Source organism: Agrococcus sp. GW821-FHT14H11 (genome assembly GCF_058803545.1).
The window spans coordinates 54,180-165,930 of record NZ_JBXAPA010000008.1 but is presented as its reverse complement, the minus strand read 5'-3'; the positions used below and the strand labels follow the sequence as shown (position 1 = coordinate 165,930).

Genomic DNA, 111,751 nt, shown 5'->3' with positions numbered 1-111,751 from the left:
GGGGCTTCCGCGACCTGCCCGACGTCGAGGCGCTGCTCGCCGACGAGGGCTGAGCGCCGTCAGGAGGCGGAGGCCCGCCGCTGCGCCGTCAGCACGATCGCCACGCCCACCGCGGCGACCACGAGCCCGGCGATGCCGAGCGGCGCGATCGGCACGCCGAAGAAGAGCCACACCCACAGCATCGTCGTCGGCGGCGTGAGGTAGAGCATGGTGCTGACGAACGTGGCGCCGTGCGAGCGCGTGACGGTGACGTACAGCACATAGCCGCCGAGGCTCGCGAGCACCACGAGCCAGAGGACCGCGGCCCAGACGTCGAGGCTCGTCGGCGGGGCGGCGTGGCCGCGCACGAGCGCGACGAGCATGAACGCGGCGCCCGCGACCACCGACTGCATCGTGATGGTCTGCAGCAGGTCGTCGTGCATGTGCCAGCGGCGCTGCAGCACGGTGCCCGTGGCGAGGCACAGCACGCCGACGAGCGGCAGCGCGTGCGCCCACAGCGGCGCGCCGGAGCCGCCGATCTGCCCCGAGACGACGAGCGCGACGCCCGCGAGCCCCACGACCATGCCGAACCACATCCACCCGTTCGCGCGCTCGCCGAGGAAGCGGCCCGCGACGGTGGCGACGAGCATCGGCTGCAGCGCGGCGATGAGCGCGGCGGTGCCGCCGTCGACGCCGAAGCGCACGCCCTCGAAGATCATCAGCAGGTAGCCGGCCTGGCTCAGCAGCGCGATCGCGCCCTGCCGCAGCCAGCTGCGGGCGCCCGGCCAGCTGCGGCGCAGCACGAGCATCGTCGCCACGAGGATCCCCGCGAGCACGACGAAGCGCCACGCGAGCACCGTGATGGGCTCGCCGTCGGCGCGAGCGGCGAGCTCGGCGCCCACGAAGCCCGAGCTCCAGGTGATGACGAGGGCGATCGACGCGACGACGATGGCCGTCCGGCCCAGGCGGCCGCGCGAGGACGCGCTCGAGAGGTCTGACACCGCTCGATCATCCCAGCCCGGCCGCGCGCATCCGCCGCCGACACGGGCGGCGGATGCGTCAGGTCTCGACGACGAGGATCGGATCGGTGGTGGGCGCCTCGGAGCCGCCGGCCGGCTCGACCGTGACGCCGACGACGGCGCCGGCCGAGAGCTCGCCCTCGAGCACGATCGCGGTGGAGTCGCCCTCGGCGTCGAAGACGCCCGCGTCGTGCGGGCCCGCGGCGTCGATGTACCACGCCTGATAGGTGCGGCCCTCGGGCGCGGAGCCCAGGCCCTCGAAGAGGATCGCCGACTGGCCCTGCTCGGCCGACCAGATCACCGTCGCGACGGTGCCGTCGGCCAGCTCGACCTCGCTGCGCTGCGCGTCGGACGCGCTCACGACGGCACCGAGCGCCTCCTGCCGCGGGTCGTCGCCGAGCTGCGTGCCGATGGCGATGCCGCCGACGAGCAGCGCGGCGCTCGCGGCGACCGCGCCGAGCACGCGCATCGGCTGCCAGCGCGCGCGGGCGCGCCGCTCGGCAGGTCCGAGCCGGCGGCCGGCGTCGCCTGCCGGGGCTGCTGCCGGGGCGGAGGCGCCGAGGCCGGATCCGGATGCGTCGGTGCCGGTCGCGTCGGAGCGCGCGTCGAGCGGGGCTGCGGGAGCTGCGGCGCGAGGCGCGCCGTCCGTCGCGGGCAGCTGCGGCTCGCGCGCGATGGCGTCGAGCACGCTCGCGCGGAGGCTCGGCGGGGGAGCGGCCTGGTCGCCGCCGAGCAGCGTGGCGGTGTCGGCGAGCGCCGCGGCCTCGGCACGCGCCTCGGGCGAGGCCTCCGCCTCGAAGCGCGCGCGCTCCTCGGGCGTCAGCGCGTCGAGCGCGTACGCCGCGGCCAGGTCGTCGACGGACCGGCGGTCGTCGCTCATGTCGTCACCCCCAGGATGCCGCGCAGGCGTGTGAGCCCGTCGCGCATCCGCGTCTTCACCGTGCCGAGCGGCGCCCCCAGGCGCTCGGCGATCTCGGTCTGCGTGAGCCCGTCGAAGTAGGCGAGCTCGATCGCCTCGCGCTGGGCGTCGCTCAGCTGCCCGAGCGCGCTGCGCGCCCTGGCGGCGTCGAGCGAGACCTCCGCCTGCTCGGCGACGACGTCGACCGGCACCGCGGTGTCGCGGATGCCGATGCGCGCGTCGCGGTCGCGCTGCGCCTGCGAGGAGCGCACGCGGTCGACTGCGCGCGCGTGCGCGATCTGCAGCAGCCAGCTGATGGCGGCGCCGCGGCTCGGGTCGAAGCGCTTCGCCTGCCGCCACGCCTCGAGGAAGACCTCCTGCGCGACCTCCTCGGCCTGCGCGCGGTCGACCAGGATGCGCAGCACGAGGCCGAACACGCGCGGAGCGGTCGCGTCGTAGAGCGCGGCGAACGCGCGCTGGTCGCCGTCGGCGGCGCGCACGAGGCACTCCTCGACGTCGATCTCCACAGGTCCCCTCTCCACGTGCACGCGGCGCACGTGCGCGCGCGCCACCGGCCTGAGTATTGCAGGCCGAGGCGCGAGGGCGAGGGAGGTCATGCCGGTGGTTCGCAGCCGCGGCCCGGACGGATTGGGGATGCGGGCGCACGGGCCGGTAGACTCGGGCGGTGGTCCGCCCTCTCGCGGCGGATCTGGCGCGCCAGCGCGGCCCAGGGCCCGCGCCGCACAGGCCCGACCACCATCAACCTCAGGAGACCCCCTCGTGAAGACCACGGTCGAGAAGATCGAGAACACGCGCACGAAGCTCACCATCGCCGTCGAGCCCCAGGAGCTGCGTCCCGCGATCGACCAGGCGTACAAGACCGTCGCCGAGCAGATCAGCGTGCCCGGCTTCCGCAAGGGCAAGGTGCCTGCGGCGATCATCGACCAGCGCGTCGGCCGCGAGGAGATCCTCAACCAGGCCGTGTCGCAGTCGATCGACGAGTTCTACCGCCAGGGCGTCGCCGAGGCCGGCATCCGCCCGCTCGGCCGCCCGCAGGCCGACGTGACCGCGTGGCCCGAGGTGAAGGACTTCTCGGGCGACCTCGTGCTCGAGATCGAGGTCGACGTCCGTCCCGACTTCGACCTCCCCGAGGTCGAGGGCCGCACGATCACCGTCGACGCCATCGAGGTCGGCGACGACGCCGTCCAGCAGGAGCTCGACGAGCTGCGCGCCCGCTTCGGCACGCTCGTGACCGTCGACCGCCCGGCCGCGAAGGGCGACTTCGTCACGCTCGACCTCACCGCCTCGATCGACGGCGAGCCCGTCGACACGGCGAGCGGCATCTCCTACGAGGTCGGCTCGGGCGAGCTCATCGACGGCATCGACGAGGCCGTCGAGTCGCTCACCGCGGGCGAGGAGACGACCTTCACGTCGACCCTGGTCGGCGGCGACCACGCCGGCAAGGACGCCGAGGTGAGCGTCACCGTGCAGGCCGTCAAGGAGCGCGAGCTGCCCGAGGCCGACGACGACTTCGCCCAGATGGCGAGCCAGTTCGACACGATCGACGAGCTGAAGGCCGACCTGCGCGAGCAGGCGGGCCGCTCGAGCCGCCTCGGCCAGGCCGAGCAGGCGCGCCAGCGCCTGCAGGACGAGCTCATCGAGGCCGTCGAGATCGAGGTCCCGTCGCAGGTCGTCGAGGACGAGGTGGCCCGCCACCTCGAGGCCGAGAACCGCTCCGAGGACGCCGAGCACGGCGAGGAGGTGCGCCAGGAGACGCAGAAGCTGCTCAAGCAGCAGATGCTCTTCGACCGCTTCGCCGAGGAGGAGGACCTGCAGGTCACGCAGCAGGAGCTCACGCAGATCATCGTGCAGCAGGCGGCGCAGTACGGCATGGCTCCGCAGGAGCTCGTGCAGGCGCTCGAGGCCAACGGCCAGCTGCCGGTGCTGCTCGGCGACATCCTCCGCGGCAAGACCCTCTCGACCCTGCTCGGCCGCGTCACCGTCGTCGACGACAAGGGCGAGACGGTCGACCTGTCGGACTTCCTGCCGAAGGCGGAGGCCGACGAGGACGACATCGAGGGCGCCATCCGCGAGGCGGAGGCGAACCTCGCGAAGCAGCACGCCGAGGACTGATCCACAGCGAAGGGGCCGGGCGCGAGCCCGGCCCCTTCCGCATGCCTCCGCCTGCGGCGAACACGGCCGAGCGCGCCGCGCCGCTCGCCTAGGGTTGGAGCGAACCGAGAGAAGGAGTCACCTGTGGCTGAACCCGTCTTCGCGCCTTCGGTCTTCGACCGACTGCTGCGCGATCGCATCATCTGGCTCGGCGAGGAGGTGCGCGACGAGAACGCGAACGAGATCTGCGCCAAGATCCTGCTGCTCGCCGCGGAGGACCAGAACAAGGACATCTACCTCTACATCAACTCGCCCGGCGGCTCGATCACGGCCGGCATGGCGATCTACGACACGATGCAGTTCGTGCCGAACGACATCGTCACCGTCGGCATCGGCATGGCGGCGTCGATGGGCCAGCTGCTGCTGACCGCCGGCACCGCCGGCAAGCGCTACATCACGCCCAACGCGCGCGTGCTGCTGCACCAGCCCCACGGCGGCTTCGGCGGCACCTCGAGCGACATCCAGACGCAGGCGCAGCTCATCCTCGACATGAAGAAGCGGCTCGCCGAGATCACGGCCGATCGCACCGGCAAGAGCGTCGAGCAGATCAACGCCGACGGCGACCGCGACCGCTGGTTCACGGCGCAGCAGGCGCTCGAGTACGGCTTCGTCGACCACGTGCGCGAGTCGGCGGCCGACGTCACCGGCGGCGGCGGCACCGACCAGGAGGACGGCCACTCCGCCCTCGACGACAGCACCGGCCAGGAGGGTGGCAACTGATGGAGACTCCCACGTTCCAGGCGGGCGGCAGCGCCCTGCAGATGCCCGGCTCGCGGTACATCCTGCCGAGCTTCGAGGAGCGCACGGCCTACGGCTTCAAGCGCCAGGACCCGTACGCGAAGCTCTTCGAGGACCGCATCATCTTCCTCGGCGTGCAGGTCGACGACGCGTCGGCCGACGACATCATGGCGCAGCTGCTCGTGCTCGAGTCCCAGGACCCGGATCGCGACATCGTCATGTACATCAACTCGCCCGGCGGCTCCTTCACGGCCATGACGGCGATCTACGACACGATGCAGTACATCCGGCCCGCGGTGCAGACCGTGTGCCTCGGCCAGGCGGCATCGGCCGCGGCCGTGCTGCTCGCCGCGGGCGAGCCCGGCAAGCGCCTCGCGCTGCCGAACGCCCGCATCCTCATCCACCAGCCGGCGACGTCCGACGCCGGCCGCGGCCAGGCATCCGACATCGAGATCCAGGCGCGCGAGGTGCTGCGCATGCGCGGCTGGCTCGAGGAGACGCTGTCGAAGCACTCCAAGAAGGAGGTCGAGCAGGTGTCGAAGGACATCGAGCGCGACACCTTCCTCTCGGCCGAGGAGGCGCTCGAGTACGGCCTCATCGACCAGGTGCTCACGAGCCGCAAGACGGCGCCGCAGCTGCTCGGCTGAGCAGCAGCGAGCGAGACGAAGGCCCGGCACCCCTCGAGGTGCCGGGCCTTCGCCGTGCGTCAGGCGCGGTCGCGGCGGGTGCGCGAGCCGCGGTTGATCGTGTAGGCGATCACCGCGAGCACGCCGAGCACCGCGAGGATGCCGATCGCGATGAACGGGAACTGGCCCTCCGCCTCGGCCGGCTCCTCGGCGCCCGTGCCCTGGTCGGCGGATGCCGTCGCGGCCGGGGCGTCGGAGGTCGCCTCGGGCTCGGCGGGCTCCGTCGCCGCGGGGGTCTCCTCGGCGGCCTCCCCGCACACCGGCGCGGTCTCGGCCCCGGGGGTGCCCTCGGCGCCGGCCTCGGGCTCGAACGCGAACGCGACGGTGCCGTCGACCGGGTGCCCGTCGGCCGAGACGATCTGGTAGGTGAGCGTGTAGTCGCCCGCCGCGCCGAGCTCGGCGTCGAGCGAGACCGTGTCGCCGTCGACGGCGAGGCAGCCGTCGCCGTAGAAGCGGCCCTCGGCGTCGGTCAGCTGCATCGCGTTGCCGCCGTCGGCGCCCTCGAGCGCGAGGATCTCCTCGTTCATGACGACGCTGAACGTGCCCGGCTGGGCGGTCAGGGTGTCGCCGTCGGCGGGCGTCGAGCCGATGACGGATGCGTGGGCGGGCAGGAGGAGGACGGCCGCGAGCGCGGCGATGGCGGCATGCATGCCTCCAGCCTACGGTCCGGATCTGCGCGCGGGCGGCGTGGTCGGTCGCGCTGTCACCGCCCTCGTCTAGGCTTCATGCACGGGCGCGGCCTGCGCCCCAGAGGATGGTGAGAGCGAGATGGCCCGACTCGGAGAGAGCGGCGACCTGCTGAAGTGCTCCTTCTGCGGCAAGAGCCAGAAGCAGGTGCAGCAGCTGATCGCCGGCCCTGCGGTGTACATCTGCGACGAGTGCGTCGAGCTGTGCAACGAGATCATCGAGGAGCGCGCCGCCGAGGCGGGCGAGGCGAGCGAGCACGAGGGGTTCACGCTGCCGAAGCCGCGCGAGATCTTCGCGTTCCTCGAGGAGTACGTCGTCGGCCAGGAGAGCGCGAAGCAGTCGCTCTCGGTCGCCGTCTACAACCACTACAAGCGCATCGCCGCCGCGCAGCAGCTGGCCTCGGCCGACGCCGCGGGCGACGCCGTCGAGATCCAGAAGTCGAACATCCTGATGGTCGGCCCGACGGGCTGCGGCAAGTCCTACCTCGCGGCGACGCTCGCGAAGCAGCTCAACGTGCCGTTCGCCGTCGCCGACGCGACAGCCCTCACCGAGGCGGGCTACGTCGGCGAGGACGTCGAGAACATCCTGCTGAAGCTCATCCAGGCCGCCGACTACGACGTCAAGCGGGCCGAGACGGGCATCGTCTTCATCGACGAGATCGACAAGGTGGCCCGCAAGGCCGAGAACCCGTCGATCACGCGCGACGTCTCGGGCGAGGGCGTGCAGCAGGCGCTGCTGAAGATCATCGAGGGCACGGTCGCCTCGGTGCCGCCCCAGGGCGGCCGCAAGCACCCGAACTCGGAGTTCATCCAGATCGACACGTCGAACGTGCTGTTCATCGTCGCCGGCGCGTTCGCGGGCCTCGAGGACATCATCGCCAACCGCTCCGGCAAGCGCGGGATCGGCTTCGGCGCCCCGGTGTCGTCGCTGAAGCCCGACCTCAACGTCTTCCAGGACGTGCTGCCCGAGGACCTCCACAAGTTCGGGCTCATCCCCGAGTTCATCGGGCGCCTGCCGGTGATCGCGACGGTGTCGCCGCTCGACCAGGCTGCGCTCGTCGAGATCCTGAGCGAGCCGCGCAACGCGCTCGTCAAGCAGTACCAGCGCATCTTCGAGATCGACGGCGTCAAGCTCGACTTCGAGCCCGAGGCGCTGCAGGCGATCGCCGACCTCGCGGTCGACCGCAAGACGGGTGCGCGCGGCCTGCGCTCCATCCTCGAGACGGTGCTCGCGCCGGTCATGTTCGAGGTGCCCTCGAAGGAGGGCGTCGAGCGCGTGATCGTGACGAAGGAGTCGGTGGCCGGCACCGAGCAGCCGATCATCCTCACTGCCGACGACATCCAGGAGCTCTCCGCCTAGCGTCGGCGGAATTGCCTCCAGGGGTGAGGTAAGGCTATCCTTACCTCGTGACCTTCTCGGAGCCGGACGCCCTGCGCGCCACCGACGTGAGCCTCGCCTACGGGCGCGACGAGATCGTCCACCGCGCCTCCATCGCGCTCGCGCCCGGATGCGTCACGGCCCTCGTCGGCCCGAACGGCAGCGGCAAGTCGACGCTGCTGCGCGGCCTCACGGCGCTGCACCGCCCGAGCGAGGGGGCCGTCGTCTTCGTCGACGGGGCCGACGCCGCGTCGCTGGGGGAGCGGGAGCTCGCCCGCCGCATCGCGCTGCTCGCCCAGTCGCACCCCGACCCGTCGGGCGTGCGCGTGCGCGAGGTCGTCGCCTACGGCCGGTTCGCGCACCGCGCCCGCTTCCGCGGCGGCGACCCGCGCGGCGACGACGTGATCGCCCGCGCGATGGCCGCGACCGGCATCGCCGAACTCGCCGAGCAGCCGGTCTCGCAGCTCTCCGGCGGCCAGCGCCAGCGCGTCTGGCTCGCGACGTGCCTCGCGCAGGAGACCGGCATCGTGCTGCTCGACGAGCCCACGACCTTCCTCGACGTGCGCTACCAGCGCGAGATCCTCGAGATCGTCCGCGACCTCGCCGACGACGGCGTCGCCGTCGGCATCGTGCTGCACGACCTCGAGCAGGCGGCCGAGGTCGCCGACGAGGTCGTCCTCCTCGTGCACGGCCGCATCGTCGCGGCCGGCACGCCCGAGGAGGTGCTCACCGCCGAGCGGCTGAGCGCAGCCTACGAGGTGCCCATCGATGTCGAGCCGTCGTCCGACGGCCTCCGCATCCGGCCGCAGCGGCTCCGCCGTCGGCCGGTCGTGTCGCGCGCCGCGTGACCCCCCACCCCGTCGGGCCGTGCGCCCGAGGAAGGATCCCCATGTCCCAGCGAACCCCGCTGTCCCGGTCGCTGCTCGCCGGCGCGGCAGCGCTCACGGCGCTCACGCTCGCCGCGTGCGGCACCACCGAGCCCGCCGCCGAGACGACCCCGGCCGAGCCCGAGGCCTCCGCGGTGACGGTGACGGATGCGCGCGGCGAGGCCGTCGAGATCCCCGCCGGCGTCGAGGACGTCGTCGCGCTCGAGTGGGTCGCCGTCGAGCACCTGCAGACGGTCGGCATCGAGCCGGTCGGCGTCGCCGACGTCGCCGGCTACGAGGACTGGGCCGGGGTCGGCGCGCCGCTCGAGGGCGAGCCCACCGACGTCGGCACGCGCACGGAGCCGTCGATCGACGCGATCGCGGGCCTCGCGCCCGACCTGATCGTCGCCGTCGCGGGCCGTGACGACGCGGCCTACGCCGACCTCGAGGCCATCGCGCCCGTGCTCGTCCTCCAGGGCGCCGACGCATCCGCGCCGCTCGAGACGATGCTCGACGACCTGCGCCTCGTCGGCGAGGCCACCGGCGGGCTCGATGCTGCCGAGTCGGCGATCGCCGACTTCGAGGCGCACGTCGCCGATGTGGCCGCCGAGGTCGAGGAGGCGGGCCTCGCGGGCACGTCGCTCGCGCACATGGACGGCTACGAGACGGGCGGCCAGGTCGAGATCCGCCCCTACGCCGACGGTGCGCTGCTGCCGGCCGTGTTCGAGGAGGCGGGCTTCGTCAACGGCTGGCCCGGCGAGGGCGACCCGCAGTACGGGCTCGGCGCCACCGACGTCGAGGGCCTGACGGCGCTCGGCGACGACACGCACATCATCTACATGACCGTGGGCGAGCGCGACGTGTTCCGCGACCAGCTCGCCTCGAACGAGATCTGGACGGGCCTGCCCACCGTGCAGGCGGGCAACGTGCACCGCCTGCCCGACGGCATCTGGCTCTTCGGCGGCGTCGACTCGATGGCCGCCTACCTCGACGCGATCGTCGCGTCGCTCGCGCCCACGCCGTGACCCGCGTCCGACCGGGAGGGCTCGCGCTCGGCGCGGCCCTCCTCGTCGCACTCGTCGCGCTCTCGGCCTGGCACGCCACGCAGGGCACCACGCAGCTCGGCGCCGCAGAGCTGCTCGCGTGGCTCGGCGGCGACCAGGGCAACGCCTCGGTGATCGTCGAGAGCCGGCTGCCCCGCATCGCCGCCGCGATCGTCGTCGGGCTCGCGCTCGGCGCCGCGGGCTACGCGATGCAGACGCTCACCGGCAACCCGCTCGCCTCGCCCGACACGCTCGCCGTGAACGGCGGCGCGGGCGCGGCGATCGGCATCGCCGCGATGCTGGGGGTGAGCCTCCCCGGGCTGGGCGGCGCGGGCCTCGCCTTCGCCGGCGGCCTCGCCGCGGCGCTCGCCGTCGTCGCGATCGGCCGGGGCCGCGGCTCGACCACCCAGATGGTGCTCGTCGGCACCGCCCTCGCGCTCGCGCTGCAGTCGGTGACGACGGTGGCGATCATCCTCGCCGAGGAGGAGAACGCGGGGCTCTTCGCCTGGGGCGTCGGCCGGCTGTCGCAGAACGGCATCGGCACGGTCGCGCAGCTGCTGCCGGTCGTGCTCGTCGGCATCGCGGTGCTGCTGCTGCTCGCCCGCAGGCTCGACGTGCTCGCGCTCGGCGAGGAGGCGGCCACGACGCTCGGCGTCGGCGTCGGCCGCCTGCGGCTCGGCACGCTCGTCGCCTCGGTCGCGCTCGCCGCCGCGGCGGTCGCGATCGCCGGCCCCATCGGCTTCGTCGGGCTCGCGGCGCCGATCGTGGTGCGGCTGCTCGTCGCCCGGATCCCCGGCGCCGCGCGCCACAGCACCGCGATCCCGCTCGCCGCGCTCGCGGGCGCGGTGCTCGTCGTCGGCGCCGACGTGCTGCTGCGCGCGGTGCTCGGCGGCACCGGCTCGCTCGACGTGCCGACGGGCGTCGTCACGAGCCTCGTCGGCGCCGTCTGCATCGTCGTGCTCGCGCGCACCGTCGCGGGCGCGGCCGAGACCGAGTCGATGTCGGTGCTCGGGGCGCGCACGCTGTCGCGCCGCGGGTGGCCGCCGATCGCGGTCGCCGCGCTCGTGCTCGTCGCGCTCACGGTGGGCGCGGTGCTGCTCGGCGACCGCATGCTCCTGCTCGGCGACGTCGCCAACTGGCTCGCCGGCCGCGCGGGCGACGCGGTGCGGGTCACGCTCGACACGCGCACGCCGCGCGTGGCGGCAGCCGTGCTCGCCGGCGTCGCGCTCGCGCTCTCGGGCGCGCTCGTGCAGGCCGTCGCACGCAACGCGCTCGCCGATCCGTACCTGCTCGGCGTCGCCGGCGGGGCGGGGCTCGGCGCCGTCGGCGTCATCACGCTCGTGCCCGTGGCGGTCGGATGGCTCGTGGCCGCGGGCGCGCTGGCCGGCGGCGCGCTCGCGGGAGCCCTCGTGCTCGCGCTCGTCGGCTGGCGACGCCTGGGGAGCCTCCGGCTCGTGCTGACCGGCATCGCGCTCTCGGCGGCGACGGCGGCGCTCACGAGCCTGCTCATCGTCGTCACCGACCCCTGGAACCGGGGCAAGGCGATCGTGTGGCTCGCCGGGAGCACCTACGGCCGGGGCTTCGAGGACGTGCTGCCGGTCGCGACGGCGATCGTCGTGGCCGTGGTGGCGCTCGTGTGGATGCACCGCGACCTCGACCTCGCCCAGCTCGACGAGGCGACGCCGCGCCTGCTCGGCGTGCGGCTGTCGGCGGTGCAGGTCGTGGCGCTCGCGCTCTCGGTGGCGCTCGCCTCGACGGCGGTCGCGGCGATCGGCGTCGTGGCGTTCGTCGGGCTCGTCGCGCCCCACGCGGCCCGGGCGATCGTCGGCGCCCGCCACCGGGTGCTGCTGCCGCTCGCCGCGCTCCTCGGCGGCACGCTGACGCTGCTCGCCGACACCCTCGGGCGCACGCTCATCGCCCCCGCGCAGCTGCCCGCCGGCGTGATGACCGCGCTCGTGGGCATCCCGTACTTCATCTGGCTCGTGCTGCAGGCGGGCCGGGCCCGATAGGGGCCCGGCCCGGCGCAGGTCAGGCCGCGGTCAGCCCGCGGCGCTCGAGCAGCGGCTGCAGCTCCGCGTCGCGGCCGCGGAAGTCGCGGAACGCCTCGAGCGGGTCCTTCGAGCCGCCGACGCCGAGCAGCCGGTCGCGGAAGCGCTGGCCCGCCTCGCGGATCGACGGCTGCTGCTTGAACCACTCGACGGTGTCGGCGTCCATCACCTCCGACCAGATGTAGGAGTAGTAGCCGGCCGAGTAGCCGCCCGAGAACACGTGCTGGAAGTAGCCCGTCGAGTAGCGGGTCGGCACGGTGTCGCTCAGCAGCCCGACGCTGTCGAGCGCGTCGCGCTCGAAGTCGGCCACGTCGACGACGGTGTCGCCGGCGACGCGCGCGTGCCACGCCTGGTCGAGCAGCGCCGCGGCGAGGTACTCGCTCGTGTCGTGCCCCTGGTTGAAGGTCTCCGACGCCTGCAGCCGCGCGATGACGTCGGCGGGCAGCGGCTCGCCGGTCTCGATGTGCCGCGCGTAGTGCTCGACGATGCCGGGCCACAGCATCCACATCTCGTTCACCTGGCTGGGGAACTCGACGAAGTCGCGGAAGACGTTCGTGCCGCCGAGCGACGGGTAGGTGACCTGCGCGAACAGGCCGTGCAGGGCGTGGCCGAACTCGTGGAAGAGCGTCGTCGTCTCGTCGAAGGTGAGGAGCGTCGGCGTGCCCGCGGGCGGCTTCGGCACGTTGAGGTTGTTCATCACGACGGTCGGGTGCCCGAGCAGCGCGTTCTGCTGGATGAGCGAGTTCATCCACGCGCCGCCGCGCTTCGCGTCGCGCGTGTACAGGTCGAGCAGGTACAGCCCGACCTCGCTGCCGTCGTCGTTGCGCACCTCGAACACGCGCACGTCGGGGTGGTAGCCGACGAGGTCGTGGCGCTCCTCGATCGTGACGCCGTAGACCTGCGTCGCGGCGTGGAAGACGCCGTCCTGCAGCACGCGCTCGGCCTCGAAGTAGGGGCGCAGGGCCGCGGTGTCGACGTCGAAGCGCGCGGTGCGCTCCTTCTCGGTCCAGTAGTCCCAGTCCCAGGCGGCGAGCTCGTAGGACTCGCCGGCCGCGTCGATCTGCGCCTGCAGGGCGGCGGCCTCGGCGCGCGCGTTCGCCGCGGCCGGGGCGGCGAGCCGAGTGAGCATCGCGAGCACCGCCTCGGGGGTGCGCGCCGTCTCGTCGGCGGTGACGGCGTGCGCATGCGTGGCGAAGCCGAGCAGCTGCGCGCGCTCGGCCCGCAGCGCCGTGAGCTCGAGCACCGTCTCGCGGTTGTCGTGCTCGTTGCCGCGCGTGCCGCGGGCGAGGGATGCCTCCATGACGCGCCGACGGACGTCGCGGTTCGTGAGCGACGCGAGCCACGGGTGGCCCGAGAACAGCGGCAGGGTGATGAGGGCCTTGCCCTCGAGACCGCGGTCGGCCGCGGCGGCCGCGGCGGCCGAGCGCTCGCCGTCGCTCAGCCCGTCGAGCTCGGCCGGGTCGTCGATGACCACGGCGAGGTCGTTGGTGTCGGCCTGCAGGTGCTTGTCGAAGCGGGTCGTGAGCGTCGCGATCTGCTGGTTGAGCTCCTTGAGGCGCTCGCGCGCCGCGTCGTCGAGGCCTGCGCCCGCGACCGTCATCTCGGTGTGGCGGCGCTCGACGAGGTAGCGCTGCTCGGGCGTCCACGACGCATCCGGAGCGCTCTGCAGCGCTGCCACGCGCGCGTACAGGCGCGGGTCGAGGGTGATCGAGTCGGCGTGCGCAGCGAAGCGCGGCGCGTAGCGCTCCTCGAGCTCCTCGAGGAAGGGCGTCGAGTCGGTCGACGTCATGCTCCAGAAGACGTGCGCGACGCGCGAGAGCGTCTGGCCGCTGCGCTCGAGCGGCTCCATCGTGTTCTCGAACGTGGGCGCGTCGGCCTGCTCGACGATCGCGCGCACCTCGGCGGCCTGCTCGGCGAATCCGGCCTCGAAGGCCTCCTCGTAGTGCTCGTCGCGGATGTCGGCGAACGGCGGCAGCTGGTACGGGAGCGCGCTCGGCGCGAGGAAGGGGTTGGTCATGGCACCACCCTAGGCGGCGCATCCGACCGGCCCCCGAGGACGGGCCCGACGTACACTCGGGCATGGCCCCCGCCGTCTACTCGCACGGCCACCACTCGAGCGTCGTGGCCGCGCACGCCGCGCGCACGGTCGCGAACTCCGCCGCCTACCTGTCGCCGCTCGTCGAGCCCGGCATGCGCATCCTCGACGTCGGCTGCGGCCCCGGCTCGATCAGCATCGACCTCGCGCGGCGCGTGGGCGACCGCGGGCGCGTCGTCGGCATCGACATGAGCGCCGAGGTGGTCGAGACGGCGCGCGCCGCGGCGGCGCAGGCGGGGGTGTCGAACGTCGAGTTCCTCGTCGGCGACGCCTACGACCCGCCGGGGGAGCGCTACGACGTGGTGCACGCCCACCAGGTGCTGCAGCACCTCGGCGACCCGGTCGCGGCGCTCGCCGCGTGGCGCGCGGCGGGCGACCTCGTCGCCGCGCGCGACGTCGTCTACTCGGCCACGGTCATCCACCCCCTCATGCCGCCGCTCGCGCGCTGGCGCGAGCTCGTCGTCGCGCTGCAGGCCGCGAACGGCGGCGACGGCGACGCGGGCGCGCGGCTCAAGGCGTGGGCGCGCGCGGCCGGCTTCGCGAGCGTCGAGACGGATGTCGAGACCTGGTGCTTCGAGTCGCCCGCCGGGCGCGCGTTCTGGGGCGGGCAGTGGGCCGAGCGGGCGCTGCACTCGGCGTTCGCCGACGGCACCGAGCGGCACGGGCTCGCGGATGCGTCGGAGCGCGAGGCGATCGCGGCCGCGTGGTCGGCGTGGGCCGCCGACGACGACGGCTGGATGGCCATGCTGCACGGGTGGATCCTGGCCCGCGGATGAGCCGGATCCCTGTCTGACACCGCTTGCAAAGAGACCTTTGCAAAGAGTATGCTGGATGCATGCTCGACGCCGCCGTCGACGGTTCCGGCGGCGAGAGCGAGGCCCCGGCGGCCGTCGACCTCGATTCCCTCAAGGCCCTCGCCCACCCGCTCCGCGTGCGCATCCTGCACGTGCTCACGACCCGCGGCCCGCAGACCGCCTCGTCGCTCGCGACCGCGCTCGGCGAGTCGACCGGCTCGACGAGCTACCACCTGCGCCAGCTCGAGGCGAAGGGCTACATCGCCGAGGACGCCGACCGCGGCACCGCGCGCGAGCGCTGGTGGCGGCGCGCCATCGACCAGGTCGAGGTCTGGACGAAGGAGCTCGCCGACGCGCCCGAGGGACGGGCAGCGACCGCGACCGTGCTCGGCGCGTGGACGCAGCACGACGCCGCGCTGCTGGCCGCCTACATCGCCGGCGGCGAGGAGCGCTACGACGAGCCCACGCTCGACGCGGCCCGCGTCTCGTCGCGCTCGGCGACCCTGCCGGCGAGCGAGCTGCGTCGCCTCACGCGCGACGTCGAGCGGCTCATCCGCGAGCGGCTCGCTGCCGCTGCCGCTGCCTCGCCGGCCGACGCCGACGAGCCCGTCCACCGCATCCAGATCCAGTTCAACGCCTTCCCGATCGACTGATCGGGAGCCCACCTCGAAGGAGCCACCATGCCGAAGCCCGACGCCCATCCCGTCACCATGCCCATCGCCGTCATCAACGACAGCGACGCGATGGCGCAGATCCTCACGCGCCCCATGCGGTAGCGCCCCCAGACCTCCGTGCAAGGAGAAGGGCCCCAGGCAGTCGCCTGGGGCCCTGTTGTCGTCCCGCGACGCGTCGGGGCTCAGTCCTCGCGCGTCACGAGCGCGTCGTCGCCCTCGAGCCGGATGGTCGTGCCGTCGTCGAGCTCGACCACCGGCGCGCCCTCGAGCCACGTGAGGGTCCAGCGCCAGCCCGAGGTGTCGGCGCCGAGCTCGGCGAGCGTGCGCTCCTCGTCGTCGATCGCCGCGCGCATCGCGATCGGCACCGACTGGGGCGGCTCGCCGCCCACGGCCCAGCGGGTGCCGATCTGCATCAGGCCTCCTCGAGCACGATGTCGCCGACCCCGAGCTCGTCGGCCTCCACGAGCGACAGCTCGCGGATGCGCCCGACCGCCTTGAGGTCGGCGGTGGCAGCCTCGAGGTGCTCGCGCAGCGCCGCCGGCACGGCCACGACGGCCGACGCGACGGGCGTCTTCTGGCTCGCCTTCGCATCCGTCTTCGCCCGGCGGATGCCGATGAGCGCCTGGCCCACCGTCGCGAGCATGCCGGTCGAGCCGGAGCCGTCGCCGACCTCGGCGGCCTCGGGCCACGGCGCGAGGTGGATCGACGTGTCGTGCGACCACGACCACACCTCCTCGGTCGCGAAGGGCAGGAACGGCGCGAGCAGCCGCAGCTGCACGTCGATCGCCTGGCGCAGCGCCGCGATGGCCGAGCCGCGCCCGGCCGCGTCGCCCGAGTAGGCGCGCTCCTTCACGAGCTCGAGGTAGTCGTCGCAGAAGGTCCAGAAGAACGCCTCGGTCGCCTCGAGCGCCTTCGCGTGGTCGTAGCCCTCGAACGCGCGGGTCGCGGTGCGCACGACCGTCGCGAGCTCGGCGAGCATCTCGCGGTCGAGCCGCTCGGTGACCTCGCCCGGCTCGCCCTCCATCGACAGCACGAAGCGCGCCGCGTTCAGCACCTTCATCGCGAGCCGACGCCCGATCTTGATCATCTTCGGGTTCTGCGGGTCGAGCGTCGCGTCGACGCCGAGGCGCGACGAGGCGGCCCAGTAACGCACGCCGTCGGAGCCGTGCTCCTCGAGCATGCCGAGCGGCGTGACGACGTTGCCCTTCGACTTCGACATCTTCTTGCGGTCGGGGTCGAGGATCCAGCCCGAGAGCGCGGCGTGCTTCCACGGCGCCCGGCCGTCCTCGAACATCGAGCGCAGCAGCGTCGAGAAGAGCCACGTGCGGATGATGTCCTGGCCCTGCGGGCGCAGGTCGAACGGCGTCAGCTGCTGCCAGCGGTCGGCGCCGTCGGCCCAGCCGCCCGCGAGCTGCGGGGTGAGCGACGACGTCGCCCACGTGTCCATGATGTCGACCTCGCCGACGAAGCCGCCGGGCACGCCGCGCTGCGACGCCTCGTAGCCGTCGGGCACGTCGCTCGTCGGGTCGAGCGGCAGCTGGTCGGGGCGGGGGAGCAGCACGCGGTCGAAGTCGGTCTGGCCCTCCTCGTCGAGCGCGTACCAGACGGGGATCGGCACGCCGAAGAAGCGCTGGCGCGAGATGAGCCAGTCGCCGTTGAGGCCGTGCACCCAGTTCTCGTAGCGCGTGCGCATGTGCTCGGGGTGCCAGGCGATCTCGCGGCCGTGCTCCACGAGGCGCTCGCGCAGCTGCTCGTCGCGGCCGCCGTTGCGGATGTACCACTGGCGGGTCGAGACGATCTCGAGCGGCTTGTCGCCCTTCTCGTAGAACTTCACCGGGTGCTGGATGGGCTTCGGGTCGCCGATCATGCGGCCGGAGGCCTGCAGCTGCTCGACGATCGCCTTCCGCGCGCTGAAGACCGTCTTGCCGGCCATCTCGGCGTACGCCGCCTGCGCCTCGGGCGACGACAGCGCCTCGGGCGCCTCGGCGGCGAACCGGCCGTCGAAGCCGATCACCGAGCGGTTCGGCAGGTCGAGCTCGCGCCACCACGTGACGTCGGTGACGTCGCCGAAGGTGCAGATCATCGCGACGCCCGTGCCCTTGGCCTGCTGCGCGAGCTCGTGCGCGACGAACGGCACCTCGACGCCGAAGACGGGGGTCGTCACCGTCGTGCCGAAGAGGTGCTGGTAGCGCTCGTCGTCCGGATGCGCGACCACGGCCACGCAGGACGGGAGCAGCTCCGGGCGGCTCGTCTCGATCCGCAGGTCGCCGTCGCGGCTCGTGAAGAGCAGCGTGTGGTACGCGCCGGGCTGGTCGCGGTCCTCGAGCTCGGCCTGGGCCACGGCGGTGCGGAACGTCACGTCCCACAGGGTCGGCGCATCCGCCTGGTACGCCTCGCCGCGCTCGAGGTTGCGCAGGAACGCGAGCTGCGAGGTGCGTCGCGCGTCGTCCGAGATCGTGCGGTAGGTCTGCGACCAGTCGATCGAGAGGCCGAGCGTGCGCCACAGGTGCTCGAACTTCTCCTCGTCCTCCTCGGTGAGGCGCTCGCACAGCTCGATGAAGTTGCGGCGGGAGACGGGCACCTGGTCGGCGGCCTTCGAGCTCTTGCCCTCGCCGCCCTCCTGCGGAGGCGTGAAGCCGGGGTCGTAGGCGAGCGTCGGGTCGACGCGCACGCCGTAGTAGTTCTGCACGCGGCGCTCGGTGGGGAGGCCGTTGTCGTCCCAGCCCATCGGGTAGAAGACGTGCTTGCCGCGCATGCGCTGGAACCGGGCGATGAGGTCGGTGTGCGTGTACGAGAACACGTGCCCGACGTGCAGGGAGCCGGATGCGGTCGGCGGCGGCGTGTCGATCGAGTAGATCGCGTCGCGGTCGAGCCCGGCGCCGTCGAAGCGGTAGGTGCCGGCCTCCTCCCACTGCTGGCCCCACTTGGCCTCGAGGCCTTCGAGGGCGGGGCGCTCCGGGATCCCGGGCGTGGTGGGCATGGCGCTCATGGCGTCTCGCTTTCGATGTGCGCGGCATCGCGTCGGTGCCGAGCGCTGTCTCGGCGTGATGCCTGGTTGTTGCTCGGGCCAGTCTAGGCCCGCCCGTCCCGGACTCCGCCGCTCAGCGGCCGCGGCGCATCCGCCACTGCAGGAGCGCCGTGACGGCGAGCGCGCCGGCCGCGACGAGGAAGAGCGTGCGGGTCAGGGCGTCCTCCTGCAGCAGCGCCGCGCCCGCGAAGCACGCCGCGGCGACGATCCAGAGCCAGAGGGGAGCGGGCGTGCGCGAGACGGGCATGCGACCACGCTACGCGCGCCGCCTCGGCCGGCCTGCCAGGAGGGCGTGCCAGGGTGGCGGGATGGACGTCGTGAAGCGCGCTCCCGCCGACGCGGCGCACGCGCTCGCCATGGAGGCGGCGGGCCTCGCGTGGCTCGCCGAGGCCGAGGCCGCCGGCGGCACGCGGATCGCGCGGGCGCGCCTCGCCGGCGGCGCGCTGCACGTGGCGCGCGTGGCGGAGGCGCCGCCGACGCCGGCGCGCGCCGAGGCGCTCGGCCGCAGCCTCGCCGCGCTGCACGCGGCCGGGGCGCCGTGGCACTGCTGCCCGCCGGACGGGGCGCAGCCGCCGCTCGAGTGGGGCTCGTCGCGCGTGCCCATGGCCGCCGAGCCCGTCTCCGGCTCCTGGGGCGCGGCGTGGGCCGCGATCGCGGTGCGGCCCGTGCTCGAGCGGTGCGTCGAGCGCGGCCGGCTGGATGCGTCCGAGGCGCGGGTCGTGGAGCGGGCGGTCGACCGCATGGCGGCCGGGGCCTTCGACGCGCCCCAGCCCGCCGGCGTGGGCGCCGTCGCGCGCATCCACGGCGACCTGTGGAGCGGGAACGTGCTGTGGTCCGACGTCGACACCGGCGCGGTGCTCATCGACCCGCACGCGCAGGGCGGGCACGCCGAGACCGACCTCGCGATGCTCGCGCTCTTCGGCCTGCCGAGGCTCGAGACGGTGCTCGCCGCCTACGACGAGGCCTCGCCGCTCGCCGACGGCTGGCGCGAGCGGGTGCCGATGCAGCAGCTGCAGCCGCTGCTCGTGCACACGCTGCTGTTCGGCGGCGGCTACGCGGCGCGCGCCGTGGAGGTGGCGCGCTCGCTCGCGTGAGCCGCTTGCGCCGCCGAGCGGGGCGGCTGCGCCCGACCGGGGCCGGCGCGCCGTGCCCGCTCGTGCGCAGCCGCCCCAGTCGCGCGCGGCGCGCCCGGATCACACCGGCGCGGGCGCCTCCTCGCGCACGACCGCCTGCGCGGCGTCGGCGTCCTCGTCGCCGAGGTGGCGCATCCGCTGGGCCGCGAGCGCACCGACGAGCGTGAGCGCCGACAGCAGCGCGAGCACGAGGCCCGGGTGCCACCACGCGCTGTCGGTCGCGGTGCCGAGCCAGGCGGTGATCGACGGGATGAAGCCCGACAGCACCGCCGCGATCGCGTACGCGACCGAGAGCGCCGAGTAGGCGTGGCGGCCCCGGAACAGCTCCTGCATCGTGCCGCCGAGCGCCGCCCACGACGCGGTCGGCAGGATGCCGCCGACCACCATGAGCGCGACGAGCACCGCGAAGGTCGCGCTGCCGAGCAGCCAGTAGATGGGGAAGGCGATGAGCAGCGTGCCGATGGCGCCGAGCGCCACGACGCGCGCCGAGCCGATGCGCGTCGCGAGCCAGCCGAACGCGGGCACGGTGACGAACTGCAGCAGGCCGCCGATGGTGGCCGCCGTGAGCAGCTGCATCTCGTCGAAGCCGAGCGCGGTCACGCCGTAGCCCATCGTGTACGTGTTCATGAGCGAGTACGAGCCGATGCCGAGCAGCGCCACGAGGATCGCGACGCCGAACGCCGCGGGCTGGGTGCGCACAGCGGCCCAGACCGGGTTCTTCTCGCGCTGGCCCGTCGCGGCGAGCTCCTTGAAGACCGGCGTCTCGTCGATCGACCAGCGCAGGTAGAGCGAGACGGCGATGAGCGGGATGGCGATGAGGAACGGGATGCGCCAGCCCCACGCGGCCATGGCCTCGGGCCCCAGGCCGAAGAACATCGCGAGCATGAGGCCACCCGCGGCGACGGAGCCGATGGGGGAGCCGAGCTGCGGCAGCGACGCGAAGAACGGCCGGCGGCGGGCGTCGGCGTGCTCGGTGGCGAGCAGCACGGCGCCGCCCCACTCGCCGCCGAGCGAGAGGCCCTGCACGACGCGCAGCACGACGAGCGCGACGGCGCCGAAGAGCACCCAGTCCTCGCCCGTCGGCAGCAGGCCGACGAGGCCGGTGGCGACGCCCATGAGCGCGATCGTGATGAGCAGCGTCGAGCGGCGGCCGATGCGGTCGCCGAGGTGGCCGAAGACGATCGCGCCGATCGGGCGCACGACGAAGGCGATGCCGATGGTGGCGAAGGAGGCCAGCAGCGCGCCCGCCTCGCCGAGCGCCGAGAAGAAGAACGGGCCGGCGAAGAATGCGGCGAAGTACGAATAGGTGTAGAAGTCGTAGGACTCGAGCGCGGTGCCGACGGTCGCGGCCGCGGCGACGCGACGGGTGCTGGTGCGCGGGCGCGCGGGGGTGGTGATCACGGGGGCTCCTCGGGAGCGCCCGGGTGGCGCTCGTTGTCGTACCGGGTGCAACATTAGCGGCGAGAGAGGATTCCCATGGCATCGAGGCGAGGCCCAGGACGACCGCGCGCGTCCGACGCCGCGACGATCCACGAGGCCGCCCTCGAGCTGTTCCTCGAGGCGGGCTACGACGCGGTGAGCGTCGACGACATCGCGCGCCGCGCCGGCGTCTCCCGCGGCACCGTCTTCAGCTACTGCGCCTCGAAGGCCGACGCGCTCTGGGTCGCGCTCGACGCGGCGATCGCGCGGGCCGCCGGCGCGCTCGAGCAGGGCGGGGCGGATGCGGTGCCGCAGCGGGACGCGCTGGCCCGGCTCGTCGACGCCATCGCGCACGCGGTGCAGCCGTGGGGCACGACGCCGCCGCCCGCCCTGCGCGACGCGGCGGCGATGGGCGCGGAGCCGGCGCTGCGCGACGGCGCCCCCGCGCACCTGCAGCCGCTCGTCGACCGCGCCGCGCTCGCGCTCGCGCTCGAGCGCGACGCGCTGCCGGAGTCGTCGTCGGCGGCTGTCGCGCCCGTCGCGATCGTCGCCGCCGCGTGCGCGGCGCTCGTCGCGTGGACGCACGAGCCGCGCCGCCCGCCTGCGGCGCAGGCCGTCCGCGACGCGCTCGAGCCGATCGCCGCGGCATCACGGATCCACAACGATCCGGCGGTCTGACGCCGCGCCTCTCGCGCTCGCCGCCGTCGGGGCGGATCATGTCCCCCATGAGGCGCGGGTCTCGCATCCTGACCGCCGCCGCGGCCCTCATCACGGGCGCGGCGGTCGCCGGGTGCGGGCCGACGGCGCCGCCGCCCGTCACCGTCTCGCCGCCGCCCCCGCTGCCGACGCAGGACGCCTCCGTCGTCTCCCCGCCGCTCGCAGGCCCGGTCAGCCAGCCGGAGGGGGTGCCGCGGCCGACCGCGCCGACCGTGCACTACGACGGACCGCCGACCGCATCGCCGCCCGCAGCGCCCGAGCCCGAGCCCTCCGTCGCACCCGTCGCGACGCCCGCGCCCACGCCGCCTCCCGAGCCGCGGCCCACCCCTAGCCCCGAGCCTGCCGAGCCCGCCGCGCTGCTCGACCTGCTGCTCGATCCGGGGGCGCTGCCCCCGCTGCGCTGGAGCGGCGCCGACGGGGATGCTGAGGCCGCCTGGACGCGGCTCGCCCCGTCCACCGTCGTCGAGCCCGCCGACGCCATCGCGCACCTCGGCGTCGCGCGCGGCATCGGCGGCGACTGCGGTGCCGCCGCCGAGGCCGTCGACGGCGCGGCGACCGAGGCCGCGCTCGTGGCGCTCGCGGCCGAGCCCGCGCCCGGCGGCCCGATGAACGTGGTGCTGCTGCGCTACGGCTCCGAAGCGGCGGCCGCCGCCGCCGCGACCGCGCTCCACGCCCTCGGCATCGCGTGCGACGGCGAGGTCGCCGAGGCCGGCGCGCTCGGCACGGGCGACGGCGCGCACACCGCCACGGTGCTGCTCACCGGGCCCGTCGCATCCCTCGTCGTCGAGGCCGACGCCCACGGCGCACTCCTCGTCGCGGTGGTGCACCAGGTGGCGCCGCCCGAGGCGGTCGAGCAGCTGCTGCGCGCCCAGGTCGAGCGCCTCGGCTGACCCCGCGGGCGCTCAGCCGCCCCGGACGCCGCAGTCGTCTCAGACGTCGAGCACGCGGCGCAGCTCGGCGTCGAGCGGCGAGCGGGGGAGCGGCTCGCCGTCGACGCTCGTGACCGCCGCGAGCAGCCGGCCCGACGACAGCAGCCAGGCGCCGTCGGCGGCCCGCAGGTCGTCGCGCGTGAGCGACGCGAACGCCACCTGCAGCTCGCGCGGCGCGTCGCGCATGAGCTGCTCGAGCGTGATGGAGGCGAGGATGCCGTCCTGCTTCGGCGTCAGCAGCCGGCCGCCGCGGTCGATGACGAGCGTCGACGTGGGCCCCTCGAGGAGCGCGCCCGACGGCGCGACGAAGACGACGTCGTCGAAGCCGTGCTGCACCGCGTGCCGCTTCGCCGCCATGTTGATGGAGTACGACAGGCTCTTCGCGCCCGGCAGCAGCCACGGCATCGCGGCGACCTCGTCGCCGTCGTGCCCGCGGCCGAGGAGCGTGATCGCGACGCCCTGCTCGCGCTCGCGGATCGCGGATGCGGCGAGCGGCGCCATGAGCGCGAAGGCCGTCGGGTCGCCGCCCGACTCGGGCCCGCGGGTGAGCACGAGCCGGATCAGCGCCTCGGGGTGCGCGGCGAAGTCCCACGCCGCGACGAGCGCGTCGATCGCGCGCTCGAAGCCGGCGCGGTCGGGGGCCGGCAGCTGCAGGATGGCCGCGCTGCGCTCGAGCCGGTCGAGGTGCGACTGCCGGTCGCGCACGTGCGGCGCGGCGTCGGCGCCCAGGCGCACGAGGGTGGCGTCGAAGACGCCGTCGCCGCGCACGACGCCGAGGTCGTCGGCGCGGACGATCGGATGCGCGACGTCGACGAGACTGCCGTCGAGCGTCGCGAGGAGGGGAGCCTGCATGCGCCCAGCGTACGAGCGGCGGCCGATGGGGGAGAGGATCGTGACGCTCAGGTCGTCGCGCGATGCGACGGCCTCGGTGAGGTCGGCGATCGGCTGGTCGAGCTCCCGGAAGCTCTCGGCGAGCGCCGGGCTCGTGGTCTCGGCGATGAACGCGTCGCGCATCACGGGCAGGTCGGCGACGACGGCGTCGGCCGCCGCCCAGTCGGGGCTGCTGTCCGCCGGCACGGCGTCGAGCACCTCGGTCGCGCGCTCGACGATCGCCGCGAGCGCCTGGTCGGCGGCGGCGCACTCCTCGGCCGTGGGCTGCGGCTCGCTCGGGGCGGGCTCGCTCGGCGCGGCCTCGGTCGCGGTGGGCGTCGGGGTGGGCTCAGGGGTGCTCGAGGCCGAGGGCGTCGCGGTCGGCGTCGCGACGACGGGCGGGGCGGCCGTCGGCAGCGGCGGCGGGAGGATGACGCAGCCGGTCGTGAGGAGCGCGAGCGCGACCAGCAGGGCGCCCTGCGCCGCGGGCGGTGCGGGCGCTCATGCCGTGCCCGCGCAGAACTCCTGCAGCGACGAGACCTGCTCGAGCAGCTCCGTCACTCCCGCCGTGACCCGCTCGACGCCGGCCGGGTCGCCCGCGGCGAGCGACGACTCGGCCTCGGCCAGCAGCGCCTCCCAGCCGGACTGGATCTCGCCGATGCGCTCGAGCAGCGCCGGGTCGCTCACGCTCGTCTGCAGGTCGCCCACGCGGCCCGAGACGTCGGCGAGCAGCGCGAGCGCCTGGAGCGGGTTCGCGGCGAGCAGCTCGCCGACCCGGCCGACGTCGGTCGCGATCGCCTGCACGTCGGCCATCACCTGCGCGCACTGCTGCGCCTGCGACTGCTCGCCCGCGCCGCTCGACTCCGTCGGCGCCTGCGAGGCGGTCGGCGCGGGCGCCGGCGCGCTGCCGCAGCCGGCGAGCAGCAGGGCGGCGGCCGCGAGCAGCGCGGCCGCGGCGGTGCGCGGCGCTCGGGATCTCGTGCGGGTGTCGATCATGCGCCGAGGGTACCGCCGGGCGCTGTGGCGACGGCGGGAGGCGACGGCGGGAGCCCGCGGCGGGAGGCCACCGGGGGATAGCCCCCGCAGGTGCGGCGCGCATCCCCCGTGCCGCGCGCTCGACCCGGTCCTAGCGTGGAGCCATGCACCGCATCCGCCCCCTGCTCGCGACCATCGCGCACCTCGCGCTCCTCGGCGCCGTCGGCCTGCCCGCGCTCTCGGGCATCGTCATCCTCGCCGGCACCGGCGTCGCGACGCTCGTCGTGCTCGTCGGCGTGCTGCTGCTCGCGCTCGCGATCCTGGCTGTCTTCGCGGTCGCGTGGTTCGAGCGCGAGCGCGTCGCCGGCCTCTACGGCGCGCCCGTGCCGCCGGCGGTGCTGCGGCGCTCCGGCCGCACCGACTGGCTGCGGGTGCCGCACACGCTCCTGCGCATCGTCTCCGACGGCGCGCACTGGCGGGCGCTGCTCAGCTTCTTCCTCGCGAGCCTGTTCGGCGCGTTCACGCTGCCGCTGCTGTCGCTCGTCGGGCTCGGCGTCCCGCTCGCGCTCGCCGGCCTCGGCGAGGCCGAGACCGTGACCATCCCGCTCACCTCGCTCGCAGCCCCCGTCGAGTGGGCGCCGCTGCTGGGCCTCGTGGCCCTCGCCGCCGGCGCCGCGGGCACGATCGGCCTCGCCATCGCCCACCGCAACGTGACCCTCGGGCTGCTCGTGCCCGACGACCGGGCGCGGCTCGAGCAGGAGGCGCGCGCCGAGCGCGAGCGCCGCCACGGCGCCGTGCGCGCCGCCGACCTCGACCGCACCCGGATCGAGCGAGACCTCCATGACGGGGTGCAGCCGAGGCTCGTGTCGATCGCGATGCAGCTCGGCATGGCCCGCGACCGCATCGACACCGACCCCGAGGGCGCGCGCCGGCTCATCGACGAGGCCCACGCGTCGTCGAAGGCGGCCGTCACCGAGCTGCGGCAGCTGGCCCGCGGCATCCACGTCGCCGTGCTCGACGACCGGGGGCTCGACGCGGCGGTGTCGGCGCTCGCCGCCCGCAGCGCCATCCCCGTCGAGGTCGACGCGCGCATCGAGCGCCGCTGCTCGCGCGACGCCGAGACCGCGGTCTACTTCGCGATCGCCGAGGCGCTGACGAACGCCCACAAGCACGCGCGCGCCAGCCGCATCCGCGTCGCCCTCCGCACCCGCCAGCCCGCCGACGCCCCGCCGTCGCTCTGGGCGCGCGTCGAGGACGACGGCATCGGCGGCGCCGAGCGCCAGCCCGGCGGCGGCATCGACGGCCTCGCGCACCGCGTCGCGGGCGTCGGCGGCACCCTCACCCTGACCAGCCCCGTCGGGGGCCCGACCGCGATCGAGGTGGACGTCCCGTGCGCATCCTGATCTGCGAGGACAGCGTGCTGCTCCGCGAGGGCATCGCCCGCCTCCTCACCGACGCCGGTCACGACGTGGTCGCGCAGCTGCCCGACGCCACCGCGCTCGAGGCCGCGATCGCCGCCGCCGACCCGGATCTCGCGATCCTCGACGTGCGGATGCCGCCGACCCGCACGAACGAGGGCATCCTCGCCGCGATCGGCATCCGCAGCCGCGGCGACCGCCCGCGCGTGCTCGTGCTGTCGCAGTACGTCGAGGAGCGCTACGCGGCCGACCTCATCGCGAGCGGCCCCGCCGGCTTCGGCTACCTGCTCAAGGACCGCGTCGCCGACGTGCGCGACTTCCTCGCCGCCGTCGAGCAGGTCGCCGCCGGCGGCACGGTGCTCGACCCGGAGGTCGTGAGCCAGCTGCTCGCGCGGCGGCGCCGCGACGCGCGCACCGAGCGCCTCACCCCTCGCGAGCGCCAGGTGCTCGCCCTCATGGCGGAGGGCGCGTCCAACCAGGCGATCGCCGACCGCCTCTACGTCTCCGCGGGCAGTGTCGAGAAGCACATCACCGCGGTCTTCCAGAAGCTCGAGCTCGAGCCCGAGGACGGCAACCGCCGCGTGCTCGCCGTGCTCGCCCACCTCGACGCGCCCCGCACCGGCGGCGGCGCTCCCGACGCCCCCGGAGGCATCCGATGACCATCACGACCCCCTCCCGTCCCGGCCGCTGGCTCAGCGTGCTGCTCATCGTGCTCGGCTCGCTCGGCGCCGTCTACGCGATCGGCGGCGGCGTCGTGCGCGGCGTCGCCGCCCACGCCGCCACCAGCCAGAGCTGGACGGCCGACGCCGACGGCGTCGCGGCGCTGCGGATCGACACCTCGGCGGCCGCCTTCCAGGTGCGCTACGCCGACGTCGACGAGGCGACCCTCGACGTCACGACCGACGGCGGTCCCGTGCAGCAGTGGCGGCTCGAGCGCAGCGGCGACGCGCTCGTCGTCGACGCCGACCGGCGCTGGCGGTGGTTCGGCTTCGGCATCATGTTCGCCGACCGCGCCGGCGAGGAGCGGGCGGTGCTGACGCTGCCGGCCGCCCTCGAGCGCGACGAGCTCGACCTCGAGGCGTCGGTCGCCGCCGGCAGCCTCGAGGCCGACGGCTCGTGGGGCGCCGTGGTGGTCGACCTCAGCGCCGGATCGGCGGAGCTCGCGGGCACCGCCGCCTCGCTCGACCTCGACGTGTCGGCCGGCGAGGCGCGCCTCGACCTCGCGGATGCGCGCACCGTCGACCTGCAGGTGAGCGCCGGCCGCATCGTGGGCGCCCTCACCGGCGACCAGCCCGACGCGATCGTCGCCTCGGCGAGCGCCGGGAGCGTCGAGCTCGCGATCCCCGACGGCACCTACGACGTCACCGAGGACGCCTCGGCGGGCGACGCGACGATCGACGTCACCGACGAGGCGGGCGCGGCGTCCACGATCGACGTCGACGTGAGCGCCGGCAGCGTGACGCTGCGGGGCGAGTCGCGGTAGGATCGCAGGCACACGCACTGATCCGGCCATCACCGGGGAGCGGTCGGGAGAACCGCGGCGCGAGCCGCGCAGTAGATCCGAACGGGGCAGGCCCGTCACAGCCGCAGGCCCGGCGACGGGCACGAAGCGGCGGATCCGGCCGAAGGCACGGTTCCGCAAGCGGGGTGGTACCGCGCGAGAGCGTCCCCGCATCCGAGTTCCGAAGGATGCAGGAGACCAGCGTGACCGACCAGCCAGCCCGCCGCTACCCGCTCTCCGGCGACCAGCCCGTCGTCGCGAGCCCCGACCTCCCGGCGCTCGAGCGCGGCATCCTCGCCTTCTGGAAGGGCGACGACACGTTCCGCGCCTCGCTCGAGCAGCGCGAGGGCTGCCAGGAGTGGGTGTTCTACGACGGCCCGCCCTTCGCGAACGGCCTGCCGCACTACGGCCACCTGCTCACCGGCTACGCGAAGGACGTCTTCCCGCGCTTCCAGACGATGCGCGGCAAGCACGTGCCGCGCGTGTTCGGCTGGGACACGCACGGCCTGCCGGCCGAGCTCGAGGCGATGCAGCAGCTCGGCATCACCGAGAAGGCCGAGATCGAGGCGATGGGCGTCGACGTCTTCAACGCGAAGGCGAAGGAGTCGGTGCTGCAGTACGTCGACGAGTGGGAGGACTACGTCACCCGCCAGGCGCGCTGGGTCGACTTCGAGGGCGGCTACAAGACGCTCGACATCACCTACATGGAGAGCGTCATCTGGGCGTTCAAGGCGCTGCACGACAAGGGCCTCGCGTACGAGGGCTACCGCGTGCTGCCGTACTGCTGGCGCGACGAGACGCCGCTGTCGAACCACGAGCTGCGCATGGACGACGACGTCTACCAGGACCGCCAGGACACCACGCTCACCGTGACGTTCCCGTTCTCGGGCGAGCGGGCGGATGCGCTGGAGCTGTCGGGCGTCGCGGCGCTCGCGTGGACGACGACGCCGTGGACCCTGCCGACGAACCTCGCGCTCGCGGTCGGCCCCGAGGTCGAGTACGGCGTCGTGCCGGCCGGCCCGAACGGCACGAGCGCCGGCGACGGCCCCTTCCTCCTCGCGACCGCCACGGTGCCTGGCTACTTCAAGGACCTCGGCTACGACTCCGCCGAGGACGCCGTCGCCGCGATCGTCCGCACGATGCCCGGCGCCGAGCTCGCCGGGGTGCGGTACGAGCCGCTGTTCGACTTCTTCGCCGACGCCGAGGCGTGGGGCACCGAGCACGCGTTCCAGATCCTCGTCGACGACTACGTCGCGACCGGCGAGGGCACCGGCATCGTGCACCAGGCGCCCGCCTACGGCGAGGACGACCAGCGCGTCTCGAACGCCGCGGGCATCCCCACCATCCTCTCCGTCGACGACGGCGGCCGGTTCCTCGACGTCGTCGCGCCGGTCGCCGGCCAGCAGGTGTTCGACGCGAACAAGCCGCTGTCGAAGCTGCTGAAGGACGCCGGCCGCGTGCTGCGCCAGGCCTCCTACGTGCACTCCTACCCGCACTGCTGGCGCTGCCGGAACCCGCTCATCTACAAGGCCGTCTCGAGCTGGTTCGTGCGGGTCACCGAGATCAAGGACGACCTGCTCGCCGCCAACGAGCAGATCACCTGGGTGCCCGAGAACGTCAAGCACGGGCAGTTCGGCAAGTGGCTCGAGGGCGCGCGCGACTGGTCGATCAGCCGCAACCGCTACTGGGGGAGCCCCATCCCGGTGTGGAAGAGCGACGACCCGAACCACCCGCGCGTCGACGTGTACGGCTCGCTCGACGAGCTCGAGCGCGACTTCGGCGTGCGCCCCACCGACCTGCACCGGCCCGCGATCGACGAGCTGACACGCCCGAACCCCGACGACCCGACGGGGCGCAGCACCATGCGGCGCATCCCGGACGTGCTCGACGTGTGGTTCGACTCGGGCTCGATGCCCTTCGCGCAGGTGCACTACCCGTTCGAGAACGAGGCGTGGTTCGACACCCACAGCCCCGCCGACTACATCGTCGAGTACATCGGGCAGACGCGCGGCTGGTTCTACGTGCTGCACGTGCTCTCGGTGGCGCTCTTCGGGCGGCCGGCGTTCGAGAACGTCATCAGCCACGGCATCATCCTCGGCGACGACGGCTTCAAGGCCTCCAAGTCGCGCCGCAACTACCCCGACGTCAACGAGTCGTTCGACGCCTACGGGTCGGATGCGGTGCGCTGGAACCTGCTCCAGGGCTCGATCCTGCGGGGCGGCAACTTCGTCGTCTCGGAGGAGGGCATCCGCGAGGCGCTCCGCCAGTTCCACCTGCCGCTGTGGTCGACCTGGTACTTCTTCGCCACCTACGCCAACCGCGCGCAGGACGGCGCGCCGTACGTCGCGAAGCGCTCGACTGCATCCGCCGACGTGCTCGACCGCTACATCCTCGCGAAGCTGCGCGAGACGGTCGTCACCGCGACCGACAGCCTCGAGCGGCTCGACGCGACGGGCGCGACGCTCGCGGTGCGCGAGCTGCTCGACGTGCTCACGAACTGGTACGTGCGCCGCTCGCGCGACCGCTTCTGGCAGGGCGTCGCCGCCGACGGCTCGGGCAGCGAGGCGTTCGACACGCTGCACACGGTGCTCGAGACGCTCACCCGGCTCGCCGCGCCGCTCTCGCCGCTCGTGACGGAGGAGGTCTGGAAGGGCCTGACCGGCGGTCGCTCGGTGCACCTGGCCGACTGGCCCGACGCCGAGCAGCTGCCCGCCGACGACGCGCTCGTCGCGCAGATGGACGAAGTGCGCCATGTCGTGAATATCGCGCACGGTCTTCGCAAGCAGAGAGGAATTCGAGTTCGGCAGCCGCTGGCATCGATGAAGGTGATGAGCCAGACAAACCTTCGAGGATTCGAGCCACTGATCGCCGACGAAGTCAACGTTAAGGAGGTTGAGTTCGAACTGGCCACTGGCGAGGTCGTCTCGGCGCCGGGCGTTCAGACGGTACTTAGCGTGATCCCTAGAGTTGCGGCGCCCAGACTCGGCAAGGAGTTCCCGCAGATCCTTGCCGCTGCTAAGCGTGGTGAGTGGTCTTCAAATAATGGCGTAGTCGAAGTCGCCGGTGTTGAACTGAGAGACGGAGAGTTCTCACTCAAGACCGTCATGACTGCTGACACCGAGGCGGAGACGCTGGCCGCGTTGACCGGAGCCACGTTGGTAGTTTTGGATACGGAACTGACGCCCGAGCTCGAGGCCGAGGGGCTCGCGCGCGACGTCGTGCGGGCGGTGCAGCAGGCGCGCAAGGAGGCCGGCCTCGACGTGAGCGACCGCATCCGCCTGCGGCTCGGCTCCGACGCGCACGGCGTCGCGGCGCTCGAGGCGAACCGCGCGCTCGTGATGGGGGAGACTCTCGCGCTCGAGCTCGATTTGGAGCGCGTCGACGACACGATGGGCGAGCTCGCCGACGGGCGCACGGCGCACCGCGTGGGCGACGGCTCGCCGCTCGCGATCGCGCTCGAGAGGGCGCAGCCATGACGGAGGACGCAGGCATGACGGAGGACGGCGCGGGCATGGCCGACGACAGCATCGACGACCGGATCCTCGAGGCGCTCGAGCACCGCGAGGCGGCGCAGGCCGCCTACGAGGCGCTGCTGGCGCGCGCGGGCGAGCAGGCGGTCGAGCCGCGCATCGAGGCGACGCGGCGCGCGGTCGAGCTGCTGGGAGACCCGCAGCGCGCGTTCCGCGTCATCCACATCACCGGCACGAACGGCAAGGGCTCGACCGCCCGCATCGCCGACGCGCTGCTGCGCGCGCACGGGCTCCGCACGGGCGTGCTGACGAGCCCGCACCTCGAGCGGGTCAACGAGCGCATCATGCTCGACGGCGAGCCCGTCTCCGACGAGGCGTTCGCGCGCGGCTACGACGACGTCGCGCCGTTCCTCGAGATGGTCGACGCCGAGCTCGAGGCGGCGGGCGAGCGCCGGCTCACGTTCTTCGAGGCGTTCACCGTGCTCGCGCTCGCGATCATGGCGGATGCGCCGGTCGACGTCGCGGTGCTCGAGGTCGGCATGGGCGGCACGTGGGACTCCACGAACGTCGCCGACGGCGACGTCGCGGTGATCACGCCGATCGCCCTCGACCACACGAACCGGCTCGGCACGACGGTCGAGGCGATCGCGCGCGAGAAGGCCGGGATCATCAAGCCCGACGCGATCGTCGTGAGCGCCGCCCAGGCGCCCGAGGCGCTCGCGGTGCTCGAGGCGCGCGCCGCCGAGGTGGGTGCCCGGCTGCTCGTCGAGGGGCGCGACTTCGCGCTCTCCGCGCAGGCGGTCGCGGTCGGCGGCCAGCTCATCACCGTTCGCGGCCTCGCGGCCGAGTACATCGACCAGCTCGTGCCGCTGCTCGGCGCGCACCAGGGCGCCAACGCGACGCTCGCGCTCGTCGCGGTCGAGGCGTTCCTCGGTGGTGGCGGCCAGCCGATGACCGCGCAGGTGCTCGCCGACGGCTTCGCCGCGGCGACCTCGCCGGGCAGGCTCGACGTGATCGGCTCGCAGCCGCTCGTGATCCTCGACGCGGCGCACAACCCGCACGGCGCGACCGCGCTGCGGGCGGCGCTCGGGGCGTTCTTCGGCCTCGAGCGGGTCACGCTCGTGCTCGGGGTGCTCGTCGGCAAGGACGTGACGGGCGTGCTCGAGGCGCTCGAGCCGGTCATCGACGAGGTGGTCGTCACGCAGTCGCGCTCGGAGCGCGCCCTGCCCGCCGACGACCTCGCGGCGCAGGCCGTGGCGGTGCTCGGCGCCGACCGCGTGCTCGTGGAGCCCGAGCTCGGCACCGCCGTCGAGACCGCGCGCGAGAGCGCGGCCGACCGCGGCGGCGCCGTCGTCGTGACCGGCTCGATCACCCTGCTCGGCGACGTGCTCGGCCACGCCCGCGAGGCGGGCTGGCTCGTGCGGCCGGATGCGCGGCGGCAGGCGGCCACCGTCGAGGTCACCGACGAGGAGCAGCGGTGAGCCCCCGCGAGCGGCGGGCCCGCCCGGCGCGCGGCGCGATGGAGTCGCTGCTGCGCATCGTGCACGGGCTGCAGGCGACCGGCATCGTCTTCGGCGCGCTCGCGTCCTGGGGCGTCACGCGCGACTGGCCGGCGCCGACGGCGTTCGCGGTCGTCGGCGTGCTGCTCATCGCCACGATGCCGCTGCTGCGGCACCCGTGGGGATGGGTCGTGAGCCTCGCGGTGCAGGCGGCCGTCGCGGCGCTGACGGTCTTCGAGCCGGTGTGGGGCGTCGTCGCGCTCATCCTCGTCGGGCTGTGGATCTTCTGCTTCGTGAAGGCGCGCGGGATCGAGCGCCAGCGGCGCGCGGCGGGGCTCGACCCGAGGGGCGCCCCCGGCAGCTGAGGCGGTGCGGCGTCGGTAGGCTGGCAGGCATGCAGAGCACCCTCGTCCTCATCAAGCCCGACGGCGTCCAGCGCCAGCTGACCGGGGCCATCCTGGCCCGCATCGAGGCCAAGGGCTACCGCGTCGCCGACCTGCGCATGGTGCAGCCCGAGCGCGCGCTGCTCGAGGAGCACTACGCCGAGCACCAGGGCAAGCCGTTCTTCGAGCCGCTCGTCGAGTTCATGCTCTCGGGCCCGTCGGTCGCGATCCGCCTCGAGGGCGACCGCGTCATCGAGGGCTTCCGCTCGCTCGCCGGCACGACCGACCCGACGACGGCCGCGCCCGGCACGATCCGCGGCGACCTCGGCCGCGACTGGGGCCTCAAGGTGCAGCAGAACCTCGTGCACGGCTCCGACTCGGAGGAGTCGGCCGAGCGCGAGCTCGCGCTCTGGTTCGGCTGAGCGCCCCGGCGCCCGCCGCTAGAAGGCGAACAGGAACCGGGGGATGCCCGGCAGCACGACCATGATCGTCAGCACGACGATCACGGCGAGCGCGAGCGACAGCACCCAGCCCCACGACGAGAAGCGCGCCGCGGTGCGCCGCAGCCCCGCAGGCGCGGGGAGCGCGCCGGCGCCGAACGCCCACGTCCAGAGCGGGAACGCCATCGCGTACATCGCCATCCAGACCAGGAAGCACCACGGGCAGACGAAGCCGAGCACGAAGATCGACTGCTGCGCCAGCCACAGCACGAACACCAGGCCGCCGAGCACGCCGACCGAGAAGGCCGTCCACACCCAGCGCGGCATCGCGACGCGGCCGAGCGTCAGCACGCCCATGAGGATCGGCGCGGGGAACGCCATGAGGCCGAGGAACGGGTTCGGGAAGCCGAACAGCCGCCCCTGCGCCGACTCCATCGCGCCCGAGCACGACAGGAACGGGTTGAGGTCGCAGCTGAGCGCCGCCTCGGGGTTCAGCAGCAGCTCGATGCGCTCCACCGAGAGCGAGAACGCGCCGAGCAGGCCCGCGAGCCCCGTCACGACGAGCACCGCGCCCAGCCAGACAGGCGCAGCGATGTGGGCAGGACGTGACGGGTTCATGGAGCCTCCTGCGCACCATTCTGGCAGTCGGGCGCGATCGTGAGCCTCGACGCGGCGACGCTCGCCGCCTTCACCGCCGGCGTGGTCGTGATCGTGCTGCTGCCGGGCGCCAACAGCCTCTACGTCGCGACGAGCGCGCTGCGGGCCGGCACGCGCGCCGGGTTCCGCGCGATGCTGGGCGTCTTCCTCGGCGACGCGGTGCTCATGGTGCTCGCGGTGCTCTCGGCCCAGGCGCTCTCGGCCAACCCGGTCGTCTTCACCGCGCTCACGTGGGCCGGTGCCCTCTACCTCTGCTGGCTCGCCGTCGGGCTCGTCCGCAGCGCCGTCGCGCGCATCCGCGCCCGCATGGCCCGCCGGGCCGAGCCCGCGGCGACCGAGAACCCGACGCATCCGCCCACCGCGCCCAACCCGATCATCGCCCACCCGCGGCTCGCGCCCTTCCGCACGGCGCTCGTCACGAGCCTGCTGAACCCGAAGGCGATCCTCTTCTTCGCGTCGTTCTTCGTGCAGTTCATCGACCCGGCGTCGCCGACGCCGCTCGGCGACCTGCTCGTGATGATGCTGATCCTCGAGGCGATCTCGGGCCTCTACCTCACGGCGGTCGTGCTGCTCGGCGCGCGCATCGGGCGCCGCGTGCAGCCGCACGGCTGGCCGGCGATCGTCGGCACGCTCGTCGCGGCGGCCGCGTTCGTCGCGCTCGCGGTGCGCGTCGTGCTGCCCTGAGCCCGCAGCGCTCGTGGGGTAGACTTCCCCGCAGCGCGCCCGACGGGCGCTCACACAGGTTTTCCGGGCAGCACGCCTAGCCCGGGCCATCCCCGCGAGGGGGTGTCAGGAAGGATTCGCGCCGGGGCGCGCCCCGGTCGCGAGCGAGATGGCGACCGGCGGCGCCGGTTGCGGCAGGAGCGCGCCAGCGATGGTGAACGACGACACGACCCTCCCCGCAGAGGCAGAGGGCACAGCACAGCAGACCGGCACGGCCGAGGCGCCCGAGGCGCAGCAGGCCGGCGAGGCGCCCGCCGAGGTGCAGCAGGCCGAGGCGCCCGAGGCGCCGAAGCCCAAGCGCAAGCGGGCGACCACGCGCAGGACGGCGCCGGCGGCCGAGGCCGACCCGGCGGCGGATGCGTCGGGCGACGCCCCGGCGCAGGCGCCGGTGGCCGACGACCAGGGTGCCGAGTCGGCCGCGGAGCCCTCCGCCGAGGCCGCCGCTCCGGTGGCGGCGGGGGAGCAGGAGCCCGGCCACGAGCCCGGTCTCACCGACCCCGCGGCCCCGGCGCCGGACGCCGGTGCGCAGGGCTCGGCCGCCGACGACCCGCTGGCCGCGGCGCTCGCGCTGCCCGAGGTGCCGACGGGGCCGTTCGGTCTGCTCTTCCACGCGCCCGACCTCGCGGCGCTGCCCGCCCTGCCGTCGCTGCGCGACGACGACGACGACGAGGACGAGGACGACGACGAGTCGCAGGGCGGCCGTCGCAGCCGCTCGCGCACCCGCTCCCGCTCGCGCCGTCGCGGCGGCGATGTCGAGGAGGAGAAGCCGCTCATCACCGAGCCGCAGAAGGTGCGCGGCTCCACCCGGCTCGAGGCGAAGCGCCAGCGCCGCCGCGAGGGCCGCGACGCGGGCCGCCGCCGCACGGTGGTGACCGAGACCGAGTTCCTCGCCCGGCGCGAGGCCGTCGAGCGCCAGATGATCGTGCGCTCGAAGCACGACCGCGTGCAGCTCGCGGTGCTCGAGGACGGCGTGCTCGTCGAGCACTACGTCGCCAAGGCCTCCGAGTCGAGCCTGATCGGCAACGTCTACCTCGGCCGCGTGCAGAACGTGCTGCCGAGCATGGAGGCGGCCTTCGTCGACATCGGGCGCGGCCGCAACGCCGTGCTCTACTCGGGCGAGGTCGACTGGGACGCGGCCGAGCTCGAGGGCCAGCCGCGCAAGATCGAGCTGGCGCTGAAGCCCGGCGACACCGTGCTCGTGCAGGTGACGAAGGATCCGGTCGGCCACAAGGGCGCCCGCCTCACGAGCCAGATCTCGCTGCCCGGCCGCTACCTCGTGTCGGTGCCCGGCGGCTCGATGAACGGCATCTCCCGCAAGCTCCCCGACACCGAGCGCGCCCGCCTGAAGAAGATCCTCAAGCAGGTGCTGCCGGAGGGCGTCGGCGTCATCGTGCGCACCGCCGCCGAGGGCGCGACCGAGGATCAGCTCACGCGCGACGTCGAGCGCCTCACCCGCCAGTGGGAGCGCATCCAGCAGCAGAAGACCTCCGGCACCGCGCCGCAGCGGCTGCACGCCGAGCCCGACCTGCTCGTCAAGATCGTGCGCGACGTCTTCAACGAGGACTTCCACAAGCTCGTCATCCAGGGCTCCGAGGCGCTCACCACGATCCGCGAGTACCTCGAGGCCATCGCGCCCGACCTGCTCGACCGCGTCGAGGCCTACGAGGGCACCGACGACCCGTTCGACCACTTCCGCATCGCCGAGCAGATCGACAAGGCGCTCGACCGCAAGGTGTGGCTGCCCTCGGGCGGCTCGCTCGTCATCGACCGCACCGAGGCGATGACCGTCGTCGACGTGAACACCGGCCGCTTCGTCGGCGCCGGCGGCAACCTCGAGGAGACGGTCACCAAGAACAACCTCGAGGCGGCCGAGGAGATCGTGCGCCAGCTGCGGCTGCGCGACATCGGCGGCATCATCGTGATCGACTTCATCGACATGGTGCTCGAGTCGAACCGCGACCTCGTGCAGCGGCGCCTCATCGAGTGCTTGAGCCGCGACCGCACGAAGCACCAGGTGGCGGAGGTCACGAGCCTCGGCCTCGTGCAGATGACGCGCAAGAAGCTGGGCCTCGGGCTCCTCGAGTCCTACTCCGAGCAGTGCGAGGTCTGCGCCGGCCGCGGCATCATCGTGCACCACGAGCCCGTCTCGAAGCCGCAGCGCCAGCAGCAGTCCGACGCGGGCGGCAACGGCAGCAGCGGCGGCCGCCGCGGGCGGCGCGGCAAGCAGGCCGACCAGCAGCAGGCCGAGCAGCACCAGCAGCACCAGCAGGGCGCCGGCGGCACGCACGCGATCACCGACGACCTCCGCAAGGGGCTGTCGCAGATCGCGTCCGCGGGCAAGGGGCGCCCGCACGAGGGCGACCACGCTGCGGGCGAGCACCCTGCGGGCGAGCAGCCCGCGGCGCACCAGCCCGTGCAGCAGCCGTCGGGCGAGCAGCCGTCGGGCATCGTCGCGCCCTCGAAGGAGGCGGTCGAGGCCGTCGCCGCCGAGCCGATCGTCACGATCCTCGACATCCCCGTCGAGCCCGCGCACGAGGCGCCCGCCGCGAAGGCCTCCGAGGGCGACCTCGACGGGCTGCTCGGCAGCGCGCTCGACGCGCTCGCCGCGCCGGCGCCCGGCACCGGCAAGGCCGCACGGCGCTCGCGCCGCGCCTCCTCGGGCGTCATCACGGCGAAGCCCGACGACTCGAACCGCTGACGCGGCGGGGCGCGACCGGGCTAGTGCGGCCGGTCGCGCTCCTTCACGCGCAGCCCGCTCGCGATGAGCCGGCGCACGAGCTCCTTCGGGGGCACGCGCTCCGCGCCCATCGCGACGAGCGCGTCGATGCGCTCGGCGGGCACGTCGTAGTGGTCGTGGTCGAAGCCGCGCGAGGGGATGCCGGCGGCCCGCGCGAAGGCGTGCAGCTCGTCGAGCGACGCGTCGCTGATGAGGTGCGCCCACAGCGTGCCGTGGTTCGGCCACAGCGGGTCGTCGACGAGGATCGCCATCCGCCCACGCTAGCGGGCGCCACGCGGGCGGTCATGTTGACCGCAGGCGCCGCGTGCCTGTATCGTTGTCCGCTGGTGCAGGTCGCGATCTCGCGCGCGCCACAAGCTTCGTCCCGGCCCTGCCGGGAGTCGTTCCAACAGTGAGGATCCAACGTGGTGTACGCAATCGTGCGCGCCGGCGGCCGGCAGGAGAAGGTCGAGGTCGGCACCGTGCTCGTCGTCGACCGCATCGCCGGCGACGACAACGGCAACGTCGAGCTGGCCCCCGTGCTGCTCGTCGACGGCGACAAGGTGACGACCGATGTCGACGCGCTCGCCAAGGTGAAGATCACGGCCGAGGTCGTGACCGACCTGCGCGGCCCGAAGATCCGCATCCAGCACTACCGCAACAAGACCGGCTACAAGCGCCGCATGGGCCACCGCTCGGAGCTCACGCGCCTCAAGGTCACCGAGATCAAGTAAGGGGCTCCAGACATGGCACACAAGAAGGGCGCATCGTCCACCCGCAACGGCCGTGACTCGAACGCGCAGCGCCTCGGCGTGAAGCGCTTCGGCGGCCAGGTCGTCAAGGCCGGCGAGATCATCGTCCGCCAGCGCGGCACGCACTTCCACCCCGGCGCCAACGTCGGCCGCGGTGGCGACGACACGCTGTTCGCCCTCGAGGCGGGCGCCGTGGAGTTCGGCCAGAAGGGCGGCCGCAAGGTCGTCAACATCGTCGCCGCAGGCTGACGACACACAGACACCCGATGAACGGGGCGGGCTTCGGCTCGCCCCGTTCTCGCATCGAAGGAGGCATGCCATGGCGACGTTCGTCGATCAGGTGACGCTGCATCTGCGCGCCGGTCACGGCGGTCACGGCTGCGTCTCCGTGAAGCGCGAGAAGTTCAAGCCCCTCGCGGGCCCCGACGGCGGCAACGGCGGCGACGGCGGCGACATCGTGCTGGTCGCCGACCCGCAGGTGACGACGCTGCTCGGCTACCACCGCGCGCCGCACCGCGCGAGCGAGAACGGCCAGCCCGGCATGGGCGACCACCGCTCGGGCACCTCCGGCGCCGACCTCGAGCTGCCCGTGCCGGTCGGCACGGTGGTGACGGATGCGTCGGGCGAGCAGCTCGCCGACCTCGCGCAGGCGGGCATGCGGCTCGTCGTCGCGGCCGGAGGCCAGGGCGGGCTCGGCAACGCCGCGCTGTCGAACACCAAGCGCAAGGCGCCCGGCTTCGCGCTGCTCGGCACGCCCGGCTTCGAGGGCGACATCACGCTCGAGCTGAAGACCGTCGCCGACGTCGCGCTCGTGGGCTTCCCGAGCGCCGGCAAGTCGAGCCTCGTCGCCGCGATGTCGGCCGCGCGGCCGAAGATCGCCGACTACCCGTTCACGACGCTGCACCCCAACCTCGGCGTCGTCGAGTCGGGCCAGACGCGCTACACGATCGCCGACGTGCCCGGCCTCATCGAGGGCGCGAGCGAGGGCAAGGGGCTCGGCCTCGAGTTCCTGCGCCACGTCGAGCGCTGCTCGGCGCTGCTGCACGTCATCGACTGCGCCACGCTCGAGCCCGGCCGCGACCCGGTGAGCGACCTGCAGGTCATCCGCCGCGAGCTCGAGGCGTACCCGGTGCCGGAGGGGCAGACGCCGCTGCTCGAGCGCCAGCAGCTCGTCGCGCTCAACAAGATCGACGTGCCCGAGGCCGCCGAGCTCGCCGCGTTCGTGCGCGCCGACATCGAGGCCATGGGCTACCGCGTCTTCGAGATCTCGACCGTCGCGCACCGTGGCCTGCGCGAGCTGTCGTTCGCGCTCGCCGAGATCGTCGAGGCCGACCGGGCCGCGAAGGCCGCCGAGCCGGCGCCCGAGCGCATCGTGCTGCGCCCCAAGGCGATCGACGACGCCGGCTTCGTCGTCAAGGTCGAGGGCTCCCACGAGGGCCCCGTCTACCGCATCCTGGGCGCGAAGCCCGAGCGGTGGGTCGCGCAGACCGACTTCCGCAACGACGAGGCCGTCGGCTACCTCGCCGACCGGCTCGCGAAGCTCGGCACCGAGGATGCGCTGCTCAAGGCGGGCGCGGTCGCGGGCGCGACCGTCGTCATCGGCCCCGGCGCCGGCATCGTCTTCGACTGGGAGCCGACCATCGCATCCGCCGCCGAGCTCGTCGGCAACCGCGGCACCGATCCGCGGCTCGACCGCAACGACCGTCGCACGACGGCCGAGCGCCGCGCCGAGTACCACCGCCAGATGGACGCGAAGCAGGCGGCGCGCGACGACCTCAAGGGCGAGCGCGACGCCGGCATCTGGACCGACGACGAGGGGTTCGAGGTGCAGCGCTGGGACGACGAGGCATGACCTCGCTCGACCTCTCGGTCGCGCAGCGCATCGTCGTCAAGGTCGGCTCGTCGTCGATCTCCGGCGACCGCCGGGGCCAGATCGAGCCGCTCGTCGACGGGCTCGCGCGCCTGCACCGGGCGGGCGAGGTCATCCTCGTCTCCTCGGGCGCGATCTCGACGGGCATGCCGTTCCTCGGCCTCGACGCGCGCCCCGCCGACCTGCCCATGCAGCAGGCCGCCGCGGCCGTCGGGCAGAACGTGCTCATGAACCGCTACCAGCGGAGCCTGTCGCGGCACGAGCTCGTCGCGGCGCAGATCCTGCTCACCGCGTCCGACATGGACATGGACTCGCACCGCGTCAACGCGCGCAACGCCCTCGAGCGGCTGCTCGAGCTGCGCATGCTGCCGATCGTCAACGAGAACGACACGGTCGCGACGCACGAGATCCGCTTCGGCGACAACGACCGGCTCGCGGCCCTCGTCGCCCGGCTCGTGCGCGCCGACCGGCTCATCCTGCTCTCCGACATCGAGGCGCTCCGCACGGCGCCGCCCGACGAGCCGGGCTCCGAGCCCATCCACCGCGTCGCGTACGGCGACCCGATGGAGGGCGTCAGGCTCGGCGCGAGCGGCTCCCACATCGGCTCGGGCGGGGCGATGACGAAGGTGGATGCGGCGCGGCTCGCCGCCGACGCGGGCGTCCGGGTGACGGTCACGGCGACGCCGCTGCTCGAGCGCCTCATCGCGGGCGAGCGGCTCGGCACCGAGTTCGAGCCGAACCCCGCCCCCGAGCACTAGTCCCGCTGGGCGAGCCGTCGACCCTGCCCCCGCTGGTCGAGCCGTCGGCGCCGCCTCCGCTGGTCGAGCCGTCGGCCCTCCCTCCGCTGGTCGAGCCGTCGGCCCTCCGGGCCGACGAGTCGAGACCACCCCGCACGAGGCTCCCCGCGCATCCGCCCGCTCCTAGGATCGAGGCATGCCCGATGACCTCGACCGGCTCCTGACCGACGCCAAGCGCGCCTCCCGCGAGCTCGGCGTCGCGCCCGCCGAGCGGCGCCACGCCGCGATCACCGCGATCGCCGACGCCATCGAGCGCGCGGGCGACGCGATCCTCGCCGCGAACGCCGAGGACCTCGAGCGCGGCCGCGCCGCCGGGCTCGCCTCGGGCCTGCTCGACCGGCTGCTGCTCGACGAGGGCCGCATCGCCGCCCTCGCGGCAGCCGCCCGCCAGCTCGCGGCGCTGCCCGACCCGATCGGCGAGGTGCTGCGCGAGCGCACGCTGCCGAACGGGCTCGAGCTCACCGAGGTGCGCGTGCCCTTCGGCGTCATCGGCGTCATCTACGAGGCCCGCCCCAACGTCACGGTCGACCTCGCCTGCATCGCCCTCGGCTCCGGCAACGCGGTCGTGCTGCGCGGCGGCTCGGCGGCCGAGCGCACGAACGCGGTGCTCGTCGCCACGATGCAGGACGCGATCGAGGCGTCGGGCCTCCCGCGGGCGGCCGTGCAGACGATCGACCGCTTCGGCCGCGACGGCGCCGGGCGCCTCATGCGGGCCCGCGGCCTCGTCGACCTGCTCGTGCCGCGGGGGAGCGCCGCGCTCATCGAGCGGGTCGTCACCGAGTCGACCGTGCCCGTCATCGAGACGGGCGCCGGCGTCGTGCACGCCTTCGTCGACCGGGCGGCGAGCCTGCCGATGGCGCTCGAGATCCTGCTGAACGCCAAGACGCAGCGCACGAGCGTCTGCAACTCCCTCGAGACGGTGCTCGTGCACCGCGACATCGCCGAGACCGCGGTGCCGGCGATCGCCGACGCGATGCGCGAGGCGGGCGTCACCATCCACGCCGACGCCCCGCTGCCCGGCGTCGACGCGGCCGAGCCGCTGGGGGAGCAGGGCTGGTCGACCGAGCACCTCTCGATGGACGTCGCGATCGGCGTCGTCGACGACGTGCGCGCGGCGATCGAGCACGTCAACGCCTTCGGCACCCACCACACCGACACGATCATCACCGACGACGCGGATGCGGCGGAGCGGTTCCTCGCGGAGGTCGACTCGGCGGTCGTCATGCACAACGCATCCACCCGGTTCACCGACGGCGGCGAGTTCGGCTTCGGCGCGGAGGTCGGCATCTCGACGCAGAAGGCGCACGCGCGCGGCCCGATGGGGCTCCCGGAGCTCACGAGCACCAAGTGGATCGTGCGCGGCACGGGCCAGGTGCGCGCGTGAGCCGCGCTAGAGTGGGAGTCGATCGGAGGCTTCCATGACGCTGACATTCCTGAGCGCGACGACGCTCGCCGCTGCTGCTGCGGCGGAGTCCGAGAGCGAGCTCGGCGCCTACATCGCCGGCGGCATCACCGCTGCGGTGTTCCTCATCTCGGCGATCGTGCTGCGCTCCTTCCGCGACGTCGCGCACCGCGCGCCCGGCGACGTGCACGGCTCCGACCACGCCTGACGCAGCCGACGTGCCGCAGCGCCGTCGCCGCCTGGGCATCATGGGCGGCACGTTCGACCCCATCCACCACGGGCACCTCGTGGCGGCGAGCGAGGTGGCCCACCACTTCGCGCTCGACGAGGTCGTGTTCGTGCCCACCGGCGAGCCGTACCAGAAGCGCAAGGTCTCGCCGAGCGAGGACCGCTACCTCATGACGGTCGTGGCGACCGCCTCGAACCCCCGGTTCAAGGTCAGCCGCGTCGACATCGACCGCGACGGCCCCACCTACACGATCGACACGCTGCGCGACATGCGCGCGCAGCACCCCGACGCCGAGCTGTTCTTCATCACGGGCGCGGATGCGTTCGCGTCGATCGTGGGGTGGAAGGATGCGGATGAGCTCTGGCAGCTCGCGCACTTCGTCGCCGTCACCCGCCCGGGGCACCACCTGTCGATCTCGGGATATCCGCCGGACCGCGTCTCCGAGCTGGAGATCCCCGCACTTGCGATATCCTCGACCGATTGCCGTGCGCGCGTCCGCGCCGGCTACCCGGTCTGGTATCTCGTGCCAGACGGAGTGGTTCAATACATCAGCAAGCACGACTTGTACCGGAGACTGACAGCATGACCGATGCGAACGAAGGGCAGCCGCTCACCCGGCGCCAGCTTCGAGAGCTCGAGCGCGCTGCCGAGGCCGCACGCAACGGCGGCACCCCGCCCGTCCCCGCCGAGGGAGCCCAGCCGCAGGTGAGCGCAGCGCCGGTCCGCGAGGGCCGGCACTCGACGCCGAGCGTGCCCGCGGCGCCCGAGGAGGCCCGCGAGGCCGAGCAGCCCGCGCTGCAGGAGCCGCCGCAGAAGCCGCAGGGCCGGTTCTTCGGTCGCCGCAAGCCGCAGGGCGCCGAGGCGCCCACGCAGGCGGTGCCCGTCCAGCAGGCGCCGATCGAGCTGCCCGAGACCGTGGCCATGGATCGCGTCGAGCCCGCCGAGGCGGCCGAGGCCGACGTGATCGAGGCCGAGCTGCACGCACCCGAGGCGAGCGGCGCATCCGTGCCCGCACCCTCGGCCGCGCGCCGCTCGAGCGTGCAGGTCGACGACGTGCAGGGCCTCGACACCGTCGACGACGACGAGGTCGACAGCCTCGAGATCGACGAGGTCATCGTCGAGCAGCCGCGCGTCTCGTCGCGCCGCGTCGCCGAGTCGACGCCCGCCGAGCTCGAGGACCGCCGCCGCGCCGCCGAGGCCGCCGGCGCCGAGGAGGCGCTGCCGACCGGTCCGACGCGCGGCCAGGCCATGCGCCTGCCGGTGATCGTCAACGTCGTGTCCGACACCTCCGAGCACCACATCGCCGACCTGCGCGAGCAGGGCGTCGCGGGCGAGGGCGGCGGATCGTCGACCTCGTCGATCACCGCCAACGCGCTCGTGCTGCCGGCCGGCTCCGACAGCCCCGAGTTCCAGCTCGAGGGCGACGACGGCCTGCTGGTCACCGGCTCCATCGACGTGCCGGAGGGCTTCGCCTCGTCCGGCCGCGGGAGCGCCTCGATCGACGGGAGCGATGTGGACGGCGATGTCGCCGACGGCGAGGTGCAGAGCCCCGAGACGGCGCCCGTGCGCGCCTCGAAGGCCGTGTCCTCCTACGCGAACGCGCGCGTGCAGATCGCGCCGCAGAAGCAGCGCTCCAACGTGTGGCCGGTCGCGATCGGCGTCGGCGCGGGAGCCTTCGTGGTGGGCGTCGGGGCATTCCTGACGGTCGCCCTGACGCAGGGCTGGCTCTGAACGCCGGGAGCGCTCGATGAGCGCCGACCGGAAGGCGATCGAGCTCGCTCGCGCCGCCGCCCGTGCCGCCGACAAGGCGCTCGCCGTCGACATCGTGGGCCTCGACGTCTCGGGGCAGCTGCCGCTGACCGACGTGTTCGTGATCGCCACGGGCCGCAACGAGCGCCAGGTGAGCGCGATCGCGCGCGAGATCGAGGATGCGCTGATCCTCGACGGCGCGAAGCCGGTGCGCCGCGAGGGCCGTGCTGACGGCCGCTGGGTGCTGCTCGACTTCTCCGACATCGTCGTGCACATCTTCCACGAGGAGGAGCGCACGTACTACCAGCTCGAGCGGCTCTGGCGCGACGCCGGCGTCGTCGACCTGCAGCTGCCCGACCCGGCCGCGCCCGCCGCCGAGTAGCGCGCCGCGCGCGCTCGCCGCGCGCGCCCGCCTGCCCGCCCACGCGCATCCGCCGCCGTGAGTGGCGCCTTGCGCACTCGAGTGGCGCCCTGAGCGATCGAGTGGCGCCTTGTTCGATCGAGCGGCGCCTTGCGCGTTCGGGTGGCGCCTCCCGCGATCGGGTGGCGCCTTGCGCGGATCAGTGGTGCCTCCCGCCGTCGACTGGCGCACGCTGGCGGGTCGGTGCGCTCGTCCCGCATCGGAGACGAGCGCTCGTCGTCTCGGAGTTGCGTACCTCGCACATGGCGCGTACTGTCGCTGTCAGCGCGATTGGAAACGTTTCCAATCCGAGGTACGACGAGCGACGGAGCTCGGAGCGGAGCGGGGCATGGCGGGCACACCCACGATCGCGTCGGTCGCCGACCGCGCCGGTGTCTCGATCGCCACGGCCAGTCGTGCCCTGCACGGGCACGGGGCCTCGCCGCGCACCGCTGAGCGCGTGCGCAGCGCCGCGGCCGAGCTCGGCTACCGCCCGAACGCGGTGGCGCGTGCGCTGCAGTCGGGACGCACGGGCCAGATCGCCATGATCGTGCCGGATGCCGCCAACCCCGTCTACGCGAGGATGACCAGCGCCGCGCAGCACGAGCTCGCGGCGGATGACCGGCAGCTGCTCGTCACCCAGGCGGCGGAGCCGACCGCTGTCGCGGCCGCCATCGCCCGGTTCGGCCCGAGCACCATCGACGGGCTCATCGTCGTGCCGCTCCGCCCCGAGCAGCAGGTGCTCGAGGCGCTCGAGCGCTCGGCGGTGCCGACCGTCGTGATCGGGTCCCTGCCCGACGGCGCAGCGCAGGGCGCCGTGCGCGCCGACTCGCGAGCCGGTGTGCGGCTGGCGATCGACCACCTGGTGAGCCAGGGCGCCCGTCGCATCGCGTTCGTGAACGGCCCTGTCGACACCACGCCGGGGCGCCAGCGACTGGAGGGCTACCGCCGCGCCATCGAGGACGCCGGCCTGGAGCAGGATCCGTCGCTGGTCGTGGCGGCCGCCGACTTCACGCACGCGGCTGCGCTCCCGGCGGTCGAGGAGCTGCTCGATCGCGGAGTCGAGTTCGACGCACTCGTCGGCGCGAACGATCTGATCGCGTTCGCCGCCCTGCGCGCGCTCTCGGTGCGCGGGCGTGCTGTACCGGGCGATTGCCTGGTCGTGGGCATGGACGACACGGAGCTGGCGCAGATCGCGATCCCGAGCCTCACGAGCGTCGACCTCGGCGCCGAGGCCCGAGGGACGCTGGCTGCGGAGCAGCTGCTGGCCTCGTTGCGCGGCGACGCGGATGCGATCGCGGGCGCGGTCGTCGCGCCGAGGCTCGTCGTGCGGGAGTCGAGCACAGCGATGGAGCCGCGATGAGCGCCGTCGACGTCGTCGTCGCGGAGCGCGGCCTGCGACGCCGGTCGCGGTTCGGCGCCGAGCGCGGCGCGTGGCTGCTCTTCCTCCCGGCGATGCTGCCGATCCTCGCGTTCAGCGTCTGGCCGCTGCTGCAGGGCATCGCGCTCGGCTTCACGAACGCGACAGCGGGCCGCGACGTGGTCGTCGAGTTCAACGGCGTCCAGAACTACGTCGACCTCGCCGGCTACGAGCTCTTCTGGAACTCCTTCGGCATCGGGCTCATCTGGGCGTTATCGGTGACCCTGATCCAGTTCGTCGCGTCGCTCTGCCTCGCCCTGCTGCTGAACGCCAACCTGTGGGGCCAGGGCGTCGCTCGCACGCTCGCGCTGATCCCGTGGGCGATGCCTCCGGTGATCATCGCGATCATGTGGCGGCTGATGCTGCACCCCACATACGGCGCGGTGAACGGCGGGATGGGCGCGCTGGGGCTGCCGGACAACATCAACTGGTTGGGCCAGGCCTCGACCGCGCTGCCCGCGGCGATCGTCGTGGGCGTGTGGGCGGGCATGCCGCAGACGACGATCACCCTGCTCGCAGGTCTCCAGGGGGTCAACGCCGAGCTGCACGAGGCGGCGCAGATCGATGGAGCGAGCACCTGGCAGAGGTTCGTCTCCGTGACGCTGCCGGCGCTCCGACCCGTGATCGTCGCGATCACGACGCTCGACTTCATCAACAACTTCAACTCCTTCGCGCTGGTCTACGTGCTCACTGCGGGCGCCTGGGGCACGATGCTCCCGATGCTGTTCGCCTACAACGAGGCGTTCCGGTACGGCAACTTCGGGCTCGCGAGCGCGATGGGCAACGTCATCGTCATCGTGATCACGTTCTTCCTCTTCTTCTACCTGCGTGCGCAGGCGAAGGGGCGTGAGTCATGAGGCGTCGCGTCACGCTCGGGCGAGCGCTCCAGTACGTCGCCATCGCCCTGTTCATGGTCTTCCTCGCGTTCCCGCTGGTGTTCCTCTTCACCACGGCCTTCAAGACGCAGGCCGAGCTGCAGTCGCCGGATCCGCAGCTGCTGCCCGCACAGTGGAACCTCGACAACTTCACAGCTGCGATCGAGCGCGCGAACCTGGTGCAGGCGGCGGGCAACAGCCTGCTGGTGGCGGTCGTGACGACGCTGATCGTGGTCGTGATCTCGCTGCCGGCCGCCTACGCGCTCGCGCGCTTCCGCACCCGGCTCCGGAAGCTGGCGACGGGATGGATCCTGCTCTCGCAGGTCTTCCCGTTCATCCTGATCATCATCCCGCTGTACCTGATGCTGCAGCCGCTCGGGCTCGGGAACTCCCTCGCGGGACTGGTCGTCGTGTACGTGGTCTGGTCGCTGCCGTTCGCGCTGTGGATGCTGCAGGGCTACGTCGCGTCGATCCCCGTCGACCTCGAGGAGGCCGGGGCGATGGACGGCGCGCCGAAGTGGCGCGTGCTCATCTCGATCGTGCTGCCGCTCCTCGCACCGGGCCTCGTCGCGACCAGCCTGTTCGCGTTCATCGGCGCGTGGAACGAGTTCTTCTTCGCCCTGGTGCTCATCAAGGACGAAGCCCTCCAGACGCTCCCGCAGCGGCTGGCGCTGTTCGTCGGCGCCGAGGGCCAGGTGCAGCTCGGCCAGCTCGCAGCCGCTTCGCTGCTCGCGGCCATCCCGAGCCTGCTGTTCTTCGCCCTCATCCAGCGCCGCCTCACCTCCGGCCTGCTCTCCGGCGCGGTCAAGGGCTGACCCACCCTCCATCCACGACAACCCCATCCCACAACGAGGAGACACCATGCACCGCACACCCCGCGCCGCGATGACGCTCGCGGCCGGCGCTCTGCTGCTGACCGGCTGCGCCTTCGGCGGCGGCCAGGCACCGACCGCCACCGAGACCACGGACCCCACCGAGGAGGTGACGCTCACGTTCCAGTCCCTGGCCTTCCAGGACGCGACCATCGCCGCGACCGAGGAGATCGTGGACTCCTGGAACGAGGAGCACCCCGAGACCCAGATCGACCTCGTGCAGGGATCGTGGGACAACGTGCACGACCAGCTGGTCACCCAGTTCCAGGGCGGTGACGCCCCGGACATCATCCACAACGAGGCCTCGGACATGGCCGGCTTCGCGCACGACGGCTACCTCGCCGACCTCACGCCTTACCTCAGCGAGGAGCTGAGGGGCGACGTCGCAGAGGGCGTCTGGACCACGGTCACTGCCGGCGACGAGGTCTTCGCGGCCCCGACGCTGATGCAGTCGTACGTCGCGTTCGCCAACACCGCCGCGTTCGAGGCAGCGGGCGTCGAAGTGCCGACCGGCGACTCGCTCGCGTGGAGCGAGGTGCGCGAGATCGCGCAGCAGCTCACCGGCGACGGCACCTACGGCCTTGGCTGGGGCCTGAAGTCCCCGACGGCGCCGTTCATGAACCTCGCGCTCGGCGAGGACGGCACGTTCTTCGAGGTGGATGCCGAGGGCCAGGCCACGATCGACGTCGGTGAGGGCGAGCTGGCACTGCCGCAGACCGTCCACGCGATGGCCTACGAGGACCAGTCGCTCGACCCGGTCACGCTCACGCAGTCGGGCGGCGACGTGCTGCCCGGCTTCCTCGGCGGCACCTACGGCATGTACATCGGCGGCTCCTACCTCGCGCAGCAGATCGCCGACACGGCGCCGGAGGGCTTCGAGTGGACCGTGCTCCCGCCGCTCGCCGGCAGCGCCGGCCCCGCGCAGGGCACCTCGCCGCAGACCCTGTCGGTCTCGGCGGACTCGGAGCACGTCGACCGCGCCGCGGCGTTCATCGACTACTACATGCAGGCCGAGCACCTCGCCGCTGTGGGGCAGGGCGACGCCCTGATCCCGGCCACCGGCGCGGCGCGCGACGCGCTCGCGACGGCGACGGAGGGGCAGACCGGCTGGGCCGAGATGCTGGCCTCGGGCGAGGTCCTGGAGGCCGCGCCGTTCCAGCTCGCGGTCAACTACCCGCAGTGGAAGGACCAGTACGCGACCCCGGCGTTCCAGCAGTACCTGGCGGACTCCATCAGCCTCGAGGAGCTCACCGCGCAGCTCACCGAAGGCTGGGAGTCGATCCAGTAGCGAACGACAGCCTGGCAGGGGGCGGGAGCACCGCCCCCTGCCAGGCCCACGCCCGTGCACGACCTGATCGGAGATCCCATGACCGACGCAGCCTTCGCCGATGTCGCGACTGCCGCACTCGCAGGCGCTGCCGTCGCCGACGCGCTCGGCGGCGCAGCCGAGGGCAACACCCCCGAGGCCATCCAGCAGCGCTACGGCGGGACGATCGAGGGCATCGTGCCCCCCTTCCTCGACGACTGGCGCACGGCGCGGCCCATCGCGCCCTACCACAAGGGCGACGGCCACGTCACCGACGACACCCTGATGACCAACCTGCTCGTCGACGTGTATGCGCACGTGCGACGCCACCTCACGGCGCACGACATCGCCGACCACCTCGTGCCGCGCATGATCGGCGACGTGCAGTGGATCCCCGAGCTCGAGGCGGAGGCGCTGCCCCTGCAGCGGGTGTTCCTCGCCGAGAAGTGGCTGGTCGCACGCTTGCACTACGGCCACGTGGACCCGCGGGAGGCCGGGGTCGGCAACGTCGTGAACTGCGGGGCCACCATGTACGTGGCGCCCGTCGGCCTGGTCAACGCGGGCGATGCCCGGGGGGCCTACGCGGAGGCGATCGACATCGCGGGCGCGCACCAGTCCAGCTACGGGCGCGAGGCGGCCGGGGTGTTCGCCGCCGCCGTGGCCGCAGCGGCGGCTCCGGGGGCGAGCGTCGACGGCGTGCTGGACGAGGCGGTCGGCCTCGCCCGTGACGGCACGCGCGCGGCGCTCGAGGCGGTGGTCGACGCCGGCCGCGGCCTCGACGGCTGGCGCGACGGAGGCCTCGCCCAGCTGCGCGAGGCGGTGCGACCGTTCGACACCGTCGGCGACACCTACCGGCAGCCCGCGATGGACGCACGGCTCCCCAGTCGGACCAAGGCGATCGAGGAGCTGCCGATCGCGTTCGGGCTGCTGGCGGCATGCCGCGGGGACTACCGCGAGGCGGTCCTCGGCGCCGTGAACTACGGTCGGGACTCCGATTCGATCGCCGTGATGGCTGGCTCCATCGCCGGCGCGCTCGGTGGCCTCGCGGCCGTGCCCGCGGAGTGGATCGACGCGGTGGGGGAGGCCTCGAGGCTCGACCTGCGGGCTCCCGGCGCGACCATGGCGGCCGTCGCCGCCGAGGTGTGGCAGGCGGACGAGGCGCGACACCGCGCGCGGGCGGGGGCCGCCGCTGCCCTCGGGCTCTCCGCGTGAGTGCCGCACCAGCGCTGCTGCGACTGAGCTGGACGCAGCCAGAGGACCTCGCGGCGCACGCGCTCGCGGCCGCCCGACTGGACGGGCTCGACGTCTCAGCGCTGGAGGCCGAGCTGACCGCCGCAGGCGGGAGCCTCGACGCGCCCGTCAACGGCGCGACGCCCGTGCCGGCGAGCCGAGAGCTCCGCGAGGTCGCGGCGCGCATCACCGATGCGGCCACGGCGATGCCTCGGCCGAGCGCGCTGCGCGAGCGCGAGCCCGACCGCTGGGAGGCGATGGGGCTCCATCCCGCACCGATCGCGGTCCGCGCGGGGCTGAGCGAGCGACTGCGCGGCGCGTGGCTCGGCCGCGCGGTCGGCTGCCTCATCGGCAAGCCGGTGGAGAAGATCCCGCGCGAGGGCATCCGAGCGATCGCGCAGTCCACCGGCCGCTGGCCGCTCCGCGGCTATTTCACCGAGCAGGGGCTCGACAGCGATGTCGCCGAGCGCTGGCCCTGGAACCGGCGATCCCGTCCCACGAGCCTCGACGGCGTCATCGATGGCATGCCGGAGGACGACGACCTGAACTTCGCGGTGCTCGCCCTCGTCGCGCAGCAGCGCGCTCGTGCGGCAGGAGCCGCCGTGACGACCGAGGGAGTCGCGCAGCTCTGGCTGGAGCAGCTGCCCGCGGGCCGCGTCTTCACCGCCGAGCGGATCGCGTACCGGAACCTCCTGGCCGGGGACGAGCCCGCCGTCGCCGCGGAGCGGGGCAACCCCTTCGTCGACTGGATCGGGGCGATGATCCGCGCCGATGCCTACGGCTGGGCGCACCCGGGAGACCTCGGCACGGCAGCACGGCTCGCCGTCGCCGACGCGCGTCTCACGCACCGCAGGGCCGGGGTGCACGGCGCGGCACTCATGGCTGGGGCCGCCGCCGCTGCCGTCGCCGGTGCGACGATCGGCGATGCCGTCGCAGCCGGCCTCCAGTGCGTCCCCGAGCAGTCGCGCCTCGCCGATGCCGTTCGGTTCGGCCGTGACATCGCGGCGTCGGACCTCGACGACGAGGCAGCGCTCGACGAGCTGCACCGCGCCTACGGCCACCTGCACTGGGTGCACGTGCTGAACAACGCGGCGCTGCTCGCATTCGCCGCTCTGCGCGGCCACGACGACTTCGCGCGCGGCGTCGGCCTTGCGGTCGCGGGCGGCTGGGACACCGACTCGGTCGGTGCCAGCGTCGGCAGCCTGCTCGGCGCTGCCGGCGGCGTCCCCCAAGAGCTCGCCGCCCCGATCCGCGGCGTCTACCGCACCACGCTCGCCGGCTTCGACGGCATCGCGTTCGACGAGCTCGCCGCGCGCACGCTCGCGCTGACGGAGGAGGCAGCATGACGAGCGACCCGGACGAAGCCGCCACCAACGCGCTCGACCCGCTGGTGCCCCGGCCCATCGACCTGCCGACGCACGTGCCGCTGCCGCGCGACGGCGCGCGACTGACCGACGCCGACTTCGATGTCGCCAAGATCCTCGCCGCGCCCGACGACCCGGCGCGCTGGGACGAGTGGCGCGCTGAGATCGACGCGCTCGCAGCGGAAGCGCGAGCGAGGCTCCAGCACGATGACGGGGCCTACGCCGCCGTGCCCTGGGCCTCGCGCTGCCGAGTCGCGGCGCAGATCTGGCTCTGGGACGAGCGGCTCTGGGACTGGCAGGAGCGTCGCTTCACGCCCTCGCGCCTGCTCTCGGCCTACGCCGACATCGGTGGACTCGACGGGCTGGTGCTCTGGCACGCGTACCCGTGCATCGGCATCGACGAGCGCAATCAGTTCGACTGGTACCGCGACGTGCCGGGGCTTGCTGACCTGGTGTCCGACCTCCGAGCCGCCGGGGTGCGCGTCTTCCTCGACTACAACCCGTGGGACACGGGCACGCGCCGCGAGACGGATGCGCGCGGTCGCGTGGTCGCGGACGGCGAGGCGCTGCGTGCTGTCGCCGACGCGCTCGCCGCCGACGGCGTGTTCCTGGACACGCTGAAGCAGGCCGACCCGGCCTTCCTCGACGCAGTCGGGGGCGAGCGGCCCCTGGCGCTGGAGGGCGAGTCCCGGGTTCCAAACGAGCGGCTGCGCGACCACGTCCTGTCCTGGTCCCAGTGGTTCGCCGACTCCGACGCGCCCGGTGTGCAGCGGGCGCGACTCGTGGAGCGGCGCCACATGCTGCATGGCGTCCGACGGTGGAACCGCTCCCACGTGGACGAGCTGCAGACGGCGTGGATGAACGGCACGGGCATCCTGGTGTGGGATGCGGTCTTCGGCGTCTGGGTGGGCTGGAACGCGCGCGACCGCTCGATGCTGCGCTCGATCTCGCGCATGCAGCGCGCCTGCCACGAGCTGCTCGAGCGCGGGACGTGGGCGCCGCTCGCAGGCGCCACATCGGACGCGGCGGCGCTCGGCGTGTACGGCTCCACCTGGACGCTCGACGACGTCACGCTCGTCACCCTCGTGCATCGTGGGGACGAGCCCGTCACCGGTCGCTTCCTGGCCCCGCTCGAGGGGCGGCTGTGGGATCTGACCGGCGGCGCGTCGACCGACGGCGAAGTGACCATCCCCGCGCGAGGCGTGGCAGGCGTCCTGGCCGTTCGCGGGGCCGAGCCGGACTGGCTGCCGGAGATGCTCGCCGCAGCAGCAGCGGACGCGCCGGAGACCGACGCGACGTTCCCCGCTCGCGAGAGCGTCCGCATCCGCGTGCCCGCGACGACGGCGGCGGCGCCGACCGACGCCGTGGCGCTGCCTGCGGGGGAGCGGCGGCTCGAGGTGCTGTGGCGACGCCGCGAGACGGGGCTGTACGGCGACGCGCCCTACGTGGAGGAATGGAAGCCGCTGCCGCCCCGCCTCCACGACGATCGCCGCGTCGAGGTGCGCGTCGCGCTGGGAGCGGTGGCTGTCGCGCGCCGCGAGGTGAGCGTCGCGGAGTGGAACGCGAGCTGCTCTGCCGCGGGGGTCGAGCCGCGCGACGGAGAGCCGGAGGCGCCGGTGACCGGCGTGGATCTCGACGAGGCCCGCGCGTTCGCGGCCGCGCTGGGCGCTCGGCTGCCGACCGATCACGAGTGGCAGGTGGCCGGCGACCGGCTCGAGCGGCGCGTGCCGCGCGTGTGGAACTGGACGGAGAGCGAGATGACCGACGGCATCACCCGGCGGGTGATCCTCAAGGGCGGCAGCGAGCGGGCGATGACCGGCTCCGACTGGTACGCCGACGGAGGAGCCCAGCCGCCTGAGCGCTCGCTCGCGTGGCTCCGCACCGGCATCGATCGGAGCACGGCGATCGGCTTCCGCCTCGCATGGGACGACGAGGTCGCACGGTGACGGGGCCGCTCGATGGCGTCCGCGTGCTCGACGTGTCGACGCTGTTCGCAGGTCCGCTCGCGGCGACGTTCCTCGGTGACTTCGGGGCCGACGTGATCAAGGTCGAGCATCCCAGGCGGCCCGACGCGTCTCGCGGGCACGGGCCGGCCAAGGAGGGCGTCAACCTCTGGTGGAAGACGCTCGGCAGGGGCAAGCGCACGGCGACGCTCGACCTGTCGCAGCCGGAGGGAGCGGCGCTGCTGCTCGAGCTGGCGCGCGGTGCCGACGTGCTGATCGAGAACTTCCGCCCCGGCACGCTCGAGCGGTGGGGCCTGGCTCCGGAGCGGCTGCTCGCCGCGAACCCCGCACTCGTCATCGCGCGGGTGACGGCGTTCGGCCAGACCGGCCCGATGGCGCGCCAGCCCGGCTTCGGCTCGATCGCGGAGGCGATGAGCGGGTTCGCCGCGATCACCGGCGAACCGGACGGGCCGCCCATCCTGCCGCCGTTCGGGCTCGCGGACGGCATCACCGCGCTCGCGACCGCCTACGCGTGCGCGATCGCCCTGCGCCACGCGGAGCGCACGGGGGAGGGGCAGGTGGTCGACATGGCGATCATCGAGCCGATCCTGATGCTGCTCGGCGGGCAGATCACCGCCTACGACCAGCTCGGCCTCGTGCAGCCCCGCGTCGGCAACCGCTCCGTGAATAACGCGCCGCGCAACGTCTACCGCACTGCGGACGGCCGCTGGGTGGCCGTGTCGACGTCGTCGCAGTCGGTTGCCGAGCGCGTGATGACGCTGGTCGGACGCCCGGATGTCGTCGACGAGCCTTGGTTCGCCTCGGGTCGCACCCGCGTCGAGCACGTCGACGAGCTCGATGCGGCGGTCGGCGGCTGGATCGCCGCCCGCGACCTCGCCGTGGTCGTCGAGGAGTTCGCCCGCGTGGAGGCCGCACTGGGGGTGGTTGACGACATCTCCGGTGTGATGGCCAACCCGCAGTACGAGGCGCTCGGCACGATCCTGCCGATCGACGACCCGGAGCTGGGCGAGATCCGGATGCAGAACGTGCTCTTCCGCCTCTCGGCGACGCCCGGCGGGGTGCGCCACACGGGGCGGCGCCACGGGGAGGACACGGACGCGGTGCTCGCCGAGCTGGGCATCACGCCCGAGCAGGCGCAGGCGCTCCGGGAGCGGGGGATCGTGTGACCGTCGCGCTGTACGTGCCGGGCGATCGCCCCGACCGCTTCGCGAAGGCCGTCGCCTCCGGAGCCGACATCGTGATCCTCGACCTCGAGGATGCCGTGGCGCACGACAGGAAGGCGATCGCGCGGCACGCGGTGGTGGCGTTCCTCGAGGAGCGGGGCGCTGCCGGGCTCCAGGTGCGCATCGGCGGGCTGGAGGATCTCGAGTCGCTCGCCGCGCACGATGTGGAGCTGCGGGTTCCGAAGGTGCGCGGACCCGAGGACCTCGACGCCGTCGCGGAGCGCCTCGGCGCCGCGCGGAGGCTGCACGCGATCGTGGAGGACGCGATGGGCATCGGACGGCTGGAGGAGATCGCTGCGCACCCCGCCGTCGTGTCGGTCGCGCTCGGCGAGTCCGACCTGCGCAGCGACCTGGGTGCGAGCAGCCCCGCGATGCTCGAGCATCTCCGGATCCGCCTCGTGCTCGCGGTCAGGGCCGCGGGGCTGCCGGCGCCGCTGATGTCTGTCTACCCGGCGATCGCCGACCTCGAGGGGCTGGAAGCGGACTCGAGGGTAGGGGCGGCGCTGGGGTTCGGCGGCCGCACCGCCGTGCACCCCGCGCAGATCGCGCCGATCAGACGAGCGTTCGCGCCGTCGGCCGGGGAGGTCGCGTGGGCGGAGGAGGTGCTCGCCGCGCTCGACAGCGCTGCGGGGGTGACCACGCTCGCCGATGGGCAGATGGTCGACGAGGCGATGCGTCGTCGAGCGGAGCGCATCCTCGCCCGTCGCTGACCGGCGCGCGAGCGCCGGCCCGTCAGGCGGCGGCCGGCACCAGCGTGATGACGTTCGCCCACGGGTCGTCGAAGCGCAGCGCGCGGCCGTCGTCGGCGACGGCCACGCCGCGCGCCGTGAGCCGCTCGCGGGCCGCGCCGAGCGCATCCGCGTCCGGCACCTGGATCTCGACGCGGCCGAGGCCGAGCGTGTCGGCACGGCGGCCCGCGCCGCGCGAGTTCCAGACGTTCATGGCCATGTGGTGGTGGTAGCCGCCGGCGCTCACGAAGAGCGCGGTGCTGCCGAGCGACGCCGTCTCGGCGAAGCCGAGCGCGTCGACGTAGAAGGCGCGGGCGGTGGCGACGTCGCCGACCTGCAGGTGCACGTGGCCGATCTTCGCCTCCACTGGCGCGACCGACGCCTGGCCGAAGGTGCCGCGGTCGAGGTGCTGCTGCACGAAGCGGTTCGGGTCGATGAACTCGGTGGTCATGAAGACGCGGCCGTCGGCCCACTGCCACGACTCGCGCGGCCGGTCGACGTAGAGCTCGACGCCGTTGCCGTCGGGGTCGGCGAAGTAGAACGCCTCGGAGACGTGGTGGTCGCCGGTGCCGGCGAACTGGATGCCCGGGATCTGCGTCATGCGCACGACGGCGGCGGCGAGCGCCGCGTGCGTCGGGTAGAGGATCGCGGTGTGGAACAGCCCCGCGTCGGCGGGGTTCGGTCCGCGGAGGTCCGGCGCCTCCTCGAGCACGAGCAGGGTGCGGCCGTCGACGCCCAGCTCGACGGCGCCCGGGCGCTCGGCGACGACCTCGAGGCCGACGCCGGCGGTGTACCAGTGCACGAGCCGCGACAGCGTCGCGGTCTTGAGCATGACGGGCCCCATGTCGGTGGCGTCGGGCAGCAGGTCGATCGTGGTCATGTGCACCTCCACCCGATCCAACGCCTGCGCCCCGCGGGCATTCCGGCCGACGGCCCTTACCCGCGGTCGAGGTCCCGCTCGAGCACCGGCGCGAGGCGGAAGGGGATGAGCTCGCCCATCGACAGCCACGTCTCGGTGCGCTCGACGCCGTCGCACGCGAGCACGAGCTTGTTCACGCGGTAGAGGTCCTCGGCGTCGCGGCAGACGGCACGCACGAGCACGTCGGCCTGGCCCGAGAGCCCGAAGGCCTGCACGACCTCGGGGATCTGCCGCAGCTGCTCGACCACCTGGTCGATGCGCGGCTGGTCGACGTGCGTCGCCATGAAGACCGTGAGCGGGTAGCCGAGCGCGGCCGCGTGGAACCGGCGGTCGAAGCCCTGCAGCGCATCCGACGCCTCGAGCGCGGCGACGCGGTTCTGCACCGTGTTGCGGGCGAGGCCGAGCTGCTCGGCGATCGCGGCGTTGGTGATCCGCGGATGCCTCGTGAGCTCGAGCAGGATCCTCCGGTCGGTGTCATCGACGATGCGCATGCTGCGCAATCTAGCGCAGGGATGCGCGCATGGGAATGCGCGGACTGCGCAGCGCGCGTGTCGCAGATTGCGCGAAGTGCGAACCGGCGATAGCGTCGAGCAACGATCCGCGGGCGCACCCGCCTGCCGGGTCCGACCGGCGCCCACGAGGCGCTTCGAACAAGGAGGTTCGATCGTGTCGATCACCGTGCCAGCCCCCGACCCCGCGCTCGCGGTCGGCCTCGACTGCCCGCTCCGCGTGCTCGACCTCGACGGCACCCGGCTGCCGAACGAGGTGCTCGACGGGCACCTCACCGACATCGACGAGTCGGCGCTCACCAACCTCTACGTCGACATGGTGCGCGTGCGCCGGCTCGACACCGAGGCCTTCGCCCTCACGCGCCAGGGCCACCTCGTGCTGTGGCCGCCGCTGCTCGGCCAGGAGGCCGCGCAGGTCGGCCCCGCCCGCGCGCTCGGCGCCGACGACTGGGTCTTCGGCTCCTACCGCGAGCACGGCTTCGCGCTGCTGCGCGGCGTCGACATGGGCGAGTTCGCCCGCATCTGGAAGGCCTACGCGCACGGCGGCTGGGACCCGCACGAGGTGCGCATGGCGCCCTCGCAGATCATCATCGGCGCGCAGTCGCTGCACGCCACCGGCTTCGCGATGGCCTCCAAGATCGACCGCTCCGACGACGTGGCGCTCACGTGCTTCGGCGACGGCGCGACGAGCGAGGGCGACGTGAACGAGGCGATGGTGTGGGCCGCCGCCTACCAGGCGCCCGTCGTCTTCCTCTGCCAGAACAACCAGTACGCGATCTCGGAGCCCGTGCGCGTGCAGTCGGGCACGCCGCTCGCGCTGCGCCCCACCGGCTTCGGCATCCCGTCGATGCGGGTCGACGGCAACGACGTGCTCGCCATGCACGCCGCCGCCCGCATCGCCTTCGATCGCGCCCGCACCGGCGGCGGCCCCACCTTCATCGAGGCCGTCACGTACCGTCGCGGCCCGCACACCACGACCGACGACCCGAAGCGCTACCGCGACGAGGCGGAGGTGGAGGAGTGGGTCGCGAAGGATCCGATCGACCGCGTCGAGCGCGCGCTCGAGCGCATGGGCGCCAACATGGAGGCCGTGCGCGCCGAGGCGAAGATCCGCGCCGACGAGCTCGCGAAGGAGTTCCGCGCGGCCGCCGAGCACGCCGAGCCGCCGCTCGCCGAGGAGATCTTCGACCACGTCTACGCAGAGCCGACGAAGCGGCTCGAGCGCCAGCGCGCCGAGCACCTCGCGTTCGCCGCCAGCATCGAGGGGAAGCGATGACCGAGACGCTCACGCTCGCGAAGGCCGTCAACGCGGCGCTCGCCGACTCGCTCGAGGGCGACGACCGGGTGCTGCTGATGGGCGAGGACATCGGCAAGCTCGGCGGCGTCTTCCGCGTCACCGACGGGCTGCAGGCGCGCTTCGGCGAGGAGCGCGTGATCGACACGCCGCTCGCCGAGTCGGCCATCATCGGCACCGCCATCGGCATGGGCTACCGCGGCTTCCGCGTGGTCGCCGAGATCCAGTTCGACGGCTTCATCTACCCGGCGTTCGACCAGATCGTCGCCCAGGTGGCGAAGCTCCGCTACCGCTCGAAGGGGCGCGTGAACGTGCCGCTGACGATCCGCGTGCCGTTCGGCGGCGCGATCGGCTCGGTCGAGCACCACTCCGAGTCGCCCGAGGCGTACTTCGCGCACACCGCGGGCCTGCGCGTCGTCACCGCGTCGACGCCGCAGGAGGCCTACTCGACGCTGCGCGCCGCGATCGCGAGCGACGACCCGGTGCTGTTCTTCGAGCCCAAGGGCAAGTACTACATGAAGGGCGAGGTCGACCGCACGATCACGCGCGACCTCGAGACGGCCAACGTGGTCGCGAGCGGCCGCGACGTGACGATCGCGACCTACGGCCCGACGGTCGAGACGGCGCTCCGCGCCGCGATCGCCGCCGCCGACGAGGGCATCGAGATCGAGGTCATCGACCTGCGCGCCATCTCGCCGCTCGACGTCGACACGGTCGTCGACTCCGTGCGCCGCACCGGCCGCCTGGTCGTCGCCCACGAGTCGCCCGGCGAGGTCTCCGTCTCGAGCGAGCTCATCACCTCGGTCGTCGAGCGCGCCTTCTCGAGCCTCGAGGCGGCGCCCGAGCGCGTCACCGGCTACGACACCCCCTACCCGCCGTCGGCCGTCGAGCACGACTACCTGCCGAGCCTCGACCGCCTGCTCGACGCGGTCGACCGCACGCTCGGCCGCCGCAGCTCGCGCTCCGAGCTCGACCTGGAGGCCGCCCGATGAAGACCTTCCTGCTGCCCGACCTCGGCGAGGGCCTCACCGAGAGCGAGGTCGTCGCCTGGCGCGTCGCCGAGGGCGACTCGGTCGAGCTCAACCAGGTGCTCGCCGACATCGAGACGGCCAAGGCGGTCGTCGAGCTGCCGAGCCCCTACGAGGGCACCATCGCCAAGCTGCACGCCGCCGAGGGCGAGACCGTCGACGTGGGCGCGCCGCTCATCGACTTCGAGCTCGCGGGCGACGCGCCGGCCCAGGCCCCGGATGCGCCGGCCGGCGAGACGCCCGCGCCGTCGCCCGAGGGCGGTCCGGTCGCGACCCCCGACGACTCGGTCGCCGAGGTGCAGGCCGAGGCCGAGCCCGCGCCCGAGGCGCAGCCCGAGAAGGTGTCGGTGCTCGTCGGGCACATCACCGTGCACGGCGGCAAGCCGACCCGCGCGAAGCGCACGTGGGACGTCGAGCCCTTCGTGCGCGACGAGCGGGCGACGGCCGCCGCGCCCGGCACGGCCAAGCGCCGCGCCATGCCGCCGGTGCGGAAGCTCGCGAAGGAGCGGGGCATCGACCTGCAGTCGGTGCGTCCGACGGGGCCCGACGGCCTCGTGACGCGCGCCGACCTCGACGCGGTCGGCACCGCATCCGCCGCCCCCGCGCAGGCGCCCGCCTCGACGCGCGAGAAGGTCACGGGGCTGCGCAAGCACACGGCGGCCGCGATGACGCAGTCAGCGCTCACGGTGCCGCACGCGGCCACGTTCCACCAGGTCGACGTGACCGAGACGCTCGCGCTCGCCAAGGCCGGCGACGCGTCGTTCCTGGCGCTCGCGAGCCGCGCGATCCTGCTCGCCGCGAAGCGCTGGCCCGACGTGACCGCGTCGTTCCACGCCGACACGAACGAGCTCGAGCGCTTCGCGCACGTCAACCTCGGCATCGCCGTCTCGACCGACCGCGGCCTCGTGGTCGCCTCGATCGACGAGGCGGAGACCATGGATGCGCTCGAGCTCACCGCGCAGATCAAGGACCGCGCGACGCGCGCCCGCGAGGGCACGCTGTCGATGGCCGAGCTCACCTCGTCGAACATCACCATCTCGAACGTGGGCGTCTTCGGCGTCGACGGCGGCATCCCGATCCTGAACCCCGGGGAGTCGGCGATCATCGCGCTCGGCGCGATCCGGCGGATGCCGTGGGAGCACGGCGGCGAGATCGTGCTGCGCGACGTGTGCACGGTGACGGTCTCGTTCGACCACCGGGTGCTCGACGGGCGCGAGGCGGCCGGCTTCCTGGCCGACATCGCGGCGGTGCTGGAGCGTCCTGCGCTCGCACTGGCCCGCTGAGTGGCACGGTAGGAGCATGCACGCCCTGACCACCCGCGTCGACCCGTCCTCCGACGAGGCGCGCGCCAACCGCGCCGCGATGGAGCAGCTGGTCGGCGAGCTGCGCGAGCGCCTCGCCCGCGCGGCGCTCGGCGGCCCCGAGGCGTCGCGGCAGCGCCACGTCGAGCGCGGCAAGCTGCTCGCCCGCGACCGCATCGATGCGCTGCTCGACCCGGGGAGCCCGTTCCTCGAGGTCGCGCCGCTCGCGGCGTGGGGCGTGTACGGCGACGCTGCGGAGGGCGAGCCGGGGGATGCGCCGAGCGCGGGCGTCGTCGCGGGCATCGGCCTCGTGCACGGCCGGGCCGTGATGGTGATCGCGAACGACGCGACCGTCAAGGGCGGCACCTACTACCCGCTGACGGTGAAGAAGCACCTGCGGGCGCAGCAGGTCGCGCGCGAGAACCGCCTGCCGTGCATCGCGCTCGTCGACTCGGGCGGCGCGTTCCTGCCGATGCAGGACGACGTGTTCCCCGACCGCGAGCACTTCGGCCGCATCTTCTTCAACCAGGCGCAGCTCTCGGCGCTCGGCATCCCGCAGCTCGCGGCCGTGATGGGCTCGTCGACCGCCGGCGGCGCGTACGTGCCGGCGATGAGCGACGAGACGGTGATCGTGCGCGACCAGGGCACGATCTTCCTCGGCGGCCCGCCGCTCGTGAAGGCCGCGACGGGCGAGGTCGTCGACGCGGAGTCGCTCGGCGGCGGCGTGCTGCACGCCGAGGTCTCGGGCGTCGTCGACCACCTCGCCGACGACGATGCGCACGCGCTCGAGATCGTGCGCGACATGGTGGCGGCGCTGCCGCCCGGCGACCGCGCGGCCGAGGCGGGCGCCGTGCCCGCGAAGGAGGCGAGGTTCGGCTGGTTCGCCTACGCGCCGCTCGGCGCGCTCGACGACGAGCAGGCGCCGGCGGTCGACCCGTCGACCCTCTACGACGCGATCCCGCCCGACCTGCAGACGCCCTACGACGCGCGCGAGATCATCGCCCGCATCGTCGACCGCAGCGAGTTCCACGAGTTCAAGGCCGGCTACGGCGACACGCTCGTGACGGGCTTCGCGCAGCTGCACGGCCACACCGTCGGCATCATCGCCAACAACGGCGTGCTCTTCTCCGAGTCGGCGATGAAGGGCGCGCACTTCATCGAGCTGTGCGACCAGCGGGGCGTGCCGCTCGTGTTCCTGCAGAACATCACCGGCTTCATGGTGGGCTCCGAGGCCGAGCGCGGCGGCATCGCCAAGCACGGCGCCAAGATGGTCACCGCCGTCGCCACCACCCGCGTGCCCAAGCTCACGGTCGTCGTCGGCGGATCCTTCGGCGCCGGCACGTACTCGATGTGCGGCCGCGCCTACGACCCCCGGTTCCTGTGGCTGTGGCCCAACGCCCGCGTGAGCGTGATGGGCGGGCCGCAGGCCGCATCTGTGCTCTCCACCGTCAAGCGCGAGCAGATCGAGGCGCGCGGCGAGGAGTGGTCGGCGGATGCGCAGGGCGAGTTCGAGCGCCCGGTGCGCGAGCAGTACGAGCGGCAGGGCAACCCGTACTACGCCTCGGCGAGGCTGTGGGACGACGGCGTCATCGACCCCGCCGACACGCGCCGGATCCTCGGCATGGCGCTCGACGTCGTGACCGCGGTGCCGCTGCCAGAGCCGCGCTTCGGCGTCTTCAGGATGTGATCGGCGAGATGCCCGAGATGTTCGACACCGTGCTCGTCGCCAACCGCGGCGAGATCGCCATCCGCGTCGCGCGCACCCTGCGCGACCTCGGCATCCGCTCGGTCGCGGTGCGCGCCGATGACGACCCGTCGCCGCACCCGGCCCACTTCGACGAGGTCGTCTCGCTCGGCGCTGGGGCGCTGCGCGACACCTACCTGTCGATCGAGAGGATCATCGAGGCGGCGCGCGCGTCCGGCGCGCAGGCGATCCACCCCGGCTACGGCTTCCTGTCGGAGAACGCGGCGTTCGCGCAGGCGTGCGCGGATGCGGGGGTCGTCTTCATCGGCCCGCCGGCGTCGGCGATCGAGACGATGGGCGACAAGATCTCGGCCCGGCACGCGGTCGAGTCGCGCGGCGTCGCGACCGTGCCCGGCATCGCGGAGCCCGGCCTCGACGACGCGGCGCTCATCGCCGGCGCCGACCGGGTCGGGTTCCCCGTGCTCATCAAGCCCGCCGCCGGTGGCGGCGGCAAGGGCATGTACCGCGTCGACGAGGCGGCCGGCCTGCCCGCGTCGCTCGCCGCGGCGCGGCGCGAGGCGACGTCGTCGTTCGGCGACGACACCCTCTTCATCGAGCGGTTCGTGACCAGCCCGCGCCACATCGAGGTGCAGGTGCTCGCCGACGCGCACGGCACCGTCATCCACCTCGGCGAGCGCGAGTGCTCGCTGCAGCGCCGGCACCAGAAGGTGATCGAGGAGGCCCCGAGCCCGCTGCTCACCGAGGCGCAGCGCGCGGCGATCGGGCAGGCGGCCGTCGAGACGGCCCGCTCGGTCGGCTACGTGGGCGCCGGCACGGTCGAGTTCATCGTCGCGGGCGACCGGCCCGACGAGCCGTTCTTCATGGAGATGAACACGCGCCTGCAGGTCGAGCACCCCGTCACCGAGATGGTGACCGGCGTCGACCTCGTCGAGCAGCAGCTGCGCATCGCCGCGGGGGAGCCGCTCGCGATCGCGCAGGACGACGTGACGCTCACGGGCCACGCGATCGAGGCGCGCATCTACGCCGAGGATCCGTCGGCCGGCTTCCTCCCGACCGGCGGTACGGTGCTCGCGATCGACTGGCCGTACGGCGACGACGTGCGGGTGGATGCGGGGGTCGAGCAGGGCGGCGAGGTCGGCTCAAGCTACGACCCGATGATCGCGAAGGTCATCGCGCACGGCGCGACGCGCGGGCAGGCGCTCGAGCGCCTGCGCGAGGCGCTCGCCGAGACGAGCATCTTCGGCGTCGTCACGAACCGCGGCTTCCTGCGCGCGCTGCTCGACGAGCCGAGCGTGCGGGCGGGCGAGCTCGACACCGGCTTCATCGACCGCGAGGGCGAGCGCATCGCCGCCGAGCGCATCCCGAGCGACGCGCTCGCCGCGGCGGCCGCCGACCTCGGGCAGGCGCTGCCGATGCGGCTCGGCGCCTGGCAGCCCGACGGCTGGCGCATCGGCGGCGCGGTCGGCCGGCGGGCGACGTTCCGCGACGGCGACGGCACCGCGCGCGTGCAGGTGCTGGGGGAGCGCACGACCGTGCGCCGCGCCGACGGCACCGTCGACGAGCTCACGACGCCCGTCGAGCCGTGGCTGATGCGCACCGCCGAGGGCACGTGGGTGCGCACGGCGGAGGGCGACTGGCTCGTCGAGACCCCGCCGCGCACCCGACGCGGGCGTGCCGACGCCGAGCCGAGCCTCGCATCCCCGATGCCCGGCACGGTCGTCGCCGCCCACGCCGCCGACGGCGACCGCGTCGCCGAGGGGCAGGCGGTCGTGAGCGTCGAGGCGATGAAGATGGAGCACGTGCTGCGCGCGCCGGTCGCCGGCACCGTGCACCTGCATGCCAGGGTCGGGGAGCAGGTCGCGCGCGGGCAGGAGCTCGCGACCGTGACGCCCGAGGAGGCATCCGCATGACCGAGACCACAGGCCCCGAGACGCCAGGTGCCGAGACGCCAGGTGCCGAGCGCCGCATCACCCAGCGCGGCCTCTGGTTCGACGAGCTCGAGCAGGGCGTCGTCTACGAGCACCGGCCCGGCCGCACCATGACCGAGACCGACAACGTGCTGTTCACGACGCTCACGATGAACCCGCAGCCGCTGCACCTCGACCGCGCGTGGAGCGAGACGACCGAGTTCGGCGAGCCGCTCATGAACTCGATGCACACGCTCGCGACCATGGTGGGGCTCTCGGTCGGGCAGCTGACGCTCGGCACGATCGTCGCGAACCTCGGCTTCAGCGAGGTCACGTTCCCCGCGCCGGTGCGCCACGGCGACACCATCTACTGCGAGACGCGCGTGCTCGACAAGCGCGCGTCGCAGTCGCGGCCCGGCCAGGGCATCGCCACCTTCGAGCACCAGGCGCGCAACCAGCACGGCGAGGTCGTCGCCCGCGCGGTGCGCAAGGTGCTCATGCAGGGCCGGCCGGATGCGTCGGCCGAGGCGCCGGGGGAGGCCTCGGCGTGAGCGGGGCGCTCAACATGGGCCCCGCGCTGCTGTTCTGCCCCGGCGACCGCCCCGACCGCTTCGGCAAGGCCGCGGCGCGGGCGGATGCGGTGATCCTCGACCTCGAGGACGCCGTGGGGCCCGAGTCCAAGGCCGAGGCCCGCCGGGCGGTGCAGGCCGCCGACCTCGACCCCGCACGCACGATCGTGCGCGTGCAGGACGCATCCGCCGCAGGCTTCGACGACGACCTCGCGGCCGTCGCCGCGTCGCCGTTCCGCACCGTGATGCTCGCGAAGGCCGAGGGGCCCCAGCAGGTCGACCGCGTCGTCGAGGCAGTGCCGGGCGCGCGCGTCGTGGCGCTCGTCGAGACCGCGATGGGGGTGCTCGCGGTCGAGCAGCTCGCCGCGCACGCGGCGGTCGTCGGCCTCATGTGGGGCGCCGAGGATCTCGTCGCCTCGCTCGGCGGCACGTCGAGCCGCGACGATGCGGGCGCCTACCGCGACGTCGCGCTGCATGCGCGCAGCCGCGTGCTCGTCGCGGCCGGCGCCTTCGGCGTCACCGCGATCGACGCGATCCGCACCGACATCGCCGACGTCGACGGCGCGCACGCGGAGGCCCTCGACGCCGCCGCGTCGGGCTTCGGCGCGAAGGCCGCGATCCACCCGAGCCACGTGGATCCGTACCGGCGCGCGTTCGCGCCCACCGAGGCGCAGCTCGACGAGGCGCGGCGCATCCTCGCGGCCGCAGAGGCGACGCCGGGCGTCTTCTCGTTCAAGGGGCGGATGGTCGACGAGCCGATCCTGCGGCACGCCCGCAGCGTCGTCGCTCGGGCGGAGGCGGCCGGCGGCGACGCCGGCGCGCGATAGGAGCGAGTCAGGCGGCGAGCGTCGCGGCCCCCCTCCCGGAGCGGGGCCCGGCCCGCTGGTAGCCTGCCCGCGCATCGAAGGGGGAGCGCTGTGGGGCGTCATCGGAACCGCGCGCTGGAGGCGCGGCACTCGGAGCGCGACCCGTGGCGGCCGCGCGAGGTGAGCTTCGGCGACGACGAGCTGGGCTCGGGCGTCATCGCCCGCCCGACCGCGCACAGCCACGAGCACGGCGACGACCTGCGGGTGAGCGTGCGCTCGCGCGTGGCGCTGTGGGCGGCGCTCGTGCCGATGCTGCTCGCCACGATCGTGGGCCTGTTCGTGCTGTGGCCGAGCGCCGACGCGCTGCCCGACCGGATGCCCTACTTCGGCGAGGGCGCCGGCTCGCTGCACGCGACCTCCGAGGGCGTGCCCGACGAGGCGACCGCGCTCGTGCCCGCGCGCCTCGACGACGGCACCGCCGTGCAGGTGGCGGTGCCGCCCGAGGCGATGGCCGAGATCGGCGACGGCGACCGGATGCGCGTGTTCGACATCCCCGAGGCCGCGGGCTTCGGCTCGACGTACGTCTTCGTCGACTTCGCGCGCGAGATCCCGCTCGCGCTGCTCGCGCTCGCCTTCGTCGGCGTCGTGGTGGCGGTCGCGCGCTGGCGCGGCGTCGCGGCGATCGTCGGGCTCGTCGGTGCGTTCGCGGCGATCGGCGCGTTCACGCTGCCCGCCCTGCTCGCGGGGGAGCCCGCCCTCCCGGTCGCGCTCGTGAGCGCATCCGTCGTCATGTGCATCGTGCTCTACCTCGCGCACGGCTTCAGCACCCGCACGACCACGGCGCTGCTCGGCACGGTCATCGGCCTGCTGCTCACGGCAGGCATCGCGTGGCTCGCGACGTCGTCGTCGCGCATCATGGGCACGAGCGCCGAGGAGTCGCAGATCCTCTTCACGCAGACGAGCGCCGACCTGTCGGATGTGTTCCTCTGCGGGCTCGTGCTCGCCGGCATGGGCGTGCTGAACGACGTCACGATCACGCAGGCGTCGGCGGTCTGGGAGCTGCGCGCGGTCGCGCCGGGCGCGAGCCGCGGCGAGCTCTTCGCGCGCGCGATGCGCATCGGCCGCGACCACATCGCCTCGACCGTCTACACGATCGCGTTCGCCTACGTCGGGGCGGCGCTGCCGCTGCTCATGGTGATGTGGATGACGGATGCGCCGGTCGACGTGCAGCTGACCACCGGCGAGGTGGTCGAGGAGGTCGTGCGCACCCTCGTCGGCTCCATCGGGCTCGTGCTCGCGATCCCCGTGACCACCGGCATCGCCGCGCTCGTGGTGCCCGGCGCATCCGCCGCCCCCGAGCCCGCGCCGCTGGAGGCCCCCGCCCGGGCGTGAGGCCTACGGCTCGCGGCGCTTCGCGGCCGACGCGGCGAACGCCTCGACCTTGGCGGTCGTGCCGTGCACGAGCAGGATGTCGCCGCGCTCGAGCCGCGTCTCGGGGTTCGCGATGACCCAGACGCCGTCGCGTCGCACGGCGCCGATGCCGATGCCGTGCTTGACCTGCAGGCCGAGCTCGCGCAGCGGCACCGCCAGCAGGTCGAGGGGCGTCTCGAGCCGCACGGCCGCGTAGCCGGCGTCGATCTCGATGAAGTCCTCGAGCGCGCCGCGCACCATGTGGGCGACGCGGCGGCCCATGTCGGCTTCGGGCCGCACGACGTGGTGCACCCCCAGCTGGTGCAGGATCAGCGCGTGCCGCTCGTCGAGCGCCTTCGCCCACACCTCCTTGACGCCCACGCGCAGCAGCTGGCTCGTGGTGAGGATGTTGGCGGTGACGTCGGTGCCGATCGCGACGACCACGCGGTCGAAGTCGGCCAGGCCCAGCTGCTCGATGAGCTCGGGGCGGGTGGCGTCGCCGGCGACGACCGCGGTGAGCTCGCCGTTCAGCGCCTGCACGACCTGCTCGTCGCCGTCGATGCCGAGCACCTCGGTGCCGTGCGCCATGAGCTCGAGCGCGAGGGCAGTGCCGAAGCGGCCGAGGCCGATGACGGCGACCGAGGTGGCGGAGCCGATCGTCGACGCGTCGAAGGGGTTGCGGAGCCTAGCCAATGATGGGCCTTTCCTTGGGCAGCTCGTACGCGAGCCTGCGGGGGCGGAGGGCGAGCGCGGTCGCGACGGTGATGGGCCCGACGCGGCCGAGGAACATGAGCAGGATGAGGATCAGCTGGCTCGGGGTGCCGACGGATGCGGTGATGCCGGTCGAGAGGCCGACGGTCGCGAACGCCGAGATCACCTCGAAGAGCACGCGGTCGTGGTCGATGTCGGTGAGCAGCATGATCGCGACGGTGGCGGCGTAGCAGAGGCCGACCGACAGCAGCGCAACGGTGGTCGCCTCGCGGTGCACGGCGCGCGAGAGGCGCTTGCCGAAGACGGTGACGGTGGGGTCTCCGCGCACCTCGGCGATGATGATCGCCGCGAGCACGCCGAACGTCGTGATCTTGATGCCGCCCGCGGTGCCCGCCGGGCCTCCGCCGATGAACATCAGCACATCCATCACGAGCAGCGTCTCGGGCTCGAACGCGCCGATGTCGAGCGCGTTGAAGCCCGCGGTGCGCGTCTGCACCGAGTGGAAGAAGGCGTCGAGGATGCGCGTGCCGGTCGGGTGGGCGCCGAGCGAGCCGGGGTTGTTCCACTCGAGGGCCGCGATGGCGACGGTGCCGACGGTCAGCAGCAGCACCGTGCCGGTGAGCACGAGCCACGTGTGCATCGAGAAGCGGCGCGGGTGCGGCGCGTGCTTCAGGATCTGCATGATCACCGGGAATCCGAGGCCGCCGATGATGGTCGCGGTCGCGAGGGGCAGCAGGATCCACGCGTCGTCGACGAAGCCCATCAGGTTGTCGCTGAAGAGCGCGAAGCCGGCGTTGTTGAAGCTCGAGACGGCGTGGAAGACGCCGAGCCACAGGGCGTGGAGCGGCTCCTCGCCGCGGCCGAGCCAGAAGCGCAGGAAGAGCACGAGCGCGATGGCGCTCTCGACGACGAGCGCGATGGTGCCGATGCTCACGATGAGCCGGCGCAGCTGGCCGATGCCCTCGGCGTGCGCCTCCTGCGCGGTCGTGAGGCGCGAGCCGAGCGTGAGCCGGCGCACGACGAAGATGCCGATGAGGCTCGCGAAGACCATCACGCCGAGGCCGCCGAGCTGGATGAGCACGAGGATCACGCCCTGGCCGAACGGCGTCCAGTAGAGCTCGGTGTCGACGACGGTGAGGCCCGTCACGCAGGCCGCCGAGACGGCGGTGAAGAGCGCCTCGATCCAGGTCGCGCCGCCGTCGCCCTCCTTCGAGATGGGCAGCATCAGCAGCCCCCAGCCCGTCAAGTTGAGCGCGATGAACCCGGCGAAGATGCGCCTGGCGGGGTGTTGTCGCTCCCAGAGCTGGATCAGCCCCGAGCGGGGCGGGCGGGTCGCCTGCACGAGCGACGAGCATACGCCCGCCGATGTGACATCCCGTCACAACGTGTTGTAGAGTTATCGGGTTGCTCCGAGAGCAGCGTGAGGGTCTGTGGCGCAGCTGGTAGCGCACCTGCATGGCATGCAGGGGGTCGGGGGTTCGAGTCCCCCCAGATCCACCAAAACCCCCGGCCAGACGGGGGTTTTCGTGTATCCCGGGCGTGTCGAATCTGCGTGGTCTTCACATTGCAGCCACGAACTTCGGGGAGACGCTGGAGGTACTGCCAACGTGTCCCGGTTGGTCCCAGACAGTACCGGCCAGTTCCGGCTGCGAGAGTTCGCACCGGGCGGGCGACCTGGGCCGGCTATGTAGCTGCGGTGACGAGCAAGTCGACCTGTTCGGGCACTCCCGGTGTCCTGCTCAACGAGCGGGAGGTTGCTGTCGCTATTAGCGTCAGCGTTAGGACGTTGCAGTACTGGGGCCAGCGCAATGAGGGCTCGCCGTTACTGCGCGTGGCCCGCCACGTTCGCTACCGTGCCGGCGACGTCGCCGCGTGGCTGGAGCAGCGCCGTGGGTAGGCCGCCGCTCGCCCCGGGCGGCTGGGGCGCAATCCGGCCCTGCCCGCTCGAGGACGGCCGCACCAAGGCGCACGGCCGGTACCGCGCCGCCGACCGTGGCTACCACTCGCGCGAGGCGACCGGGCCTGACAGAGCCGTCGAGCGGGCGCGGCACATCCCGCTCGGTCGTGGTCAGGGTGCGCATCGCGGATAGATGAAGGGACGCTCGCCGCGTTCACAGGAAATGAGAGAAGATCCTAGGCTCCGAGTCGATAGATGACCTACGCTGACCTAATGGTGACTAGGGTGCAAGCCGAACGGTTTGCGACGTACTTAGAGCGGTTTGACCGAGCCGCAACGCGGCGTCATGAGAAGGCCGCTCAGGACCTGCGTGACGCTGAAGCCGAAGCTGCCTTTGACCGCGTTCTCCTGGCCCATCAGCGGAAGATGCGCGCCGCAGGAGAGCAGCGCATTGCAGAAATTGTACGCCCCCTGGCGGACAGCGAAGCGGTGCCACTGCTCGTCCAGGCGAACTTGGATGACCTTTGGGAACGATCGGTGCAACAAGTGAGCGAGGTGCTGTGCGCGGCAGCACTTGCTTCCGAGAGACGGCCACAAGCAGTTCCAGGACCCCTCTACCTAGACCAACTTTGGACGAATGTCTACTTCGCGCTTGGCCAGCAGGTCGCAGTCGCGATGATTTCGGATTCATACGCATCTCCGACCGATCAGTTGGGTGGCTCAGCCACAGAGGGTGAGTCGCTGGGTGAAGTAGTTGAAATGCTGGAGCGTTTCCGTGAATCGGCCGCACAGCAGTCAGAGGAGCGTCGCGTCGCATTGTTGGAGGCCTCAAGCCACCACGACGCGGGCGAAGCTGACCGACTCAAGGACGGCCTGTGCAACCTTGACGGCCAAGAAGCTATCCTCGACGAAATCCTGCAGATTGCGAGAAAGGCTGAGTCTGATCCGGGTGTTCCTGTTCATCAAGTCGTTCTGGACGTCCAGGAACTGTTGGCATTCGCGCAGCTCCAACGAGACGCTTGGGCCAAAGAGTTCCAAGCGGCGCTGGCAGTGCGCGACGTTGACCGTGCGGAGTGCGCCAACGAGCTCTTGAACTCCGCGAACGGGCAATCGCTGATGGCGGATTGGGCGAGAAGCGTTATGGACGCGGTCGTCAGTCGGCCAGTAGTCGCCAACGAGCCGCCGTCGCACGCCATGTCCGGATTCAGGCGGTTCTTCTCGCGCCCGGCTTCACGCGATGCTTGAAGCTGGTTGCGATGATCTCGCCGGTGAGCGCGGGAGTAGCCGTAGGTGGCAGCAGCGGCCGACACTGAGCTGCCCATCCACGTAGAGGCCATCCGCGTCCGGCACGAGCACCGTCACCGACCGGCCCTCGCGCTTCACGTGGCGAGCGACGTGGCGGCCACCGGTGCGGCTGAATGGACGCCCACGCGTGAGCCAGCGCGGCGAGGTCGCGATGTCCCCGCCCCCGGATAGATTCGAAGCATTCCCTCCCGAGGGCGGCCGACGTGCGCACCGCGCAGGAGACAACGATGACCCCGACCACCAAAGAGGCGCAGCGAGCTGAGCTGCACAAGACGATCTGGCGCATCGCCAACGACCTGCGAGGCAGTGTCGACGGGTGGGACTTCAAGGGCTACGTGCTCGGCATGCTGTTCTACCGCTTCATCTCGGAGAACCTGACGAGCTACCTCAACGAGCAGGAGCGCGCGGCAGGCGACGACACCTTCGACTTCGCGCGCCTCACCGACGAGAGCGCCGAGTTCGGGCGGCGAGAGACGATCGCCGAGAAGGGCTTCTACATCCTTCCGAGCCAGCTCTTCGTCAACGTGCGCCGCTGGGCGGCGAAGGATGAGAACCTCAACGAGACGCTCGCCCACGTCTTCCGCAGCATCGAGGGGTCAGCGACCGGCGCCGACAGCGAGGCCGACCTCAAGGGCCTGTTCGACGAGATCGACGTCAACAGCCAGAAGCTCGGCCCCACGGTGGCTAAGCGCAACGAGAAGCTCGTGAAGCTGCTCGACGCGATCGGCGACCTGCCGCTCGGCTCGTTCGATGCGAACACGATCGACCTCTTCGGCGACGCGTACGAGTACCTGATGCAGATGTACGCCTCGAGCGCCGGCAAGTCGGGCGGCGAGTACTACACGCCGCAGGAGGTCTCCGAGCTGCTGGCGCGCATCACAGTGGTCGGCAAGACTGAGGTCAACAAGGTCTACGACCCGGCGTGCGGCTCTGGCTCGCTGCTGCTGAAGTTCGCGAAGGTGCTCGGCAAAGAGAATGTGCGGCAGGGCTTCTTCGGCCAGGAGATCAACCTGACCACCTACAACCTCGCGCGCATCAACATGTTCCTGCACGACGTGAACTACGAGCAGTTCGACATCGCGCACGGCGACACCCTCATCGACCCGGCGCACTGGGGCGACGAGCCGTTCGAGGCGATCGTCTCGAACCCGCCCTACTCGACGAAGTGGGAGGGCGACGCCAACCCTCTGCTCATCAACGACCCGCGCTTCGCCCCGGCCGGCGTGCTCGCGCCGAAGTCGAAGGCCGATCTCGCCTTCACGATGCACATCCTCAGCTGGCTCGCGGTCAACGGCACGGCGGCGATCGTCGAGTTCCCCGGCGTGCTCTACCGCGGGGGCGCCGAGCAGAGGATCCGCAAGTACCTGATCGACAACAACTATGTGGATGCGGTCATCCAGCTGCCGCCGGATCTCTTCTTCGGCACCACGATCGCCACCTGCATCATCGTGCTGAAGAAGTCGAAGACCGACGACGCGGTGCTCTTCATCGACGCCTCGGCCGAGTTCGTGCGGGGCGGCAACAAGAACAAGCTGACCGAGCCGAACCAGCAGAAGATCCTGGATGCGTTCACCGACCGGGAGAGCATCGACCACTTCGCGACGCTGGTCACCAATGCCGCGATCGCCGAGAACGGCTACAACATCGCGGTCTCCTCCTACGTCGAGCAGAAGGACACCCGCGAGGTCGTCGACATCACTGCGCTGAACGCCGAGATCGCCCAGATCGTCGCTCGGCAGCAGGAGCTGCGCGTCGCGATCGACGCGATCGTCGCCGACCTGGAGGGCACTGGGGACGACGCTTCGGAGATGTCAGCGGCCGATGGTTCCCTCCGCCCATGACGCAGATCGAGTTCTACCAGTCCGCAGACGGAGCCGTGTCGCTGGAGGTGCGCGCCGACGGCGACACCGTCTGGCTGAGCCAGCAGCAGATCGCCGAGCTCTTCGAGACGACGCAGCAGAATGTCAGTTCGCACCTCCTCAACATCTACGAGGAGGGAGAGCTCGACGAGGGGGCAACTCACAAGGATTTCTTGTCAGTTCGTCAGGAGGGCTCCCGAAGCGTCAGCCGATCGGTCGCGCATTACAACCTCGATGCCATCCTCTCGGTCGGCTACCGCGTCAAGAGCAAGGTGGCGACCCAGTTCCGCGTATGGGCGACCGCGCGCCTGCGTGACTACCTCGTGCAGGGCTACGCGATCAACGAGCAGCGGCTCGAGCAGCTCGGCTCGATCGTGCGCATCCTCGCCCGCTCGAGCGACGAGCTCGTCGCCGGCGTCGCGGACGTGCTCGCCGACTACGTGCCGGGACTCACGCTGCTGCGGGACTACGACGAGGGCAACCTCGATGCGCGGCCGACCGCCGTGCCGGGTTGGGAGCTGACGATCGACGAGGCGCGCGCGGTGATCGCGCGGGTGGCCGCCGAGTTCCCCGGCGACACGCTCATCGGCAAGGAGCGGGGAGAGGCGCTCGCCGGCGTCGTGGCGACGATCTACCAGGGCTTCGGCGGCCAGGACCTCTACCCGACGGTCGAGGAGAAGGCAGCCAACCTGCTCTACCTGATCGTGAAGGACCACCCGCTCTCCGACGGCAACAAGCGCAGTGCAGCCGCATTGTTCGTGACCTTCCTCGCGCGCAACGGCATCCTGCAGGCCGCTGATGGCAGCCCGCGCATCTCGAACAACGCGCTCGCCGCGATCACGCTCATGGTCGCGATGAGCGACCCGAAGGAGAAGAACCTGATGATCGCGCTGCTGGTGCGGATGCTTACGGAGCGTGTTGCGTGAGCCGGATCGACGAATTGATCGCGGAGCTGTGCCCGGCCGGAGTTCGCCATGCGGCGCTCGGCGAAGTGGGAAGCTTCATCCGCGGCAACGGCATCCAGAAGAAGGACTTCACAGAGTCCGGTGTCGGCTGTATCCATTACGGACAGCTCTTCACGCACTTCGGCCTCGCGGCGACGGAGACGAAGTCATTTGTGAGTCCAGAACTGGCTGCTCGTTCGCGCAAGGCGATGCCCGGCGACCTCGTCATCGCAACGACGAGCGAGAACGACGAGGATGTCTGCAAGGCCGTGGCGTGGCTCGGCGCTGAGCCGGTGGCAGTGAGCAGCGACGCCTTCATCTATCGGCACTCTCTCGAGCCGAAGTTCGTCTCCTACTTCTTCAACTCGCGGTCGTTTCAGGATCAAAAGCGCCCATTGGTCTCGGGCACAAAGGTGCGACGCGTGTCCGGAGAAGCCATGGCAAAGATTCGCATTCCCGTCCCGCCTCTCGAAGTCCAGCAAGAGATCGTGCGCGTATTGGACAAGTTCACGGAGCTAGAGGCGGAGCTAGAGGCGGAGCTAGAGGCGGAGCTAGAGGCGCGACGCGTGCAGCATGGCCATATCCGCGCGAAGACGCTCGCGCCAGCACAAGGTGTCGACTCGGTGCCCCTGTCGCCGTTGGTCAATTATGTGCGCGGCGTGACTTACAGCAAGGCGGATGAGCAACCTCACGGACCCGTTCACGTACTGAGGTCGAACAACATCACGTTGGAAGCGAATGCACTAAACTTTGCGGACGTGAAACGTGTCGCCCCAACCGTGCGAGTGCGACCCGACCAGAGGCTTCTCCGTGGAGACATCCTCATCAGTGCGGCCAGCGGCAGCGTCGCTCACGTTGGCAAGGTCGCCTATTCGTATACAGACACCGAGTACGTCTTCGGTGGCTTTATGGCTGTTGTGCGCGTCAAAGAGGGTTTAGACTCGCGCTACCTGTTCCATCTGCTCGCCGATCAGGCATTCTCTGTCTACTTGCAGGAGAACTTGACGTCCACGACGATTAACAATCTGAGTTCGACGCTGTTGGGCGCATACCGCGTCCCGCTTCCGTCGATGGAGGAACAACAGAGGATCGCCGCCCTCCTCGACCGATTTGATCTCCTCGTAAATGACCTGTCGAGCGGTCTGCCAGCGGAGTTGACGGCTCGGCGCAAGCAGTACGAGCACTACCGGGACCGCCTGCTCACGTTCAAGGAGCTCGCGGCGTGAGTGACGCATCCGCCATGCGGTTCGAGCCGATCGCCGTCAGTGCCGAGAGCACCGTCGTCGCGGAGTTCGTCGCCGATCCGGCGGCGTCGACGGCGTACCAGTCGGAGTCGGAGCTCGAGCGCGAGCTGGTGCGGCTGCTCGAGGAGCAGGCCTACGAGCGGCTGACGTTCACGACCGAGGCCGCGCTCATCACCAACCTGAGGGTGCAGCTCGAACTGCTCAACGACATCCGCTTCTCAGACACCGAGTGGCACCGGTTCTTCTCGACGCGCCTCGCGAGCGAGAACGACAGCATCGCCGAGAAGACGCGGCGCATCCACGAAGACCACGTGCAGCTGCTCGAGCGCGACGACGGCACGAAGAAGAACGTGCGGCTGATCGACAAGCAGCACATCCACGCCAATCGGCTGCAGGTGATCAATCAGTACGAGGTGGATGGCGCGAGAGCGAACCGGTATGACGTGACCGTGCTCGTCAACGGGCTGCCGATGGTGCACATAGAGCTGAAACGGCGCGGCGTCGACATCCGTGAGGCGTTCAACCAGATCGACCGCTACCAGCGCGACAGCTTCTGGGCGAGCGCTGGGCTCTTCGAGTACGTGCAGCTGTTCGTGATCTCGAACGGCACCCTCACGAAGTACTACAGCAACACGACCCGCCGCCAGCACGTGGCCGAGGCGAGCGGCAACCGGCGCGTGCGCAAGACCTCGAACAGCTTCGAGTTCACCTCGTGGTGGGCCGACGCGACCAACCGGCCGATCCAGGAGCTGACCAGCTTCGCCAAGACCTTCTTCGCCAAGCACACGCTGCTCGCGATCCTCACGAAGTACTGCGTGCTCACCGCCGACGGACTGCTGCTCGTCATGCGGCCGTACCAGATCGTCGCGACCGAGCGCATCCTCCAGCGCATCGAGATCTCGACCAACTACAAGCAGCTCGGCACCGTCGACGCCGGCGGCTACGTGTGGCACACGACCGGCTCTGGCAAGACGCTCACGAGCTTCAAGACCGCGCAGCTCGCGAGCAAGCTGCCCAGCGTCGACAAGGTGCTCTTCGTTGTCGACCGCAAAGACCTCGACTACCAGACGATGCGCGAGTACGACCGGTTCGAGAAGGGCGCCGCGAACTCCAACAAGTCCACCGCGATCCTGGCGGACCAGCTCGCAGACCCGGGCGCCCGCATCATCATCACGACGATCCAGAAGCTCTCGAACTTCATCGCCGCCAACAAGGGCCACGAGATCTACAGCGGCCACATCGTGATCATCTTCGACGAGTGCCACCGCTCGCAGTTCGGCGGCATGCACGCCGCGATCACCAAGGCGTTCAAGCGCTACAACCTCTTCGGCTTCACCGGCACGCCGATCTTCGCCGCCAACGCCGGCACCGGCGGCAGTCCGCTGCTGCGCACCACCGAGCAGGCGTTCGGCGAGAAGCTGCACACCTACACGATCGTCGATGCGATCAGCGACAAGAACGTGCTGCCCTTCCGCATCGACTACGTCAACACGGTGAAGCTGCCCGAGTCGCTCACCGATAAGCAGGTCGCGGCCATCGACACCGAGCGCGCGCTGCTCGCACCCGAGCGCATGCGGCAGGTCGTGTCGTACGTGCTCGAGCACTTCGACCAGAAGACCAAGCGGGCCGACCACTACTCGCTCGCCGGCAAGCGCGTGCGAGGCTTCAACTCGCTCTTCGCGACCTCGTCGATCGAGGCTGCGAAGCGCTACTACGGCCAGTTCGCGCTGCAGCAGCGGCATTTGCCGCCCGAGCAGCAGCTGAAGGTCGGGCTGATCTACAGCTACGCCGCGAACGAGGCGGTCGCCGACGGGCTGCTCGACGAGGAGGGCTTCGAGACGGACGCGCTCGACAAGAGCTCCCGCGACTTCCTCGAGGACGCGATCCAGGACTACAACGACATGTTCGGGATGAGCTTCGACACGTCGTCGGAGCAGTTCCACAGCTACTACAAGGATCTCTCGCTGCGGCTCAAGAACCGCGAGATCGATGTCGTCATCGTCGTCAACATGTTCCTGACCGGCTTCGATGCCACCACGCTCAACACGCTCTGGGTCGACAAGAACCTGCGGGCGCACGGGCTGATCCAGGCCTACTCGCGCACCAACCGCATCCTCAACTCGGTCAAGACCTACGGCAACATCGTCAGCTTCCGCGACCTCGAGGAGGAGACGAACGACGCGATCGCCCTCTTCGGCAACGAGGAGGCCGGCGGCGTCGTGCTGCTCAAGCCCTTCGCCGAGTACTACGACGAGTACGCCGAGCGCGTCGACGGGCTGCTGGAGTCGTTCCCGCTCGGCACGCCGATCGTGGGGGAGTCGGCGCAGAAGGCGTTCATCGCCGCTTTCGGGGCGATCCTGCGGCTGCGCAACATCTTGCAGGCGTTCGACGAGTTCGTCGGCAAGGAGATGCTCACCGCTCGGCAGGTGCAGGACTACCAGAGCGTCTACCTCGACCTCTACGCGGAGTTCCGGCGCGAGGCGGAGGCCGACAAGGAGTCGATCAACGACGACGTCATCTTCGAGATCGAGCTCATCAAGCAGGTCGAGATCAACGTCGACTACATCCTGATGCTCGTGCAGCGCGCCCGGGAAGCCGGCGACGGCGACGACATCGAGATTCGCGCCGCCATCACCCGCGCGATCGACGCGAGCCCGTCACTGCGAAACAAGAAGGATCTCATCGAGGCCTTCGTCGACTCGCTCTCGGTCGACGGCGAGGTCGATGAGGAGTGGCGCGCCTTCGTAGCTGCGCAGCGCACGGCGGAGCTCGAGTCCATCATCGCTGCGGAGGGGCTGCGCCCGATCGCGACTCGGAGCTTCATCGATGCGGCTTTCCGGGATGGTGCCATCCGCACGGCCGGCACCGTGATCACGACGGTGCTGCCGCCGGTCTCGCGCTTCGCAGCCGACGGCGGCCACGCCGAGAAGAAGCAGCGCGTGCTGGGTCGCCTCGTGCAGTTCTTCGATCGCTTCTTCGGCTTGGGGTAGTCCCCCACGCGTGAAGCTCCGGCACGCTCGGTTCACCTAACCCACCCCGGCGGGACGGCCGCACGACAGTTACGGTTCAACCCGGCTGGAGAGTGTCGGCGGGTGCCCACCGCCAACCCGCATCGTCAGCGCCAGCGGCGCCGCGATGCGCTCGTCTTCCTGGCGTTCGCGGGGCCGAACCTGCTGCTCATCGCCGCATTCGTCTACTACCCGCTGCTGAGCAACGCCTACTTCTCGACGCTCAACTGGCGCATGGGCGCGACGAGCGCCACGAGCGCCGGCATCGACAACTACATCCGCCTGTTCACCTCGCCGCAAGGTGCCGAGATGTGGCGCGTGACCATCACGTTCACCGTCGTCACGGTGGTCGCCTCGATGGTGCTCGGGCTGCTCGTCGCGCTCGCGCTCAATCACCGCATCCCGGGCGTCACCGCCGGCCGCACCGCGATCTTCTCGCCCTACGTGCTCTCGGGCGTCGGCGTCGGCATGGTGTGGAACTTCATCTTCGACCCGCAGCTCGGCGTGCTCGGCCACGTGCTGCGCGCCTTCGGTGCCCGCTCGCCCGAGTGGTACCTCGACGCCGACCTCGCGCTCGTCATGGTGATCATCGTCTACGTCTGGAAGCACCTCGGCTTCTGCGCCGTCGTGTTCCTCGCCGGGCTGCAGTCGATCCCGAGCGACCTCATCGAGGCGGCCCGCATCGACCGCGCCGGTGCGCTCACGCGCTTCTTCAAGCTCACGCTGCCGCTGCTGTCGCCGACCGTCTTCTTCCTGACGGTGACGACCATCCTCAGCTCGATGCAGGCGTTCGACATCCTGAAGATCATGACGCCGTCGGGGAACGGCACCAACACGATCGTCTTCGAGCTGTTCCTGCAGGGCTTCGGGCCGTACCAGAACGCCGGCTACGCCGCCGCGATCTCGGTCGTGCTCTTCGTCGTGCTGTTCGCCATCACCGCCTTCCAGATGCGGTTCGTCGAGCGGCGGGTGCACTACGCATGAGCTCCACCCATCTCGCCGACTGGCGCCAGGCGTTCTCCCGCCGCAACCTGCTCGCGACCGTGCTCGGCGGCTACCTGCCGATCCTGCTCGCCGTCGCGATCATCGTGCTGCCGCTGCTGTGGATGGCGATCGCCTCCTTCAAGCCGCCCGGCGAGATCATCACGACGCAGCCGACGCTCTGGCCGCAGGAGCCGAGCCTCGACAACTACCGGCACGTCGCCGACACCGTGCCGCTGCTCACCGTGCTGCGCAACAGCCTGGTCGTGACCATCGTCGGCTCGGCCATCAAGGTCGTGCTCGCCATCACGACCGCGTACGCGCTCGTCTTCGTCGACTTCCGCTTCGCGCACGCGGTCTTCATCGCGATCCTCGTCGCGCTCATGGTGCCGCCCGAGGCGGCGCTGCTGCCGAACTACATGACCATCTCGGCGCTCGGCGGGCGCAACACGCTCTGGGGCATCATCCTGCCCGGCCTCGGCACGGCGTTCGGCACGTTCCTCCTGCGGCAGCAGTTCAAGACGCTGCCGAAGGATCTGCTCGAGGCGGCCAAGCTCGACGGCGCCGGCCACCTCAAGCGCCTCTGGCGCATCGTCGTGCCCGTCTCGGCGCCGACGATCGCGACCGTCGCGCTCGTGACGATCGTGGGGGAGTGGAACAGCTTCATGTGGCCGCTCATCATCACCGACTCCGTCGACACGATGACGCTGCCCGTGGGCCTCAACCTCCTGCAGTCGATCGAGGGGCAGACCGGCAGCTACGGCTACCTCATGGCCGGCGCCGTGCTCGTCATCGTGCCCGTGCTCGTCGTCTTCGCCGCCCTGCAGCGCTTCATCGTGAGCGGGCTCACGCAGGGCGCCGTCAAGTGAGCCTCCCTGACCGACCACAGACCCACCACCACCGAGGAGCATCCATGTCCCACCGCATCCGCCAGACGCGCGCGAAGCGCGTCACCACCACCGTCGCGGCGCTCGGCGTCGCCGCGCTCGGCCTCACGGCCTGCGGCCCCGCCGTCGGCGCGACCGACGCCGACGCGGCCGCCGAGGTCGACTGGGCCTCGGTCGAGCCGGCCGAGTCGATCAGCTTCTGGACCAACCACCCGGGCGGCTCGCAGGAGATCGAGCAGCAGCTCGTCGACGGCTTCACCGAGGAGACCGGCATCGAGGTGGAGATCGTCACCGCCGGCGCCAACTACGAGGAGGTCTCGCAGCGCTTCCAGACCGCGCAGACCTCGGGCGACGTGGGCGACCTCGTCGTGATGTCGGATGCCACCTGGTTCACCAACCACGTGAACGGCTCCCTGCTCGCGCTCGACGACGCCTTCGCCGCGGCCGGCGGCGACACCAGCACCTACAACGAGACGCTCTTCGACGACTACCTCTACGAGGACGCGCACTACGCGGTGCCGTACGCCCGCTCGACGACGATCTACTACTACAACGCCGACCACTACGCCGAGGCGGGCCTCACTGAGGCGCCCACGACGTGGGAGGAGGTGCGCGAGCACTCGCTGGCGCTCGTCGACGCCGGCGTCACCGACACGGCGTTCAGCTTCCCGCCCGCCGAGGACTACCCGGCGTGGATGATGAACAACCTCGTCTGGGGCTACGGCGGCGGCTGGTCGGACGAGTGGGACGCGAGCGCGGTGACGAGCGAGGGCACCGTCGAGGCCGTGCAGTTCGCGCAGGACGCGGTGCAGGACGGCTGGGCGAACGTGTCGAGCGGCTCGCCCGCCGACGACTTCGCGGCCGGCGCGACAAGCCAGTTCATCGGCTCGACCGGCTCGCTCGGCGGCGTCACCGAGACGGCCGGCTTCGAGGTGGGCGTCGCCTTCCTCCCCGGCGGCCCCGTCGAGCAGGAGCTCGTCGTGCCCACCGGCGGTGCCGGCGTCGCGATCTCGGCCGCCTCGACGCCCGAGGAGCAGCTCGCCGCGGCGATGCTCGCCGACCACCTGACGAGCGCCGAGAACACCGTCGCGTTCTCGAGCCAGACGGGCTACATGCCGGTGCGCTCCGACGCCGACGCGAGCGCGCTGTATGCCGAGAACCCCAACTTCGAGGTGGCGGTCGAGCAGCTCGAGAGCCGCACGCGCACGCAGGACTACCTGCGCGTGTTCCTCCCCGGCGGCGACCTGGCGCTCGCGACCGCGCTGCAGCGCATCCTCACCACCGACGCCGACGTGGAGGAGTCGCTCGCGGCGCTCCAGGCCGAGCTCGAGGGCCTGTACGAGAACGACCTGCGGCCCCAGCTCGAGGGCTGACGACCGCACCTCACGGAAACGGATCACCATGGTCAACGTCTCGCTGCACGACGTCACGCTCACCTACCCGGGCGCCTCGAGGCCCTCGATCGACGCGATCGACCTCGAGATCGAGCACGGCGAGCTGCTCGTGCTCGTCGGCCCCTCGGGGTGCGGCAAGTCGACGACGCTGCGTGCGCTCGCCGGGCTCGAGTTCCCCGACACGGGCAGCATCGCCTTCGGCGACCGCGACGTGACGGGCCTCGACGGCAGCCGGCGGGACGTTGCCATGGTGTTCCAGAGCTACGCGCTCTACCCGCACATGACGGTGGCCGGCAACATCGAGTTCTCGCTGAAGAACGCGAAGGTGCCGGCCGCCGAGCGGCAGCGGCTCGTCGCGGAGGCCGCGGGGCTGCTCGAGCTGGACGAGCTGCTCGACCGCAAGCCGCGCGAGCTCTCGGGCGGGCAGCGGCAGCGCGTCGCCATGGGCCGCGCGATCGTTCGCCGCCCCGCGGTCTTCCTCATGGACGAGCCGCTGTCCAACCTCGACGCCAAGCTGCGCGTGCAGACGCGCGGCCAGATCGCGGCGCTGCAGCGCACCCTCGACGTCACCACCGTCTACGTCACCCACGACCAGACCGAGGCGATGACGATGGGCGACCGCGTCGTCGTCATGAACCACGGCCGCATCGAGCAGGTCGGCACGCCCCGCGAGCTCTACGACGAGCCCGAGACGCTCTTCGTCGCCGGCTTCATCGGCTCGCCGCAGATGAACCTCGTCGAGGGGACGTGGTCGGATGCGCAGGGCGCGCAGGTGGGCGGGCTGCGGCTGCCGTTCCACCCGTCCCGGCCGCACTCGGGCACCGCGCTCACCTACGGCATCCGCCCCGAGGACCTCGAGATCGTCGCCGAACCGGGCGACGACGCCTCGCTCGTGCGCATCGCGGTCGAGCTCGTCGAGGAGCTCGGCTCCGACACCTTCGTCTACGGCTCCGGGCACGGCGCGCGGTGGACCGCGCGGCTGCCGAAGGGCGCCCGGCCCGCGATCGGTGAGCGGCTCGCCTTCGCCGTGCCGCCCTCGAGCGTGATCGCGTTCGAGCCCTCCTCCGGGCACCGAGTGCGCTGACGCGCGGCCCGTCGCGCCGGAGCGGCGCGGAACTCGCGCCGCGCGGCCGACGCAACGGGTGTATGTTGCGGAGATGGCGCCGATCCGAGTGGGCCTCGTGGCGGACCCGGCGTCGCCGACCATCGTGGCGCGCCGCATGACCGACCTCGTGCCGCCCGGCAGCGACGACCGCGACGGGTGGGACATCGAGCTCCTCACGACGCCGTTCACGCTCGGCTCGGAGGCCGTCGACACCGCGCTGGAGAGGCTGCGCACCCTGCGCGACAGGAGCGAGTGGGATCTCGTGATCGGGGTCACCGAGCTGCCGCTCCGCGACGACGACGGCCGCTACCTGCTCGCGGCGGTCGATCCGCGGCAGCAGTCGGCGGTGCTCTCGCTCCCCGGCCTCGGGGGGTTCCGCATCCAGAGCCGCGCCCGCCGCACGGTGCGCCGGCTCGTCAGCGGCATGGCCGAGACCACCGAGACCGACGGGCACCGCGTGCGGCTGCCCGGCCTCAGCGGTCGCGGGCGCGTGCTCCTCGGCATGGTGCTCGCCAACCGGCCGTGGCTGCTCGCCGCGGGGCTCAAGTCGGCGCTCGTCGCGGCCCTCGCGACCGGCGCGGTCGCGACCGTCGAGCCCACCTTCTGGATGCTCGCCGCTTCGCTGTCGGGCTGGCGGCTGTGGCTCGCGACGATCGCGTCGATCGCGATCGTCGTCGCCTGGATCGTGATCGACGGCGAGCTGTGGGATCGGCCGGAGGACGACTCGCCGCAGGCGCGGGACCGCTCCCGGCTCTACAACACCTCGACGCTGCTGACGCTGACGGTCGGGGTCGTCATCTGCTACCTGGCCCTGTACGTCGTCAACCTGCTCTGGGCGCTGTTCGTGCTCGACCCGGCCGTGACCGACGGCTCGATCGAGTTCGCCGACATCTTCGTGCTCACGTGGTTCGTCGCATCCGTGGCCACGCTCGGCGGCGCGCTGGGCACCGGCCTGGAGTCCGACGAGGCGATCCGCGCCGCGGCGTACTCGAAGCGCGAGGAGGAGCGCCGCGCCCGCCTGGCGGACGAGCGGGCCCAGGAGGCGGGCGCGGGCTGAGCTGCGGCGCGCGGCCCACGCGGACGCTCCGCTGCGCGCACGGGAGCGGGTCCGCAGGGTGGTGGTCGACGGCGCGGGCCGATGCGAGGGGGATGCGATGGAGCAGCGACGGCTCGGACGGACGGGGCGCAGCGTCTCGGTGATCGGCCTCGGCACCTGGCAGCTGGGCGCCGACTGGGGCGAGGTGCGCGAGGACGACGCGCTCGACGTGCTGCGTGCGGCGCACGACAGCGGCGTGCGCTTCTTCGACACCGCCGACGTCTACGGCGACGGGCGCAGCGAGCGACTCATCGGCGCCTTCCTGCGCGAGCTCGGCGACCACGACGTGGTCGTCGCGACGAAGGCGGGCCGGCGGATGCCGCAGCTGCCCGAGCACTACACGCTCGACAACCTGCGGGCGTGGACCGATCGGTCGCGGCAGAACCTGGGCGTCGAGCGGCTCGACCTCGTGCAGTTGCACTGCCCACCGAGCGCGGTCTACGAGAGCGACGCGGTGTTCGACGCGCTCGACGTGCTCGTCGAGGAGGGGCGTGTCGCGAACTACGGCGTGAGCGTCGAGACCCGTGCCGAGGCGCTCGCCGCGATCGCCCGCCCGCACGTCGCCTCGGTGCAGCTGATCCTGAACATGCTGCGGCTCGCGCCGCTCGAGGCGGTGCTGCCGGCGGCGGCCGCCGCGGACGTCGGCATCATCGTGCGGGTGCCGCTCGCGAGCGGGCTGCTGTCGGGGAAGTACGACGAGCGCACGACCTTCCCCGAGGACGACCACCGCACCTACAACCGGCACGGCGAGGCTTTCGACGTCGGCGAGACCTTCGCCGGCGTGCCGTTCGAGACCGGCCTCGAGGCCGTGCGCCGGCTCGCGGCGCTCGTGCCCGAGGGTGCCACGATGGCGCAGCTCGCGCTGCGGTGGATCATCGACCAGCCGGGCGTCAGCACCGTGATCCCGGGAGCGCGGAACGCCGAGCAGGCGCGCAGCAACGCGGCGGCGGCCGATCTGGCGCCCGTGCCCGCGAGCGCGCTCGCCGAGATCGAGGCGGTCTACGAGGAGCTCGTCGCGCCGCACGTCGCCGACCGCTGGTGAGGCGCGGCGGTCGCCCGCGCGACGCTGCCGCCTAGGATCGAGGCATGGCCGTCGACGACCTGCAGGCGCGTGCGCAGGACGACCTCGCGCTCGAGCGGCAGGTGTGCTTCGCGCTGTCGGTCGCGTCGCGGAGCGTCGTCGGCGCCTACCGGCCGGTGCTCGAGCCGCTGGGCCTGTCGCATCCGCAGTACCTCGTGATGCTGGCGCTCTGGGGTTCCCGGCCGCTGTCGCTGCGACAGCTGAGCGAGCAGCTGCGGCTGGAGCCCGCGACGCTGTCGCCGCTCGTGAAGCGGCTCGAGGCCGCGGGGCTCGTGGAGCGGTCGCGACGCGCCGACGACGTGCGCACGCTCGACATCACGCTGACCGAGCGGGGCGTGGCGCTCCGCGAGCAGGCGCTCGCAGTGCCGACGACGATGGCCGAGCGGCTCGGGCTCGATCGCGACGAGCTCGCGCAGCTGCACGGGCTGATGACGCGGCTGATCGCGGCGGTGGATGGGCAGTCGGCCCCGTAGCCGACCGGCGTTCGTCAGGCGTTGAGGAGCGCCACGAGCGCGACGATGCCCCCTGCGATGCCGGCGAGCGTGAGCCCGCCCGCGGTGAACGCGACCACCTTCCACGCGAGGGCGTCGCCGCGCGTGAAGCTCTGCGGATCGCGCGGGCGGGGCTGCGCGGGCGGTGTGGCGACGTCGGTCTGCTGCATTGTCGGGCCCGGCTCCTCGATGATCATCCGCTCGGATGGTTAGGGCACTAAGCATACCTTGCGGCCGGCGCCGTCGACCAGCTGTCGAGCAGCTGCAGCCGTTCGGCGGATGTCGATCCGGGCTCAGCGGAGAAGACGAGCATCTGCAGGCCGGGCTCGGCCGCGAGGTCGAACGCCTCGAACGCGAGGTCGAGATCGCCGACAGCCGGGTGGTGCATCAGCTTCAACCCGCTCTGGTGGGCGCGCACGTCGTGGGCGCCCCAGAGGCGCCGGAAGAGATCGCTGCGGGTGCTCAGTTCACCGACGAGGTCGGAGAGCTCGCGGTCGTAGGGCGCGCGCCCGGCCTCGGCGCGCAGGATCGCGACGATCTGGCGCGCGGTGCCATCCCAATCGCGGTAGAAGGCCTGTGCGCGCGCGTCGAGGAACGTGAAGCGCGCTGCGTTCACTGGCCCGGCGCTGTCGCCGAGCATTTCGGAGAACAGCGCCCTGCCGAGCCTGTTCGCACCGACGGCGTCGAGGCGCCCGTTCTGGACGAAGACCGGTACCGGCGCCATCGCGTCGATGGTCTGCTGCACGCTCGGGCGCAGCTGCAGGCGCCGGGCCGGAGCGCGCCGACGGGCGGGGCTGCTGCCGACGTTGGCGGCCCGCACGAGGTCGCGCAGGTAGGCGTGCTCGGGCTCGTCGAGCCGCAGTGCTCGGGCGATGCCGTCGAGCACGCCGTCCGAGACGCCGCTGGCGTTGCCGCGCTCGAGCCGCTTGTAGTACTCGGCGCTCATCCCGGCGAGCATCGCGACCTCCTCACGGCGCAGCCCCGGAACGCGGCGTCGCCCGCCGAAGTCAGGCAGGCCGACGTCTTGCGGCGTGAGGCGGGCGCGGCGGGAGGTGAGGAACTCGCGGATGCCCTCGGCGGTGTCCATGGTTCGACGGTACGTGCTCGCAGGGCTAGGTGGGGGTCCCTGCCAGGGCACCCGTACGCAGGGTCTCTCAGCATCCGCGCTTCCCGCGTTCACTGGAGAGCGGGCGGATCGCCCAGCGGCCGGCGCGGTCGCGACCGAGACAGGGAGCAGAGACATGACGGACACCAAGGTCTGGTTCATCACCGGCGCGAGCCGCGGCATGGGCATCGACATCGCGCGGGCGGCGCTCGCGGCGGGGCACTCGGTCGTGGCCACCGGCCGCGATCCGCAGCGAGTCCTCGACGCGGTCGGCGAGCACGAGCGACTGCTGGCGGTGGCGCTCGACGTCACCGACCCGGCGGCCGCGGAGTCGGCGGCGGCCGCGGCCGTCGAGCGGTTCGGCCGCATCGACGTGCTCGTCAACAACGCGGGCAACTTCTACGCCGGCTACTTCGAGAACATCAGCGACGCGCAGATGCGTGCCCAGATGGAGACCAACTATTTCGGCCCGCTCAACGTGACCCGGGCCATCCTGCCCGTCATGCGCCGTCAGCGCTCGGGGCAGGTCATCACGATCACCTCCGCCGCGGGACTCATGGGGCAGGAGTTCTGCGCCGCCTACGCGCCGTCGAAGTTCGCGCTCGAGGGGTGGATGGAGTCGCTGCGCTACGACGTCGAGCCCTTCGGCATCTCGACGATGGCGGTCGAGCCGGGCTTCTTCCGCACCGAGCTGCTCGTCGAGGGGTCGTCGACGATCTGGCCCGAGCTCGTGATCGAGGACTACGCGCAGCGCACCGAGGACACCATCGCGGCCTGGTCGAGCATGAACGGCCAGCAGGGCGGCGACCCCAAGAAGCTCGCCCACGCGCTCGTGATGCTCTCCGACTCCGGCGAGCTGCCGCTCCGCTTCGTCGCCGGCGCCGACGTCATGGCAGGCGTCGAGCAGAACCTCGCCACGATCCAGCGGCAGATCGACGCGCACCGCGAGCTCTCGGCGTCGCTCGCCTTCGACGCCTGAGGCGGCCGGTCGCTTGCCGCCGATCGCTGTCGTCGGACTGCGATCCGCGGTCAGCGGCCGACTGCCAGGCAGGCGGTGTCAGCGCAGGTCGAGCTCCGCGAGCGCCTCGCGCACGCGCATCCGCCCCTCCTCGCCGAGGCCGCGGAGGGGGAGCGGCAGGCTGCCCGGGTGCGCGAGGCCCACCTCCTCGGCGATCGCGGCCACCACCCGGTTGCTGCCGTGCGAGGCGAAGAGGTCCCAGATCGGCTGCAGCCGCGTCGACTCGGCCTCCGCCTGGTCGTGCTCGCCAGCCTGCGCGGCGCGGGTGATGCGCAGCGCGGGGGCGGGGAGCGTGCCGGCGATGACGGAGTACCAGGCATCGCAGCCGCCGTTCAGGGCGCGCGCGGCGAAGGCGTCGCCGGAGATGCCGATCGTCACGTGCTCGGGCACGACGTCGCGGATCTGCGCCACGCGCTGCTCGGCCGTCAGGCCCGCCGGCAGCCCGGGGATCTTGATCGACGCGACCCCGGGCAGCGCGGCGATGCGGCCGTAGAGCGCGTCGGTGAAGGTGAAGTGCGTGGTGCCGGGGTTGTCGTAGACGACGAGCGGCACGGACAGGTGCTCGAGCACATCGGCGTAGAAGCCGTACGCGTCGTCGTCGGTGAGCGCCTGGTAGGTGAGCGGCGCGAGCAGCACGGCCCGCGCTCCAGCGTCGACGGCGTCGCGGGCGAAGGCGAGCGCGTGCGAGGTGCGGAGCGCCCCGATGCCGGCGATGACCGGGGTGTCGCCGGCGGCCTCGACCGCCGCGCCGACGACGCGCTGCCGCTCGTCTCGGTCGAGGTAGGCGTAGGAACCCGTCGAGCCGAGCGCGGTGATGGAGTCGACGCCGCTCTCGGCCAGCATCGCCACGATGCGGCCGAACGCGGCGAGGTCGAGGCGGTCGTCGCGCAGCGGTGTGAGGGGGAAGGCGCTCAGGCCGATGAACATCGTGGGTCCTCGCTTCGTCTCGCTCTCCAGGATGCCCGCTTCACGGCAGCCGCTCGACCGCCAGGCCGGACGCGAGGTAGCGCGCCGCCGAGTGCCGCGAGGGCGCGACGAGCACGACGGATGCGGCGGCCTGGGCCGTGGGGAAGTCGTCGAACGAGTCGGTCCAGAAGCGTCGCCGCTCGACGTCGATCCCGGCCTCCCGCAGCGCCGCGAGCTTGCCCTCGCCGCGGATGTGCCGGTCGAAGACCGGGCCGGTCTCGGTGAAGCGGAGGGTGGATGCGAGCAGCAGGTCGTGCTCGACGCCGGCGGCCGCGAGGAAGGCTGCGGCAAGGCGGTGCTCGGAGCCGGTGGCGACGACGACGTGCGCGCCGGCGCGGCGCGCCTCGGCCGCCACCGCGACCATCGAGGCGCGGGCGGCGACGCGGCCGAGCCGCGTGCCGACGTCGTGCGCGAGGGCGTCGTACATCGGCTCGGTCACGCCGCGCAGCAGGCTGCGGGCGACCTCGCGGGAGGCGGCGGCGTGGCGCGGCACGTCGTGGCCCGCGCGCACCCACCGCACGAGGACGGGGGTGCTGCGCACGCCGACGAGCGGCGACCGCCGCGCGGCCGCGACGAGCAGCGTGGCGAACGTGTCGCGCGTGGAGAGCACGCCGTCGAGGTCGAGGACGACGTCGGTCATGGGGTCAGCCTGACAGGCTCGACAGGCCGCGCACGCATCCGACCGACGGGTGTCGCGCCGCGCCTCACTCCTCGATCGCGCCGCCCACCTCCCGCAGGTGCCCGCGGAAGCCGATGCCGCGCTCGCGGCGCGCGTCGAGGTAGTCGCCGAACCGCACCTGCTCGCGCAGGCTCGTGCCGGCCGCCATCGCCGCAGCCTGCCGCCGCTCGGTGTCGCGGATGCCGGCCGCCGCCTCCGCCACGCGCTCGGCGTCCGCGAGCGGCACGAGGATGACGCCGTCGTCATCGGCGAGCACGAGGTCGTCGCGCGTCACGCGGTGCTCGCCGCATCGCGCGACGGCGAGCGCGTCGGCGGGCTGCGCCGCGACATCCGCCGGACCGCTCGGCGAGGTGCCGAGGCTCCACACCGGCAGGCCGATCTCGCGCAGCTCCGGGGTGTCGCGGTGCAGCCCCCAGATCACGATCCCGCCGAGCCCCGCCATGCGCGCCTCGAGCGCCACGAGGTCGCCGACGCAGGCGCGGTCGAGGCGCCCGCCGTCGTCGACGACGAGCACGTCGCCCTCCCCGGCCGCCTCGAGCGCCTCGAGGAAGACGTCGACGCTGCCAACGTGCTGCGCGGGCAGCGCCCGGCCGACGGCGCGCGTGCCGGGCAGCACCGGTCGCAGTCCGCTCGGTCCGCAGCGCACCTCCACGCCGAGCCGCACGCAGGCATCCGCCACGTGCGGCGTCGAGAGGTCGCGGTAGGTGCGCAGCTCGTGCATGGGTCCTCCTGTCGTGCGCGGGCGGGTCTGCCCCTGACGATCATCGTCGCTCGGCGCATCCGCGTCACCTGCTGGCTGAGGACCCGTGACAGGATGTGCCGGCGGCGCAGGCAGCGCTGCAGGAGGGCCACGGATGTCGCGCACGATCGTCATCACCGGTGCGAGCGACGGCATAGGCGCCGCCGCGGCGCGGAAGCTGCACGCGCTGGGGGAGCAGGTCGTTGTCGTCGGGCGGTCGCCGGAGCGCACCGCCGCGGTCGCCGCCGAGCTCGGCGCGCCGCACTTCGTCGCCGACTTCGCCGAGCTCGCACAGGTGCGCCGCCTCGCCGACGAGCTGCTGCAGCGGTTCCCCGAGATCCACGTGCTCGCCAACAACGCCGGCGGCATCATGGGCGAGCGCTCGCTCACCGTCGACGGCTACGAGCGCACCTTCCAGGTCAACCACCTCGCGCCGTTCCTCCTCACCACCCTGCTGCTCCCGGCGCTGACCGCAGGGCGCGCGACCGTCATCCAGACGGCGAGCCAGGCCGCTCGCGTCTTCGCGCGGTTCGACATCGACGACCTGCAGAACGCGCGCGGGTATCGCGCCGATCGTGCCTACGGCAACGGCAAGCTCGCGAACATCCTCTTCACCCGCGAGCTGCAGCGCCGCTACGGCGACGAGGGCATCGCGGCCGTCTCGTTCCACCCGGGCATCGTCGCCACGAGCTTCGCGAGCGACACGAACCACGTCATGCGGTGGATCTACCACACGCCGCTCAGGCGCCTCTTCACCATCTCTGCCGAGCGCGCCGCTGACGACCTCGTCTGGCTCGCCCAGGGCACGCCGGGCACCACGTTCGTGCCGGGCGAGTACTACGACGCCCGCCGCATCCCGACGCAGGTCAACCCCGACTCGATCGACCCGGTGCTCGCCGAGCAGCTGTGGGAGCGCTCCGCCGCGATGGTCTGAGCGGCGGCGGGGGCGTCGCGCGCCGGCCGGCCACGCCGACCGACCGGAGCCGGACCGCGTCACCGGGAGCGGATGCATCCGCGATCCGCCACGAGCAGCGGAGAGATCGTCCGCGATCCGTGACCGATCCGCTGCTCGTGACCGCGGCACCGCGCCGCGGCCCGCCCGCCACCTGCGAGGATCGAGCCATGCGCGCCCTGGTCCTCGACGACATCCGCTCGACCCCGATCGTCCGCGACGTGCCGACGCCGGTCGCCCCGCCCGGCGGCGTCGTCGTCCAGGTGCTCGCGACCGGGCTCTGCCGCAGCGACTGGCACGCGTGGGCCGGCCACGACGAGATCGCCTTCCCGCACGTGCCGGGGCACGAGCTCGCGGGCGTCGTGAGCCAGGTCGGCGAGGGCGTGCGCCGCTGGCAGGTCGGCGACCGCGTGACGGTGCCCTTCGTGTGCGGCTGCGGCACGTGCGAGTGGTGCCTGGGCGGCGACGCGCAGGTCTGCCCCGACCAGCAGCAGCCCGGCTTCACGCACTGGGGCTCGTTCGCCGAGCAGGTGGCGCTGCACGCCGCCGACGCCAACCTCGTCGCCATCCCCGACGGCGTCGACTTCGCGACCGCGGCGAGCCTCGGCTGCCGCTTCGCGACCGCCTACCGCGCCCTCGCGGGCCGCGCGCGCATCGCCGCAGGGGAGTGGGTCGCGGTCGTCGGCGCGGGCGGCGTGGGCCTCAGCGCCGTCATGATCGCGCGCGCCCTCGGCGCCCGGCCCATCGCGATCGATCGCAACCCGGCGGCGCTCGAGCTCGCGCTGCGGCTCGGCGCCGAGCACGCGATCCTCGCCGACGGCCGCGACATCCCGGCCGAGGTGGCCGCCATCACCGGCGGCGGCAGCCACGTGGCGGTCGACGCCGTCGGCAGCGAGCAGACGGCGTCGGATGCGGTGCTGAGCCTGCGCAGGCGCGGCCGGCACGTGCAGATCGGCCTGCTCCCGCCCGTCGACGGGCATCCGCGCGTGCCCATGTCGCGCGTGATCGCGTGGGAGCTCGACGTGCTCGGCAGCCACGGCATGGCCGCGGCCGACTACCCGGGCATGCTCGCGCTCATCGCCTCGGGCGCGCTGCAGCCGCAGCTGCTCGTCGAGCGCACGGTCGGGCTCGAGGAGGCGGCGGCGCTCCTGCCAAGCTTCGACCGCTCGACCGCCGCCGGGATCACCATGATCGATCCGCGGCCGCCGGCCGCGGGAGGGGAGGCGCCGGGCACCGCCTGACGCGGGGTCAGCCGACGCCCGTCAGCTGAGCACCGCCCAGCCTCGGGCCGCGAGCCGCACGACCTCGCCCTCGACGTCGCCCGCACCGGCCTCGACCGCGGTCGCGTCGGCGCACGGCAGCTCGACGGGCTCGTCGCCGAGGTTGAGCGCCGTCACGACCCGGTCGTCGTGCGTGCCGGTGCGCAGCACGATGGCAGTGTTCTCGACGTGCAGCACGTCGGTGTGGGCGCGGTGCAGCCACGGGTGCCGGCGCCGCAGGGCGAGCAGCGCCCCGTGCGCGTCGTAGACGGCCGCGGCGGCAGGCTCCAGCGAGTCGGGCGCGGGCGGCGCCTCCGGGAACTCGGGCCGCACCGCGTCGTCGCCGCCGATGCGCTCCTCCTTCTCGCCGACCCATCCGTACTCGTCGCCGGCGTACACCGACGGCGTGCCCGCGACGGTGCAGAGCACCGCGACCGCGTGCGGCACGAGGTCGACGCCGACCGCGGAGGCGATGCGCGTCACGTCGTGGTTGCCGATGAACGTGCTCGGCGCCGAGTCGGCGAGCAGGGCGTTGTGGCGCTCGAGGGCGTGGGCGAGCTCGAAGCAGTTGCCGTCGGCGAAGCCGTGCCAGATGCCCTGCCACAGCTCGTACTGCGTGAGCGAGTCCATCGTCGACTCGCGCACGATCGCGGCGGCGTCGCCGTGGATCACCTCTCCCGACACGTACGCATCCGGGAACCGCTCGCGCACCCGCGGGAGCACCTTCGCCCAGAACGCCGGCGGCACGGCGTAGGCCGCGTCGAGGCGCCACGCGTCGATGCCGCGCTCGAGCCAGTGCGTCATGACCTCGACGACCAGGTCGACCACCGCATCCGACCCGTGGTCGAGCGCCACGAGCTGGTCGTGCCCCTCGAAGACGTCGGCGCGCACCGCGTCGCCCGGCGACCACCCCTCCCAGTCGACGCGGAAGAGGCCCGCGGTCGGCGCATCCGGCCCCTCCTGCTCGAGGGCGCGGAACGCCGGGTGCTCGCGGCCGACGTGGTTGAAGACGCCGTCGAGCATCACGCGGATGCCGCGCTCGCGGCACGCGTCGATGAGCCGCTGCAGGTCGGCCTCGTCGCCGAGCCGCGGGTCGACGCGCAGGTGGTCGACGGTGTCGTAGCCGTGCGTCGACGACGCGAAGACCGGCCCGAGCTGCAGTCCGTTGAGGCCCAGCTCGAGCACGTGGTCGAGCCATGCCTCGATGCGGCCGAGCCGGTGCTCGACGGCGTCGGGCGCGGGCGTCTCGTCGGGCCGGATGGGCGCGCCGACGAAGCCGAGCGGGTAGACGTGCCACCACATGACGTGCTCCACCCATGCCGGCTCCTCATGGGCCTGCACGGAGTCGGATGCGCCGCCGGGAGCGGCGTCGTCGGTGGTCGGATGCGTCGGGTCGGTCATGCCTCCATCCTGCCGGTCGTCGGCGGGGAACGGGCCGGATCGCCTCTTCCGCTCGCCCGATGAGCGATATATCGTTGAGTATCGGCGACACTCGCCGGCGCGAGGAGGTCATCATGCATGGATCGTTCGCAGGCGGCGGCTTCGACCGCGGCTTCAACGCGGGGCCCGGCTCCCACATGTGGGAGGCGATGGAGCAGCTGCGCACCGCCTTCGACAAGCGCGGCGGCACGCGCATGGGGCGCGGCGACGTGCGCGCGGCGGTGCTCGCGCTGCTCGCCGAGCGCCCGATGCACGGCTACCAGATCATCCAGGAGATCGAGGAGCGCAGCGGCGGCGCCTGGAAGCCGAGCCCGGGCTCGGTCTACCCGACGCTCCAGCTGCTCGCCGACGAGGGCCTCATCACCGCGCACGAGGCCGATGGGCGCAAGACCTACTCGCTGACCGAGGGCGGCCGCGCGGTCGCCGACGAGTCGGCCGAGCGGGCGGCGCCCTGGATGGCCACCGGCGAGCGCGACGGCCGCGGCTTCTCGGCGCTGCCGAAGGCGGGCTTCGACCTCGCCCAGGCGGCCGCGCAGGTGGGCCGTACCGGCAGCCCAGAGCAGGTGCAGCAGGCGGTGACCGTGCTCGAAGAGGCGCGTCGTAGGCTCTACTCGATCCTCGCTCAGGACTGAGCGGCGTGCCGCCGGCGCGTCGGGATCGAGGAGAGACGATGCCCGACGTCGGAGCCACGCGCGCCCGCTACCGCCGCATCCTGCGCTTCGCCGCCCGCCACCTCGTGAGCATGTGGTGGTTCGAGATCGTGCTGCCCCGCTTCGGGATGGCGCGGCTCGCGGCACGGGGCAGGGGCGCCCGGCTCACGCGCCTCGCCCGCCGCTTCCACGCGCTCGCCGTCGACCTCGGCGGGCTCATGATCAAGGTCGGGCAGTTCATGTCGTCGCGGCTCGACGTGCTGCCGCCCGAGATCACCCGCGAGCTCGAGGGCCTGCAGGACGAGGCGCCGCCCGTGCCGTTCGGGCCCATCCGCGACGCGATCGAGCAGGAGCTCGGCATGCCGCTCGAGCGCGCCTACGCCTCGATCGAGGCGGAGCCGCTCGCGGCCGCCTCGCTCGGGCAGGCGCACCGGGCGACGCTCACCGCGCAGGACGCGGCCGAGCTCGGCAGCGTCGAGGCGGTCGTGAAGGTGCAGCGGCCCGGCATCCAGGCGATCGTCGACGTCGACCTCGCGGCGCTCCGCCGCGTCGGCGGGTGGATGAGCCGGGTGCGGCTGGTGTCGGACCGCGTCGACATGCCCGCGCTCGTCGAGGAGTTCGCGCAGACGAGCCTCGAGGAGATCGACTACCTCCACGAGGCGGCGAACGCCGAGCGCTTCGCGGCCGACTTCGCCGACGACCCTCGCGTCGCGGTGCCGCAGGTGGTGTGGGAGCGCACCACCCGCCGCGTGCTGACGCTCGCCGACGTCACGGCGATCAAGCTCACCGACCTCGACGGGCTGCGCGCCGCCGGCATCGACCCCTCCGAGGTCGCCCACGCGTTCGCCGCGGTCATGTTCGACCAGCTGTTCGTCAACGGCTTCTTCCACGCCGACCCGCATCCCGGCAACCTCTTCGTGACGCCTGTCGAGCGTGGCGGGGGCGAGGGAGCCGGCGGAGGGGGAGCGGGTGCGCCGTGGCGGCTGACGTTCATCGACTTCGGGATGATGGGCGAGGTGCCCGCGAGCACGCGGCGGGGCCTGCGCACGCTGCTGATCGCGGCCGCCGCGCGCGACGGGCGGGGGCTCGTGGAGGCGATCCGCGAGGTCGGCGCCCTGCTGCCGTCGGCCGACACCGCCGAGCTCGAGCGCGCCATGACGGGCGCGTTCGCCCGCTTCGGCGGCATGGGCTTCGCCGAGCTGCGCGAGGTCGACCCGCGCGAGTTCCGCGAGTTCGCGCTCGAGTTCGAGGAGCTCATGCGGTCGCTGCCGTTCCAGCTGCCCGAGCACTTCCTGCTCATCATCCGCGCCATGTCGCTCACCTCCGGCGTCTGCAGCTCGCTCGACCCGCAGTTCAACCTGTGGGACGCCGTCGAGCCCTACGCGGGGCGCCTGCTGCGCGACGAGCGCGGCAGCATCGCGCGCGCCGCGGTCGACGAGGCGGTGTCGCTCGCGCGCCTCGCGGTGGGGCTGCCCCGGCGCTTCGACACGCTCGCGACGCGGCTCGAGGAGGGCAGGCTCGCGGTCTCGTCGCCGGCGCTCGAGCGCCGCGTCGCGCGGCTCGAGCGCACCGCCGCGCGCGTCGTCTCGGCGGTGCTCTTCGCGGGCCTGCTCGTCGCGGGCGCGCTCGTGCGCCCGGACGACGAGGGGTTCGGCACCGCGCTCATGGTCGCCTCGGTCGTGCCGCTGCTGCACGCTGTGCTCGCGGGGCTAGGGAGCCGGCGGCGCGACTGAGCGGCTCGTGCTGCGTGGGCGGGGTGCTCAGGGCAGCGCGTGCCCCGGCTGCAGCTCCTGCCGGCTCTGCCGCGTCGGGCGGAACTCCTGGATCTCGACGAGCGCGGGCGGCGCCGCGACCCCGGGCCCGCCGGCGTTCACCCACTCGACGATGTCGTCGGTGACGGCGTCGTCGAGCACCTCGCCGATCCAGACCGGGGTCGCGCCCGCCTCCGCTCCCTCGTCGCCCGGCATCACGACGACGACGTTCGAGCGCTCGCACGCGTCGAGGCACTTGCTCGGCACGACGTCGGCCCCGTCGATGCGCGAGCGCAGCGCCTGCAGCTGCGCCGTGTGGTCGACGCCGGGGTGCTTGCGACGGCTGCCGCAGTCGCCGCCGCGGCAGACGACGACCGTGACGCGCTCGGGCTCGCCCGTCGTGGGCTCGGTGCGCTGCGCGCGGCGCTTCGCCATGCTCTCCTCCGTCATCGCCCGCGGCCGGTCGCGGGCGAGGGGGCCAGTCTGCCGGATGCCTCGGGCTCCTGCGTGCGGGCACCCGGCACTCGCGGGTCGCGGCACGGTGACGTCGGGCGTCGGCCTCAGCGGTGGTGACGGCGCTGCGCGCGGCGGCGGCGCTCGGGCGCAGGCGGCAGCCCGGCGTCGACGAGCCAGGCGTCGAGCAGCACGTCGACCGGTCCCTCGGCGAAGGCGCCGACGAGCTCGCGGAAGCCGTCCGTGGTGCCCGCCCCGGTGGGGTGCAGCAGGCTGCAGGCCTGCAGCAGCTCGAAGAAGCGCACGTCGCCGAGCTCGATGCGCAGCGCGTGCAGCAGCAGCGCGCCACGGCCGGCGCGAGGGTCGTCGGGTGCGCCCTCGGGCTCGGGCGCGTCGCGCGGCTCGCCGGCCGACCGCCCGGCCAGCCGTGCGTGCTCGACGCCTGCCAGCGCATCAGTCGTCATGTCGCCCGCGGCCTCGCACCACAGCCACGTCGCGTAGCGCGCGAGCGCAGGCACGAGCCAGGCATCACGCGCGTCGGCACCCTTGGTGCCGCGCGCGAACCACTGGCGCGCGATGGCGTCGGCGAGCGCGCCGTCGCAGCTGCCCGACCCGTCGATGCTGTCGCTGCGCAGCACGGCGGCACCCGGCGAGGCGGGCACTCGCGCGGGATCGTCGGCGATCACGAGCAGGCAGGCGTCGAACGGATGCGGCCCCAGGCGCTCGATGAAGCACGCGAGCATCGCCGGTACGCGAGCCAGATCGGCGAGCGCACGCTGCTGCAGCGCGGCGGGGAAGAGCGCGGTCACCGGCACGGGCCCGCGCGTCCTGCACCGCAGGTAGCGGCCGAGCGGCGGCTGGGGCTGGCCGAGGGGGAGCGGATGCGCCGGGCCGCGGGCGGGCGCGTCGGCGACCGGCGGTGCCGTCCTCGTCTCGCTCATCGATGCTCCCGTGCGCGCGTCGACGACGCCGCGGCGCCGTCGAGGTCACGCTATCGCGCGGCCCCGACGGCGTGCCGGCGTGTCGGTCAGGGGAGCACGTTGCGGTCGGCCGCGGCCGCCGCGCTGACGCGCCCCTCCTCGCCGGGCTTGAGCGCCACGATCTGGCCGGTGCGCGTGAACTCCTCCTGCACGGCCTCGTCGTGGCGGTGCGTCGCGAGGCTCACGACGATCGCGACGACGAGGTTGAGGATGAAGCCGGGCACGATCTCGTAGAGAGTGAAGAAGCCGATCTCGGTGGCCTGCTCGATCGCGTCCCAGATGAAGACGGTCGCGGCGCCCACGATCATGCCGGCAAGCGCGCCCCAGTTGGTGAGCTTGCGCCAGAAGAGCGTGAGCAGCACGACGGGTCCGAACGCGGCGCCGAAGCCGGCCCACGCGAAGCCCACGAGGCCGAGGATCGTGTCGGACGGGGTGATGGCGAGCAGCGCGGCGATCGTGGCGACGGCGAGCACGCACGAGCGGCCGAGGATGACGAGCAGGCGCTGCGACGGCGGGCGCTTCGCGAAGACCTGGAAGAGATCCTCGACGAGCGCCGACGAGCAGACGATCAGCTGGCTCGAGAGCGTCGACATGATCGCGGCGAGCACCGCGGCCAGCACGAGGCCGGCGACGAACGGGTGCAGCAGCGCCTGCGACATGGCGAGCACGATCGTCTCGGGGTTGTCGAGCGGGAGGCCCGACTGCTGCACGAAGGCGATGCCCACGAAGCCCGAGACCACGGCGCCGATGAGCGAGATGACCATCCAGCCGATGCCGATGCGGCGCGCGGGCTTCGCCGCGGCGACCGAGCGCAGCGCCATGAAGCGCACGATGATGTGCGGCTGGCCGACGTAGCCGAGGCCCCACGCGAGCGACGAGATGATGCCGAGCACGACCATGCCGTCGACGTCGGCGGGGATGAGCCCCGTGAGCTGCGCGCCCGAGTCGGCGATGCCGTCCTGCACGCCCTGCAGGCCCCCGACCGTGAAGAACGCGATGACGGGGATGATGATGAGCGCCAGGAACATCATCGCGCCCTGCACCATGTCGGTCAGCGAGGCGCCGAGGAAGCCGCCGAAGAGCGTGTAGGCGAGCGTCACGCCGCTGACGAGCAGCATGCCCCAGATGTAGTCGGCGCCGAAGGTCGACTCGAAGAAGACGCCGCCGGCGACCATGCCGGAGGAGACGTAGAAGGTGAAGAAGATCAGGATGATGAGGCCCGAGACGATGCGCAGGGCGCGCGAGCGGTCGCGCAGGCGGTTCTCGAAGAAGCTCGGGATCGTGATCGAGTTGCGCGCCACCTCGGTGTAGGCGCGCAGGCGCGGCGCCACGAACTTCCAGTTGAGGTAGGCGCCGATCGTCAGGCCGATGGCGATCCACGCCTCGATGAGGCCTGCGGCGAAGATGGCGCCCGGGAGGCCCATGAGCAGCCAGCCGGACATGTCGGAGGCGCCGGCGGAGAGCGCGGCGGTCGCCGGGTGCAGGTCCCGCCCGGCGAGCATGTAGTCCTCGTGGCTCTTCGTCTTCCGCGCCGCGTAGACGCCGATCGCGATCATCGCCGCGAAGTAGAGCCCGATCGCGAGCAGCTGGAAAGTGATGTCCGACATGGTCGACTCCTCGTCCGGTCGCCCACCAGGGTACTCACGGCTGCGTCACAGGGGAGGGGGACAAAACGGCGCGGGCGCTGACGACGAGGGCCTGGCGGGGATGCTATGTGTCGTGTCAGTGGCCCGTGGTGGGATGCGTGCATGGACGACGAGGCCCGGCTCGACATGGCGACGATCGCGCTGGTGCGATCGGGGCGGCTGGTCGATCCGCTGGGCCGCACCGCCGACGAGCTCGAGGACGCGTTCCGCGCCGAGCAGCTCGCCGAGCGCGGGTTCCGCACGCTCGCCGTGCCGGCCGGTCGGACGCCTGAGGCGACGGTGCGGCTGCTCGATGCGCAGCTGCGCGAGCCGCCGCTGGATCCCGCGCTCGCGCGGCTCGCCGCCGACGACGAGTTCGCCGCGCGCATGCGCGTGCTCGAGACGCGGTCGGCGCGCATCGAGGGTGAGCGGCGCGCTCTGATGGCGGCGCATCTGCAGCGCGTGCTCGACGCCGAGGGCGACTCGGCGCTCGCCGTGCGCGAGCTCGCGTCGCTCGCGGCAGTGGAGCTCGGCGTCTCGACGCGCGGCATGGAGCGCCGCATGACCGAGGCCTGGCAGACGGTCACCGAGCTGCCGGCCGCGCACGGCGCGGCGGCGGAGGGCCGCATCACGGTGAGCCACCTGCGGGTGATCGAGGGGGAGACGCGCGCACTGCGGCTCGACCCCGAGGTCGCCGTCGACGAGCGCGACCGCGTGGTCGCCGAGCTCGTCGCGGTCGCGGAGCGGTCGAGCCCCGGGCAGCTCCGCAGGCGCGCGAAGCGCGTGGTCGATGCGGTGCTCGCGGCTCCGCTGCAGCAGCGGCACGACGTCGCGCGCGAGCGTCGCGGGGTCGAGGTCTTCGACGTGGGCGACGGCATGTGCGACGTCGTGGCGCGGGTGCCCGCCGTGCTCGGGACAGGCATCCTCGACCGGTTGAGCCAAGCGGCGCGCGGCAAGCCGAAGGACGATCCGCGGTCGTTCGACCAGTTCCGCGCCGACACCTTCTGCGAGCTGCTGCTCGGCGGCACGGTACCCGACGACCTGCACGGCACGAGGATGCTGACGGCGCACGTGTCGGTGCTGATCCCAGCGACCGAGCTGCTCGGCGACGGCGAGCACGGCGCGGCCGTCGGCCCCGCCTTGAGCTTCCCCGCGTCGCTCGACGGCCGCACGCTCGTCGACCGCAGCACCGCGCAGTGGCTCGCCGGCGGCTCCGCCGTGTGGGAGCGCCTCTTCACCGACCCGGTCAGCGGCGTCGCCGTCACCGTCGACACCTATCGGCCGAGCGCGGGGCAGCGGCGCTGGCTGCAGGCGCGCGACGGCGGCTGCACGTTCCCCGGCTGCGCCTGCGGCAGCCGGCGCGCCGATCTCGACCACACGCGCGACTGGGCGAAGGGCGGCACGACGAGCATCGACAACCTCGCGACGCTGTGCCGCAGCGACCACGTGCTGAAGCACGGCTCGCGGTGGTCGATGCGGCAGCTCGCGCACGGCGAGATCGAGTGGACCACGCCGATCGGCGAGGTGGTCACGACGGTGCCGCAGCGCGTTGGTCCGACCTTCGCCGAGCTGCGGCCGCCCGATCCGCCAGGCCCGCGCCAGTCGTTCGCCGAGGCGTTCCCGCCGGGCTACCTCGACGAGCTGCTCGGCCCGGAGCGCAGTGCGTGACGACCTGGTGTGTGACGAAGCGTGACCGCCGCGGTTCCGGCTCCGCCGGCTGGCCGCATAGCGTGCCGATGACGACCTCAGGAGGCACGACATGACCCGCATCGACGTCACTCACGCCGGCAGCCTGCCGCGCACGCCCGAGCTGCTCGCCGCCAACGCCGCCCGCACCCTCGCCGACGACGGCCTGACCCTCGAGCGCACGCCCGAGTTCGAGGCGCTGCTCGCCGACGCCGTCGGCGACCTCGTGCGCCGCCAGCAGGAGCTCGGCATCACGATCGTCGGCGACGGCGAGTACGGCAAGGCCATGTCGTCGGCGCTCGACTACGGCGCGTGGTGGAGCTACGTCTTCCAGCGCGTCGAGGGCCTCGAGGTCACCGGCGAGGACATCTTCTCGGAGCCGCCGGTGCGCAGCGCGCCCGGCGACGTGCGGCTCACGTCGTTCCCCGACCGCCGCGACTGGGTGCGCTTCAAGGACGCCTACCTCGACCCCGACGACCCGCTGCTGAAGTCGACGCCCGCGACCGCGTTCCCCGCCACGACCGGTGCGCTTCGCTACACCGGCCACGAGGCCATCGCGACCGACATCGCGAACCTCCGGTCGGGTCTCGCCGCCACGAGCGCCGAGCAGGGCTTCCTCACCGCGCTGTCGCCCGGCTCGGCCGCGCGCATCGCCGACCGCCACTACGGCAGCGACGAGGAGCACATCTGGGCGTGGGCCGACGTGCTGCGCGAGGAGTACCGCGCCATCGTCGATGCCGGCCTCATCGTGCAGATCGACGACCCCTCGCTCGCCGAGAACTGGGACCAGATCAACCCCGAGCCGACGATCGAGGACTACCTCGACTTCACGCGCATCCGCATCGACGCGCTGAACCACGCCATCCGCGGACTGCCCGAGGAGCAGGTGCGCCTGCACATCTGCTGGGGCTCGTGGCACGGGCCGCACACGACCGACGTGCCCTTCGGCGACATCGCCCCGCTCGTGCTCGAGGCGAATGCCGGCACCTACTCGTTCGAGGCGGCGAACGCGCGCCACGAGCACGAGTGGCGCGTGTGGGAGCGCGTCGAGCTGCCCGAGGGCAAGCGCATCGCTCCCGGCGTCGTCGGCCACGCCACCAACGTCGTCGAGCACCCCGAGCTCGTCGCCGACCGCATCGAGCGCTTCGCGCGGCTGGTCGGGCCGGAGCGCGTCATCGCGTCGACTGACTGCGGACTGGGCGGACGCATCCACCCCGACATCGCCGTCGCCAAGCTCGAGTCGCTCGGGCAGGGCGCGCGCCTCGCCGAGCAGCGGCTCGGCGCCGCCGTCTCGATCGTCTGACGTCCGACGACATGCCCGCAGCGGGCGCGACGGCAGCGTGCACTGCCGCCGCGCCCGCTGCGCACGTCGGGGCGCACTCGCCCCGCCCGCGCCGGGTCAGTCGGCCGAGGCGTCGACCGGGTGCCCCGCGTCGTCCAGCACGAACGTGACCTCGAGCGTGACCTGCCACGAGGTGATCGCGCCGTCCCGGATGTTGACGACGTGGTCCTTGACCCACGCGCCCTCGACGCCGCGCAGCGTCTCGCTGGCCCGCGCGATGCCCTGCTTGACGGCGTCCTCGAAGCTCACGTCCGAGCGCGAGCTGATGGTGGTGATGCGTGCGACAGATGCCATGGCGAATCCTCCTTGACCGCGATGCGAGGGATCTCCTCGTCTCCCAGCCAAGCGCTCCTGACCGCCGAGCGGAACCCCCGAGCGCCGATCCGCCGGCTCAGCGCAGCACGACGGTGCGGTCGCCGACGCGCACCTCGACCTCGAAGCCGTCGGCCTCCGCCGGCACCACGGCGACCGCATCCGGCCCGACGCCGGTCTCGACGCCCAGCGCGGCGAGGCGTGCCTCCTCCTCGCCCGGCGACCGCGCCAGCCGACGGAGCCCGACGAGCTCGAGGACCGGGATGTCGCCCAGTCCCGGGTGCGGCGTCGAGCCCCAGTCGATGAGGAACGGCGGCTGCCGCTCATCGACGGGCCGCGCGAGCCGCCACGCGAGCTCGCCGCCGTCCGGCGTGCGGCGTGAGAGCGGCTCGACGTCCTTGATCGCGACGTCGGCAGCGCGCGCCCCGGCCACGGCGGCGTCGAGGTCGGTGGGGCGGATGGCCCAGCTCGCCACCGCGGGCGCATCGAGCCGCGCGATGCCGAACGCGGCGGTCTCGTCGGCGGACCTCCCGGAGGCCGGGTCGGGCCCGATCACCTCCAGGTACTGCCGCACGCGCTCGCCGCCGCGGGTGAACGCGATCAGCGCGTTCGCGGTGCCGGTCGGATGCGCCCCGCCCGGGGCCGCGCGCACCCCGGTGGCGCGCTCGACGAGCTCGACGGCCTGGGCGAGGTCGGGGCCGGCCAGCACGACGTGGTCGAGGAGCGCAGGCACCCCCATCACACGACCTCCGGCTCGCCGAGCGACAGCATCAGGCGGTTCGCCCAGTTGAAGAACGCCGCACCGCTGATCTGGTCGACGATGCCCGCGTCGTCGATGCCCGCCGCCCGGAGGCGCTCCACGTGCCCCGCCCCGAAGCCCGAGGGGGTCGCGGTGAGCGCCGCCGAGGCATCCGCGATCGCGTCCCAGCGCTCGTCGACCCGGGCGCCGACGCCCTCGTCGAGGAGCCGCTGCACGTCGTCCCCGCGCCCCGAGAGCCTCGAGGCGGCACGGGCGTGCACGGAGGCGCAGAAGACGCAGCCGTTCACCCGCGACGCGGCCGCGGCCGAGAGCTCGCGCTCCCAGCGCGGCAGGCCGCCCTCCTCGTTGCCGAAGATGTCGAGGTCGGTGAGGGTGCGGGCGCGCAGGGCCTCGGGGTCGCGCGCGAGCAGCCGGAAGTACGGGCTCGTCGACCGCGACGCCTCGACGAGCGCGTGCCGCTGCACGTCGGTGAGCTCGCCCTCCGGCACCGGCGGGAGCCACGGCACCCAGCCGAGCCCTCGCTGCGTGAAGCGCTCCGGGCGCCGCAGCGCCTCGTGCTCGATGATGGCGGTCATGCGCGGGCCTCCTGGAGGTCGGATGCGGCGGGCTCGGCAGGTGCCGCGGGCGCGGCGGCGAGTGCGCGGAGCCCGTGCACGAGCCGCAGCTGGAAGGCGAGGAACGCCACGAGCTGGCTGAGCGAGACGATCGCGTCGGCCTCCCAGCCGGCGTCGACGAGCGCGCGCAGCGACTCGGGGCGAGCGTCGCGCGGGTGCAGCACGAGCAGGTGCGCGTGCTCGAGGGCCGCCGCGAGCGGCGCCGGGATGGCCCTGCGGTCGACGGCTGCGGCGGGGCCGTCGACGGCCTCGCCGCGCAGGTCGGGCTCGCGGTAGCCGCCGTAGGGCCCGGAGGCGCGCCCCGCGTCGGCCGCGTCGGCGACCGCGGCGACGAGGGCCGGGTCCGCCTCGTCCGCGAGCAGCTCGAGGTAGAACGCCGACGCGCGCGAGCGCTCCGGCGACGGGTCGTGCAGGATCGCCGCGTAGGCGGCGATCGCGTAGCGGTCGGCGAGGCCGAGCGCGCCCGGTGCCGCCGGCTCGAGCAGCGCGAGGAAGCTCTGCTGCGCGTGCTCGCGCGCGTCGGGCCGCGCGCGCCGGATCTCGTCGAGCCGCGACCCGGCGGGGATCTCGGCGAGGTGGTCGATGACGTCGTCATGCGACATGGCGGTGCTCCTGCTCCTGCTCGTGGGTGCGCCCGGCGTTCCAGCCGAGCGCGGGGGCGACCTCGCGGGCGAACAGCTCGAGCGACCGCGCGGTGATCTCGTGGTGGGGGTCGACCGAGTGCGCCTGGATCGACACCTCGGTCGCGCCGACCGCGACAGCGTCGGCGGCGAGCGACTCGGCGACCTCGGTCGCGGTGCCCAGGTGCGTCTCGCTGCGCACGAGCAGCTCGTCGAGCGTGAGCGAGCCGGGCGCGACGCCCTGCAGCTGCGCGAGCTGCCGCGTCAGGCCCGCCTCGGCGTGCGCGCGCACCGCGCGGCGCTCGGTGGCGTCGACGACGACGACGCTGCGGGAGGCGAGGATGCGCGGCTGCACGCCCGCGGGCAGGGCGTCGAGGTAGGCGTCGACGACGGGCCGCTGCACATCCCACACGCGCGGTGGCAGGGCCGCGTCGGGCAGGCCGGCGGGCGGCGGCTGCAGCCGCGAGAGCATCAGCCCGTCGCCCTGCGCGCCGATCGCGCGGGCGCCCTCGACCGAGAACGTGGCCTGCCAGATGCGGTCGGTCAGCGTGGCCGCCCGCGGCTCGATCGTGACGTCGGCGGTGCCGCCCAGCAGCGAGCGCACGCGCACGAGCTTCGCGTCGTAGACGGCCCGGCGGTGCGCGGGGTCCTCGCCGAAGGCGCTGAGCGTCGCGGGGCTGCCGCCGGTGCCGAGCCCGAGCTCGAAGCGGCCGCCGGCGATCGTGTCGAGCACCGCGGCGTCCTCGGCGGTGCGCGTCGGCTGCTCGTGCGCGAGCGTGAGGATCGCGGTGCCGAGCCGGATGCGCCGGGTGCGGGCGGCGGCCGCGGCGAGCAGCACGAACGGCGACGGCAGGCCGCCCTCGTCGCGGTCGAGGTGGTGCTGCGCGACCCAGGCGGTGCGGTAGCCGAGCCGCTCGGCGAGCTCGATCTGGTCGAGCGCGATGCGGTAGCGCTCGGCGGCCGGGGCATCGTCGAGGATGCGCGTGAAGAATCCGATCTCTGGGGCCATCAGGCCACCTCCTGGGCTGTGCGGACGGGCTGGGCGGTGCGGACGGGCTGCGCGGTGCGGACGGATGGGCCGGGCGCGGCTGCGCGGTCCGGCTGCGCGGCGCGCAGCCACTCGGGCGTCGGCACGGCCTCGAGCAGCGCGCGCGTGTAGTCGTGCTGCGGCGCCGTCAGCACCTGCTCGGCGCTGCCGGTCTCGACGGCCTCGCCGCGGCGCAGCACCGTCGTCGTGTCGGCGATGCGGCGCACGACCGCGAGGTCGTGGGTGATGAACAGGTACGTGAGGCCGAGGTCGCGCTGCAGCGCCTCGAGCAGGTCGAGGATCTGCGACTGCACCGTCACGTCGAGCGCCGACACCGCTTCGTCGAGCACCACCACCTCGGGCTCGATGATGAGCGCGCGCGCGATCGCGACGCGCTGCCGCTGCCCGCCCGAGAGCTCGCGCGGCAGCCGGCCGGCGACGTCTGCGGGCAGGGCCACCTGGTCGAGCGCCGTGGCGACGCGGCGGGCGAGCTCCGCCCGGCCGCCGGGGCCAGTGCCGCGCAGGCCGCCCTCCTCCGGACGCCAGTTGCGCAGCGGCTCGCCGATGGTCTGCGCGATCGTGCGGCGCGGGTCGAGCGAGGCGTACGGGTTCTGGGAGACGAGCTGCACGAGCCGGCGGATGCCCCGGTCGCGCCGGTCGGCGACGACGTCGCGGCCGCCGATCCGGATCGCGCCGGCCGTCGGCGCGTGGAGCGCGGCGACAGCGCGGCCGATCGTGGTCTTGCCCGAGCCGGACTCGCCGACGAGCGCGTGCGTCGTGCCCCGCTCGATGCCGAAGGTCACGGCGTCGACGGCGCGGAACGCATCCGCGCCCCGCCCGTACTCGTGGACGAGGCCGGCGACCTCGACGAGCGGCGCCGCAGGAGCGCGCGCGGCACGCGGCGCGAGGTCGGCGAGCGCGGGCGCGTCGGCGAGCAGCTCGCGCGTGTACGCGCTCGCCGGCTGCTGCAGCACGGCGCGCGTGGCGCCCGCCTCCTCGAGCGCGCCGCCGCGCAGCACCGCGATGCGGTCTGCGCGCTCGGCCGCCACCGCGAGGTCGTGCGTGATGAGCAGCACGCTCGAGCCGAGCTCCGCGCGCAGCTCGTCGAGCAGGTCGAGGATGCGGCGCTGGACGGTGACGTCGAGGGCGCTCGTGGGCTCGTCGGCGATGATCAGCTCGGGCTCGAGAGCGATGGCCGCGGCGATGAGCGCCCGCTGCCGCATGCCGCCCGAGAGCTCGTGCGGGTACTGGCCCGCGCGCCGCTCGGGATCGTCGAGCCCGACGCGGTCGAGCAGCTCGACGACGCGGCGGCGGATGCGGTCGCGGCCGCCGAGGCCCGCGCTCGCGCCCGCGTGGATGCGCAGCGGTGCGGCGACCGAGGCGCCGATGGTCTGCACGGGGTTCAGCGACGTGCCCGGGTCCTGCGGCACGAGCGCGATCCGACGGCCGCGCAGCTCGCGCACCGCCCGCGGCGGCAGCTGGGCCAGGTCGACCGGACGACCGGCGAGCCGCAGCTCGATCGACCCCGCGTCGACGCGGCCGCCCTCCGGCAGCAGCCCGATGATCGACTGGCCGATGGTGGTCTTGCCCGAGCCCGACTCGCCGACGAGCGCGAGCACCTCGCCGCGGCCGAGCTCGAGCGAGACGCCCTCGACGGCGGTGCGGCGGCCGTGGAGGCCGCGGCCGTGCCGGGTGCGGTAGGAGACGGCGAGGCCGTCGACGCGCAGCAGCGGCTCGGTCATGCGGTTGCCTCCCTGATGGCGGCCGCGATCCGGTTCGCGGCGAGGACGACGGCGGCGACCACGACGCCGGGCAGCGTCGTGAGCCACCAGGCGCTCGCGACGTAGTCGCGGCTCTCGGCGATGAGCAGGCCCCACTCGGGCGTGGGCGGCGGTGCGCCGTAGCCGAGGAAGCCGAGGGTCGAGATCTGGAGGATGGCGCTGCCGAACTGGAGCGCGGCGAGCGCGAGCACCGCCCCGAGCGAGTTCGGCAGCACGTGGCGGCCGAGCACGGCGAGGAAGGTGCCGCCCGAGCCGAAGGCCGCCTCGACGTAGTCGCTGCGGCGGACGCGCACGACCTGGGAGCGCGAGAGGCGGGCGAAGACGGCGATCGAGGTGACGCCGACGGCGATCGCGGCGTTCGTGACGCCGAAGCCGAGCAGCACGATCACGCTCAGCGCGAGCAGCAGGCCGGGGATCGCGAGCAGCACGTCGACCACCCGCATGAGGCCCTCCTCGACGAGGCCGCCGATGGAGCCGGCGAGCACCCCGATCGCGGTGCCGGCGAGGAGGCCGACGAGCACCGCGATCGCGGCGCCGGAGAGCGAGTTGCCGGCGCCGAAGATGACGCGGGCGAGCAGGTCGCGGCCGGTCGCGTCGTTGCCGAACGGGTGCGCGGCGCTCGGCGCCTGCAGGGCGTCGGCCGCGACGCCGGCGAGGGGGTCCTGGCTCGTGAACAGCCACGGCAGGAACGCCCAGGCGAGCGCGATCGCGAGCACGGCGATCGAGACGACGAGGGTCGCGCGCGGCTTCGGCCGCGCGGCGGGCTCGTCGCGGCGGGGGAGCAGGAGGCTCGTGACGGCGCTCATGCCCGCACCTCCTTCCTGAGGCGCGGATCGATCGCCGGAGCGAGCAGGTCGACGGCGAGGTTGATGACGACGAAGGCGACGGCCGAGATGACGACCACGGCCTGCAGCACGGGGATGTCGCGGGTGGCGACGGCATCGGCGGTGAGGCGGCCGAGCCCCGAGCGGGCGAAGACCGTCTCGGTGACGACGGCGCCCGCGATCAGCTCGCCGAAGAGCACGCCGGCGATGGTGAGGGTCGGCAGCAGCGCGTTCCGGGCCACCTCCCTGCCGAGCAGCCAGGCCGGGCCGGCCCCGCGCGCTCGGGCGACGATGACGAACGGCTCCGCGAGCGTGTCGTCGATCGCGCGGATGAGCACCTGCGCGAGCGGGGCAGCGATCGGGATCGCGATGGTGACGACCGGGAGCACGAGCGCCTCTGCCGGGCTCGCGTTGATGACGGGGATGAGCCCGAGCCGGAAGGAGACCACCTGCAGCAGCACGATGCCGATCCAGAACACCGGGATGGAGACGAACAGCGGCGGCAGCGAGCGGAACGCCCGGCGCAGCCACTCGGTGCCCGCGAAGGTCGCGGCGGCGGCGATGCCGACCGCGAGCACCGCCGCGAGCGCGAAGCCGAGGCCCGCGAGCGCGAGCGTCGGCGGCAGCGAGGCGGCGATGAGGGTCGAGACCTCCGCGCCGCTCTGCAGCGAGGTGCCGAGGTCGCCGGTCAGGAAGCCCCCCGCCGACAGGCCCAGCTGCACCCACCACGGCTGGTCGGCGCCGTAGGCGACGCGGAGGGCCTCGAGCTGCTCGGGGGTGAGGCCAAGCTCGGGGCTCGCGTACCGGGCGACGATCGCGTCGCCCGGCAGCGCGTGCAGCAGGAGGAAGGCGAGCACGAACGTCGCGACGACCACGAGGAGGGCCTGCCCGACGCGGCGGAGCGCGAACCGGGCGGTCGGCGGCGCGGCGGGGCGCCAGCGGGGCGGAGCTGCCTCCGGTGCGGGTCGGATCACGACGCTCATGCTCGCCTCCCGCCTCAGTCCTCGAGCCAGACGGCAGCGAGCGAGGGGCGCCCCACCGACTCGGTGCGGAAGCCCTGCACGTTCGGCTGCACGCCGTACACCTGCGGTTCCTCGAAGAACGGCAGCACGTAGGCCTGCTCGGTCAGGTGCGCCTGGATGGCGGCCGAGGCCTCCTCGCGGCCGTCGACGGTCGGCTCCGACGCGACGCGCTGCAGCAGCTCCTCGAGCTCGGCGTCGATCGGCTCTCCGTCGGCGTCGGCGTTCTGCAGCGTGCTGCGGTTCTCGATCGAGTACTGGCTCTTGATCACGTCGAAGTCCGCGCGCCCGACCATCGAGTGGTAGATCTGGATCTGCTCCACGTCGGCCGATGCGGCGGTCTGCGCGGCCTGGTCGCCCTGGAAGAGCTCGAGCTCGACGCCCACCTCGCGCAGCTGCTGCGCGACCAGCGTGATGACGTCGCGCGAGCGGGGCTGCGGGAGCGCCTCGTTCACGACCAGGTGCAGCCGCTCGCCGTCGCGCACGCGGATGCCGTCGGCGCCGGGCTCCCAGCCGGCCTCGTCGAGCAGCCGGTTCGCGAGCTCGGGGTCGAAGGCGTAGGCGTCGCCCTGGTCGGCGTAGCCGAGCGCCGTCTGCGACAGCGACGAGGTGGCGAGCGGGTACTGCTCGGAGAAGATCGACGAGACGATCGCCTCGCGGTCGATCCCGGCGATGAGCGCCTGCCGCACGCGGATGTCCTCGAGCAGCGGGTGGCCGAAGCGGAAGCTGAGGCCGTTGTTCACGCCGTTGGTCTGCGCCGCGACGATGGGGATCCCGGCGGCGGAGACCTCGGCCTCGTGCTGCGGCTCGACCTGCCGCGCGATGTGGGCCTGGCCGGAGGTGAGCGCGCCGATCCGCACGCTGTCCTCGGGCGCGATCACGATGTCGACGGCGTCGACGTACGGGCGGCCCTGGTTCTCGGCCGACGCGGGGGCCCAGGCGTAGTCCTCGCGCGCGGCGAGGCGGATCGAGGTGCCGACCTCCTCCGACTCGACGACGAAGGGGCCCGCGCCGATGATCTCGGTCGCGTTCCCAGGGCCGAAGCCCTCGGAGTCGCGCTCGAGCGTCGCGTCGGCCAGCAGGCCCGAGTTGATGGTCGAGACTGCCTGCGCGAAGCCGGGGGCGGGCGCGCTGAACGTGAAGCGCACCGTGTCCTCGTCGACGACCTCCCCGGCGGTGAAGTCGTTGATCGCCTCGGAGACGATGAGCGCGCGGTCGGTGTCGCCTGTCCCGAAGAGCTCGATGTTCGCGACGACGTTCTCGGCGGTCAGCGGCGTGCCGTCGGAGTAGGTGACGTCGGTGCGGATGTCGAAGGTGTACTCGGTCGCGTCGTCGTTCACCTCCGGCAGCGCCGTGGCGATCCAGGGCTCGAGCTCGAGCGTCTCGGGGTCCTGGTGCAGCAGGCGTGCGGTGAGGTTGTTGACGAGCGCGCCGTTGGGGTAGAAGCCCGCGCTCGGCGGGTAGAGCGAGGTGTAGGCCTGATGCTCGAGGTAGGTGAGCGTGCCGCCGACGACCGGCTCGCCGTCGCCGCCGGCGGCGGGCGAGGACGCCTCGCTCGCGGAGCAGGCCGAGAGCGCGAGCGCGGCGACGAGGGCGCCGGCGATGCCGACCCGGCGGGGGGACGTGCTGTGGACCACGATGAACCTCCATAAGCAGGACTTGGTGCTGCCACAAGTACAGACGATCGGGTCGCGTCGCGCACATCGCCCTGCAACGCGGCGTCACACTTCGCCAGGGATGCGGTCGCGCACCAGGCCGACGGGGCCGCCCGCTCGCGCGGACGGCCCCGTCGGCCGGAGAGCGGCTCAGCGCACCGCGACCGCCGCGCGGGCGCGCGCCGCTGCCTCGACGAGCCCCCGCAGGCTCGCCACGGTCTCCTCGTAGCCGCGGGTCTTCAGCCCGCAGTCGGGGTTGACCCACAGCAGCCCCGCGGGGATGCCGTCGGTCGCGGTCGCGAGCAGGGCGTCGAGCTCGTCGGCGCCCGGCACGCGAGGGGAGTGGATGTCGTAGACGCCCGGTCCGATGCCGCGGCCGAACCCGTGCTCGGTCAGCGCGCCGACCACCTCCATGCGGGAGCGGGCCGCCTCGATGCTCGTGACGTCCGCGTCGAGGCCGTCGATCGCATCCACCACCGCGTTGAACTCCGAGTAGCACAGGTGTGTGTGGATCTGCGTCGCCGGCGCGGCGCCCGCGGTCGCGAGCCGGAACGCGTCCACCGACCACGCGAGGTAGTCGGGGCGCGCCTCGCGGCGCAGCGGCAGCAGCTCGCGCAGCGCCGGCTCGTCGACCTGCACGATGGAGACGCCTGCCGCCTCGAGGTCGGCGATCTCGTCGGCGAGCGCGAGCGCCACCTGATCGGCGGTCTCGCCCAGCGGCTGGTCGTCGCGCACGAACGACCACGCGAGGATCGTGACGGGGCCCGTGAGCATGCCCTTGACGGGCCGGTCGGTGAGCGACTGCGCGTAGGCGATCCACTCGACCGTGAACGGCGCGGGCCGCGACACGTCGCCCCACAGGATCGAGGGCCGGGTCGCGCGCGAGCCGTACGACTGCACCCAGCCGTGCTCGGTCGCCGCGAAGCCGTCGAAGTGCTCGGCGAAGTACTGCACCATGTCGTTGCGCTCGGGCTCGCCGTGCACGAGCACGTCGAGGCCGAGCTCCTCCTGCAGCTCGACCACGCGGCGCACCTCGGCGCGCAGGACCTCGGCGTAGGCGGCGTCGTCGAGCTCGCCCCGCGCGTGGCGCGCCCGGGCGGCGCGGATCTCGCCCGTCTGCGGGAACGACCCGATCGTGGTCGTCGGCAGCGGCGGCAGGTCGAGCCGCTTGCGCTGCAGCGCGTCGCGCTCGGCATAGGGCGCGCGCTCGCGCGCCTCGGCGGGCAGCGCCGCGAGGCGCTCGCGCACCGCGCCGTCGCGCACGCCGGGCGCGGCGGCGCGGTCGGCGATGGCAGTGCGCGCGGCGGCGAAGCGCGCCTCGTCGGGAGCGCCCTCGAGCGCCGCGGCGAGGGCCGCGACCTCCTCGACCTTCTGGTCGGCGAAGGCGAGCCAGGAGCGCAGCCGCTCGTCGAGGCCGCCCTCGGCGTCGAGGTCGTGCGGCACGTGCAGCAGCGAGGTCGACGTGCCGACCGAGACGGGGCCGCGCTCGGCGAGGGAGCGCAGCGCCTCGTGCGCCGCGTCGAGGTCGGTGCGCCACACGTTCCGGCCGTGCACGACGCCCGCGACGAGCGGCAGCGCCCCGGTCGCGGGCGCGGTGCCGCGCACGAGGTCGATGGCGAGCGCGTCGACGTCGGCAGCGAGGGGCTCGACCCGGCCGGCCGCGTCGCCGTGGCCGGTGTGCAGCAGCACGCGCAGCCCCGCGCTCCGCACCGCGTCGGCGCCGGCGCGCGCGACCGCCTGCAGCTCTGCCGTCGCCACGTGGTCGAGGTCGGCGACGAGCGCCGGCTCGTCGAGCTGCACCCACGTGGCGCCGGCGGCGGCGAGCGCGCTCGCGAGCTCGGCGTAGGCAGGCACGAGGCGCTCCGCGAGCTCGATCGGGCGCACCCCGTCGGCCTTCGCGAGCGCCAG

At 73.0% G+C, this 111,751-nt stretch carries 103 protein-coding genes and 1 tRNA gene (2 of these 104 only partly in view); 68 read left to right on the top strand and 36 right to left on the bottom strand.

All coding sequences use genetic code 11. The annotated features are described in order from the left end of the window. Positions 1-53, top strand: partial view of an isocitrate lyase/PEP mutase family protein gene (locus AC1RNL_RS10690; RefSeq protein WP_492935201.1) — the 3' end only. The gene continues 754 nt to the left of window position 1, outside the view; only the last 53 of its 807 coding nucleotides appear in the window; the start codon falls outside the window, past its left edge; the stop codon is at positions 51-53. A gap of 6 nt (positions 54-59) precedes the next feature. On the opposite strand, the gene AC1RNL_RS10685 is transcribed toward AC1RNL_RS10690, so the two are convergent. From AC1RNL_RS10685 to sigK, 3 genes are read right to left on the bottom strand one after another with little or no spacing between them, the layout of a single operon-like run. Then, on the bottom strand, positions 60-980 hold the full coding sequence (locus AC1RNL_RS10685) for a DMT family transporter (protein WP_492935200.1): 921 nt from the start codon (positions 978-980) through the stop codon (positions 60-62). 58 nt (positions 981-1,038) lie between these two features. Further along, on the bottom strand, positions 1,039-1,878 hold the full coding sequence (locus AC1RNL_RS10680; RefSeq protein WP_492935199.1) for an anti-sigma factor: 840 nt from the start codon (positions 1,876-1,878) through the stop codon (positions 1,039-1,041). Then, complete coding sequence (gene sigK / locus AC1RNL_RS10675; protein WP_246990816.1) at positions 1,875-2,423, bottom strand: ECF RNA polymerase sigma factor SigK; 549 nt, start codon at positions 2,421-2,423, stop codon at positions 1,875-1,877. The genes AC1RNL_RS10680 and sigK overlap by 4 nt, the downstream gene beginning before the upstream one ends. 253 nt (positions 2,424-2,676) lie before the next feature. Between sigK and tig the strand changes: the two genes are divergently transcribed. The 3 genes from tig to AC1RNL_RS10660 all read left to right on the top strand — a co-directional run bounded on the left by tig (position 2,677) and on the right by AC1RNL_RS10660 (position 5,453). Next, on the top strand, positions 2,677-4,029 hold the full coding sequence (tig, locus tag AC1RNL_RS10670) for a trigger factor (RefSeq protein ID WP_146357515.1): 1,353 nt from the start codon (positions 2,677-2,679) through the stop codon (positions 4,027-4,029). A gap of 123 nt (positions 4,030-4,152) precedes the next feature. After that, positions 4,153-4,788 (top strand): ATP-dependent Clp protease proteolytic subunit, encoded by a 636-nt coding sequence (locus AC1RNL_RS10665; protein WP_492935198.1) that lies wholly within the window; start codon positions 4,153-4,155, stop codon positions 4,786-4,788. Then, positions 4,788-5,453, top strand: a complete 666-nt coding sequence (locus tag AC1RNL_RS10660) for an ATP-dependent Clp protease proteolytic subunit (RefSeq protein ID WP_146357513.1) — start codon at positions 4,788-4,790, stop codon at positions 5,451-5,453. Before AC1RNL_RS10665 ends, AC1RNL_RS10660 begins: the two co-directional genes overlap by 1 nt. 59 nt (positions 5,454-5,512) lie before the next feature. Here the strand turns inward: AC1RNL_RS10660 and AC1RNL_RS10655 are convergent, their stop codons facing one another. After that, positions 5,513-6,142: a copper resistance CopC family protein gene (locus AC1RNL_RS10655; RefSeq protein WP_492935197.1), complete on the bottom strand. Its 630-nt coding sequence runs from the start codon at positions 6,140-6,142 to the stop codon at positions 5,513-5,515. A gap of 118 nt (positions 6,143-6,260) precedes the next feature. Here AC1RNL_RS10655 and clpX point away from each other — a divergent pair, with 118 nt between their 5' ends. Genes clpX through AC1RNL_RS10635 form a run of 4 tightly spaced genes read left to right on the top strand, consistent with a single transcriptional unit; the run spans position 6,261 to position 11,474 of the window. After that, complete coding sequence (gene clpX, locus AC1RNL_RS10650; RefSeq protein ID WP_400529970.1) at positions 6,261-7,538, top strand: ATP-dependent Clp protease ATP-binding subunit ClpX; 1,278 nt, start codon at positions 6,261-6,263, stop codon at positions 7,536-7,538. Between the two features lie 47 nt (positions 7,539-7,585). Next, positions 7,586-8,404 carry an ABC transporter ATP-binding protein gene (locus AC1RNL_RS10645; RefSeq protein WP_492935196.1) on the top strand — a complete coding sequence of 273 codons (819 nt, stop codon included), beginning with the start codon at positions 7,586-7,588 and terminating at the stop codon, positions 8,402-8,404. 41 nt (positions 8,405-8,445) lie between these two features. Further along, a complete protein-coding gene (locus AC1RNL_RS10640) occupies positions 8,446-9,447 on the top strand; it encodes an ABC transporter substrate-binding protein (protein WP_492935195.1) in 1,002 nt (333 codons plus the stop codon). Then, complete coding sequence (locus AC1RNL_RS10635) at positions 9,444-11,474, top strand: iron ABC transporter permease (RefSeq protein WP_492935194.1); 2,031 nt, start codon at positions 9,444-9,446, stop codon at positions 11,472-11,474. The genes AC1RNL_RS10640 and AC1RNL_RS10635 overlap by 4 nt, the downstream gene beginning before the upstream one ends. 19 nt (positions 11,475-11,493) lie before the next feature. Here the strand turns inward: AC1RNL_RS10635 and AC1RNL_RS10630 are convergent, their stop codons facing one another. Beyond that, the gene (locus AC1RNL_RS10630; protein ID WP_492935193.1) at positions 11,494-13,530 is read right to left on the bottom strand and encodes a M3 family metallopeptidase; all 2,037 of its coding nucleotides are present in this window, start codon (positions 13,528-13,530) and stop codon (positions 11,494-11,496) included. A 62-nt stretch (positions 13,531-13,592) separates the two neighbouring features. Between AC1RNL_RS10630 and AC1RNL_RS10625 the strand changes: the two genes are divergently transcribed. Then, complete coding sequence (locus AC1RNL_RS10625) at positions 13,593-14,384, top strand: class I SAM-dependent methyltransferase (RefSeq protein ID WP_492935192.1); 792 nt, start codon at positions 13,593-13,595, stop codon at positions 14,382-14,384. Between the two features lie 59 nt (positions 14,385-14,443). Next, positions 14,444-15,055: a helix-turn-helix domain-containing protein gene (locus AC1RNL_RS10620; protein ID WP_492935191.1), complete on the top strand. Its 612-nt coding sequence runs from the start codon at positions 14,444-14,446 to the stop codon at positions 15,053-15,055. Positions 15,056-15,258: 203 nt separating this feature from the next. Here AC1RNL_RS10620 and AC1RNL_RS10615 read toward each other — a convergent pair whose 3' ends face one another. The 3 genes from AC1RNL_RS10615 to AC1RNL_RS10605 form a co-directional block, all read right to left on the bottom strand. After that, on the bottom strand, positions 15,259-15,489 hold the full coding sequence (locus AC1RNL_RS10615) for a hypothetical protein (RefSeq protein ID WP_128190574.1): 231 nt from the start codon (positions 15,487-15,489) through the stop codon (positions 15,259-15,261). Then, a complete protein-coding gene (gene valS, locus AC1RNL_RS10610) occupies positions 15,489-18,065 on the bottom strand; it encodes a valine--tRNA ligase (protein ID WP_492935190.1) in 2,577 nt (858 codons plus the stop codon). Before valS ends, AC1RNL_RS10615 begins: the two co-directional genes overlap by 1 nt. A 112-nt stretch (positions 18,066-18,177) precedes the next feature. Continuing rightward, positions 18,178-18,351: a hypothetical protein gene (locus AC1RNL_RS10605; protein WP_192575929.1), complete on the bottom strand. Its 174-nt coding sequence runs from the start codon at positions 18,349-18,351 to the stop codon at positions 18,178-18,180. 61 nt (positions 18,352-18,412) lie between these two features. Between AC1RNL_RS10605 and AC1RNL_RS10600 the strand changes: the two genes are divergently transcribed. Beyond that, on the top strand, positions 18,413-19,198 hold the full coding sequence (locus AC1RNL_RS10600) for a fructosamine kinase family protein (protein ID WP_492935189.1): 786 nt from the start codon (positions 18,413-18,415) through the stop codon (positions 19,196-19,198). Between the two features lie 99 nt (positions 19,199-19,297). On the opposite strand, the gene AC1RNL_RS10595 is transcribed toward AC1RNL_RS10600, so the two are convergent. Next, positions 19,298-20,638, bottom strand: a complete 1,341-nt coding sequence (locus AC1RNL_RS10595; protein WP_225792821.1) for an MFS transporter — start codon at positions 20,636-20,638, stop codon at positions 19,298-19,300. 75 nt (positions 20,639-20,713) lie between these two features. Between AC1RNL_RS10595 and AC1RNL_RS10590 the strand changes: the two genes are divergently transcribed. After that, a complete protein-coding gene (locus AC1RNL_RS10590; protein ID WP_364197531.1) occupies positions 20,714-21,334 on the top strand; it encodes a TetR/AcrR family transcriptional regulator in 621 nt (206 codons plus the stop codon). A 47-nt stretch (positions 21,335-21,381) separates the two neighbouring features. Then, positions 21,382-22,263 carry a hypothetical protein gene (locus AC1RNL_RS10585; protein WP_492935188.1) on the top strand — a complete coding sequence of 294 codons (882 nt, stop codon included), beginning with the start codon at positions 21,382-21,384 and terminating at the stop codon, positions 22,261-22,263. Between the two features lie 39 nt (positions 22,264-22,302). Here AC1RNL_RS10585 and AC1RNL_RS10580 read toward each other — a convergent pair whose 3' ends face one another. Both AC1RNL_RS10580 and AC1RNL_RS10575 read right to left on the bottom strand, forming a co-directional pair. Next, on the bottom strand, positions 22,303-23,379 hold the full coding sequence (locus AC1RNL_RS10580) for an aminotransferase class IV (RefSeq protein WP_492935187.1): 1,077 nt from the start codon (positions 23,377-23,379) through the stop codon (positions 22,303-22,305). Positions 23,380-23,673: 294 nt separating this feature from the next. Further along, positions 23,674-24,168 carry a hypothetical protein gene (locus AC1RNL_RS10575; protein ID WP_128189724.1) on the bottom strand — a complete coding sequence of 165 codons (495 nt, stop codon included), beginning with the start codon at positions 24,166-24,168 and terminating at the stop codon, positions 23,674-23,676. Between the two features lie 143 nt (positions 24,169-24,311). Here AC1RNL_RS10575 and AC1RNL_RS10570 point away from each other — a divergent pair, with 143 nt between their 5' ends. The 7 genes from AC1RNL_RS10570 to ndk all read left to right on the top strand — a co-directional run bounded on the left by AC1RNL_RS10570 (position 24,312) and on the right by ndk (position 32,840). Next, complete coding sequence (locus tag AC1RNL_RS10570) at positions 24,312-25,550, top strand: sensor histidine kinase (protein WP_492935186.1); 1,239 nt, start codon at positions 24,312-24,314, stop codon at positions 25,548-25,550. Beyond that, positions 25,538-26,224 (top strand): LuxR C-terminal-related transcriptional regulator, encoded by a 687-nt coding sequence (locus AC1RNL_RS10565; protein ID WP_492935185.1) that lies wholly within the window; start codon positions 25,538-25,540, stop codon positions 26,222-26,224. The genes AC1RNL_RS10570 and AC1RNL_RS10565 overlap by 13 nt, the downstream gene beginning before the upstream one ends. After that, positions 26,221-27,048, top strand: coding sequence for a DUF4097 family beta strand repeat-containing protein (locus AC1RNL_RS10560; protein ID WP_246990858.1), 828 nt, complete (start codon positions 26,221-26,223; stop codon positions 27,046-27,048). Before AC1RNL_RS10565 ends, AC1RNL_RS10560 begins: the two co-directional genes overlap by 4 nt. Before the next feature lie 206 nt (positions 27,049-27,254). Beyond that, positions 27,255-30,542 (top strand): isoleucine--tRNA ligase, encoded by a 3,288-nt coding sequence (gene ileS, locus AC1RNL_RS10555; RefSeq protein WP_492935184.1) that lies wholly within the window; start codon positions 27,255-27,257, stop codon positions 30,540-30,542. A gap of 35 nt (positions 30,543-30,577) precedes the next feature. Further along, a complete protein-coding gene (locus AC1RNL_RS10550; protein WP_492935211.1) occupies positions 30,578-32,017 on the top strand; it encodes a bifunctional folylpolyglutamate synthase/dihydrofolate synthase in 1,440 nt (479 codons plus the stop codon). Then, positions 32,014-32,400 carry a DUF4233 domain-containing protein gene (locus AC1RNL_RS10545; protein WP_492935183.1) on the top strand — a complete coding sequence of 129 codons (387 nt, stop codon included), beginning with the start codon at positions 32,014-32,016 and terminating at the stop codon, positions 32,398-32,400. The genes AC1RNL_RS10550 and AC1RNL_RS10545 overlap by 4 nt, the downstream gene beginning before the upstream one ends. Before the next feature lie 29 nt (positions 32,401-32,429). Then, on the top strand, positions 32,430-32,840 hold the full coding sequence (gene ndk / locus AC1RNL_RS10540; RefSeq protein ID WP_492935182.1) for a nucleoside-diphosphate kinase: 411 nt from the start codon (positions 32,430-32,432) through the stop codon (positions 32,838-32,840). An 18-nt stretch (positions 32,841-32,858) separates the two neighbouring features. Here ndk and AC1RNL_RS10535 read toward each other — a convergent pair whose 3' ends face one another. Then, positions 32,859-33,476, bottom strand: coding sequence for a vitamin K epoxide reductase family protein (locus AC1RNL_RS10535; RefSeq protein WP_492935181.1), 618 nt, complete (start codon positions 33,474-33,476; stop codon positions 32,859-32,861). 39 nt (positions 33,477-33,515) lie between these two features. On the opposite strand from AC1RNL_RS10535, the gene leuE reads away from it, so the two are divergent. Then, positions 33,516-34,199 (top strand): leucine efflux protein LeuE, encoded by a 684-nt coding sequence (leuE, locus tag AC1RNL_RS10530; protein ID WP_492935180.1) that lies wholly within the window; start codon positions 33,516-33,518, stop codon positions 34,197-34,199. A 190-nt stretch (positions 34,200-34,389) separates the two neighbouring features. Further along, entirely contained in the window at positions 34,390-36,936 is a 2,547-nt protein-coding gene (locus AC1RNL_RS10525; protein WP_492935179.1) for an Rne/Rng family ribonuclease, read from the top strand. Positions 36,937-36,956: 20 nt separating this feature from the next. Here the strand turns inward: AC1RNL_RS10525 and AC1RNL_RS10520 are convergent, their stop codons facing one another. Then, positions 36,957-37,226: a DUF4031 domain-containing protein gene (locus tag AC1RNL_RS10520; protein WP_128189734.1), complete on the bottom strand. Its 270-nt coding sequence runs from the start codon at positions 37,224-37,226 to the stop codon at positions 36,957-36,959. Between the two features lie 153 nt (positions 37,227-37,379). Between AC1RNL_RS10520 and rplU the strand changes: the two genes are divergently transcribed. The 18 genes from rplU to AC1RNL_RS10430 all read left to right on the top strand — a co-directional run bounded on the left by rplU (position 37,380) and on the right by AC1RNL_RS10430 (position 55,117). Then, positions 37,380-37,688, top strand: a complete 309-nt coding sequence (gene rplU / locus AC1RNL_RS10515) for a 50S ribosomal protein L21 (RefSeq protein WP_123697699.1) — start codon at positions 37,380-37,382, stop codon at positions 37,686-37,688. A 12-nt stretch (positions 37,689-37,700) separates the two neighbouring features. Next, positions 37,701-37,955, top strand: a complete 255-nt coding sequence (gene rpmA / locus AC1RNL_RS10510; protein ID WP_128189736.1) for a 50S ribosomal protein L27 — start codon at positions 37,701-37,703, stop codon at positions 37,953-37,955. Positions 37,956-38,025: 70 nt separating this feature from the next. Continuing rightward, complete coding sequence (gene obgE / locus AC1RNL_RS10505) at positions 38,026-39,558, top strand: GTPase ObgE (protein WP_128189737.1); 1,533 nt, start codon at positions 38,026-38,028, stop codon at positions 39,556-39,558. Continuing rightward, entirely contained in the window at positions 39,555-40,334 is a 780-nt protein-coding gene (gene proB / locus AC1RNL_RS10500; protein ID WP_128189738.1) for a glutamate 5-kinase, read from the top strand. Before obgE ends, proB begins: the two co-directional genes overlap by 4 nt. A 175-nt stretch (positions 40,335-40,509) precedes the next feature. Continuing rightward, the gene (locus tag AC1RNL_RS10495) at positions 40,510-41,757 is read left to right on the top strand and encodes a glutamate-5-semialdehyde dehydrogenase (RefSeq protein WP_492935178.1); all 1,248 of its coding nucleotides are present in this window, start codon (positions 40,510-40,512) and stop codon (positions 41,755-41,757) included. 34 nt (positions 41,758-41,791) lie between these two features. Further along, the gene (locus tag AC1RNL_RS10490) at positions 41,792-41,983 is read left to right on the top strand and encodes a hypothetical protein (protein WP_128189740.1); all 192 of its coding nucleotides are present in this window, start codon (positions 41,792-41,794) and stop codon (positions 41,981-41,983) included. A 10-nt stretch (positions 41,984-41,993) separates the two neighbouring features. After that, positions 41,994-42,590, top strand: coding sequence for a nicotinate-nucleotide adenylyltransferase (gene nadD / locus AC1RNL_RS10485; RefSeq protein ID WP_128189741.1), 597 nt, complete (start codon positions 41,994-41,996; stop codon positions 42,588-42,590). Then, entirely contained in the window at positions 42,587-43,735 is a 1,149-nt protein-coding gene (locus AC1RNL_RS10480) for a hypothetical protein (RefSeq protein WP_492935177.1), read from the top strand. The genes nadD and AC1RNL_RS10480 overlap by 4 nt, the downstream gene beginning before the upstream one ends. Before the next feature lie 16 nt (positions 43,736-43,751). After that, complete coding sequence (gene rsfS / locus AC1RNL_RS10475; RefSeq protein ID WP_492935176.1) at positions 43,752-44,135, top strand: ribosome silencing factor; 384 nt, start codon at positions 43,752-43,754, stop codon at positions 44,133-44,135. A 367-nt stretch (positions 44,136-44,502) separates the two neighbouring features. Beyond that, a complete protein-coding gene (locus AC1RNL_RS10470; RefSeq protein ID WP_492935175.1) occupies positions 44,503-45,516 on the top strand; it encodes a LacI family DNA-binding transcriptional regulator in 1,014 nt (337 codons plus the stop codon). After that, positions 45,513-46,430, top strand: a complete 918-nt coding sequence (locus AC1RNL_RS10465) for a carbohydrate ABC transporter permease (protein ID WP_492935174.1) — start codon at positions 45,513-45,515, stop codon at positions 46,428-46,430. The genes AC1RNL_RS10470 and AC1RNL_RS10465 overlap by 4 nt, the downstream gene beginning before the upstream one ends. After that, positions 46,427-47,263, top strand: coding sequence for a carbohydrate ABC transporter permease (locus AC1RNL_RS10460; RefSeq protein ID WP_492935173.1), 837 nt, complete (start codon positions 46,427-46,429; stop codon positions 47,261-47,263). Before AC1RNL_RS10465 ends, AC1RNL_RS10460 begins: the two co-directional genes overlap by 4 nt. A 46-nt stretch (positions 47,264-47,309) precedes the next feature. Continuing rightward, complete coding sequence (locus AC1RNL_RS10455) at positions 47,310-48,608, top strand: ABC transporter substrate-binding protein (RefSeq protein WP_492935172.1); 1,299 nt, start codon at positions 47,310-47,312, stop codon at positions 48,606-48,608. Positions 48,609-48,686: 78 nt separating this feature from the next. Beyond that, a complete protein-coding gene (locus tag AC1RNL_RS10450) occupies positions 48,687-49,838 on the top strand; it encodes an ADP-ribosylglycohydrolase family protein (RefSeq protein ID WP_492935171.1) in 1,152 nt (383 codons plus the stop codon). Beyond that, the gene (locus tag AC1RNL_RS10445) at positions 49,835-51,202 is read left to right on the top strand and encodes an ADP-ribosylglycohydrolase family protein (protein WP_492935170.1); all 1,368 of its coding nucleotides are present in this window, start codon (positions 49,835-49,837) and stop codon (positions 51,200-51,202) included. The genes AC1RNL_RS10450 and AC1RNL_RS10445 overlap by 4 nt, the downstream gene beginning before the upstream one ends. Further along, positions 51,199-53,166: an SUMF1/EgtB/PvdO family nonheme iron enzyme gene (locus AC1RNL_RS10440; RefSeq protein WP_492935169.1), complete on the top strand. Its 1,968-nt coding sequence runs from the start codon at positions 51,199-51,201 to the stop codon at positions 53,164-53,166. Before AC1RNL_RS10445 ends, AC1RNL_RS10440 begins: the two co-directional genes overlap by 4 nt. Next, positions 53,163-54,350 (top strand): CaiB/BaiF CoA transferase family protein, encoded by a 1,188-nt coding sequence (locus tag AC1RNL_RS10435; protein ID WP_492935168.1) that lies wholly within the window; start codon positions 53,163-53,165, stop codon positions 54,348-54,350. Before AC1RNL_RS10440 ends, AC1RNL_RS10435 begins: the two co-directional genes overlap by 4 nt. Then, complete coding sequence (locus AC1RNL_RS10430; protein ID WP_492935167.1) at positions 54,347-55,117, top strand: HpcH/HpaI aldolase/citrate lyase family protein; 771 nt, start codon at positions 54,347-54,349, stop codon at positions 55,115-55,117. Before AC1RNL_RS10435 ends, AC1RNL_RS10430 begins: the two co-directional genes overlap by 4 nt. Positions 55,118-55,139: 22 nt before the next feature. On the opposite strand, the gene AC1RNL_RS10425 is transcribed toward AC1RNL_RS10430, so the two are convergent. Both AC1RNL_RS10425 and AC1RNL_RS10420 read right to left on the bottom strand, forming a co-directional pair. Continuing rightward, positions 55,140-56,015 (bottom strand): VOC family protein, encoded by an 876-nt coding sequence (locus AC1RNL_RS10425; RefSeq protein WP_492935166.1) that lies wholly within the window; start codon positions 56,013-56,015, stop codon positions 55,140-55,142. A gap of 56 nt (positions 56,016-56,071) precedes the next feature. Next, positions 56,072-56,545, bottom strand: coding sequence for an Lrp/AsnC family transcriptional regulator (locus AC1RNL_RS10420; RefSeq protein ID WP_128190672.1), 474 nt, complete (start codon positions 56,543-56,545; stop codon positions 56,072-56,074). A gap of 175 nt (positions 56,546-56,720) precedes the next feature. On the opposite strand from AC1RNL_RS10420, the gene pdhA reads away from it, so the two are divergent. The 8 genes from pdhA to AC1RNL_RS10380 all read left to right on the top strand — a co-directional run bounded on the left by pdhA (position 56,721) and on the right by AC1RNL_RS10380 (position 66,565). After that, positions 56,721-57,839: a pyruvate dehydrogenase (acetyl-transferring) E1 component subunit alpha gene (pdhA, locus tag AC1RNL_RS10415; protein ID WP_492935165.1), complete on the top strand. Its 1,119-nt coding sequence runs from the start codon at positions 56,721-56,723 to the stop codon at positions 57,837-57,839. Beyond that, a complete protein-coding gene (locus tag AC1RNL_RS10410; protein WP_400530020.1) occupies positions 57,836-58,849 on the top strand; it encodes an alpha-ketoacid dehydrogenase subunit beta in 1,014 nt (337 codons plus the stop codon). The genes pdhA and AC1RNL_RS10410 overlap by 4 nt, the downstream gene beginning before the upstream one ends. Beyond that, complete coding sequence (locus AC1RNL_RS10405; protein ID WP_492935164.1) at positions 58,846-60,168, top strand: dihydrolipoamide acetyltransferase family protein; 1,323 nt, start codon at positions 58,846-58,848, stop codon at positions 60,166-60,168. The genes AC1RNL_RS10410 and AC1RNL_RS10405 overlap by 4 nt, the downstream gene beginning before the upstream one ends. A 16-nt stretch (positions 60,169-60,184) precedes the next feature. Next, positions 60,185-61,873: a carboxyl transferase domain-containing protein gene (locus tag AC1RNL_RS10400; RefSeq protein WP_492935163.1), complete on the top strand. Its 1,689-nt coding sequence runs from the start codon at positions 60,185-60,187 to the stop codon at positions 61,871-61,873. Positions 61,874-61,890: 17 nt separating this feature from the next. Further along, positions 61,891-63,801 carry an acetyl/propionyl/methylcrotonyl-CoA carboxylase subunit alpha gene (locus tag AC1RNL_RS10395; RefSeq protein WP_492935210.1) on the top strand — a complete coding sequence of 637 codons (1,911 nt, stop codon included), beginning with the start codon at positions 61,891-61,893 and terminating at the stop codon, positions 63,799-63,801. Continuing rightward, positions 63,798-64,349, top strand: a complete 552-nt coding sequence (locus AC1RNL_RS10390) for a MaoC family dehydratase (protein ID WP_364197598.1) — start codon at positions 63,798-63,800, stop codon at positions 64,347-64,349. Before AC1RNL_RS10395 ends, AC1RNL_RS10390 begins: the two co-directional genes overlap by 4 nt. 14 nt (positions 64,350-64,363) lie before the next feature. Then, positions 64,364-65,194 (top strand): HpcH/HpaI aldolase/citrate lyase family protein, encoded by an 831-nt coding sequence (locus AC1RNL_RS10385; RefSeq protein WP_492935209.1) that lies wholly within the window; start codon positions 64,364-64,366, stop codon positions 65,192-65,194. Positions 65,195-65,284: 90 nt separating this feature from the next. Next, positions 65,285-66,565: a YibE/F family protein gene (locus tag AC1RNL_RS10380; protein ID WP_492935162.1), complete on the top strand. Its 1,281-nt coding sequence runs from the start codon at positions 65,285-65,287 to the stop codon at positions 66,563-66,565. 3 nt (positions 66,566-66,568) lie between these two features. Here AC1RNL_RS10380 and AC1RNL_RS10375 read toward each other — a convergent pair whose 3' ends face one another. Together AC1RNL_RS10375 and AC1RNL_RS10370 are read right to left on the bottom strand one after the other, a co-directional pair. Continuing rightward, complete coding sequence (locus AC1RNL_RS10375) at positions 66,569-67,276, bottom strand: potassium channel family protein (protein WP_492935161.1); 708 nt, start codon at positions 67,274-67,276, stop codon at positions 66,569-66,571. Further along, on the bottom strand, positions 67,269-68,636 hold the full coding sequence (locus AC1RNL_RS10370) for a TrkH family potassium uptake protein (RefSeq protein WP_492935160.1): 1,368 nt from the start codon (positions 68,634-68,636) through the stop codon (positions 67,269-67,271). Before AC1RNL_RS10370 ends, AC1RNL_RS10375 begins: the two co-directional genes overlap by 8 nt. Before the next feature lie 82 nt (positions 68,637-68,718). On the opposite strand from AC1RNL_RS10370, the gene AC1RNL_RS10365 reads away from it, so the two are divergent. The 13 genes from AC1RNL_RS10365 to AC1RNL_RS10305 all read left to right on the top strand — a co-directional run bounded on the left by AC1RNL_RS10365 (position 68,719) and on the right by AC1RNL_RS10305 (position 84,568). Beyond that, positions 68,719-68,794 (top strand) — tRNA-Ala (locus AC1RNL_RS10365). A gap of 652 nt (positions 68,795-69,446) precedes the next feature. After that, the gene (locus AC1RNL_RS10360; RefSeq protein WP_492935159.1) at positions 69,447-70,436 is read left to right on the top strand and encodes a hypothetical protein; all 990 of its coding nucleotides are present in this window, start codon (positions 69,447-69,449) and stop codon (positions 70,434-70,436) included. Between the two features lie 287 nt (positions 70,437-70,723). Next, entirely contained in the window at positions 70,724-72,337 is a 1,614-nt protein-coding gene (locus AC1RNL_RS10355; RefSeq protein ID WP_492935158.1) for a type I restriction-modification system subunit M, read from the top strand. Beyond that, the gene (locus tag AC1RNL_RS10350) at positions 72,334-73,281 is read left to right on the top strand and encodes a virulence RhuM family protein/type II toxin-antitoxin system death-on-curing family toxin (protein WP_492935157.1); all 948 of its coding nucleotides are present in this window, start codon (positions 72,334-72,336) and stop codon (positions 73,279-73,281) included. The genes AC1RNL_RS10355 and AC1RNL_RS10350 overlap by 4 nt, the downstream gene beginning before the upstream one ends. After that, positions 73,278-74,525, top strand: coding sequence for a restriction endonuclease subunit S (locus AC1RNL_RS10345; RefSeq protein ID WP_492935156.1), 1,248 nt, complete (start codon positions 73,278-73,280; stop codon positions 74,523-74,525). The genes AC1RNL_RS10350 and AC1RNL_RS10345 overlap by 4 nt, the downstream gene beginning before the upstream one ends. Continuing rightward, positions 74,522-77,533: a type I restriction endonuclease subunit R gene (locus AC1RNL_RS10340; protein ID WP_492935155.1), complete on the top strand. Its 3,012-nt coding sequence runs from the start codon at positions 74,522-74,524 to the stop codon at positions 77,531-77,533. Before AC1RNL_RS10345 ends, AC1RNL_RS10340 begins: the two co-directional genes overlap by 4 nt. 102 nt (positions 77,534-77,635) lie before the next feature. Beyond that, positions 77,636-78,535: a carbohydrate ABC transporter permease gene (locus AC1RNL_RS10335; protein ID WP_492935154.1), complete on the top strand. Its 900-nt coding sequence runs from the start codon at positions 77,636-77,638 to the stop codon at positions 78,533-78,535. Then, the gene (locus AC1RNL_RS10330) at positions 78,532-79,401 is read left to right on the top strand and encodes a carbohydrate ABC transporter permease (protein ID WP_492935153.1); all 870 of its coding nucleotides are present in this window, start codon (positions 78,532-78,534) and stop codon (positions 79,399-79,401) included. Before AC1RNL_RS10335 ends, AC1RNL_RS10330 begins: the two co-directional genes overlap by 4 nt. Before the next feature lie 44 nt (positions 79,402-79,445). Continuing rightward, entirely contained in the window at positions 79,446-80,792 is a 1,347-nt protein-coding gene (locus AC1RNL_RS10325) for an ABC transporter substrate-binding protein (RefSeq protein WP_492935152.1), read from the top strand. A 28-nt stretch (positions 80,793-80,820) separates the two neighbouring features. Then, the gene (locus tag AC1RNL_RS10320) at positions 80,821-81,897 is read left to right on the top strand and encodes an ABC transporter ATP-binding protein (protein ID WP_492935151.1); all 1,077 of its coding nucleotides are present in this window, start codon (positions 80,821-80,823) and stop codon (positions 81,895-81,897) included. A gap of 73 nt (positions 81,898-81,970) precedes the next feature. Next, positions 81,971-82,975 carry a hypothetical protein gene (locus AC1RNL_RS10315; protein WP_492935150.1) on the top strand — a complete coding sequence of 335 codons (1,005 nt, stop codon included), beginning with the start codon at positions 81,971-81,973 and terminating at the stop codon, positions 82,973-82,975. A gap of 97 nt (positions 82,976-83,072) precedes the next feature. After that, positions 83,073-84,056 (top strand): aldo/keto reductase, encoded by a 984-nt coding sequence (locus tag AC1RNL_RS10310; protein WP_492935149.1) that lies wholly within the window; start codon positions 83,073-83,075, stop codon positions 84,054-84,056. Between the two features lie 44 nt (positions 84,057-84,100). After that, a complete protein-coding gene (locus AC1RNL_RS10305) occupies positions 84,101-84,568 on the top strand; it encodes a MarR family winged helix-turn-helix transcriptional regulator (RefSeq protein WP_492935148.1) in 468 nt (155 codons plus the stop codon). A 14-nt stretch (positions 84,569-84,582) separates the two neighbouring features. Here the strand turns inward: AC1RNL_RS10305 and AC1RNL_RS10300 are convergent, their stop codons facing one another. Together AC1RNL_RS10300 and AC1RNL_RS10295 are read right to left on the bottom strand one after the other, a co-directional pair. Next, complete coding sequence (locus tag AC1RNL_RS10300; RefSeq protein ID WP_364197381.1) at positions 84,583-84,783, bottom strand: hypothetical protein; 201 nt, start codon at positions 84,781-84,783, stop codon at positions 84,583-84,585. Positions 84,784-84,803: 20 nt separating this feature from the next. Beyond that, a complete protein-coding gene (locus AC1RNL_RS10295; RefSeq protein ID WP_492935147.1) occupies positions 84,804-85,673 on the bottom strand; it encodes a helix-turn-helix domain-containing protein in 870 nt (289 codons plus the stop codon). A gap of 154 nt (positions 85,674-85,827) precedes the next feature. On the opposite strand from AC1RNL_RS10295, the gene AC1RNL_RS10290 reads away from it, so the two are divergent. After that, positions 85,828-86,670 (top strand): SDR family NAD(P)-dependent oxidoreductase, encoded by an 843-nt coding sequence (locus AC1RNL_RS10290; RefSeq protein ID WP_400530061.1) that lies wholly within the window; start codon positions 85,828-85,830, stop codon positions 86,668-86,670. A gap of 78 nt (positions 86,671-86,748) precedes the next feature. Here AC1RNL_RS10290 and AC1RNL_RS10285 read toward each other — a convergent pair whose 3' ends face one another. The 3 genes from AC1RNL_RS10285 to AC1RNL_RS10275 form a co-directional block, all read right to left on the bottom strand. After that, a complete protein-coding gene (locus AC1RNL_RS10285) occupies positions 86,749-87,636 on the bottom strand; it encodes a dihydrodipicolinate synthase family protein (RefSeq protein ID WP_492935146.1) in 888 nt (295 codons plus the stop codon). 40 nt (positions 87,637-87,676) lie between these two features. Continuing rightward, the gene (locus AC1RNL_RS10280; protein WP_400530066.1) at positions 87,677-88,315 is read right to left on the bottom strand and encodes a haloacid dehalogenase-like hydrolase; all 639 of its coding nucleotides are present in this window, start codon (positions 88,313-88,315) and stop codon (positions 87,677-87,679) included. A gap of 64 nt (positions 88,316-88,379) precedes the next feature. Next, entirely contained in the window at positions 88,380-89,075 is a 696-nt protein-coding gene (locus tag AC1RNL_RS10275; protein ID WP_492935145.1) for an RraA family protein, read from the bottom strand. 133 nt (positions 89,076-89,208) lie between these two features. On the opposite strand from AC1RNL_RS10275, the gene AC1RNL_RS10270 reads away from it, so the two are divergent. Together AC1RNL_RS10270 and AC1RNL_RS10265 are read left to right on the top strand one after the other, a co-directional pair. Further along, a complete protein-coding gene (locus tag AC1RNL_RS10270) occupies positions 89,209-90,027 on the top strand; it encodes an SDR family NAD(P)-dependent oxidoreductase (protein ID WP_492935144.1) in 819 nt (272 codons plus the stop codon). Positions 90,028-90,215: 188 nt separating this feature from the next. Further along, positions 90,216-91,286 carry a zinc-dependent alcohol dehydrogenase family protein gene (locus AC1RNL_RS10265; RefSeq protein WP_492935143.1) on the top strand — a complete coding sequence of 357 codons (1,071 nt, stop codon included), beginning with the start codon at positions 90,216-90,218 and terminating at the stop codon, positions 91,284-91,286. Between the two features lie 21 nt (positions 91,287-91,307). On the opposite strand, the gene AC1RNL_RS10260 is transcribed toward AC1RNL_RS10265, so the two are convergent. Beyond that, on the bottom strand, positions 91,308-92,606 hold the full coding sequence (locus AC1RNL_RS10260; protein ID WP_492935208.1) for an alpha-amylase family glycosyl hydrolase: 1,299 nt from the start codon (positions 92,604-92,606) through the stop codon (positions 91,308-91,310). A gap of 212 nt (positions 92,607-92,818) precedes the next feature. Between AC1RNL_RS10260 and AC1RNL_RS10255 the strand changes: the two genes are divergently transcribed. After that, the gene (locus tag AC1RNL_RS10255; protein ID WP_146354222.1) at positions 92,819-93,376 is read left to right on the top strand and encodes a PadR family transcriptional regulator; all 558 of its coding nucleotides are present in this window, start codon (positions 92,819-92,821) and stop codon (positions 93,374-93,376) included. A 38-nt stretch (positions 93,377-93,414) separates the two neighbouring features. Further along, positions 93,415-95,127, top strand: coding sequence for an ABC1 kinase family protein (locus tag AC1RNL_RS10250; RefSeq protein WP_492935142.1), 1,713 nt, complete (start codon positions 93,415-93,417; stop codon positions 95,125-95,127). Positions 95,128-95,154: 27 nt separating this feature from the next. Here the strand turns inward: AC1RNL_RS10250 and AC1RNL_RS10245 are convergent, their stop codons facing one another. The 3 genes from AC1RNL_RS10245 to putP all read right to left on the bottom strand — a co-directional run bounded on the left by AC1RNL_RS10245 (position 95,155) and on the right by putP (position 98,185). Continuing rightward, entirely contained in the window at positions 95,155-95,580 is a 426-nt protein-coding gene (locus AC1RNL_RS10245; RefSeq protein ID WP_364197354.1) for a (2Fe-2S) ferredoxin domain-containing protein, read from the bottom strand. Positions 95,581-95,705: 125 nt separating this feature from the next. Further along, positions 95,706-96,539: a gluzincin family metallopeptidase gene (locus AC1RNL_RS10240; RefSeq protein WP_492935141.1), complete on the bottom strand. Its 834-nt coding sequence runs from the start codon at positions 96,537-96,539 to the stop codon at positions 95,706-95,708. A gap of 86 nt (positions 96,540-96,625) precedes the next feature. Beyond that, a complete protein-coding gene (gene putP, locus AC1RNL_RS10235) occupies positions 96,626-98,185 on the bottom strand; it encodes a sodium/proline symporter PutP (RefSeq protein WP_492935140.1) in 1,560 nt (519 codons plus the stop codon). 141 nt (positions 98,186-98,326) lie between these two features. Between putP and AC1RNL_RS10230 the strand changes: the two genes are divergently transcribed. Together AC1RNL_RS10230 and AC1RNL_RS10225 are read left to right on the top strand one after the other, a co-directional pair. Continuing rightward, complete coding sequence (locus AC1RNL_RS10230) at positions 98,327-99,871, top strand: HNH endonuclease signature motif containing protein (protein ID WP_492935139.1); 1,545 nt, start codon at positions 98,327-98,329, stop codon at positions 99,869-99,871. Between the two features lie 91 nt (positions 99,872-99,962). Further along, on the top strand, positions 99,963-101,192 hold the full coding sequence (locus AC1RNL_RS10225) for a cobalamin-independent methionine synthase II family protein (protein WP_310125527.1): 1,230 nt from the start codon (positions 99,963-99,965) through the stop codon (positions 101,190-101,192). A gap of 96 nt (positions 101,193-101,288) precedes the next feature. On the opposite strand, the gene AC1RNL_RS10220 is transcribed toward AC1RNL_RS10225, so the two are convergent. The 10 genes from AC1RNL_RS10220 to metE form a co-directional block, all read right to left on the bottom strand. Then, a complete protein-coding gene (locus AC1RNL_RS10220) occupies positions 101,289-101,525 on the bottom strand; it encodes a dodecin family protein (protein ID WP_310125524.1) in 237 nt (78 codons plus the stop codon). A 97-nt stretch (positions 101,526-101,622) separates the two neighbouring features. Next, positions 101,623-102,282, bottom strand: a complete 660-nt coding sequence (locus AC1RNL_RS10215) for a VOC family protein (RefSeq protein WP_128189765.1) — start codon at positions 102,280-102,282, stop codon at positions 101,623-101,625. Beyond that, a complete protein-coding gene (locus AC1RNL_RS10210) occupies positions 102,282-102,878 on the bottom strand; it encodes an alkylhydroperoxidase domain protein (RefSeq protein ID WP_128189766.1) in 597 nt (198 codons plus the stop codon). Before AC1RNL_RS10210 ends, AC1RNL_RS10215 begins: the two co-directional genes overlap by 1 nt. Next, complete coding sequence (locus AC1RNL_RS10205; RefSeq protein WP_128189767.1) at positions 102,875-103,519, bottom strand: CMD domain protein; 645 nt, start codon at positions 103,517-103,519, stop codon at positions 102,875-102,877. Before AC1RNL_RS10205 ends, AC1RNL_RS10210 begins: the two co-directional genes overlap by 4 nt. Continuing rightward, complete coding sequence (locus AC1RNL_RS10200; RefSeq protein WP_128189768.1) at positions 103,509-104,546, bottom strand: LLM class flavin-dependent oxidoreductase; 1,038 nt, start codon at positions 104,544-104,546, stop codon at positions 103,509-103,511. The genes AC1RNL_RS10205 and AC1RNL_RS10200 overlap by 11 nt, the downstream gene beginning before the upstream one ends. Continuing rightward, positions 104,546-106,306 (bottom strand): dipeptide ABC transporter ATP-binding protein, encoded by a 1,761-nt coding sequence (locus AC1RNL_RS10195; RefSeq protein ID WP_492935138.1) that lies wholly within the window; start codon positions 106,304-106,306, stop codon positions 104,546-104,548. Before AC1RNL_RS10195 ends, AC1RNL_RS10200 begins: the two co-directional genes overlap by 1 nt. Continuing rightward, positions 106,303-107,151: an ABC transporter permease gene (locus AC1RNL_RS10190; RefSeq protein WP_128190328.1), complete on the bottom strand. Its 849-nt coding sequence runs from the start codon at positions 107,149-107,151 to the stop codon at positions 106,303-106,305. Before AC1RNL_RS10190 ends, AC1RNL_RS10195 begins: the two co-directional genes overlap by 4 nt. Then, entirely contained in the window at positions 107,148-108,152 is a 1,005-nt protein-coding gene (locus AC1RNL_RS10185; protein ID WP_128190327.1) for an ABC transporter permease, read from the bottom strand. Before AC1RNL_RS10185 ends, AC1RNL_RS10190 begins: the two co-directional genes overlap by 4 nt. A gap of 14 nt (positions 108,153-108,166) precedes the next feature. Next, a complete protein-coding gene (locus tag AC1RNL_RS10180) occupies positions 108,167-109,825 on the bottom strand; it encodes a TIGR04028 family ABC transporter substrate-binding protein (RefSeq protein WP_128190326.1) in 1,659 nt (552 codons plus the stop codon). A 168-nt stretch (positions 109,826-109,993) separates the two neighbouring features. Continuing rightward, positions 109,994-111,751 carry the 3' portion of a 5-methyltetrahydropteroyltriglutamate--homocysteine S-methyltransferase gene (gene metE, locus AC1RNL_RS10175; protein ID WP_492935137.1) on the bottom strand. The gene runs 504 nt beyond the window's last position, so the window shows 1,758 of its 2,262 coding nt (coding positions 505-2,262); the start codon falls outside the window, past its right edge; its stop codon occupies positions 109,994-109,996.

What these genes read in the sequence shown, in the direction of transcription:
- AC1RNL_RS10200 (WP_128189768.1), bottom strand. Translation starts at nt 104,546, where the DNA reads ATGGCCCCAGAGATCGGATTCTTCACGCGCATCCTCGACGATGCCCCG.
- AC1RNL_RS10625 (WP_492935192.1), top strand. Translation starts at nt 13,593, where the DNA reads ATGGCCCCCGCCGTCTACTCGCACGGCCACCACTCGAGCGTCGTGGCC.
- ileS (WP_492935184.1), top strand. Translation starts at nt 27,255, where the DNA reads ATGCAGGAGACCAGCGTGACCGACCAGCCAGCCCGCCGCTACCCGCTC.
- AC1RNL_RS10655 (WP_492935197.1), bottom strand. Translation starts at nt 6,142, where the DNA reads ATGCATGCCGCCATCGCCGCGCTCGCGGCCGTCCTCCTCCTGCCCGCC.
- AC1RNL_RS10215 (WP_128189765.1), bottom strand. Translation starts at nt 102,282, where the DNA reads ATGGGGGTGCCTGCGCTCCTCGACCACGTCGTGCTGGCCGGCCCCGAC.
- clpX (WP_400529970.1), top strand. Translation starts at nt 6,261, where the DNA reads ATGGCCCGACTCGGAGAGAGCGGCGACCTGCTGAAGTGCTCCTTCTGC.
- AC1RNL_RS10355 (WP_492935158.1), top strand. Translation starts at nt 70,724, where the DNA reads ATGACCCCGACCACCAAAGAGGCGCAGCGAGCTGAGCTGCACAAGACG.
- rsfS (WP_492935176.1), top strand. Translation starts at nt 43,752, where the DNA reads ATGAGCGCCGACCGGAAGGCGATCGAGCTCGCTCGCGCCGCCGCCCGT.
- AC1RNL_RS10300 (WP_364197381.1), bottom strand. Translation starts at nt 84,783, where the DNA reads ATGATCATCGAGGAGCCGGGCCCGACAATGCAGCAGACCGACGTCGCC.
- obgE (WP_128189737.1), top strand. Translation starts at nt 38,026, where the DNA reads ATGGCGACGTTCGTCGATCAGGTGACGCTGCATCTGCGCGCCGGTCAC.
- AC1RNL_RS10275 (WP_492935145.1), bottom strand. Translation starts at nt 89,075, where the DNA reads ATGCACGAGCTGCGCACCTACCGCGACCTCTCGACGCCGCACGTGGCG.
- AC1RNL_RS10525 (WP_492935179.1), top strand. Translation starts at nt 34,390, where the DNA reads ATGGTGAACGACGACACGACCCTCCCCGCAGAGGCAGAGGGCACAGCA.
- AC1RNL_RS10460 (WP_492935173.1), top strand. Translation starts at nt 46,427, where the DNA reads ATGAGGCGTCGCGTCACGCTCGGGCGAGCGCTCCAGTACGTCGCCATC.
- AC1RNL_RS10405 (WP_492935164.1), top strand. Translation starts at nt 58,846, where the DNA reads ATGAAGACCTTCCTGCTGCCCGACCTCGGCGAGGGCCTCACCGAGAGC.
- AC1RNL_RS10575 (WP_128189724.1), bottom strand. Translation starts at nt 24,168, where the DNA reads ATGATCGACACCCGCACGAGATCCCGAGCGCCGCGCACCGCCGCGGCC.
- AC1RNL_RS10585 (WP_492935188.1), top strand. Translation starts at nt 21,382, where the DNA reads ATGAGGCGCGGGTCTCGCATCCTGACCGCCGCCGCGGCCCTCATCACG.
- AC1RNL_RS10605 (WP_192575929.1), bottom strand. Translation starts at nt 18,351, where the DNA reads ATGCCCGTCTCGCGCACGCCCGCTCCCCTCTGGCTCTGGATCGTCGCC.
- AC1RNL_RS10495 (WP_492935178.1), top strand. Translation starts at nt 40,510, where the DNA reads ATGCCCGATGACCTCGACCGGCTCCTGACCGACGCCAAGCGCGCCTCC.
- AC1RNL_RS10350 (WP_492935157.1), top strand. Translation starts at nt 72,334, where the DNA reads ATGACGCAGATCGAGTTCTACCAGTCCGCAGACGGAGCCGTGTCGCTG.
- putP (WP_492935140.1), bottom strand. Translation starts at nt 98,185, where the DNA reads ATGTCGGACATCACTTTCCAGCTGCTCGCGATCGGGCTCTACTTCGCG.
- AC1RNL_RS10440 (WP_492935169.1), top strand. Translation starts at nt 51,199, where the DNA reads ATGACGAGCGACCCGGACGAAGCCGCCACCAACGCGCTCGACCCGCTG.
- AC1RNL_RS10630 (WP_492935193.1), bottom strand. Translation starts at nt 13,530, where the DNA reads ATGACCAACCCCTTCCTCGCGCCGAGCGCGCTCCCGTACCAGCTGCCG.
- AC1RNL_RS10480 (WP_492935177.1), top strand. Translation starts at nt 42,587, where the DNA reads ATGACCGATGCGAACGAAGGGCAGCCGCTCACCCGGCGCCAGCTTCGA.
- AC1RNL_RS10660 (WP_146357513.1), top strand. Translation starts at nt 4,788, where the DNA reads ATGGAGACTCCCACGTTCCAGGCGGGCGGCAGCGCCCTGCAGATGCCC.
- AC1RNL_RS10225 (WP_310125527.1), top strand. Translation starts at nt 99,963, where the DNA reads ATGACCCGCATCGACGTCACTCACGCCGGCAGCCTGCCGCGCACGCCC.
- AC1RNL_RS10490 (WP_128189740.1), top strand. Translation starts at nt 41,792, where the DNA reads ATGACGCTGACATTCCTGAGCGCGACGACGCTCGCCGCTGCTGCTGCG.
- proB (WP_128189738.1), top strand. Translation starts at nt 39,555, where the DNA reads ATGACCTCGCTCGACCTCTCGGTCGCGCAGCGCATCGTCGTCAAGGTC.
- AC1RNL_RS10310 (WP_492935149.1), top strand. Translation starts at nt 83,073, where the DNA reads ATGGAGCAGCGACGGCTCGGACGGACGGGGCGCAGCGTCTCGGTGATC.
- AC1RNL_RS10210 (WP_128189766.1), bottom strand. Translation starts at nt 102,878, where the DNA reads ATGACCGCCATCATCGAGCACGAGGCGCTGCGGCGCCCGGAGCGCTTC.
- AC1RNL_RS10470 (WP_492935175.1), top strand. Translation starts at nt 44,503, where the DNA reads ATGGCGGGCACACCCACGATCGCGTCGGTCGCCGACCGCGCCGGTGTC.
- AC1RNL_RS10390 (WP_364197598.1), top strand. Translation starts at nt 63,798, where the DNA reads ATGACCGAGACCACAGGCCCCGAGACGCCAGGTGCCGAGACGCCAGGT.
- AC1RNL_RS10245 (WP_364197354.1), bottom strand. Translation starts at nt 95,580, where the DNA reads ATGGCGAAGCGCCGCGCGCAGCGCACCGAGCCCACGACGGGCGAGCCC.
- AC1RNL_RS10330 (WP_492935153.1), top strand. Translation starts at nt 78,532, where the DNA reads ATGAGCTCCACCCATCTCGCCGACTGGCGCCAGGCGTTCTCCCGCCGC.
- AC1RNL_RS10520 (WP_128189734.1), bottom strand. Translation starts at nt 37,226, where the DNA reads ATGGCGATCCTCGTCGACGACCCGCTGTGGCCGAACCACGGCACGCTG.
- AC1RNL_RS10615 (WP_128190574.1), bottom strand. Translation starts at nt 15,489, where the DNA reads ATGCAGATCGGCACCCGCTGGGCCGTGGGCGGCGAGCCGCCCCAGTCG.
- AC1RNL_RS10640 (WP_492935195.1), top strand. Translation starts at nt 8,446, where the DNA reads ATGTCCCAGCGAACCCCGCTGTCCCGGTCGCTGCTCGCCGGCGCGGCA.
- AC1RNL_RS10410 (WP_400530020.1), top strand. Translation starts at nt 57,836, where the DNA reads ATGACCGAGACGCTCACGCTCGCGAAGGCCGTCAACGCGGCGCTCGCC.
- AC1RNL_RS10255 (WP_146354222.1), top strand. Translation starts at nt 92,819, where the DNA reads ATGCATGGATCGTTCGCAGGCGGCGGCTTCGACCGCGGCTTCAACGCG.
- AC1RNL_RS10195 (WP_492935138.1), bottom strand. Translation starts at nt 106,306, where the DNA reads ATGACCGAGCCGCTGCTGCGCGTCGACGGCCTCGCCGTCTCCTACCGC.
- AC1RNL_RS10400 (WP_492935163.1), top strand. Translation starts at nt 60,185, where the DNA reads ATGCACGCCCTGACCACCCGCGTCGACCCGTCCTCCGACGAGGCGCGC.
- AC1RNL_RS10325 (WP_492935152.1), top strand. Translation starts at nt 79,446, where the DNA reads ATGTCCCACCGCATCCGCCAGACGCGCGCGAAGCGCGTCACCACCACC.
- AC1RNL_RS10270 (WP_492935144.1), top strand. Translation starts at nt 89,209, where the DNA reads ATGTCGCGCACGATCGTCATCACCGGTGCGAGCGACGGCATAGGCGCC.
- AC1RNL_RS10295 (WP_492935147.1), bottom strand. Translation starts at nt 85,673, where the DNA reads ATGGACACCGCCGAGGGCATCCGCGAGTTCCTCACCTCCCGCCGCGCC.
- AC1RNL_RS10465 (WP_492935174.1), top strand. Translation starts at nt 45,513, where the DNA reads ATGAGCGCCGTCGACGTCGTCGTCGCGGAGCGCGGCCTGCGACGCCGG.
- AC1RNL_RS10455 (WP_492935172.1), top strand. Translation starts at nt 47,310, where the DNA reads ATGCACCGCACACCCCGCGCCGCGATGACGCTCGCGGCCGGCGCTCTG.
- AC1RNL_RS10205 (WP_128189767.1), bottom strand. Translation starts at nt 103,519, where the DNA reads ATGTCGCATGACGACGTCATCGACCACCTCGCCGAGATCCCCGCCGGG.
- AC1RNL_RS10290 (WP_400530061.1), top strand. Translation starts at nt 85,828, where the DNA reads ATGACGGACACCAAGGTCTGGTTCATCACCGGCGCGAGCCGCGGCATG.
- AC1RNL_RS10420 (WP_128190672.1), bottom strand. Translation starts at nt 56,545, where the DNA reads ATGCGCATCGTCGATGACACCGACCGGAGGATCCTGCTCGAGCTCACG.
- AC1RNL_RS10240 (WP_492935141.1), bottom strand. Translation starts at nt 96,539, where the DNA reads ATGAGCGAGACGAGGACGGCACCGCCGGTCGCCGACGCGCCCGCCCGC.
- AC1RNL_RS10550 (WP_492935211.1), top strand. Translation starts at nt 30,578, where the DNA reads ATGGCCGACGACAGCATCGACGACCGGATCCTCGAGGCGCTCGAGCAC.
- AC1RNL_RS10620 (WP_492935191.1), top strand. Translation starts at nt 14,444, where the DNA reads ATGCTCGACGCCGCCGTCGACGGTTCCGGCGGCGAGAGCGAGGCCCCG.
- AC1RNL_RS10230 (WP_492935139.1), top strand. Translation starts at nt 98,327, where the DNA reads ATGGACGACGAGGCCCGGCTCGACATGGCGACGATCGCGCTGGTGCGA.
- AC1RNL_RS10680 (WP_492935199.1), bottom strand. Translation starts at nt 1,878, where the DNA reads ATGAGCGACGACCGCCGGTCCGTCGACGACCTGGCCGCGGCGTACGCG.
- AC1RNL_RS10600 (WP_492935189.1), top strand. Translation starts at nt 18,413, where the DNA reads ATGGACGTCGTGAAGCGCGCTCCCGCCGACGCGGCGCACGCGCTCGCC.
- AC1RNL_RS10280 (WP_400530066.1), bottom strand. Translation starts at nt 88,315, where the DNA reads ATGACCGACGTCGTCCTCGACCTCGACGGCGTGCTCTCCACGCGCGAC.
- AC1RNL_RS10185 (WP_128190327.1), bottom strand. Translation starts at nt 108,152, where the DNA reads ATGAGCGTCGTGATCCGACCCGCACCGGAGGCAGCTCCGCCCCGCTGG.
- AC1RNL_RS10250 (WP_492935142.1), top strand. Translation starts at nt 93,415, where the DNA reads ATGCCCGACGTCGGAGCCACGCGCGCCCGCTACCGCCGCATCCTGCGC.
- AC1RNL_RS10360 (WP_492935159.1), top strand. Translation starts at nt 69,447, where the DNA reads ATGACCTACGCTGACCTAATGGTGACTAGGGTGCAAGCCGAACGGTTT.
- AC1RNL_RS10450 (WP_492935171.1), top strand. Translation starts at nt 48,687, where the DNA reads ATGACCGACGCAGCCTTCGCCGATGTCGCGACTGCCGCACTCGCAGGC.
- valS (WP_492935190.1), bottom strand. Translation starts at nt 18,065, where the DNA reads ATGAGCGCCATGCCCACCACGCCCGGGATCCCGGAGCGCCCCGCCCTC.
- AC1RNL_RS10560 (WP_246990858.1), top strand. Translation starts at nt 26,221, where the DNA reads ATGACCATCACGACCCCCTCCCGTCCCGGCCGCTGGCTCAGCGTGCTG.
- AC1RNL_RS10265 (WP_492935143.1), top strand. Translation starts at nt 90,216, where the DNA reads ATGCGCGCCCTGGTCCTCGACGACATCCGCTCGACCCCGATCGTCCGC.
- AC1RNL_RS10535 (WP_492935181.1), bottom strand. Translation starts at nt 33,476, where the DNA reads ATGAACCCGTCACGTCCTGCCCACATCGCTGCGCCTGTCTGGCTGGGC.
- AC1RNL_RS10395 (WP_492935210.1), top strand. Translation starts at nt 61,891, where the DNA reads ATGTTCGACACCGTGCTCGTCGCCAACCGCGGCGAGATCGCCATCCGC.
- AC1RNL_RS10285 (WP_492935146.1), bottom strand. Translation starts at nt 87,636, where the DNA reads ATGTTCATCGGCCTGAGCGCCTTCCCCCTCACACCGCTGCGCGACGAC.
- AC1RNL_RS10590 (WP_364197531.1), top strand. Translation starts at nt 20,714, where the DNA reads ATGGCATCGAGGCGAGGCCCAGGACGACCGCGCGCGTCCGACGCCGCG.
- AC1RNL_RS10260 (WP_492935208.1), bottom strand. Translation starts at nt 92,606, where the DNA reads ATGTGGTGGCACGTCTACCCGCTCGGCTTCGTCGGCGCGCCCATCCGG.
- AC1RNL_RS10315 (WP_492935150.1), top strand. Translation starts at nt 81,971, where the DNA reads ATGGCGCCGATCCGAGTGGGCCTCGTGGCGGACCCGGCGTCGCCGACC.
- AC1RNL_RS10320 (WP_492935151.1), top strand. Translation starts at nt 80,821, where the DNA reads ATGGTCAACGTCTCGCTGCACGACGTCACGCTCACCTACCCGGGCGCC.
- AC1RNL_RS10220 (WP_310125524.1), bottom strand. Translation starts at nt 101,525, where the DNA reads ATGGCATCTGTCGCACGCATCACCACCATCAGCTCGCGCTCGGACGTG.
- rpmA (WP_128189736.1), top strand. Translation starts at nt 37,701, where the DNA reads ATGGCACACAAGAAGGGCGCATCGTCCACCCGCAACGGCCGTGACTCG.
- AC1RNL_RS10190 (WP_128190328.1), bottom strand. Translation starts at nt 107,151, where the DNA reads ATGAGCGCCGTCACGAGCCTCCTGCTCCCCCGCCGCGACGAGCCCGCC.
- AC1RNL_RS10425 (WP_492935166.1), bottom strand. Translation starts at nt 56,015, where the DNA reads ATGACCACGATCGACCTGCTGCCCGACGCCACCGACATGGGGCCCGTC.
- AC1RNL_RS10305 (WP_492935148.1), top strand. Translation starts at nt 84,101, where the DNA reads ATGGCCGTCGACGACCTGCAGGCGCGTGCGCAGGACGACCTCGCGCTC.
- AC1RNL_RS10385 (WP_492935209.1), top strand. Translation starts at nt 64,364, where the DNA reads ATGGGCCCCGCGCTGCTGTTCTGCCCCGGCGACCGCCCCGACCGCTTC.
- AC1RNL_RS10570 (WP_492935186.1), top strand. Translation starts at nt 24,312, where the DNA reads ATGCACCGCATCCGCCCCCTGCTCGCGACCATCGCGCACCTCGCGCTC.
- ndk (WP_492935182.1), top strand. Translation starts at nt 32,430, where the DNA reads ATGCAGAGCACCCTCGTCCTCATCAAGCCCGACGGCGTCCAGCGCCAG.